Source organism: Paenibacillus luteus, from assembly GCF_006542765.1.
Classification (GTDB): domain Bacteria; phylum Bacillota; class Bacilli; order Paenibacillales; family Paenibacillaceae; genus Pristimantibacillus; species Pristimantibacillus luteus.
On sequence record NZ_SKCD01000011.1, the window covers coordinates 230,686 to 346,028 of the forward strand.

105 protein-coding genes (2 of these 105 only partly in view) are annotated in these 115,343 nt (G+C 46.4%); 16 read left to right on the top strand and 89 right to left on the bottom strand.

Annotated features, from left to right (window positions below):
* Together E0496_RS09025 and E0496_RS09030 are read right to left on the bottom strand one after the other, a co-directional pair.
* A protein-coding gene (locus E0496_RS09025) for an ATP-dependent DNA helicase (protein ID WP_141501255.1) crosses the window boundary here: on the bottom strand, positions 1-1,510 show its 5' portion. It extends 428 nt beyond the left edge of the window; only the first 1,510 of its 1,938 coding nucleotides appear in the window; it begins with the start codon at positions 1,508-1,510; its stop codon lies beyond the left edge, outside the window.
* A 137-nt stretch (positions 1,511-1,647) separates the two neighbouring features.
* The gene (locus tag E0496_RS09030; protein ID WP_241674651.1) at positions 1,648-3,216 is read right to left on the bottom strand and encodes a glycosyltransferase family 2 protein; all 1,569 of its coding nucleotides are present in this window, start codon (positions 3,214-3,216) and stop codon (positions 1,648-1,650) included.
* Between the two features lie 117 nt (positions 3,217-3,333).
* Between E0496_RS09030 and E0496_RS09035 the strand changes: the two genes are divergently transcribed.
* Complete coding sequence (locus E0496_RS09035; protein ID WP_139999042.1) at positions 3,334-3,678, top strand: DUF5658 family protein; 345 nt, start codon at positions 3,334-3,336, stop codon at positions 3,676-3,678.
* 99 nt (positions 3,679-3,777) lie between these two features.
* A complete protein-coding gene (locus E0496_RS09040) occupies positions 3,778-5,007 on the top strand; it encodes a voltage-gated chloride channel family protein (protein WP_141501257.1) in 1,230 nt (409 codons plus the stop codon).
* Positions 5,008-5,049: 42 nt separating this feature from the next.
* On the opposite strand, the gene E0496_RS09045 is transcribed toward E0496_RS09040, so the two are convergent.
* The 12 genes from E0496_RS09045 to sleB form a co-directional block, all read right to left on the bottom strand.
* A complete protein-coding gene (locus E0496_RS09045) occupies positions 5,050-5,895 on the bottom strand; it encodes an undecaprenyl-diphosphate phosphatase (protein WP_139999046.1) in 846 nt (281 codons plus the stop codon).
* A 228-nt stretch (positions 5,896-6,123) separates the two neighbouring features.
* On the bottom strand, positions 6,124-6,999 hold the full coding sequence (locus E0496_RS09050; protein ID WP_141501258.1) for a radical SAM/SPASM domain-containing protein: 876 nt from the start codon (positions 6,997-6,999) through the stop codon (positions 6,124-6,126).
* A gap of 112 nt (positions 7,000-7,111) precedes the next feature.
* Complete coding sequence (locus tag E0496_RS09055; RefSeq protein WP_141501259.1) at positions 7,112-7,789, bottom strand: DUF4166 domain-containing protein; 678 nt, start codon at positions 7,787-7,789, stop codon at positions 7,112-7,114.
* Positions 7,789-8,721, bottom strand: a complete 933-nt coding sequence (locus E0496_RS09060) for a DoxX-like family protein (protein ID WP_141501260.1) — start codon at positions 8,719-8,721, stop codon at positions 7,789-7,791. Before E0496_RS09060 ends, E0496_RS09055 begins: the two co-directional genes overlap by 1 nt.
* Entirely contained in the window at positions 8,714-9,184 is a 471-nt protein-coding gene (locus tag E0496_RS09065; RefSeq protein WP_161601346.1) for a thiol-disulfide oxidoreductase DCC family protein, read from the bottom strand. Before E0496_RS09065 ends, E0496_RS09060 begins: the two co-directional genes overlap by 8 nt.
* Before the next feature lie 161 nt (positions 9,185-9,345).
* Positions 9,346-9,987, bottom strand: a complete 642-nt coding sequence (locus E0496_RS09070; RefSeq protein WP_139999057.1) for a response regulator transcription factor — start codon at positions 9,985-9,987, stop codon at positions 9,346-9,348.
* Positions 9,988-10,007: 20 nt separating this feature from the next.
* Complete coding sequence (locus E0496_RS09075) at positions 10,008-11,321, bottom strand: sensor histidine kinase (protein ID WP_161601347.1); 1,314 nt, start codon at positions 11,319-11,321, stop codon at positions 10,008-10,010.
* 194 nt (positions 11,322-11,515) lie between these two features.
* The gene (locus E0496_RS09080; protein ID WP_139999061.1) at positions 11,516-11,731 is read right to left on the bottom strand and encodes a cold-inducible protein YdjO-related protein; all 216 of its coding nucleotides are present in this window, start codon (positions 11,729-11,731) and stop codon (positions 11,516-11,518) included.
* Between the two features lie 46 nt (positions 11,732-11,777).
* Positions 11,778-12,866 (bottom strand): lactonase family protein, encoded by a 1,089-nt coding sequence (locus E0496_RS09085; protein ID WP_141501263.1) that lies wholly within the window; start codon positions 12,864-12,866, stop codon positions 11,778-11,780.
* Between the two features lie 106 nt (positions 12,867-12,972).
* Positions 12,973-13,617, bottom strand: coding sequence for a VOC family protein (locus tag E0496_RS36445; RefSeq protein ID WP_241674652.1), 645 nt, complete (start codon positions 13,615-13,617; stop codon positions 12,973-12,975).
* A 26-nt stretch (positions 13,618-13,643) separates the two neighbouring features.
* The gene (locus tag E0496_RS09095) at positions 13,644-14,363 is read right to left on the bottom strand and encodes a DsbA family oxidoreductase (protein WP_141501264.1); all 720 of its coding nucleotides are present in this window, start codon (positions 14,361-14,363) and stop codon (positions 13,644-13,646) included.
* Between the two features lie 190 nt (positions 14,364-14,553).
* Positions 14,554-15,210 carry a spore cortex-lytic enzyme gene (gene sleB / locus E0496_RS09100; protein WP_141501265.1) on the bottom strand — a complete coding sequence of 219 codons (657 nt, stop codon included), beginning with the start codon at positions 15,208-15,210 and terminating at the stop codon, positions 14,554-14,556.
* A gap of 331 nt (positions 15,211-15,541) precedes the next feature.
* Between sleB and E0496_RS09105 the strand changes: the two genes are divergently transcribed.
* Together E0496_RS09105 and xerS are read left to right on the top strand one after the other, a co-directional pair.
* The gene (locus E0496_RS09105) at positions 15,542-16,171 is read left to right on the top strand and encodes an NAD(P)-dependent oxidoreductase (RefSeq protein WP_141501266.1); all 630 of its coding nucleotides are present in this window, start codon (positions 15,542-15,544) and stop codon (positions 16,169-16,171) included.
* Positions 16,172-16,374: 203 nt separating this feature from the next.
* Entirely contained in the window at positions 16,375-17,469 is a 1,095-nt protein-coding gene (gene xerS / locus E0496_RS09110) for a tyrosine recombinase XerS (protein ID WP_141501267.1), read from the top strand.
* Positions 17,470-17,503: 34 nt separating this feature from the next.
* Here xerS and E0496_RS09115 read toward each other — a convergent pair whose 3' ends face one another.
* The 3 genes from E0496_RS09115 to E0496_RS09125 all read right to left on the bottom strand — a co-directional run bounded on the left by E0496_RS09115 (position 17,504) and on the right by E0496_RS09125 (position 21,928).
* A complete protein-coding gene (locus tag E0496_RS09115) occupies positions 17,504-19,312 on the bottom strand; it encodes an ABC transporter ATP-binding protein (protein ID WP_141501268.1) in 1,809 nt (602 codons plus the stop codon).
* Between the two features lie 15 nt (positions 19,313-19,327).
* On the bottom strand, positions 19,328-21,073 hold the full coding sequence (locus E0496_RS09120; RefSeq protein ID WP_141501269.1) for an ABC transporter ATP-binding protein: 1,746 nt from the start codon (positions 21,071-21,073) through the stop codon (positions 19,328-19,330).
* Between the two features lie 312 nt (positions 21,074-21,385).
* Complete coding sequence (locus tag E0496_RS09125; protein ID WP_141501270.1) at positions 21,386-21,928, bottom strand: ADP-heptose synthase; 543 nt, start codon at positions 21,926-21,928, stop codon at positions 21,386-21,388.
* Between the two features lie 218 nt (positions 21,929-22,146).
* Between E0496_RS09125 and E0496_RS09130 the strand changes: the two genes are divergently transcribed.
* The gene (locus tag E0496_RS09130; protein ID WP_141501271.1) at positions 22,147-23,121 is read left to right on the top strand and encodes a YpdA family putative bacillithiol disulfide reductase; all 975 of its coding nucleotides are present in this window, start codon (positions 22,147-22,149) and stop codon (positions 23,119-23,121) included.
* Positions 23,122-23,361: 240 nt separating this feature from the next.
* Here E0496_RS09130 and E0496_RS09135 read toward each other — a convergent pair whose 3' ends face one another.
* From E0496_RS09135 to E0496_RS09175, 9 genes are all read right to left on the bottom strand, one after another.
* The gene (locus E0496_RS09135) at positions 23,362-24,612 is read right to left on the bottom strand and encodes an acyl-CoA dehydrogenase family protein (protein ID WP_141501272.1); all 1,251 of its coding nucleotides are present in this window, start codon (positions 24,610-24,612) and stop codon (positions 23,362-23,364) included.
* Positions 24,609-25,970 (bottom strand): LLM class flavin-dependent oxidoreductase, encoded by a 1,362-nt coding sequence (locus E0496_RS09140; RefSeq protein ID WP_241674654.1) that lies wholly within the window; start codon positions 25,968-25,970, stop codon positions 24,609-24,611. The genes E0496_RS09135 and E0496_RS09140 overlap by 4 nt, the downstream gene beginning before the upstream one ends.
* Before the next feature lie 22 nt (positions 25,971-25,992).
* Positions 25,993-26,982, bottom strand: coding sequence for an ABC transporter ATP-binding protein (locus E0496_RS09145; protein WP_141501274.1), 990 nt, complete (start codon positions 26,980-26,982; stop codon positions 25,993-25,995).
* Positions 26,975-27,985 (bottom strand): ABC transporter ATP-binding protein, encoded by a 1,011-nt coding sequence (locus tag E0496_RS09150; protein ID WP_141501275.1) that lies wholly within the window; start codon positions 27,983-27,985, stop codon positions 26,975-26,977. Before E0496_RS09150 ends, E0496_RS09145 begins: the two co-directional genes overlap by 8 nt.
* Before the next feature lie 14 nt (positions 27,986-27,999).
* Positions 28,000-28,980, bottom strand: coding sequence for an ABC transporter permease (locus E0496_RS09155; RefSeq protein ID WP_141501276.1), 981 nt, complete (start codon positions 28,978-28,980; stop codon positions 28,000-28,002).
* A gap of 18 nt (positions 28,981-28,998) precedes the next feature.
* Positions 28,999-29,943: an ABC transporter permease gene (locus tag E0496_RS09160; protein WP_141501277.1), complete on the bottom strand. Its 945-nt coding sequence runs from the start codon at positions 29,941-29,943 to the stop codon at positions 28,999-29,001.
* Positions 29,944-31,554, bottom strand: coding sequence for an ABC transporter substrate-binding protein (locus tag E0496_RS09165; protein WP_161601348.1), 1,611 nt, complete (start codon positions 31,552-31,554; stop codon positions 29,944-29,946).
* 143 nt (positions 31,555-31,697) lie between these two features.
* The gene (locus tag E0496_RS09170; RefSeq protein ID WP_141501279.1) at positions 31,698-32,891 is read right to left on the bottom strand and encodes a M20 metallopeptidase family protein; all 1,194 of its coding nucleotides are present in this window, start codon (positions 32,889-32,891) and stop codon (positions 31,698-31,700) included.
* A gap of 22 nt (positions 32,892-32,913) precedes the next feature.
* Positions 32,914-33,576: a carboxymuconolactone decarboxylase family protein gene (locus E0496_RS09175; protein ID WP_141501280.1), complete on the bottom strand. Its 663-nt coding sequence runs from the start codon at positions 33,574-33,576 to the stop codon at positions 32,914-32,916.
* A gap of 151 nt (positions 33,577-33,727) precedes the next feature.
* On the opposite strand from E0496_RS09175, the gene E0496_RS09180 reads away from it, so the two are divergent.
* Together E0496_RS09180 and E0496_RS09185 are read left to right on the top strand one after the other, a co-directional pair.
* A complete protein-coding gene (locus tag E0496_RS09180; RefSeq protein ID WP_141501281.1) occupies positions 33,728-34,618 on the top strand; it encodes a LysR family transcriptional regulator in 891 nt (296 codons plus the stop codon).
* 135 nt (positions 34,619-34,753) lie between these two features.
* Positions 34,754-36,133: an NtaA/DmoA family FMN-dependent monooxygenase gene (locus tag E0496_RS09185; protein WP_241674657.1), complete on the top strand. Its 1,380-nt coding sequence runs from the start codon at positions 34,754-34,756 to the stop codon at positions 36,131-36,133.
* Positions 36,134-36,190: 57 nt separating this feature from the next.
* Here the strand turns inward: E0496_RS09185 and E0496_RS09190 are convergent, their stop codons facing one another.
* The 11 genes from E0496_RS09190 to E0496_RS09240 all read right to left on the bottom strand — a co-directional run bounded on the left by E0496_RS09190 (position 36,191) and on the right by E0496_RS09240 (position 46,788).
* Entirely contained in the window at positions 36,191-37,531 is a 1,341-nt protein-coding gene (locus E0496_RS09190; RefSeq protein ID WP_141501282.1) for a DUF4129 domain-containing protein, read from the bottom strand.
* The gene (locus E0496_RS09195; protein WP_141501283.1) at positions 37,528-38,670 is read right to left on the bottom strand and encodes a DUF58 domain-containing protein; all 1,143 of its coding nucleotides are present in this window, start codon (positions 38,668-38,670) and stop codon (positions 37,528-37,530) included. The genes E0496_RS09190 and E0496_RS09195 overlap by 4 nt, the downstream gene beginning before the upstream one ends.
* A gap of 11 nt (positions 38,671-38,681) precedes the next feature.
* A complete protein-coding gene (locus E0496_RS09200) occupies positions 38,682-39,641 on the bottom strand; it encodes an AAA family ATPase (RefSeq protein WP_141501284.1) in 960 nt (319 codons plus the stop codon).
* A 16-nt stretch (positions 39,642-39,657) separates the two neighbouring features.
* Positions 39,658-40,581 carry a polysaccharide deacetylase family protein gene (locus E0496_RS09205; protein ID WP_141501285.1) on the bottom strand — a complete coding sequence of 308 codons (924 nt, stop codon included), beginning with the start codon at positions 40,579-40,581 and terminating at the stop codon, positions 39,658-39,660.
* Positions 40,578-41,561, bottom strand: coding sequence for a phosphotransferase (locus tag E0496_RS09210; protein ID WP_141501286.1), 984 nt, complete (start codon positions 41,559-41,561; stop codon positions 40,578-40,580). Before E0496_RS09210 ends, E0496_RS09205 begins: the two co-directional genes overlap by 4 nt.
* A gap of 15 nt (positions 41,562-41,576) precedes the next feature.
* Complete coding sequence (locus E0496_RS09215) at positions 41,577-42,248, bottom strand: MOSC domain-containing protein (RefSeq protein WP_141501287.1); 672 nt, start codon at positions 42,246-42,248, stop codon at positions 41,577-41,579.
* Between the two features lie 276 nt (positions 42,249-42,524).
* The gene (locus E0496_RS09220; RefSeq protein ID WP_141501288.1) at positions 42,525-44,141 is read right to left on the bottom strand and encodes an amino acid permease; all 1,617 of its coding nucleotides are present in this window, start codon (positions 44,139-44,141) and stop codon (positions 42,525-42,527) included.
* Between the two features lie 137 nt (positions 44,142-44,278).
* Positions 44,279-44,863 (bottom strand): response regulator, encoded by a 585-nt coding sequence (locus E0496_RS09225; RefSeq protein ID WP_141501289.1) that lies wholly within the window; start codon positions 44,861-44,863, stop codon positions 44,279-44,281.
* Positions 44,864-44,926: 63 nt separating this feature from the next.
* On the bottom strand, positions 44,927-45,538 hold the full coding sequence (locus E0496_RS09230) for a DUF3298 and DUF4163 domain-containing protein (protein ID WP_141501290.1): 612 nt from the start codon (positions 45,536-45,538) through the stop codon (positions 44,927-44,929).
* 15 nt (positions 45,539-45,553) lie between these two features.
* On the bottom strand, positions 45,554-46,066 hold the full coding sequence (locus tag E0496_RS09235) for a GNAT family N-acetyltransferase (RefSeq protein WP_161601349.1): 513 nt from the start codon (positions 46,064-46,066) through the stop codon (positions 45,554-45,556).
* Positions 46,063-46,788: a phosphonate ABC transporter ATP-binding protein gene (locus E0496_RS09240; protein WP_141501292.1), complete on the bottom strand. Its 726-nt coding sequence runs from the start codon at positions 46,786-46,788 to the stop codon at positions 46,063-46,065. The genes E0496_RS09235 and E0496_RS09240 overlap by 4 nt, the downstream gene beginning before the upstream one ends.
* A gap of 158 nt (positions 46,789-46,946) precedes the next feature.
* On the opposite strand from E0496_RS09240, the gene E0496_RS09245 reads away from it, so the two are divergent.
* Positions 46,947-47,171 carry a hypothetical protein gene (locus E0496_RS09245; RefSeq protein WP_139999125.1) on the top strand — a complete coding sequence of 75 codons (225 nt, stop codon included), beginning with the start codon at positions 46,947-46,949 and terminating at the stop codon, positions 47,169-47,171.
* A 216-nt stretch (positions 47,172-47,387) separates the two neighbouring features.
* On the top strand, positions 47,388-48,122 hold the full coding sequence (locus E0496_RS09250) for an HAD family hydrolase (RefSeq protein WP_141501293.1): 735 nt from the start codon (positions 47,388-47,390) through the stop codon (positions 48,120-48,122).
* A gap of 98 nt (positions 48,123-48,220) precedes the next feature.
* On the opposite strand, the gene E0496_RS09255 is transcribed toward E0496_RS09250, so the two are convergent.
* The 10 genes from E0496_RS09255 to pdhA form a co-directional block, all read right to left on the bottom strand.
* Positions 48,221-50,482: a type IA DNA topoisomerase gene (locus tag E0496_RS09255; RefSeq protein ID WP_141501294.1), complete on the bottom strand. Its 2,262-nt coding sequence runs from the start codon at positions 50,480-50,482 to the stop codon at positions 48,221-48,223.
* A 280-nt stretch (positions 50,483-50,762) separates the two neighbouring features.
* Complete coding sequence (locus E0496_RS09260) at positions 50,763-51,914, bottom strand: glucosaminidase domain-containing protein (protein WP_141501295.1); 1,152 nt, start codon at positions 51,912-51,914, stop codon at positions 50,763-50,765.
* 201 nt (positions 51,915-52,115) lie between these two features.
* The gene (locus E0496_RS09265) at positions 52,116-53,603 is read right to left on the bottom strand and encodes a glutamate synthase subunit beta (protein ID WP_141501296.1); all 1,488 of its coding nucleotides are present in this window, start codon (positions 53,601-53,603) and stop codon (positions 52,116-52,118) included.
* A 243-nt stretch (positions 53,604-53,846) separates the two neighbouring features.
* Positions 53,847-54,338, bottom strand: a complete 492-nt coding sequence (locus E0496_RS09270) for a dihydrofolate reductase (protein WP_141501297.1) — start codon at positions 54,336-54,338, stop codon at positions 53,847-53,849.
* A 39-nt stretch (positions 54,339-54,377) separates the two neighbouring features.
* Complete coding sequence (locus E0496_RS09275; protein ID WP_141501298.1) at positions 54,378-55,337, bottom strand: thymidylate synthase; 960 nt, start codon at positions 55,335-55,337, stop codon at positions 54,378-54,380.
* A gap of 57 nt (positions 55,338-55,394) precedes the next feature.
* Positions 55,395-55,838: an acyl-CoA thioesterase gene (locus tag E0496_RS09280; protein ID WP_241674658.1), complete on the bottom strand. Its 444-nt coding sequence runs from the start codon at positions 55,836-55,838 to the stop codon at positions 55,395-55,397.
* 163 nt (positions 55,839-56,001) lie between these two features.
* The gene (lpdA, locus tag E0496_RS09285; protein ID WP_139999141.1) at positions 56,002-57,417 is read right to left on the bottom strand and encodes a dihydrolipoyl dehydrogenase; all 1,416 of its coding nucleotides are present in this window, start codon (positions 57,415-57,417) and stop codon (positions 56,002-56,004) included.
* A gap of 3 nt (positions 57,418-57,420) precedes the next feature.
* The gene (locus tag E0496_RS09290; protein ID WP_141501300.1) at positions 57,421-58,749 is read right to left on the bottom strand and encodes a dihydrolipoamide acetyltransferase family protein; all 1,329 of its coding nucleotides are present in this window, start codon (positions 58,747-58,749) and stop codon (positions 57,421-57,423) included.
* A 15-nt stretch (positions 58,750-58,764) separates the two neighbouring features.
* Positions 58,765-59,742, bottom strand: a complete 978-nt coding sequence (locus E0496_RS09295; protein ID WP_139999144.1) for an alpha-ketoacid dehydrogenase subunit beta — start codon at positions 59,740-59,742, stop codon at positions 58,765-58,767.
* Positions 59,743-59,762: 20 nt separating this feature from the next.
* Positions 59,763-60,830: a pyruvate dehydrogenase (acetyl-transferring) E1 component subunit alpha gene (gene pdhA, locus E0496_RS09300; protein WP_141501301.1), complete on the bottom strand. Its 1,068-nt coding sequence runs from the start codon at positions 60,828-60,830 to the stop codon at positions 59,763-59,765.
* A 291-nt stretch (positions 60,831-61,121) separates the two neighbouring features.
* Between pdhA and E0496_RS09305 the strand changes: the two genes are divergently transcribed.
* Positions 61,122-61,859, top strand: coding sequence for an alpha/beta hydrolase (locus E0496_RS09305; protein ID WP_141501302.1), 738 nt, complete (start codon positions 61,122-61,124; stop codon positions 61,857-61,859).
* Positions 61,860-61,986: 127 nt separating this feature from the next.
* Here the strand turns inward: E0496_RS09305 and E0496_RS09310 are convergent, their stop codons facing one another.
* On the bottom strand, positions 61,987-62,466 hold the full coding sequence (locus E0496_RS09310; protein WP_141501303.1) for a low molecular weight protein-tyrosine-phosphatase: 480 nt from the start codon (positions 62,464-62,466) through the stop codon (positions 61,987-61,989).
* Positions 62,460-63,101 carry a trimeric intracellular cation channel family protein gene (locus E0496_RS09315; protein WP_141501752.1) on the bottom strand — a complete coding sequence of 214 codons (642 nt, stop codon included), beginning with the start codon at positions 63,099-63,101 and terminating at the stop codon, positions 62,460-62,462. The genes E0496_RS09310 and E0496_RS09315 overlap by 7 nt, the downstream gene beginning before the upstream one ends.
* A gap of 225 nt (positions 63,102-63,326) precedes the next feature.
* Here E0496_RS09315 and E0496_RS09320 point away from each other — a divergent pair, with 225 nt between their 5' ends.
* Positions 63,327-63,965: a thiamine diphosphokinase gene (locus E0496_RS09320; protein WP_141501304.1), complete on the top strand. Its 639-nt coding sequence runs from the start codon at positions 63,327-63,329 to the stop codon at positions 63,963-63,965.
* 5 nt (positions 63,966-63,970) lie between these two features.
* Here the strand turns inward: E0496_RS09320 and E0496_RS09325 are convergent, their stop codons facing one another.
* From E0496_RS09325 to E0496_RS09435, 23 genes are all read right to left on the bottom strand, one after another.
* The gene (locus E0496_RS09325) at positions 63,971-65,635 is read right to left on the bottom strand and encodes an AraC family transcriptional regulator (RefSeq protein ID WP_141501305.1); all 1,665 of its coding nucleotides are present in this window, start codon (positions 65,633-65,635) and stop codon (positions 63,971-63,973) included.
* Between the two features lie 112 nt (positions 65,636-65,747).
* Positions 65,748-66,746, bottom strand: a complete 999-nt coding sequence (locus E0496_RS09330; protein ID WP_141501306.1) for an ABC transporter substrate-binding protein — start codon at positions 66,744-66,746, stop codon at positions 65,748-65,750.
* A gap of 196 nt (positions 66,747-66,942) precedes the next feature.
* A complete protein-coding gene (locus E0496_RS09335) occupies positions 66,943-68,904 on the bottom strand; it encodes an endonuclease MutS2 (protein ID WP_141501307.1) in 1,962 nt (653 codons plus the stop codon).
* 441 nt (positions 68,905-69,345) lie between these two features.
* Positions 69,346-70,122 (bottom strand): MBL fold metallo-hydrolase, encoded by a 777-nt coding sequence (locus E0496_RS09340; RefSeq protein ID WP_141501308.1) that lies wholly within the window; start codon positions 70,120-70,122, stop codon positions 69,346-69,348.
* Entirely contained in the window at positions 70,119-70,793 is a 675-nt protein-coding gene (locus E0496_RS09345; protein WP_141501309.1) for a GNAT family N-acetyltransferase, read from the bottom strand. Before E0496_RS09345 ends, E0496_RS09340 begins: the two co-directional genes overlap by 4 nt.
* Before the next feature lie 14 nt (positions 70,794-70,807).
* Complete coding sequence (locus E0496_RS09350) at positions 70,808-71,467, bottom strand: GNAT family N-acetyltransferase (protein WP_141501310.1); 660 nt, start codon at positions 71,465-71,467, stop codon at positions 70,808-70,810.
* 25 nt (positions 71,468-71,492) lie between these two features.
* Entirely contained in the window at positions 71,493-72,356 is an 864-nt protein-coding gene (locus tag E0496_RS09355) for a carbon-nitrogen hydrolase family protein (protein WP_141501311.1), read from the bottom strand.
* A gap of 25 nt (positions 72,357-72,381) precedes the next feature.
* On the bottom strand, positions 72,382-73,740 hold the full coding sequence (locus E0496_RS09360; protein WP_139999168.1) for a HAMP domain-containing sensor histidine kinase: 1,359 nt from the start codon (positions 73,738-73,740) through the stop codon (positions 72,382-72,384).
* Positions 73,737-74,435, bottom strand: coding sequence for a response regulator transcription factor (locus E0496_RS09365; protein WP_138751161.1), 699 nt, complete (start codon positions 74,433-74,435; stop codon positions 73,737-73,739). The genes E0496_RS09360 and E0496_RS09365 overlap by 4 nt, the downstream gene beginning before the upstream one ends.
* A 174-nt stretch (positions 74,436-74,609) precedes the next feature.
* Positions 74,610-76,160: an ABC-F family ATP-binding cassette domain-containing protein gene (locus E0496_RS09370; RefSeq protein ID WP_141501312.1), complete on the bottom strand. Its 1,551-nt coding sequence runs from the start codon at positions 76,158-76,160 to the stop codon at positions 74,610-74,612.
* A gap of 86 nt (positions 76,161-76,246) precedes the next feature.
* The gene (locus tag E0496_RS09375) at positions 76,247-77,857 is read right to left on the bottom strand and encodes a serine/threonine protein kinase (protein WP_161601350.1); all 1,611 of its coding nucleotides are present in this window, start codon (positions 77,855-77,857) and stop codon (positions 76,247-76,249) included.
* A gap of 193 nt (positions 77,858-78,050) precedes the next feature.
* Positions 78,051-79,082: a glycoside hydrolase family 88/105 protein gene (locus E0496_RS09380; RefSeq protein ID WP_141501753.1), complete on the bottom strand. Its 1,032-nt coding sequence runs from the start codon at positions 79,080-79,082 to the stop codon at positions 78,051-78,053.
* 34 nt (positions 79,083-79,116) lie between these two features.
* Complete coding sequence (locus E0496_RS09385; protein ID WP_139999174.1) at positions 79,117-79,953, bottom strand: carbohydrate ABC transporter permease; 837 nt, start codon at positions 79,951-79,953, stop codon at positions 79,117-79,119.
* Between the two features lie 2 nt (positions 79,954-79,955).
* Complete coding sequence (locus E0496_RS09390; RefSeq protein ID WP_141501314.1) at positions 79,956-80,855, bottom strand: carbohydrate ABC transporter permease; 900 nt, start codon at positions 80,853-80,855, stop codon at positions 79,956-79,958.
* Between the two features lie 99 nt (positions 80,856-80,954).
* Positions 80,955-82,292 carry an ABC transporter substrate-binding protein gene (locus tag E0496_RS09395; RefSeq protein WP_241674660.1) on the bottom strand — a complete coding sequence of 446 codons (1,338 nt, stop codon included), beginning with the start codon at positions 82,290-82,292 and terminating at the stop codon, positions 80,955-80,957.
* A 116-nt stretch (positions 82,293-82,408) separates the two neighbouring features.
* On the bottom strand, positions 82,409-83,956 hold the full coding sequence (locus tag E0496_RS09400) for a response regulator (RefSeq protein WP_338325842.1): 1,548 nt from the start codon (positions 83,954-83,956) through the stop codon (positions 82,409-82,411).
* 1 nt (position 83,957) lies between these two features.
* Positions 83,958-85,712 carry a sensor histidine kinase gene (locus E0496_RS09405; protein ID WP_161601351.1) on the bottom strand — a complete coding sequence of 585 codons (1,755 nt, stop codon included), beginning with the start codon at positions 85,710-85,712 and terminating at the stop codon, positions 83,958-83,960.
* A gap of 139 nt (positions 85,713-85,851) precedes the next feature.
* The gene (locus E0496_RS09410) at positions 85,852-86,868 is read right to left on the bottom strand and encodes a 23S rRNA (cytidine(2498)-2'-O)-methyltransferase RlmM (protein ID WP_241674662.1); all 1,017 of its coding nucleotides are present in this window, start codon (positions 86,866-86,868) and stop codon (positions 85,852-85,854) included.
* Positions 86,869-87,451: 583 nt separating this feature from the next.
* A complete protein-coding gene (locus tag E0496_RS09415; protein WP_141501318.1) occupies positions 87,452-87,787 on the bottom strand; it encodes a cyclic-phosphate processing receiver domain-containing protein in 336 nt (111 codons plus the stop codon).
* A gap of 46 nt (positions 87,788-87,833) precedes the next feature.
* On the bottom strand, positions 87,834-88,646 hold the full coding sequence (locus E0496_RS09420; RefSeq protein WP_141501319.1) for an Fpg/Nei family DNA glycosylase: 813 nt from the start codon (positions 88,644-88,646) through the stop codon (positions 87,834-87,836).
* 36 nt (positions 88,647-88,682) lie between these two features.
* Entirely contained in the window at positions 88,683-89,495 is an 813-nt protein-coding gene (locus tag E0496_RS09425; RefSeq protein ID WP_175598032.1) for a TIGR01457 family HAD-type hydrolase, read from the bottom strand.
* Positions 89,496-89,633: 138 nt separating this feature from the next.
* Positions 89,634-90,938, bottom strand: coding sequence for a ribonuclease H-like domain-containing protein (locus E0496_RS09430; RefSeq protein ID WP_141501320.1), 1,305 nt, complete (start codon positions 90,936-90,938; stop codon positions 89,634-89,636).
* Positions 90,935-93,220: a DEAD/DEAH box helicase gene (locus tag E0496_RS09435; RefSeq protein WP_141501321.1), complete on the bottom strand. Its 2,286-nt coding sequence runs from the start codon at positions 93,218-93,220 to the stop codon at positions 90,935-90,937. The genes E0496_RS09430 and E0496_RS09435 overlap by 4 nt, the downstream gene beginning before the upstream one ends.
* A gap of 208 nt (positions 93,221-93,428) precedes the next feature.
* Between E0496_RS09435 and E0496_RS09440 the strand changes: the two genes are divergently transcribed.
* Positions 93,429-93,722, top strand: a complete 294-nt coding sequence (locus E0496_RS09440; RefSeq protein ID WP_141501322.1) for an autorepressor SdpR family transcription factor — start codon at positions 93,429-93,431, stop codon at positions 93,720-93,722.
* Positions 93,712-94,323, top strand: a complete 612-nt coding sequence (locus tag E0496_RS09445; RefSeq protein ID WP_141501323.1) for an SdpI family protein — start codon at positions 93,712-93,714, stop codon at positions 94,321-94,323. Before E0496_RS09440 ends, E0496_RS09445 begins: the two co-directional genes overlap by 11 nt.
* A 57-nt stretch (positions 94,324-94,380) precedes the next feature.
* Here E0496_RS09445 and rnz read toward each other — a convergent pair whose 3' ends face one another.
* Together rnz and metH are read right to left on the bottom strand one after the other, a co-directional pair.
* Positions 94,381-95,313: a ribonuclease Z gene (gene rnz, locus E0496_RS09450; RefSeq protein WP_141501324.1), complete on the bottom strand. Its 933-nt coding sequence runs from the start codon at positions 95,311-95,313 to the stop codon at positions 94,381-94,383.
* Between the two features lie 106 nt (positions 95,314-95,419).
* Positions 95,420-98,860: a methionine synthase gene (gene metH, locus E0496_RS09455; protein WP_141501325.1), complete on the bottom strand. Its 3,441-nt coding sequence runs from the start codon at positions 98,858-98,860 to the stop codon at positions 95,420-95,422.
* A 142-nt stretch (positions 98,861-99,002) separates the two neighbouring features.
* On the opposite strand from metH, the gene E0496_RS09460 reads away from it, so the two are divergent.
* Entirely contained in the window at positions 99,003-99,551 is a 549-nt protein-coding gene (locus E0496_RS09460) for a 1,2-dihydroxy-3-keto-5-methylthiopentene dioxygenase (RefSeq protein ID WP_141501326.1), read from the top strand.
* Between the two features lie 78 nt (positions 99,552-99,629).
* Here E0496_RS09460 and E0496_RS09465 read toward each other — a convergent pair whose 3' ends face one another.
* From E0496_RS09465 to yneA, 8 genes are all read right to left on the bottom strand, one after another.
* Positions 99,630-100,418, bottom strand: coding sequence for an HAD family hydrolase (locus E0496_RS09465; RefSeq protein WP_141501327.1), 789 nt, complete (start codon positions 100,416-100,418; stop codon positions 99,630-99,632).
* A gap of 24 nt (positions 100,419-100,442) precedes the next feature.
* Positions 100,443-100,949, bottom strand: coding sequence for a hypothetical protein (locus E0496_RS09470; RefSeq protein WP_141501328.1), 507 nt, complete (start codon positions 100,947-100,949; stop codon positions 100,443-100,445).
* 26 nt (positions 100,950-100,975) lie between these two features.
* Complete coding sequence (locus E0496_RS09475; protein WP_141501329.1) at positions 100,976-101,965, bottom strand: aldo/keto reductase; 990 nt, start codon at positions 101,963-101,965, stop codon at positions 100,976-100,978.
* Positions 101,966-102,009: 44 nt separating this feature from the next.
* A complete protein-coding gene (locus E0496_RS09480; protein ID WP_139999210.1) occupies positions 102,010-102,201 on the bottom strand; it encodes a DUF896 domain-containing protein in 192 nt (63 codons plus the stop codon).
* Between the two features lie 122 nt (positions 102,202-102,323).
* Entirely contained in the window at positions 102,324-103,406 is a 1,083-nt protein-coding gene (locus tag E0496_RS09485; protein WP_141501330.1) for an efflux RND transporter periplasmic adaptor subunit, read from the bottom strand.
* A 26-nt stretch (positions 103,407-103,432) separates the two neighbouring features.
* Positions 103,433-104,785, bottom strand: coding sequence for an ABC transporter permease (locus tag E0496_RS09490; RefSeq protein WP_141501331.1), 1,353 nt, complete (start codon positions 104,783-104,785; stop codon positions 103,433-103,435).
* The gene (locus E0496_RS09495; RefSeq protein ID WP_141501332.1) at positions 104,775-105,494 is read right to left on the bottom strand and encodes an ABC transporter ATP-binding protein; all 720 of its coding nucleotides are present in this window, start codon (positions 105,492-105,494) and stop codon (positions 104,775-104,777) included. The genes E0496_RS09490 and E0496_RS09495 overlap by 11 nt, the downstream gene beginning before the upstream one ends.
* Positions 105,495-105,657: 163 nt before the next feature.
* Complete coding sequence (gene yneA / locus E0496_RS09500) at positions 105,658-106,032, bottom strand: cell division suppressor protein YneA (RefSeq protein ID WP_141501333.1); 375 nt, start codon at positions 106,030-106,032, stop codon at positions 105,658-105,660.
* Positions 106,033-106,191: 159 nt separating this feature from the next.
* On the opposite strand from yneA, the gene lexA reads away from it, so the two are divergent.
* The gene (lexA, locus tag E0496_RS09505; RefSeq protein WP_141501334.1) at positions 106,192-106,812 is read left to right on the top strand and encodes a transcriptional repressor LexA; all 621 of its coding nucleotides are present in this window, start codon (positions 106,192-106,194) and stop codon (positions 106,810-106,812) included.
* 107 nt (positions 106,813-106,919) lie between these two features.
* Here lexA and E0496_RS09510 read toward each other — a convergent pair whose 3' ends face one another.
* Both E0496_RS09510 and E0496_RS09515 read right to left on the bottom strand, forming a co-directional pair.
* Positions 106,920-107,549 carry a hypothetical protein gene (locus E0496_RS09510; protein WP_141501335.1) on the bottom strand — a complete coding sequence of 210 codons (630 nt, stop codon included), beginning with the start codon at positions 107,547-107,549 and terminating at the stop codon, positions 106,920-106,922.
* 163 nt (positions 107,550-107,712) lie between these two features.
* Positions 107,713-108,876: an MFS transporter gene (locus tag E0496_RS09515; RefSeq protein ID WP_141501336.1), complete on the bottom strand. Its 1,164-nt coding sequence runs from the start codon at positions 108,874-108,876 to the stop codon at positions 107,713-107,715.
* Positions 108,877-108,935: 59 nt separating this feature from the next.
* Here E0496_RS09515 and E0496_RS09520 point away from each other — a divergent pair, with 59 nt between their 5' ends.
* On the top strand, positions 108,936-109,889 hold the full coding sequence (locus E0496_RS09520) for a LysR family transcriptional regulator (protein ID WP_241674664.1): 954 nt from the start codon (positions 108,936-108,938) through the stop codon (positions 109,887-109,889).
* 113 nt (positions 109,890-110,002) lie between these two features.
* Here the strand turns inward: E0496_RS09520 and glnA are convergent, their stop codons facing one another.
* From glnA to E0496_RS09545, 5 genes are all read right to left on the bottom strand, one after another.
* On the bottom strand, positions 110,003-111,331 hold the full coding sequence (gene glnA, locus E0496_RS09525) for a type I glutamate--ammonia ligase (RefSeq protein ID WP_141501337.1): 1,329 nt from the start codon (positions 111,329-111,331) through the stop codon (positions 110,003-110,005).
* A 45-nt stretch (positions 111,332-111,376) separates the two neighbouring features.
* Positions 111,377-111,787, bottom strand: coding sequence for a MerR family transcriptional regulator (locus E0496_RS09530; protein ID WP_053376247.1), 411 nt, complete (start codon positions 111,785-111,787; stop codon positions 111,377-111,379).
* Positions 111,788-111,849: 62 nt separating this feature from the next.
* A complete protein-coding gene (locus E0496_RS09535) occupies positions 111,850-113,142 on the bottom strand; it encodes a methionine gamma-lyase family protein (RefSeq protein WP_141501338.1) in 1,293 nt (430 codons plus the stop codon).
* Positions 113,143-113,316: 174 nt separating this feature from the next.
* Entirely contained in the window at positions 113,317-114,606 is a 1,290-nt protein-coding gene (hflX, locus tag E0496_RS09540) for a GTPase HflX (protein ID WP_141501339.1), read from the bottom strand.
* A 24-nt stretch (positions 114,607-114,630) separates the two neighbouring features.
* Positions 114,631-115,343: the 3' portion of an AAA family ATPase gene (locus tag E0496_RS09545; protein WP_141501340.1), read on the bottom strand. Its footprint extends 277 nt past the window's final position; only the last 713 of its 990 coding nucleotides appear in the window; its start codon lies beyond the right edge, outside the window — the gene reads right to left on this strand; its stop codon occupies positions 114,631-114,633.

Below are 115,343 nucleotides of genomic sequence, written 5' to 3' on the forward strand. Positions count from 1 at the left end.
ACTGTTCCATTGAGGGGAACAAGATCAGGCTTCTGCCGCCCGTTTGCTTCAGCAAGCGGCAGGCAGCTTCCACTTTTTTAGTGAGCGTCGTATCCGAATCGGTATGCGGAAGTTCAACACTCATCTGCTGCTCATAATCGTAAGGCGATGGTACCGAGAAGGAAATAGAGCTGTCCATGCCCAAAATATCCATCATATAGTCAAACGATCCATTTACCGACAGGGTTGCTGAGGAGAAAACAATCGGCATTTTACGGGAAAACACCTGCTCCTTCAACACTTCCTTCACCCATTTCGGCATAATGACAAGCGAAGTTCCTTCCTTGTCCTGAGATACCCAACTGATAGGCTTGTCCTCTTTCTTGAATAAGGACAATGCAAATTGGATCATTTCCAAATGCTCTTCCACGATTTTCAACTGATACGTATCGATCGTATATAAGCCGCTCTCGAAGACCAGCTCTTCTTCAATAACAGAGAGCGTGTCCTGCAAACGGTTAATTTCACGGATCAATTCCTCGCTCCAAATGATTTCTTTCCGATCTGATGCGGGCACTTTCTTACTGTTTTTATTCATCAGTTTAAACAAATATTCGCTCTGAGTGATAGCATCCTCGACGGCTACGGCAAGTGATTCCCGTATTTCTTCCTGAAGGAGCCGAGTGACAATACCTTCAAAAACGGCATGGTTCAATTTATAAGTCAATGCTTGCTGGGCAGCCGTTTCCAGTAAATGGCCTTCATCGAATACAACGGAGCTGTACTCTGGGAGCAACGGCAACTGTCCTTCGCGTTTACGGGCTTCATAGGTCCAAATATGCTCCATATAAAAATCATGCGAACAAATAATAACATCTGCTGCTTTACGATAATGATCACGAGAGAGCGTTTGGCCGCAGCGATGTCTCACGTCGCAGACTAAGCAGTCCTGGAACACATCCCAGCCCAGTTTGTTCCACTGATCATCATTCAAGCTCGGGTAATCCTTGCGGTTTCCGTAAGGATAAAAGCTTTGCATCGAATCCGGCTTTTGCACAAAGCTTGGGAGGCCTTGATAAATACTGTCAAATAGCTCCGCATCATCTTGTCCAGATCTTACGTCATCGAGCTTGTTTAAACAGATATACTGATCTGCTGATTTCCCTAATCTCGCATCGATAGTCAAATCCAAATAACGCGCAAGCTTGGCGATATCCCCTTCGGGCTTTACGAGCTGTTCGATCAGCGACTCATCGGCACATGCGATAATGGCCGGTTTTCGCGTATATCTTGCATAACTAATTGCATAGAGGAGATACACGAACGTTTTGCCTGTACCGACGCCTGCTTCGGCAAAAATCGTTTGTTTCTCGGCATATGCGCGTTCGAGCTGGAAAGCCATATAAATTTGCTCGTCTCTAATTTCGAAGCCAGCTTCTGGCAGCTTCTCATAAAAAACGTCGGCAATCCAATCACTTGCCTGTTGGATAAAGGGTTGTTTCGGGTCAAAATCAAACGGATATTTATTCACGGGTAGCTTGCCTCCATATAGTAGGCACAAACGGCTGCGTGCAAGCACGCAGCCGACTGTGAAATCTCCTGTACTAAGCGTACACTCAAATATATCACTAGAGTGCGGCATAGTCAAAGATTTTGCAAACAATTCGCTTATTCTGTCCATTTGATTAAATGAGGGTGAGGATCTAGAATGGATTCATACTGTTCCTTCCACCCATAAACCGCATCCGGATCTAGCTGTTTATACCGTTCATACTTGTGCAGACGATCCTGTTCCCGCGCCCAGCCCCAATGCTTTACGCGCAGGCTGGACGTTTTATTGGCGAGACCATAAATATTCTGCGGAAACCTGCCGCAATGCTGCGGCGTTTGCTTCCACTCGTACGTATACTCCTCCGCATATTTCAAGAGAAACGGCCGGTATACGGAATGGGCATTCCAATACTGGTCTTCTCTATATTCATCTGGCGACCAAAAATCATAAAGGCGGAACAGAAAAACATAGGCTTCCGGATCATTGAGCAGAACAGGCAAATCTAATTGAAATCTATCCTCAAAGTATTCATCCGCATCCATATTCAAAATCCATTGCGGCCGTAAGCTTATCGTTTCCTGCCATTGCTGCGTTCGAAGCTTCACCTCATTATGGAATTGAGAGCTTTCGTTTTTAATATAGGTTAATGGTATGCCAGCCAATACTTCATGTACGATCTCTCCCGTATGATCCGTGCTTCCATCGTCAATAATGACCGCATGGTCGATATACTGACGGTGGTGCTCCAATGCTTCACGCAAAAAACGATCCCCTTCATTTTTTACAATCATGGACAAAGTAAGCTTAGGCCCAGCCGCCGGTACAATAATCGTTGGACCCGTTGCGATGGAAGTTGGTGGTTCTTCCACAGGCACACTGCCTGTTGATTCCATAAACAGCTTCGCCCTTACAAGATCAGATTCCCGGTATACGTGAAAAGCGGGGTAGTGAGTGTCGACATGCAGATTTAGGCCAATCGCTGCCGATCGAATACAGAAATGACGGTCCTCGCCCCATAAAGAAACATTCGGAATCGTTCTGAACGAAATCGGCTGCTCCAATGCATTTCGATCAATGTAGGTGCAGGCGCCCAGCCCTCCTACTTCATAAAAACCGGGAACTCTCAGTTTGATAAGAAAAAGAACCGCCGCTTCTGCCCCGTCGCCGGCATTCAATGTACGATCATTTTGAAACGGCCAATACGTATCCTTAAGCCACACCTGAGGAAGCTCCATCGTATTCGGCTGCCACTGGGTCCAAAAGATAGCTGAAATAATATCCTTGCCCGATGAACGCAATGATACTAGCGTTTGAGGGTGCAGCAGTAAATCCGAATCAATAAGGAATAATCCGTCATAGCTTTGGTCTCTGGCCTTATGGATCATGTGATCTTTCCAGTTAGCTATTTTATCAATTAAATCATTGCTCCAATAATGTGTGAATTCATCCCTGGAATAGGGAGTCATGGAATCGCTTCGTTGAAGAATCGTATGGCTTCCTTCTGTTTCCTGCTGCTTTGTAATAAATTCATTCAACAGCTTCGAGGATAATTCGTCATCATTGTCATCGATAAAGTAATAATCGACATGAAAATCATCCTTCGCCAGCCGCTCCAGCGAGGCAAGAAAGTAACGCAATACCGCGGGTTTCTGACGAATAGGACTTCCGATTAAAATTCGTTTCAACGCTATGCCTCCTCTATTCCAAGGTGGAGATTCCTTAGGAATGTTAATCCTTATGAGACATATGCATCTAATATGCGATTTCCTTGTGGTTTTATTTTTAACGGAGGTGTCACCGCTATGGCTGCTATTCAGAAATGGGATCTAAACCCGCTGCTTCTCGGTCTACTCTTTCTATGCTTCGCAGATGCCTTTTTCACAGACATTGGGCTACGAATGCAGCTCATTGAAGAAATGAACCCTCTCATTAAACAAGTGTACGATTGGAACGTTGCAGGCTACTATAGTTTAAAGCTCGTACTGCCCGTTTTGCTTTTTTTGCTTTATTGCAAGACAAGCAGCCGCAAATGGATCAACCCCTGTATTCTTCTTACAACCACTCTTTATTTTGCCGTGAATATCTATCACTTGATTTGGATTTCGTTTGGCGTGCGGGAAGGAGCTATTGTATTTGAACTTTTCTGATGATCTTCTTTACCTCCACTAGGAGTGCGGTATAATAATAGTTAGAAGTTTTGGTATCTTACATTTGAACATAGGAGACATCAAAGGGGCTTTATTAACATGATTAAGAAAAGGCTGGTTTCTCCGCTTTCTCTTCTATTTTTTTTACTGAAATGGCTGCTAATCGGAGGAACGGTAGGCCTATTATCCGGAACTGCTTCTGCACTTTTTCTTACTGCCCTCGACTGGGTGACGGAAACTCGTCTCCAGAATCCCTGGCTGCTCTGGCTGCTTCCTATTGGCGGTGCTCTCGTCAGCTATCTCTATCTAAAGTATGGGAAAGAAGCGGGCAAAGGCAATAATCTCATTATTGAACAGATTCATTCCGGTGACGGCGCCGTTCCGTTGCGTATGGCTCCGCTCGTCCTCTTCGGTACGCTTGTCACCCACTTGTTTGGCGGTTCTGCCGGCCGAGAGGGAACAGCGGTCCAAATGGGCGGGAGCTTAGCAGAATGGGTGGGCAAGCCATTCAAGCTTAAGCCTTTGGATCGCAAAATCATTCTCATGTGCGGGATAAGCAGTGGCTTCGGCGCTGTATTCGGAACTCCGCTTGCGGGGACGCTATTTGGCTTGGAAGTGTTAGCGATAGGGTTGATTAGCTATGAGGCGCTGCTTCCCTGTTTTATCGCCAGTTTCGTTGGGCATCTTGTGACTACCGCCTGGGGGATTAAGCATATTCATTATGCCATTGGTAATGTACCGCCTCTACAGCTGCTTCTCACGATTAAAGTTATCGGTGCTTCGGTATTGTTTGGTTTGGCGGCGCTTCTCTTCATTCAATTGACACGAAGCTTAAAGCGGTTATTTAGCAAATGGATAGCAAATCCAATAGTAAAAAGTGCGGTCGGCGGCATTTTGATTATCGCTCTCGTCTACGCGTTAGGTACACGCGATTATTTGGGCCTAGGCATTCCGCTCATACAGCAATCCTTTCAAGAGACAGTCTCTCCCGCTGTTTTTTTGCTGAAAACCGCATTTACGGCACTTACGCTAGGGACAGGCTTTCAAGGCGGCGAGGTCACTCCGCTCTTTGTCATAGGCTCGACGCTAGGGAGCGCTCTCGCCGGCTTGCTTGCCGTACCCGTTCCGCTCTTGGCAGCCATCGGCTTTGTTTCGGTATTCAGCGGTGCAGCCAAAACGCCGATTGCCTGCTTTATTATGGGAATTGAAATATTTGGCTCCGAAGGAGCGATCTATTTGTTTATGGGCTGTATGATCGCCTTTCTCTGCTCCGGCAAGTTAGGAATTTACGAGTCGCAAAAGCCAATCGGCGAATCTAAAGTGAACTAAAAAACCTGCTCCCAACATTTTGGGAAGCAGGTTTTTTGCATTTTAGAAATAGACGATATAAATAACGGCTGCCAGCACGATCCGATAAATCGCGAAAGGCACGAGCTTGATTTTGTTGATCAGCTTTAAGAAGAAACGAATCGACAGAAGTGCAAAGACAAAAGCGCTCAGAAATCCCGCAATAAAAAACGGCAGCGATTCCAACGTGAAATATTGCCAATTTTTCGCCAGCGAGAGCAAGCTCGCACCCGCCATGATCGGAACCGCCATGATGAAGGTGAAGTCCGCTGCGGCGCGGTGACTCATCCCTAGCAATACGCCGCCTGAGATTGTTGATCCTGAACGGGAGAAGCCTGGCCAAAGCGATAAGCATTGAATAAGACCGACCGACAACGCTTGCTTGTACGTAATTTGGTCCACCGTTTCCACCTTCGTCTTGGCTGGCCGGAAGCGATCCGCGATAATCATGAATACCGCTCCGATGACGAGCCCAAAGAGCACCGTTCTAATGGAGAATAAATACTCATCGATGTAGTCATCGAACAATAGACCGAACACGCCTGCCGGAATCAGACCGACCAGCACATGGGCAAGCTTAAGCCTTTTTTGAGGCCCTGCAACTGCCTGCTGTCCCTCTTGTTGCTTGGCCCGCCGCAATCCTAGCAAATCAATAAATCGGTTACGGAAAATAATGACTACGGCCAAAATCGAGCCAAGCTGGATGACGATTTTAAACGTATTCGCTACGTATTTCGTCAAATATTGCTCCGATTGGAGCCACATATCGTCCACAATGACCATATGTCCCGTCGAGGAGACAGGTGCAAACTCTGTCAAGCCTTCCACAATGCCCAAAATAATCGCTTTTAAAATAATAAAAAAGTCCATGTTCCGTAGAATCTCCTAACCGTGTGAATTCATAGATTGTTTTAATAGGGAAGCACGTATCAAATCATAACACATAACCGTGACAGCCAACAAATCATCGGATGACTTTGATTATTCGCAATTCACAGCTTGGCTAGATAGGTGGCTTCATAAGAAAAAACGCCGTTTGCCCACCTATGCAGCACGACGAATTTCTGCTATTTCTATAGTAAATCTAGTGGTGAGGGTTCAGCCGAATCGCTGGCGATAACCGCATTTTCGGCAAAGCTCCTCTACCGCTTCCCGTCTCGAAAATCCTTCATACAGCTTGGTTGATCGATCATTCTCGATAATTTCGGAAAAATGAGTATCATGGATATTGCCTAAATTAATTACTCCCTCGCCATCCAAGCAGCATGGAATGACCGTTCCGTCAATGAGGATGCCTGCTTGGTTGCGAAGCGCATGGCAGAAGCCTTTGCCGCTATATTCGGGCTCTTTCAAATCTGGCCATTTGAACTCAGGGTCTTGATTTAAATAAATGCGTTCAGCAATTTTCACTCCTGAGCCAGGAATGAATTTCTCTTCAATTTTATAATCAAGGTCGAAAGCCTTCTCGATCATGCCGAGCAGCTCTCGGTTTTTATTTTTCTGTTGATTGGTTTCATTGTCCATATCCAGATTCCATAGCCGAAAGGAGATGATGATGTTGCTTGTGGCTACCGCTTCCTTCACAAATGCCAATATTTCAGCCAGATAGCCTTCTTTATTCGTAGATCCGGCATGTCCATCAAAGCTGTGCAGCGAGAAATTAATTTGGCGCAAGGCCGGCTTATTCAGCAGCTTGTCTTTGTTTTTGGTAATGAGTGTTCCGTTAGACGTAATATTGACTTTGAAACCCTTCTCGTGGCTAATATCAAGCAGCTCATCCATCTTCGGGTGAAGCATCGGCTCCCCCTTGACGTGAAAATAAATATAATCGGTATGCAGCTTGATTTGATCAAGCGTCTTTTTGAAATCCTCCACTTGAATAAAACCTTTCGCGCGAAGCGTAGGCGGACAAAAGCTGCAGGATAAATTACAGATGCTTGTCGTCTCTATATAAAACTTTTTAAACTTCTTCATTGGTCATATACTCCATTCCCCATAGGTCCAGCCTGTGTTCCTTATCGTTGCTTCTGCTATTATACAACGAGAAGAAGGAAAGTGACAAAAAGGAATATACGACAGCAGCTGATCATTCCCGTTTTTCTTCCCGCAAAGGTCGTATGCCAATCGGAATGCTCTCTGAATCAGTAGTTATGAAGGCAGCCTGGAAAGAACCAACATAATGAAAAACCCGCCCCATGATCGGGTTGCGAACCTCAACAGTTATTTTATAACAGCTCTCCTGATCATCATACCATTCGTTGACCTCGGCTTTGCCAGTCAATACATTTGGGCATTTGAATTGAAGCCATCCTTCATAAAAGCGTTGATCTCCTGAGCAAATTTTTATGCCGCCATTTTCCGAGACGCTTATCTCCAAATCAACGGCTAGATGCTGTTGGTTTCCCAAATAATCAACGATTCTTTCTCGTTCTCCGCTGTAAACCATCGTCGCATCAAAATACTGTACGGAGCGAGTGAATTGGAATTTGCGAATCCAAGTGACCGTCTCCCTCCCGTAATGATCTTTATATGCGAAATTTTCTATCGAAAAGGGAATGTTAGTGCCTCCCTTCGGAAACATAATATGCCGCAAAGTACCGAAAAATAGCGGCAATGCGACCAGCTTGTTATACCAAATATGGTGCATGACCCCGCTTCCAATCGATGCAGTCCGGTCTTGGCTGGAGAACCCAAATCGTTGTTGAATTCGGGGATGAAGCTTGGCAAAATCAGCTCCGAGCGCCTGTTCATAGATTGATCTCATCAGCTCATTCCACTCTCCTTTGCAGATTTATGATATGCACGCTTGCAGCGAGACGCTTGAGGCAAGTGCAAGCGGCTGACCATCGCTGTGCAGCATAAACCGACCATCGGCAAGGCTAATGTAAGGGGATTAAATGGCGATTTGAACAGCTCGGGTTCTGCTATTGCAATCGGAAGAGTCAGTGCAAGAAGTAAAAACATTTGAAGAGTAAAGATCCATCTTCTCCTGTGAAAGCCTACCGTAAGCAAACCCAAGCCGATCTCGGCAGCTCCAAGCAATCCAATCACTGTCTTTTCAATGCCATCGAACCAACCGATATGCTGCATGACGGCCAGCTCTCCCGCTTCAGGGAAAAGCAACTTAGGCACAAGGCCTTCATAGCACCACATCAGCATTAAGAGCATTACGCTCAAATAATGAACGATTGCACGCTCTGCAATGACGGCAGGCGGGATTCGCTCCTCCAGCCATATGCGCAAGCGGTCAAAGCTCCAAGCTGTTGCGTACCCGAATAAGGGCTGGAACACGAAGCGATCCAGCAGTGAACCTGCCAAACCGAAACGGGTTTGATAGCTATAGAGCGTAGAAAACGTGATTTGATGTGCATGTGCTTCATATTTCCAGTATCCGCCTCCTCTCCGAATCAAAGAGATTGGCTGCTCAGAGGCAAAGGTCAAGGAAGATTTACGATAGCACGCAGAGGCTGTATTAGTTTGAAAGGATTCGCCCGTACCTGAAATTTTTATGCCAAAGCCGATTCGGGTCTCGTATAAAAACTTCTGTATGGAAGCTGAATGGCTTTTTGGCAAATAGCGAATTTGAGTGAACCGAAGATCCCACTGCTCATGCAGCAGCGGGTTTTGCGTATGCTCCCAAAGCTCGCTCATTGATCCTTTGATTTCAAGCTCAACATAGATAGGTTTATTATTCATCCCCATCCCCCTCTGCCTTTACGTCTGCTGGCTGCATTTGTCCATCCATAAACCTGCTTATCAAATCTGGCGTTGGCAGAATGCAATGGGTTGCCCTGCCAAACCAACGATACCGATTACGCGCAATCAGATCATATGCCGCATTTCGCAAAACGCGGGGTACTATCTTTCCTACAACTGCAAATCGCCACCACCCGCCAAGCCGAACAAGAACATGTAAAGCAGCATCGGATTTGATGAGAAAGCTCCCTTGCTGCACCATAACGAAAGTATCCAAAACCTCCGTTGGCAGCTTGCATTCAAGCAACAGCTGCTGTCCAAGCGGTGATTGCAACGTAGCGAAGCGGAAAAGATTTGCTTTATCTCTTTTGACAACAAAATGTGTAATGCCATTGCATAGCAAGCATTGGCCATCAACAAGCAGTATACTCGGAGCCCCATGATGATTTTTTTTATTCTTCATTGTCTTTCGCTTCCTCTCTCTCCTCATTTTATATGGCCATTGGGTTGCTTCGGCAGTGCTAACTTTCGTAGAACATCACAAAGAAGGGTACTACACGACGTAGTACCCTTCTTTGTATATCGATAGCTTGTGACCGCAACATTCATCAATTTCGCAAAATCTCAGTTTTCCGTTTCGTCCTTCTGAAGCAAGCCTCTTCGCCTAACTTTTTCAACTGCCGCCTTACTGCTGCTCACGCCGAATTTTTTCAGCATTTTATTTACTTGGTTTTTTAGTGTGCTTTCCGCTTTGAACAGCTTCTGCTCAATTTGCGGTTGCGTATGACCCGCCTCAATCAACTCAAATACTTCACGTTCCGCTCCGGTCAATGGTTTGAGCTGCTCTTCTCGTTTTAGCCTTGCGAGCTCCTTAATCAGTGCCTCCATCGGTGCCGAATGGTGAAAGACTCCGCGAATCGTCTGGGGAAGCTCCTGAAACCTTGTTTTCTCCAAATATTGCAAGGCACCGGCCGTAAAAGCCTTTGTCATGGAGCTCTCGTCACTTAGTGACGTCAGCATAATAATTTTTGCAGAAGTGCTCTCATGCATTAGCATGGCAGTTTGAATCCCGTCTAGCGCGCTACCTTCGAGCTGGATATCCATAAGAATGATGTCGATAGCGGTTGTCTGTGCCATGCGAAGCGCATCCACTGCATTTGTTGCGGCTCCGACAACAAGAAGGTCAGCTTCTCTATTCAAATAAGATGTGAGCGCCTTAATCCAGTCAGCATCATCCTCAACGATAAAAACTTTAATATGGCTCAATCGATTACCTCCTCAGCGACTTATAGCAGCTTCTTCCTAGGCAAGAGAAAGCTCACCTTGGTCCCTTTCGTCTCAACGCTTGTAATCCGGACTTTCACTCCGCTTTTCTGCATAACATTGTACACATAAGACAAGCCAAGCCCAAAGTTCCTTCCCGTCTTCCCACTGCTATAGAAAGGATCGAACACTTCTCCCAGCTTCTCTTTAGGTATGCCAATCCCGCTATCTTGAATAGAGAGCTCCACCCCATTCGGATGCGCTGCAAGTTTGAGTTCTATCGTCCCTCCGCCTGGCATCGCTTCACAAGCATTGATAAGAACATTTCCGAGCGCCTCGTTAAAATGGACCTTATCGCATAGTAGGGTTGGATGCTGCTCATACACGCAGTTTACAGCCACTCCGCAGCTTCTAAAAAGCCCTTCATGCTGTAGCAAACAATGCTCAATGAAGTCCGCTAACGGTACGCTATCCTCTTTAAGGCTGATATCCTTCATCTGGCTGTGCATGCGGCCAACCATTTCAAGCATGTGATTGGAAGCATTCATAATAATCTGCATATGCTGCTTCGATTGCTCATCGGGAGCTGGGATCATGGATTTCAAATTTTCCGTGCTGATTGCAATTTTGCCAATCTCGTTTTTAAGCGTGTGATTGAGCATGGCCGTTCCTGAACTGACTGCACGCATCGTATTCTCCATTGGATCATGCTCAAAACGAAGCCTGACTCCCAGCACACCGTACATGAATGTACAAAGCAGCGCGACAGCAAGGGAATAGATGATAAAAACAGAAATATAATTAAAAAATTCAAAATCAGGTGATATAACCTTCGCTACGTATATAAAGAAAAGAACGGCAATCAGTGTAGGGACGATAATGATCATTGAAATAAATCGGCTCCGTTTGAGACGAATGTCCCGCTCTCTCCAAAATGAAGCAACAAGGAAATAGCATGTGCTTAGATAATACGGCGCACTCCAGAGCAGCAGTAAACTGAAAAATAACGTTCGGTTATCTGAAAAGAAAAAGGGAATAAGCATGAACGGTATTGGCATGGACAAGAACAGTTTGAATGTACGGATAGAGCGCCTAGCGGTTAGCCACCCTGAATAAGAAAGACTGAAAATGATGACCGCATACGGTGTCAAAGTATAATTAAGAAATTGCAATACCTCGGCAACGATAGTTAACCTTAAGTTTAAAAGAAAATCGGAAAGTCCGCCAATCGAGGCGCTGCCAAGGAAAAAGGCCGCCCAGCGGTTTGCTTCATTTTTTCGGTTGTTTAACCATACAATGATGGCTGCCGTAAATAATGCTAAAAAGTAAAAGAGCATATTAAACAACCATCCTGTCCTCATTTGGTAAGTCTATCGTATCACAAATGGACGTTTGATAGTTCAACAGTCGAAAGATGCGATCTCGGATCAAGCGAATAGGTTCATCCATTCCTTTGCTGTCAATAATTAAAAAAATCCCAACCGCTGTTCGAAAGCGAATTGGGATTTTATTAAGTATTGATCTTCCGTTACTAGTAATCAGATTTCGGTTTGCGAGGCTGTGGCTTCGGTTTGTTTTGGACTGCTGGCAAATGGCGCATGCTTCTGAGCATTGGCCCTTTGCAGATCGGGCAGGTTTGCTCTGTTGCTGCAAATTCGTCTCTTACCCATGCCTTGCAATCCGGATTTTTACATTTGAAAATTTTTGTTGCCTTCAATTTTGGTTTATCGTCTTCGTTAATAGCCACGCTTATGTTTTCCCCTTTTCATCTCTATACTTATGCCGTTAATCATTTATGTTGTTAAATAAACAGGAACTACACAAACTGGCTTTGAAACCGTAGTGCTGATACCCGTGTGCTCCAGTTTTCCACTGGCTTTGTCGATCTTAAAGGTTACGATATTATCCGTGTCCCGATTAGCTGCGAGCAAAAAATCCCCGTTCGGCGTAATTGCAAAATGGCGTGGATGTCCACCCTCGACCGAAATGTGTTGGACAAGTACCAACATCCCTGACTGCTCATGGATGGCAAAAACAACGATGCTGTCATGTCCTCGATTGGAGCCGTATAGGTATTTACCGTCAGCAGATACCTTGATTTCGGCACAGGAGTTTTCATCCTTGAAATCAGGCGGCAGCGTACTCACCGTCTCTTGTGTCACTAATTGACCGGATTCTTTATCGTATGTAAACGAAGTAATCGTTGAATCCACCTCATTAATGACATAGACAAGCTTTCCATTGGGATGAAAGCTCAAATGACGCGGACCTGCTCCTGGGTGCAGTGCCACCTCGCTTTGATGCACAAGCTTGCTATTTAATTCATCAAGTGCGTAAGTCACTATTCGATCAAGTCCCAAATCCGATACGAGCAAGTAACGGCCATCTGGGCTATAGAAGGACGAGTGTGGATGCGGTCGGTCTTGGCGATCGGGATGCTGGCTGCTGCCTTCATGCTGCCGAACATCAAGCAATGATCCGACTGCTCCTTCTTCCGTAATGCTCATTAACCCAATCATCCCGCCATGATAGCTTGTAACGGTTAGAAAACGGCCATTCTCGTAGCGCTGAATGTGGCAGGTCGTCGAATCAACCGTGATCTCACGGTTCATGAGCTGAATGGAACCGCCCGCAGCATCAATAGAGAAAGCTGCAGCTTCTCCAACCTTTTGGCCTGCTTGATTAACTGTCTCAGAAATCACGTACAGCAGCTTGCGCTTCGCGTCAACATTTAGAAACGTCGGATTTTTAAGACCAGCGAATTCGTCAGTCAAAGTTAATGTTCCCGTTGCCTCATCGAAAGCATACACATAAACGCCGTTATCTCCCGCTTCCGCATATGAGCCTACGAACACGAGAAGGCGCTGTGATTCTACTGTCAAAATTCATTCCCCCTAAACATTTGCATGACATTGCTGCTTTATAAGCAGTTGTCTTCATTACCGTTATCTATTATAAGACGAGAATTCATTAGTGACAAATAAGTTCTTAAAGCTTGTTCTTGCCTGTGCTTTCGAACAACTCGATAATTTCGCCGTCAGGTCCTTTAAAGAACGCAATTCTGACCGGTACGCCTCCCAAAACAGCATCCTTTGGCTCAACTGTTACTTCCATGCCTGCGGCTCTTGCAAGCTCTATAGCTTCTGTTACATTATCGGACCGTAAAGCGAGATGCAAGAATGCGCCTTCGTCCTTCTGACCTTGTGCACCGCCTGCGAATACTTCTAAATAATTGCCATCACCCGTATCAAGCATGATCGCCCGAGTATTCTCCTCTCCCCATCTCACTTGCTCCTTAAACCCAAGCACTTCTGTATAAAATGCAACCGTTTTATCAAAATCAAATACGCGGATAGCGATATGATGAAAGCCGCCGCCGCCGATTTTCGCATTGTTACCCATTGTATCCACTTCCTTTTCCATTTTAATTATAGTGACTGTTTTTGGTACGGGACTCCCGCATTGGCCTGTCCAGAGAACGAAATCGCCGGGAAGTGCTTCCTCGGCGATTTTAATGATCGGAACATTAATTTTTTGACCATTGATCTCCAGCGATGCTGAGTTTTTATTAATGCTGACCATTCGTGCTACACGCTGGATTTGACAAGAGCTTCTCGACTTTGATTTTTTCATAAGCAAGCCGCCGCCCTTTCTATCTATTATGATTTAGGGGCGTCTGGCGCGCAATACCCATCCGTGCATAATACATCCGTATCTCCGTCATTCACTTGTATAAAAACAGGGTGTTTCTCGTTCCAAGCTTTGTTCAATGTATCAAGGAATACTTCCGGAGATTGTGCGCCTGATACAGCGTATTTGCGATCAACGACATAAAATGGCACACCGCGAATACCTAGGGCGCTTCCTTCCTCTTCTTGTCCGCGAACAGCATCACTAAACTGAGTAGACGCCAGCATTTCAGTCACTGCTGCCGCATCCAAACCAACTTCAACTGCTAGCGCAGTCAAGCCGCCACGATCGCCAACATTTTCTCCATCCGTAAAATGGGCTTTGAACAAGCGCTCAGACATCTCCTTCTCCTTGCCCTGCTCCGCAGCAAAATGAACGACTCGGTGCGCGTCAAACGTGTTCGTTGACACGGCCTTGTCGAAATGAAACGTTAAGCCAACGGCCGCCGCTTGTTCCGCCACATTTTGTGTGGTCTCTTTCGCTTTTTCAATACTCATCCCGTATTTTGCTGCGAGCATGCTGTAGGTGCTTTTCCCTGAATGAGGATCTGCGCCGGGATCGAGCTCAAAGCTGCGAAATACGGTTTCGATTTGCTCCTTATGGGCAAAACGCTCCAATGCGAGCTCAAACTTCCTTTTTCCTATATAACAAAACGGACATACGTAATCCGACCAAATTTCTACTTGCATGACATGCACCTCCGGTAGTTTTTAAAAAGTAGGGTACTTACAATATTATTGTAACATGATTGGTTACGACTTTGAAAATGGTTATTTTGTCGATTTTGACAATAAAAAAAAGCGAATCCTAATGAAAGCATAAATCGCTTGTCATTAAGAAACGCTTCCTTCGATACGATGCATGGCCAAAACCTGAACATTACACTGCGAAAATGTGCCTGCCGATCTTCACGGTCTGCTTACGCGACCAAATCCAATCCGATGTAGCGGTTTGCGGATTAAAGTAATAGAGTGCATCTCCCGTAGGGTCATAGCCCTTAACGGCATCCTGGGCAGCTTGATAAGCCGTTTTGTCTGGGGTAAGCTTGTATTGACCATCATCAACAGCAGTGAAGGCTCTAGGCTGCTCAATCACGCCTCTTATCGAATTAGGAAAGCTTGATGAGGCTAAACGGTTCATAACGACTGCTCCTACCGCTACCTGTCCTTTGTAGGATTCGCCGCGTGCTTCCGCATAAATGATTCTCGCCAGCAAAGTAAGCTCGGTTTGGTTAACCGAAACTTTTTTGAGTGTCTCCCACGTCTGTTTGCCTGCCACGCCGTCAGAAGCGATGCCGTAATCCTTCTGAAAACGTTTCAAAGACTCGAGCGTCGTCGTGCCAAAATAAGCTGTGACATCTTTATTGAAATAACCTAACGTCTTTAATCTATATTGCAAATCAGGTACATCGGCACCCGAACTCCCAACTTTCAGAGTTGCAGGCGAAGCGGCTTGAGCCGACTGTGCCGGAATGCTGAAGGCCAGAATAAAAATCAAGAATAGCGCTATACTATGGGGTATGAATTTAATGTTCATTTAGAAAATGAACCTCCTTCGTTTGCTTAAAATACATACTGCTGAATAAATTGGAATAAGAATGGGAAATCCTCGCTTGGCATGTGTTCGAGTTTAGCACAGTTATCAGGGGAATGTAACCGATATGCGACAATTACATACATTTACTAATTTACAAAACAGCTAAAATCTGAAATATAAAGTTGACAAAAAAAGATTCCTGTAACTATAATAGTTACATTCCGTGATTGAAGGCGCTTTTAATTTTTCGCCCTTATTGTAACTGTATATATTAAAATTAATGAACAGTTATTGAATGTTCAAAATTCACATGAACAAGGAGATTATTCAAATGAAAATAGCCGTTATTGGAGCATCTGGCCGTGTAGGAAGCCGAATCTTAGAGGAAGCAAAAAGCCGTGGCCACTTCGTGACCGCCGTCGTACGTGATGCCTCTAAACTAAGCAGCACGGAAGGAATCGAAGTGTTGGTTAAGGACATATTTCAACTAGGTAGCGAATTAAGTTCTTTTGATGCTATTGTGAATTCCTTCTCCGCTAAACCGGGTGAAGAGCACAAGCACGTAGAAGTGATTAAGCATCTGATTGCTGCACTAAAACCGTCGCAAAGAACGGTTTTATACAATGTTGGAGGCGCAGGCAGCTTGTTAGTGGATGATCAAGGGACACGTTTAATGGATACACCTCAGTTTCCCTCCCTTTATTATGCAACAGCCAAAGCGCAAAGCGACCAGCTAGATGTGCTGCGCGGAGAAAAAGAATTGAAATGGACATTCTTTAGCCCTGCAGCCGTATTCGAGCCTGGGGAGAAAACGGGCAAGGTTCAGCTTGGTGAAGATCATTTCCTTCTGAATTCGCAGCATAAGAGCAAGATCAGTATGGAAGATTATGCGTCCGTTCTACTGGATGAAATCGAAAATCCTAAATTTCTAAATCGCCGATTTACAGCAATCAACTTATAAGCAAAAGTAATCTTTTTAAAAGCCTCTTTCAAAGAGGCTCTTTTTAGTTTATTTTTCCTGTTCCCGTTGTATGGCTTTAGCCACATTGCTACAATTAGGAGATAACATAAGCTGATAACATTAAATTTGTTAACATAATTATTATTATGTTCTTTTAACCTAATTAAATAATAATGTCATTAATTAAGAGGGGCTGATCGGGTATCAATATTTTAAAACAAAAGGATCGCGAGGAACTGGATAAACGCCTGCCCGCGATGCCCTGGTACATTGATAAATTTATTAACTTTAAGTTGCCGGACTTGTCCCCCTCCTCCCTCGTGGAATATATGAGAGATTATGAAACCTTTTTGAACTGGTTGATGGCAGAGGGATTATCTGAGGCTTCTGCAATCAAAGAAGTAACACTGTTAGAGCTAGAGAAGCTGCACATGGACAGTATAGACGGATTCCGCATGTATTTATCAACCTACAAAGCGGAGCGAAATAGCAAAACAACGATCTCGCGCAAGCTCTCTTCCCTTCGCTCCCTGTTTCATTATTTAAGCCAGATTGCCGAGGATGAGGAATTTTATCCGTTATTGAAACGAAATGTGATGGCAAAGGTTATGATCAAGCGAACACACAAACCGAAGGATACGGCAGCCAAGCTGGAAGGAAAACTGCTGCAGGAGGAAGAAATTTCGGAGTTCATGGCTTATATCAAGCAGCATTACGCAGCGGACGTTGCCTCGAATAAGCAAGCTTTATATTCTTATGACTTGAATATGACGCGCGATGCCTGCATTATCAGCTTTATTTTACATTCAGGACTGCGGGTTTCAGAGCTTGTCAATTTGAATGTCGATGATATCGATTTGAAGAAGAAGTTATGTTATGTCTACCGAAAAGGCAAAAACGATGATAATTTCAAGACGCCTGTCTATTTCCGTCAGGAAGCGGTCGAGGATTTGCAAGCCTATCTCACGCTCCGAGAGGTTCGCTACAAAGCGCCAAAGCGTGAAAAAGCCCTTTTTCTCGCCATAGCGAATGGCAAGCATGAAGGTGCGCGCATGACCAAAAGGGCCATTCAGGAAATGGTCATTAAATATGCCAAGCGTTTTGGCAAACCGTACTTATCCGTACATAAATTAAGACATAGCTTCGCGACGGATTATTATTTGCGCAATGATATTTACAAAACACAGGAGCAGCTTGGTCATGCCTCTCCGGAAACGACGCAAATTTATGCTCATTTAACCGACAAAACGATGGCTCAAGCCATTGACCGGACCAAAAAAGAGGACGAAACAAGCTAGCGCCACCCGCGCTTCTTGTTTCGTCCTACCTTGTTTATGAACTGGTTTGCAAAAAAACGGATTCCTGCATGGACAGCTGGGTTAGCACGAGCTTCGCATACAAGCCCCCCTGCTGCATCAATTCCTCATGTGAGCCTTGCTCGGCAATTCGGCCATCTTCTACCACCAATATAAAATCCGCATCCTTGATCGTTGATAGGCGGTGAGCAATGATAAATGCCGTTCTTCCGGCTAGCAATGTATGCAACGCTGCTTGGATATGCTGCTCGGTCTCCGTGTCGACGCTTGAAGTCGCTTCGTCCAGAATCAATATTTTCGGATCGGATAAGAGGACACGGCCAAATGCGAGCAATTGACGCTGACCGACAGAAAGCTTTGAGCCGCGTTCCTCCAGCTCTGTCTGGTAACCATCCGCTAGCTTGGAGACAACGCGATCGAGCCTTACGTTTTCGCCTGCGCGCCGCAGTTCCTCATCAGAAGCTTCTTCGTTTCCATAACGCATATTTTGCTCCACCGTTCCCGCGAAAACAAAGGAGTCCTGCAGCACGATTCCCATCTGCTTCCGCAAGGATTCAAGCGTTGCCTCCTTGACATCAACGCCATCAATTCGGACGACGCCGTCTGTTGCATCATAGAAGCGCATTAACAAATTGACTATGGTGCTTTTCCCTGCGCCGGTCGGCCCAACCAAGGCTACCCGCTGACCTGACTTTACGCGGAACGAGACTTGATGGAGCACATCAGGCTTTCCTTCCTCATAGCGAAAGGATACATTTTCAAACGCTACTTCTCCCCTTATTGGCGGAAGAACCTTGGCTCTGCTGCTATTTTTCACCTCTGGTTCGGTGTCCAGCACCTCAAATATCCGTTCTGCCGATGCCATCGCGGAGAGAAGCTGACTGTATACTTTGGACAATGCGCTAAGCGGCCCCCAGAAGCGCCACAAATAATTGATAAAGGCCATAATAAAGCCGAGCGTAATCGCGCCTTCCATGACTCTCATCGCTCCAAACCATACGACAATGCAGGTGCCCAGCATCCCGATCATTTCAACTAACGGATAGACGGTAGATTCCAGTGTGATTGCCCGCATAAAAGCCTGTTTGTTTCGCATATTGATCGTATTGAACTTTTCGTTGTTTTTGTCCTGACGCGAGAACGCTTGGATGACCCTGATTCCCTGGATTGTCTCGTTCAAATGACCATTAATCGAAGACATTGTCGAACGTGAGCGTGACCACGAGCCTTCAATCTTCGGACGAAGCTTCATAACGATAACAAAAAGCAGCGGCATCATAATAAATGAAAGCAGTGCCAGCTGCCAATCCATCCACACAAGGATGACAACTATGCCGAGAAGATGAGTAACTTCCATAACCATCGTAATAAGTCCGCCGTTAATCAGTTCCCCAATCGCGTTCGTATCGTTCGTAATGCGAGACATGATTTTGCCAGCAGGACGCCCGTCGAAAAAACGGAAAGATAAGGTCTGAAGATGATTAAATAATTGCTGACGCAAATCGAATAAAATTCGCTGTCCAGTATGATTGATCCATTTGGTATGCAGCCAGCTAAACAGCCAGCCCAGCAGCTTTATGCCTAGAAGTACTGCTCCAAGCACGTGAATGATGGTAAAATTTTGATCAATGATTCCTTTATCAATGATATAAGCCAGGATGATCGGTTCCGATAAGCTTAGGAGCATGTTTAGGAGCACTACGATGACTACCCATGTCATTAATTTGCGGTAAGGAACAAGATAGCCCAGCATGCGCTTGAAATATTGGCCGTTAAATGGCTTCTCCTCGGCTTCGTTATCCGAATCCCATTCGACTTGACTCATGGTATCGCCTCTTTTCTAGGTTGGCGTGATTTCCTTCTGCCTGTCAAATAATTGACGGAAAAAGCCATTGCCCTCGTTTAATTGCTTATGTGTCCCCTGCTCAGTCAATCGACCGTTTTCAAGCACGATAATACGATCCGCATGCTGGATAGAGGATAGCCTCTGCGCGATAATAAATGTCGTTTTCCCCTTCATGACTTCCAGCAAAGCTTCGTGAATGGCCGATTCCGTCGCAGTATCGACGCTCGCCGTTGCTTCGTCTAAGATAAGGATTGGAGGATCCGTTAATATGGCTCTAGCCAGCGCCACTCTCTGCCTCTGACCTCCGGACAAACCGACTCCCCGCTCTCCAATTCGCGTATCATACCCACTAGGCAAGCTTTGAATAAAATCATGAATCTGTGATTTTTTCGCAGCTTCCTCAATTTGCTCCTGCGTAGCATCAGGACAGCCATAAGCAATGTTATCGCCTATCGATGCAGAGAAGAGAAAGGTTTCCTGCGGGACAACACCGATGCTTCTGCGAAGACCGTCAAGCTCGTAATTTTTGACATCGACTCCGTCTATCAGCACTTGCCCGCCCGAAGTATCATAGTATCGCGATAGCAAGCCAATCAGACTGCTCTTGCCAGAGCCCGTTGCGCCAAGTACGCCGATGACCTCTCCCGCCTTCACATGAAATGTAATGTCATCCAATATCGGTTTATCCTTCGTTTGGTCTTGATCGGAAAAATAAAACGAGACCTGCTTGAATGAGACATTCCCATTTATGTTGCCAGCAGGTGTTCCTGAAACCGGATTTTTAATATCGATTGGCGTATCGAGCACTTCAAAGACCCGTGGCGCAGCCTTAATGGCTTGCTGAAATATATTAATTTGCCAGCCCAGCATGTTAAGTGGCCAAATAATTCCCCATGTATACCATTGAAAAGCCATGAAGGTTCCGATGGACATCTCGCCGCGCACAACAAAGATGGCGCTGATCCAAATCATCAGCACGAAGGTCAATCCCCCGTAAAAGCCCATTAACGGGAAACTCTTCGCCTCCAGCTTGGCCCGATCCATATTCGTCTCAAAGTTTTGCTCATTCCGCTCTGCAAATTTCCGCTGCTCCACCGTCTCGGTCGCAAACGATTTAACGACGCGAATGCCTGAAATATTCTCTTGCAGCGTCGTTGTTAATCGGCCCATTTGCTCCCTGATGCTGGACCATGCCGGCCCCACCTTATGGTTGAAACGGAACAAAACGAACAAGATAAAGGGTATCGTTACTAAACTGATCAACGTGACCTTCCACTGCATCGTCATCATAAAGATAATGGTGCCAAGAAAGGTCAGCATGCCCGTAAACAGGTTCATGGCGCCAAACCCGACAAAGTTTTTCACCGCATCAATATCGCCTGTCATTCTGGACATTAATTGTCCGGTCTGTGCCCGGTCATAATAGGAAAAGGACAACCGCTGCAAATGCTCATAAAGCTCCTTCCGAAGCTTGAATACGACATTTTGGCCGACAAGCTCCTGAGAATATCCTTGTACAAACATGCCAGCGCTCTTAAGCGCTTGAATGCCTGCCAAAGCAAGAGTTAAACCAATAACGACCGACATATTGCCTTTACCAATCCCCTTGTCAAATATTTCTCCCAAAATCCATGGAGCAACCAAGTCGAAGATCGTGGCCAAAATCATAATACAAACCGCGGTAACTACCCATCTCATGCTTGGCCTTACATAAATCATTAGCCGTAAAAGCGTTCTCATTAGACAGCTCCTTCCCCTGATGGAAACAAAAAAAGACCTCAAGCCATCATTGGCTAGAGATCTTCGTATGTAAGCGAGCAACGGCGAAAAAACGCTACGTTGACGCCATTGCACGAAGGCAGGCCAGTCGGCATGTTGATGGATTAAATTGGAAATTCAAGCTGATCTGCACGCCGAAAACAAACTTTCCAAAGTCACCGTTCAACATCCTAAAGCCCCCCTTTTCATTTTCCATTTAATCAATTCTTCCTAATACATCCAAATCTTAACATCATCCCTCTGTTTTGCGCAAGAGGGGTAAACCATAAATATTTAAAACCTGTCCGACTCAAAAGGTAGCTCCATATCACTTGAAGAAATGCCTTCCTCTACCGCGAATTCAAAATCCTCGATATCATAGATTTGCACGGGGACTTCAGCCTCAATCAGTTTATCTTGAAATTCGAACTGATCGGACAAAAGCGGAACGTTCAGCTTTAAGCTCGTTAGAAGCAGCTCTGTTTCTATCGGATCAAAGGTTTCACCGTAGTGCGCATTATCGACGGCATGCACAACCGTAAATTGAATCATCTCGTTCAGAAGGAGTGGTGAACTCTCTCTCCATGGCACCTGCATAGCCTTTTCAATTTTCTTCCGATTGAGTGAATCTTCAAAAAAAGCGATGAGTTCATTTATTTTGCTTTTGACATGCCCATCATCGTCTGGATCATCCATGACCGGTTCTACACCATCCCTCATTTCATAGAGCTCTGCGATGGATGAGTATGGAACAACGTAATCAATCGGACGGCTCGGTACAAGAAGATGCCCATACGTTGCCACTAATACTGCCTCTATTACAAAACGCCGCCGCATGTGATCTCCTCCAATTCTTTCGTATGCGAATGCTAGCTTCATAGGAAACCAGCCGATAAATAAAAACAGTTCCACATTATTATACAATATTCCTTTGACTGTACAAGAGAGTCAAAAAACCAAATTTGCACAATATACGCGCTGCAAAGTAAAATAGAGTTAAAGATAGAGAGTAGAGGCAGCAAAAGCTTCGCCTTATTTTTAGGAGGATACTGCGTATGCAAACAGAAGAAGCCATCATTATCGGAGCAGGTCCCTGCGGCTTGGCAGCAGCCATCGAGCTGGAAGCGATCGGGCTCCGTCCGCTTGTTATAGAAAAAAGAAATATCGTCCATTCCATTTCGCAATACCCGACTTACATGCATTTTTTCAGCACACCGGAATTGCTTGAAATCGGAGGCATCCCGTTTACGACCGCCAATGACAAGCCTTCGAGGCTGGAGGCTTTGAACTATTACCGAACAGCCGCTCAGCGCCATCATATCCGTGTTCAGGCTTATGAAGCCATTAATCGTATCACACCCGACAGTGGATCTTTTTTACTTGAAGGCGAAGACCGTTTTGGCCAAAAGCGTTCCTACAAAAGCCGATATGTCATCATTGCCACTGGTTATTTCGACCATCCGAATGAGCTAGGCATACCTGGAGAGCAATTGGATAAAGTCAGCCACTTTTTCAGAGAATCCCATCCCTATGTAGGCATGAAGGTCGCGATTATCGGCGGCAGCAACTCTGCAATCGACGCGGCGCTTGAACTGGAGCGCGTTGGCGCGGATGTGACGGTCGTATATCGCGGGGAAGATTATTCTTCAAGCATCAAGTCATGGGTGAAACCCGGTTTTCAAAGTAAAGTAGCCAAAGGCTCCATCCGCATGCTGTTTAACTCCCAAGTCATCGCAATCGACAATAATGACATCACGGTTCGGGGACCGGAGGGTGACATCCAAATACCGAATGATTTTGTATTAGCTTTAACCGGCTTCCATCCCGATCGTTACTTCCTAACCGCTAGCGGCGTTACGATGGAGGACGAAGGCTACCCTACCTTTGATCCAGACACGATGGAAACGAATGTCTCCGGCATCTACTTAGCAGGCGTGGTTGCCTCCCGTCATGAGGCCAATGAAATCTTTATCGAGTCGGGACGGTACCATGGCCGCAAAATCGCAGAGCATATTCAAAGTGGGAAGTAGTCTTTTCAGTTTTCGAATAATTTAACAATCTCATTTTCAAAAGCTCAAAAAGGATAGATCTAATTTTAGATCTATCCTTTTTATTTCTATTAAATTCTGCTCAGTTGGCGTTAGATTTCTCTTTCAACTGAAGTCGTCCATCGAAAAAAAGGTTAACCCTAACAAACAGGTTAACCTTCGTTTATTACAAAATCATCTTCTGGTGCTGCTTTTAGCTTTTGAAGTTGCTGCTGATTTTACTTACTCGCCACATTCACTGAACAATGCCGACTTTCCGAGTGCTTCCCTCTGCTTATCGACTGGATCATGCAAGGTAAGCGTGCGCGCATTACGGAAATACCGGTCAAACCCGTATTTTCTTGTAGCAGCTCTCGCTCCCATGAGCTGAAACACATCGGAAGTAATTTCCAGGCTGGCTGAGGTTGCGATTACCTTCGCTTGTGAGGCAGCAAGAGCAGCGGACGGATAGAGCTCCGGCGCCGACTGCGCCGCTTGCAGCAGACGCGCTGCATGTAGTACAAGCTGTCTCGCGGCTTCAAGCTTCGCATCCATCTCGCCTATCCGCAGTAGAATTGCCGGGTCATCTGTCACTTTTAAACCTGCAGTCCACGTACGCGACTTCTCCTTCACATAGTCCAAGGCATCACGAAGAGCGCCGGCAGCAATACCAACATACTGCGCGGCAAAATGAATATGGAACTGCGTATTGAAAAAGGGATGGATCAGTCCATAAGCCCCACCGCCTCCGATGACGCTCCCGCTTGGCACATGTACGTGGTCAGCAAGCACTGTGCCGCTGCCCGTACCTCTTTGGCCGATGCCGTCCCAATCGTCGGTGACGGTAATGCCTTCCGCTGTCAAATCAACGATTGGCATAACGAAACGATCTTCCTGACTCCCATCCATATCCGTTCTTACTGAACGCCAAATGGCCCATTTTGCACCTGTAGATCCCGTAGCGAAAATTTTTGTTCCACTTAAACAGAAGCCTCCGTCAACAGCAGCAAGCCCACTCCCTAGCTTAAAGCGGTCTGCTCCAGCCTCACTGCCAAAGCTTGCGAACAGTTCGCCATGCTTGACCACTTTATCAAAGAAAAAAGCATGTTGCTCCGCATTTCCAAGGGCATGTACCAGCTGCACTCCTGTATTGTGAAGCGTGAATACTTGCGAGGCGGAAGAACACCAAGCGGCCAGCTCCATCAGAAGAAGGGGTAGCAGAAGCGTGTCGCCGCCGAAGCCTGCTCCATGGCCACCCGCTTCTTCCGGAACTGTAATGCCAAGCAAGCCAGCTTCCTTGAGCGATTGGATCGCTTCATGAGGATATCGCGCATCATGATCGACCTGCCAAGCTGCCGGGCCAATCTGCTCTCTGCCAAGCTTGCGAGCTTGCTGAAGGAAAGACCATTGTCGTTCTGTTAGCTCTGCGCGAATGGAGGCTTCTCTTATATTAGTAACCTTATCTTTTTTTGCCGATATATTCATTGCTGTCATGCTTTTGCAGGCGCATGCCTAAATGCGGCGCCTGGATGTCCTTCTGACAATCTAGCATTTCCGAACAGCTTCTCCCGAAAGGTTCCCTGCTCATATTCACGTTTAAACAATCCGCGCTCCTGAAGGACCGGAATCACGAGCTCCACAAAATCCGTATAGGAATCTGGCAGCACATACGGCTCCAGATTGAACCCGTCCACATCTGTAATCGCTACGACTTCTGCAATTCGGTCAGCGACCTCCTCCGGCGAGCCGATGATCGTTACGCCGCGGAAGCCCTTTTTCAGAAAATCGTCTCGGACCTCGCCGACCGTTTTTTTAGTCTTCGCATGTTTAGTGAACCGGTCGGTATGCGTCTGGCCCATTTCCGTATGAATATTTTCAAAATAGGAATCAGGGTCCAACTTGGTCAAATCAATTCCCGTAACGGATGCATAGCTGGACAGGGTCGCCTCAGCGCTCTGATAACTTAAATACTCCTCATGCTTACGATGCGCTTCCTCGCTCGTAGCTGCTGTAACGACAGACAGGCCCGTGAATACCTTGATCGATCCCGGTTCCCTGCCGTAAGCTGCCGCACGCCGACGGATATCGGCAATTTGGTCGCGCAGCACCTCTAAGGTCGGAGCCTTTAGGAACACGCCCTCTGCATGCTTCGCAGCAAATGCGCGGCCGCGTTCCGAGCTGCCCGCTTGGAAAAGTACAGGCGTACGCTGCGGCGATGGCGAACTGGAGAAATAGCCCTGCGATTTAAAGTATTTGCCTTCATGCGCAACCGGATGGACTTTGGATGGATCCGTAAACACACGCTGGGCACGGTCGATTTGCAGTGCATCCTCTTCCCAGCTTCCTTCCCAATACTTATAGCTTACGTCAAGGAATTCATCCGCAATGTCATAACGCTCATCATGCGGGACGAACTCGCTCCGTCCGAACAATGCCGCTGCCGATGGCGAACTGGTGGTCACGACGTTCCAGCCGATTCGCCCTTTGGATAAATGGTCCAGTGTGGCAAATCTCCTCGCATTGGCATAGGGAGCTTCGTAAGTCGTAGACGTTGTCATCGTAAAGGACAAATGCTCGGTAGCGGCTGCCAGAGCTGGAAGCAGCAGCATCGGATCATTACCGGGAGGACCGGAAGCTTCACGGAAAGCAAGCTCCGCGTTTTTGCTTGGCGACCCGTAAGAATCGGCAAAAAACATAAAATCGAATTTCCCTTTTTCCAGTATTTTCGCGATACCGAGCCAATAATCCAAGCTGTTGAAATGGATACGGTTTTGTGCCGGATGCGCCCAAATCCCCTGTGTAAGGTGATTGACGCTGTTAACTTCGAATACGCCTAAATGGATTTTTTTCATCAAATGCTTCCCCTCTCTAACTTCAGGCTAAATGGCAAGCGGCAAAATGCCGGTCTGCGACCTCTCGCTTCACCGGTATTTCCTTGCGGCATCTCTCGGTTGCAAGCGGACACCGAGGATGGAAGGTACAGCCTGTTGGCGGATCAAGCGGCGATGGCACATCCCCCTCAAGCAATATGCGGTCCCGCTTTCCAGCAGGATCGGATTTCGGGACTGCGGACAGCAGCGCTCGCGTATACGGATGCTTAGGTGAGGCAAACAACTGGTCGGTCGGCGCTTCTTCCACGAGCTTACCCAAATACATCACGCCGATTCGGTCCGAGATATGCCTGACAACGCCCAAATCATGGGCAATAAATAAATAAGTCAGTTTAAAATCCTGCTGAAGCTGCTTCATTAAATTCAAAATTTGTGCTTGGATTATGACATCAAGTGCTGATACAGGCTCATCGCAAATGACTAACTTTGGCTCAAGGATGAGCGCGCGCGCCAGCACCACACGTTGGCGCTGTCCGCCCGAGAGCTCATGGGGCAGCCTATCATAATGGGAGGGCTGCAGCCCAACCACTCGCAAAATTTCCAACACGCGGCTATAACGCTCGGCTGGTGTGCCAATACGATGGATGATCAGCGGTTCCGTCAGCGCAGCACCAATGGATTTACGAGGATGAAGCGAGGCGAACGGATCTTGAAACACCATTTGCAGCTGCTTTCGGCTAGCTTGCAGCTCCTTGCCTGGCAAGGAGAATAAATCCTTTCCGTTATATAAAGCAGTCCCTTCTGTAGGTTCGGTGAGCCTTAGCAGAGTCCTGCCTAGCGTACTCTTGCCGCAACCGGATTCGCCAACAAGTCCGTAGGTTTCTCCTTCGTATAAGTGAAAGGAAACATTGTCAACGGCTTTCAAGGTCTTGGTGCGCCAGGAGCCGGGCTGCTTCGAAGCAAAATACTTGCGGAGCCCGTTCACTTCAAGAATTGGCTTTAAAGGAAGCTGCTCCTTTGCAATATCAGGCATGTCTTACCGCCTCCTTCTGAGATAAGGCTTCCGAATGCCAGCAGCGTGCTTGCGATCCTGAACTTCCCTTAGATTCTAGAAGCGGCATTTCAGTACGGCAGAGCGCATCCGCATGCGGGCAGCGCGGGGCGAAGCGGCAGCCCTTTGGCAATTGGTGCAGTGCTGGGACAAAGCCCTCCACGGCCTGCAGCGGCTTTGTGCGGTCACGGTCAAGGCTTGGAATTGATTGAAGCAAACCGATGGTGTACGGATGCTGCGGTTCCCGAAACAGCGTTGCTACGTCAGCTGTCTCTACGATTTGTCCCGCATACATGACTGCAACACGGTGGCATACCTCGGCAACAACGCCAAGATCATGCGTAATCAGCAGTACACTCATGCCTAGCTCACGGTTTAACTTTGCAATCAAGTCCATAATTTGCGCCTGAATCGTTACATCAAGCGCTGTTGTCGGCTCGTCCGCAATAAGCAGCTTCGGCTCGCAAGCCAGCGCAATCGCAATCATGACTCGCTGGCGCATTCCGCCTGAGAGCTGATGCGGGTATTCATGGACTCGCCGCTCTGGCGCTGGAATGCCGGTAAGCCTAAGCAGACGAACGGCTTCCTGCCATGCATTTTTCCTGCTGAATTTCCGGTGGCTCCGGATGGTTTCCGTAATTTGCTCTCCAATGGTCAGAAGCGGATTCAGCGAGCTAAGCGGATCTTGAAAGATCATCGATATGTCATTGCCACGAACGCCGCGCATTTGACGTTGGCTGAGCTTCAGCAGGTCAACCCCTTCGAAGTAGACTTCACCACTGTAGCTCGCTTGTGATTTCTCGTCCAATAACCGAAGAATGGACTGGGCCGTAACGCTTTTTCCGCAGCCCGACTCGCCGACAATGCCTACGATTTCTCCTGCTCCAACTGCCAGAGAAACGCCATCAACGGCCGAAACCTTGCCGGCTTCCGTATGGAAATAGGTTTGAAGCGCTTTGATTTCTAGTAAGTTTTCGCTTGCCAACGGACCTTCCTCCTTTAGGATGAAGCTTGAGTCGCAGAGCTAACCTTCTCATTATTGTTGTCGCTTGTGTTCTTATTCATGGAGCCTTTTCTGCTGCGCTTGCGTTTCGTCCGCGCATGCGGATCCAACATGTCACGCAAGCCGTCTCCGAACCAGTTCATCGCAAGTACTGACAAAATGAGCGCGAATCCCGGATATAGGGTCATCCACCAGGAATTATAAATGAACTGCTTGCCCTCTGAGAGCAAATTCCCAAGGCTCGGCATGGGAGCCGGAATGCCGGCACCAAGGAAACTAAGCGCAGCCTCGACGATAATCGATTCCGCAAACACGAATGAGCCTTGTACGATCAGCGGCGACAGTGTGCCAGGCATAATATGCAGCCACAAGATGCGTGTACGCGATGCGCCAAGCGCCCTCATCGCCTCAATATAAGTCTGCTCCTTTACAACCAGTGCCGATGACCGGACAATTCGCGCGACCGCCGGGGTGAACACGATGCTTAAGCAAATCATTAAATTAGATACGTTAGGACCGAGCGCAGCCATCATCGCCATCGCGAGCAGAACGGCCGGAAAAGCAAAAATACCGTCCATTATTCGCATTAGCACTTGATCTAGGCGCCGATAATAAGCCGAATACAAACCAATGACAAGGCCCGCAGCCGAGCTGACAAGCGCTACCGTCAACCCTACCTGTATGGAAATTTTCGTGCCATTCAAAGTGCGGCTGAATACGTCACGGCCCAGATTGTCAGTTCCGAACCAGTGCTTCACGCTAGGCGGCTTAAGCCGGCTAACTACATCGACAGCTTGCGGCTCGAACCGGGCAAGCCATGGCGACAGCAAAGATGCCGCTATGAGCAGAAGCATCAGCACGCCGCCAATGACTGCGGTACGGTTGGCCATGAATCGCCTTACCGGCTGTGAATGTATAAGGCTCGTCCGGCGAGCTTGCTGCTTCCCTTCTTGCACTGTTGAATCTGTCAATGTCATAGCCTCCTGAAGCCAAAATTATTGCAGCCTAATCCGTGGATCAACGACTGCGTATAGCAGATCAACAGCAAGGTTGACTGCCACATAAACGATAGCAATAAACAGCACCATCCCTTGAATGACGGCATAGTCTCTGCGCTCCACCGCATGAACCAGCATTTGGCCAAGCCCTGGGATGTTAAAGATCGTTTCGATAACCGCAGCGCCTGCCACTAATGTGCCAAATGACCCGCCAACTACGGTTAAGATAGGAATAAGCGCGTTGCGAAGGACATGCTTGTAGATGATGGTGTTCTGGCGGAGCCCTTTTGAAAGCGCCGTTTTGACAAACCCTTCATGCAGCACCTCCAGCATGGACGCCTTCACGATACGTGCAGTCAGCGATGACATGACAATACCAATAGAGAGAGCCGGCAGGAACATAAACTTCAGAAAGCTGCCAAGCCCTTCATGAAGCGGGGCATAACCTGACACCGGAAACCACTTCAGCCGTACCGCAAAAACAAGCACAAAAAACAAACTGAGCAGAAAGCCTGGTACGGAGATGCCGAGCAAAGAATAAGCATTCAAGGTTTTGTCAGCCAAGCCGCCGCGGTTCACAGCAGCTCTGACGCCAAGAGGTATGGCGATCAGAACCGCAATGAACTGGGCAAACAATGCAAGCGACAGCGTAGGTGCTAAATGCTCGCGAATAGCTGTTGATACAGGTTGCTGTAGGAAAAAGGAACGTCCCAAATCGCCTTGTACGGCGTTTCCAATCCAGCGGCCGTACTGTTCAAGCAAAGGATAATTGAGGCCCATCTGCTGTCTGAGCTCTTGAATCGTCGATTCATCGGCCCCGTCTCCGAGCATGACGCGCGCCGGATCACCCGGAATCAAATAAATGATTAGAAACACGACGATCGACATAATCAAGACCACGGGAACCAGCGCAAGCAGACGCCTCAAAATGTAAATGACCATTTAGGATTTCAAGACTTTCACGTTTCCGAGATTCGGGTAGCCAGCGTAAAGGATTAACCCTTGAAGCTCATCCCGGATCGCATAATAAGTGAAGGTGTCCCCGATTTTGGATACCGCCAGGTATTCCCATGCATATTGCTGCAATGCGTCATTAGCTGCTTTCACCGCTTCCGGCGTAATCGCCGAAGTCGAAGCTCTCAGAAGCTCAGCAAGCTTGGCGTCATCAGCAAATCCGTAAGTCGGATTGAAGTAAAGCAGCTGCGAAGGCGTAGTAGGAACGGTAAATCCGCCGACATAGATATCCCACACCCCTGCATCCGCCCGTTTCGTGAGCATCGTTGCATAATCATACGTGTCGACTCTTGTTTTAAAGCCAATGTTCTCAAGCTGGGCTTGAACGACCAATGTCGCGTTGTAAAATTTCCCTCCGAGATCCTTTGTGGTCAAGAATACGATTTCCCGTCCATCATAGCCGGATTGCTTCAGCAGTTCCTTTGCCTTCTCTGGATTATTCAGATTGTATTGGTCGCTTCCCGCATCCGAATACCATGTTGTGTTATTCTTGAACATATAGCTGGAGTTCAGCTCGAACAACTCAGGTGTAGATACCGTACCGAGCAAAATATCGTCTACCTTGAGAGCGGTATTCACGGCTTGACGATTGGTCAAAATAGAAAACACAGGTGATTTCTTGTTATACACCAGGTTGTAATCACTGGAAATCGATTTGATAATTTCAATGCCTGGTTGTCCTTCTACCTGCGGCAAATTATCCAAATCAATATCGACGAAGTTGTATTCGCCTGTCAAAAATGAATTGAAACGTGTCGAAGTGTCCGTTACGAGTGAGAAGCGCAGTTTCTCGATTTGCGGAATCTTCTTGCCCGAGAAGCCGTCCGGCTCACTGCCTTGCGATTGGTAATCCGCGAATTTTTCCACGTCAATGTATTGATCTTTTTTCCATTCCACGAATTTGTAAGGACCCGTCCCGATATATTCGGTGATGCCCTCAGGCGCTGCGCTGTCCACAACTTCCTTCGGCATAATAGCCGCAAAGTTAAGCACATGGCTCAGCTGGGCGAGGGTGTCATTCTGCGGAGCAGTCAGCTTTAGAGCAACAGTGTAATCGTTCACGACTTCAAAAGAGGAATCGCCAAATGAGTTTTTGGCGCGTGGCGCTTTATCCTTCCAGCGGTTCAAAGAGGCAGCTACATCCTCGCCCTTCATCTCTTTGCCATTATGGAATTTGATGCCTTGGCGCAAATGGAAAGTGTACGTTTTGCCATCCTCGCTTACATCGGTCGATTCCGCAAGCATAGGTACTGGCTCAAGCTTTGAATTAAAAGCATACAATCCTTCGAAGATATTCAAAATTACGGCGCCGTTGCTGCCGCCGACCGAAAGGTGAGGATCAAGTGTGGAGACGGCTTGTCCTAGCGCATATTTAAGCTCTGTTGCTCCCGGTTTGTCCGTTGTGTCTGTTGCCGCAGGCGCTTCATTGCCCGGTGACTGCGTAGGTGTGTTGGTACCCGAATTATTCGAGCAGCCATACACAAAAATTAAGGCGCTTAATAATAAAATAATTGCTGTGGATTGACGAAGCTTGTTCATATAAATCCCCCTTGATGTTAATTCATTTATTTCCGATTGTTTTAATCGGATTAAACTTTCACCTATCATAACGGATCATTGCCAAAAAGTACAATGCAACCTTTTAATAGCTGAGTTTACTATTTTCTATAGTTGAACTGAGTTTACTCTTGCTTCTGATTAAGAAGTTTGTCAGCCACTCGCAGAAAAAGCCTTATGCCGTTCAATAAACCGTCTTCGTCTAACGTGAATTTGGGATGATGATGAGGATATACGATACCCGACTCCACATTCCCAGCTCCAATATTTACAAATGCACCAGGGACATGCTGCTGATAGGCAGAGAAGTCTTCGCCTCCCATCGCAGGTGGTGTTGCAATGACAGCCTCCGCACCAACGATTTCAATAGCCGCTTCTCTAACCATGCCCGTTACCCATTCATCGTTAATGACGGGCTCATAGCCATAAACAAAATCCACTTCAACGCTTGCCCCATAGATGGCCGCTACTCCCTCTGCCATCTTTTTAATCTGCTCAGGCGCTTCCTTGCGGACAGAAGACTTGAAACTACGAACCGTGCCTTTAAGTGTTGCCGAATCAGGGATGACATTATGGGACGAGCCGGCAGTGAATTGCGTGACGGAAACGACTAAACGCTCCAGCGGATCGGTGAGCCGCGACACAATCGTTTGCAAATGACCAACCAGCTGCGCTCCAATCGCAATCACGTCAATCGACCGATGAGGGTAAGCCGCATGCCCGCCAAATCCTTTGATGACAATCGTGAAATTATCAGGGGATGCCATCATCTCCCCTTCGCGGATTCCAATTTGACCGACGGGCAGCAGCGAAGCCAGATGAACGCCAAATACCCAGTCGACGCCATCGACGACACCGGCATTCACGAGCTCTATGGCTCCGCCAGGCGGCAGTTCCTCTGCGTGCTGGAATATAAAGCGGATCTCTCCTCGTAATTCTTCCCTTCTCTCGCTGAGCAGCCTGGCAACCGCAAGCAGCATTGCCGTATGTCCGTCATGGCCGCATGCATGCATGACGTCAGGTACTTCGGAAGCAAAACCAAAATCATTCTCCTCCTGAATCGGAAGAGCATCCATATCCGCACGCAGCGCCAAAGTGGGACCTGGCAAAGCACCCTTCAATATAGCTACTACGCTTGTAGCGGTAGGACGGGTGATCTCCAGCCCCTCCCACTCGCGCAAGGTTTGCTCGACAAATGCCGCTGTATTGTGCTCTTGGAAGGATAATTCCGGATGCTGATGAAGATGCCTCCTCCAGGAGACCACTTGCTCCGCTACCCAATTGGGCAGCGGCTCAAATTGCAGACGTTGATTGCTCATTATACTTGCCTCCTATCTATTTTTAAGAGTGGTCAAAAGCTTGCTGCGCATTTACGCGATGTGCAAGTGCTGAGCCTGCTTTGAGCGCTGTTGCGACTAGAATCGTTTCTGCAAGCTCTTCAAGCGTGGTGCCTGCATCCTTGGCTTGGCGAGAGAATATTTCAATACTATAAGCATTGCCCGTGATATGGGAAGAAGCTAGTGCAATGAGAATTTTCTCTTTTGACGTTAACAAGCCTGGCTGCAGCGCTTGATGAACAAATGCCGTAAAGGAAGTGAATTGCTCCTCGTTAAGCTTCTCTACCTCTTCGATCTTGTTGAGGTTGTCCCGTGCGAACAGGTCTCCTCCCACTTCTCCGCCTTGGTAGGCATTTAAAGCATTAATCGCGTTATAAAATACGGAATGAGCGTTCACGGCCGTGGCAACTACAATTGACTCTACCAGCTCTTCAAGCGTTGCTTGCTGGTCTTTCGCTTTGTTCACATGGGCTTCAATGCAGTAAGGGCAGCCCGTAATGTGGGCAACGGCTACGGCAATCAATTCTTTGGCCTTCACGGACAGCGCTCCTGCTGCAAGTGCTTGCTTGTTAAATTCTCCAAACGCTTTAAAGGCATCCGGTGCGTATGCAAATAGCTTCGCGGAATAGGCTTGATTATGGCGAATATACAAACTTTCATTAGACATTTTAAAATAACCTCCAAATTTTTTCGGAATACCAAGTATTCCTCTTTTATTAGTTATGAAACTTCTGTTATCATAATAGATATTTGATTGTTTGTATAATTGAAATGTTTAAATCCGCAATTTAACTTTATTAAAGAGGGAGGTCGCCGGAGTGGAAATCCGCCTGATCAAAGCATTTCAGACCATCGTGAAACTGGGCAGCTTCCAACGTGCTGCCGAAGCCCTGCAATATTCACAGCCGACAATAACCATTCAAATAAAAAAACTAGAGGACGAGCTTGGCGTCCGTTTGTTCGAAAGAGGCAAGACCATTACGCTTACCAACGCGGGGCGCTTATTTCTCGAACGAGCCGATTCCCTGCTGCAGGAGTATGATGTGCTGAACAGTACGCTGAGCGACTTCATTAACGGTGACGCAGGCACAGTCCGACTTGGCGCCACGGAGCCTTCGGCAAGCAATCGCTTGCCTGGCATTCTGGCTCGGTATGCTGCGCTAAAACCTAAGGTGCAAATCAATGTCGCTATTGGCTCGACGCGAGAGATGACGCGCATGCTGCTCGAGGACCAGATTGATTTTGCCTTGTGCAACCAGCCAGAGCCGCATATCGATCTTGCTTTTGATTCGCTGTTCCGCGAAACCTTTACGCTGCTGCTTCCTAGCGGACATGCACTTGCAAGCAAAGATGAGGTACGGCTGCAGGATTTAAAAAACGAAAAAATGCTTTTTACGCCCGGCACCTGCCCTTTCCGCATTCGGATTGAGGAAATGATTACTAGCCAGATCGGACAGCTGCGGCATGCAGGCATGGAGGTTACAGGCATTAACGCTATTAAATATTTCGTCCAAGCCGGCATGGGCATTGCATTGTCCCCCGAAGTTGCCGTTACGCCTCCCATTCCGGGAACGGTCATCAAATCGGTAAAGGATTTGCTTAGCGGTCCGCCTCTTGGGCTGCTGTACAAACGGAATACCGACGCCCAAAGCCGCATTGCCATTGATTTGAAAAATGAAATCAAGCGTCAGCTTCTTGTTGAGTCTTAAATCATTTCAACCGAAGGTTTATTAAAAAAAGTAAATTGCCTCTTTAGGATTATCTATTATACAAGCTCTGCTTTTTTCGATATGATCTGAGCACTGCATGACATATTGGGGAAATTAGGTTAGGAGTGATGATCTTTGAAGAAGATTCATTTGGGCATATTCGATATTCAAACCCCGAATCAAATGACGCAAGGAGCATGGGCCCATCCGGAAAACCAGTCAACGCGCTATCGTGAGCTCCCCTTCTGGATCGAATTGGCGCAATTATGCGAACGCGGTCTATTTGACTTTATTTTTTTCGCAGATTCCTACGGCTATCCCGTGAACAAGCGCGAGCTAGCCTACCGTGAAGCTGTTTATACCCCGGGACTTGACCCGATGCTAAGCATCTCGGCGCTGGCAGCCGCAACAAAACGGCTTGCATTCGTTACGACGGCATCACCAACTTATGAAGCGCCTTACGCTAATGCTCGGCGGTTCTCGACCTTGGATCATTTGACAGGTGGCCGAATTGGTTGGAACGTTGTCGCTGCCGGGGGCTTATCAGGCGCTGCTTGCTTTGGACGAGATCAAGTGCTTAGTCATGAGGAGCGCTACGATCAAGCAGAGGAATTTCTTGAAGTCAGCTATCGTTTATTCGAGGAAAGCTGGGAGGAAGATGCCGTAAACGCCAGCCGCAGTGAACGGCGTTATGCGGATGCTTCAAAGGTACATCTCATTGACCATGAGGGGAAATACTTTAAAGTAACGGCATCTCATGCCTGCGAGCCTTCCCCTCAGCGGACGCCTGTACTTTTCCAGGCAGGAAGCTCTGACCGGGGACGTGACTTTGCAGCTAAGCATGCCGAAGGCATATTTCTAAAGGCACCGACGATGGAAGCGCTGAAAGCGCAAGTGCAGGACATCCGGGGACGTGCAGCTAAATACGGACGGAATGCGGATGAGCTTAAAATATTTACGGGCCTCTCGGCGATTGTAGGCGAGACGAATGAGGATGCTGCGCATAAGCTTGCTGATTTCAAAGCTTACAGCAGCCGCGAAGCCGCCCTCCTCACCTATGAAAATGCTACTGGCCTCGATCTTGCAGCGATGGAACCCGATGCGCCCTTTACAGGCGTGCAGACCGAGCAAGGCCTGACGCATACAGAACGATACACGAAGCATAAAGGCCATGTACTTACCGTTTCGCAGGTCATGGATAATTTTGCAGAGAAAGAATTTCGTGGCATAACGGTCTGCGGGGATGCGAAGACTATTGCAGACACCATGCAGAAATGGATAGAGCATACCGGAATTGATGGTTTCAATCTAGAGCGTTATCTACTCCCAGGAACCGTAGCTGATTTTGTCAATTATGTCGTTCCTGAGCTTCAACGACGCGGTGTGTTCCGAACTTCCTATGAAGAAGTTACCCTCCGCGAGCGGCTATTTGGCAATGGGAAAGTAAAGCTTCCTTCCACGCACCCTGGGGCTAGTTACCGTCACAATAGATCTGAGGAATTTTCTGTCGACTAAACTTGTCCACTAGCATAGCAAATGGCGCTCCTGGATTGCTCCTGAAGCGCCATTTTCTTATTTTTTCTTGTTAAGTTGCTGCTTCAACGCCTCAACGACGTTATCCGCTGGCGGCATTTCACCATAACGAGTTTCTTCGTATACATCAATAAAAGACTGCATGCCCTCATGCTTAAGTTTCCCATCATTCCATTTCGCCAAATCAGCAGCTGTCTCGCGAGGCGTCATATGCGCTTTGGCTTTATACCCCTGCTCAGTACCCGTTCGAAGAAAATACGAATATAAATATCTGATTTTTTCGGTATTTGTAGTGAGCTCGTTCCACTCTTGGGTGAAAGTGCGTTTCCTAGGCAAAAGCTTCTTCAATCGGTTGCCCATCCGCTCCCTCAACTTAGTAAGCGTCATTAAGCTCTCGATCTCATCCGTATAGCTATCGCCCCCATTGGCCCGATCTGCTCCACGCTCTTGCAGCTTTGCAGCCAGGAGCATCGCCCATTTCATTACTTTTTTGATGATGAAATACATCAAGACAACAACCGCTGCAATAAGGAGCACAATCCCGACAATCTTTATGATTTGCTCCAAAATCAGCATCCATTCGGATGGCGGCTTAACTTCCCCTTGCGGCATTTCCGGTGCTTGCGGATTGCCGGGCGGCTCTTCCGTTATTTCCTCTTTTCCCGGCCGGTTAAGCCAGTTCATCATCCGATCAATGACCGAGTGAAAAAACCGCTCAACCATCTGCTGGATTTGCCGGAATAAGGCAAGAACGCTGATCAAGATAACGACAATAATGATCAGTAGCCGATTCTGGCGCTTGAAAGCGAGCGTAGCTGATGATTTGGCTGAATCCACGGTTTCGCTGTTCAAATGCCGCTCATTAGCGAAGAAGAACAATAAGATAACGGAAGCGATGCCGCAAACAATTAATATCCCGTTGTAATCCACTAGCGCTTTGAATAAAAACAATTTCAAAGGCTGCATCCCAATATAAAGAGCAACTCCAATTAGCATTTGCGTATTAGAGAACGATATCAACCAGCCGCGCGTCTGGGCAGACATGCCTTTGATTGCTGTAATCGCTGCAACAAGACTGCACATCACCAATGGAAGAACGGGTAACCCGCTTCCCGTTATACTCAAGATAATCCCGCTATGCAGCAAACCAATAAGTACTGCCAGCAATAGTCTTATGCCGTAACGCAATCGCAAGAATTTCTGGAGTAGTAACGAAGCGGCCCAATAACAAAGCGGCAAAGTTGCAATCCACACCCATAAGGAAGCTGCTGGAAGTAAATAAACGCCTACGATTAACAAAACAGGCAAATAAAAAAACAGCTCGATTATGCCTTGACCGAAGGACTGCCAAGCAATGGAACGTTTAGTTGGCTCATTCATGCGGTCACCTCTTCTTGGCTTGCTTCGGGAGAACGCTGAATGTCACTACTGAGCTCGGACAGCAATTTGTCTGTCAACAGCCATACAGCAACCGCATTGCCATTATAACGAAGCTGTTCGGCTTGTTTTTCCAGCTCTTCGTTCCAATAGCTCGTAATCATAAGAATATCTCGTTCGCTATACCCACGTTCTGCTTCTCGTTCAAGCAAATGGTGAAACAGCTCGGTTCGTTCAATTTCAAGCTTTGCCATTTCTTCAAATATCCCGAGTAAATGCTCATGTCCCCCGCGCGGTTCGATATGGACGCTTTCCTTTGTGCCGACAACTGGCATATTGGCTGCAAAACCAACTTCCATCCCTTGCTGGATCACAGCTTCAGCTGCACCAGCCGCCCATTCAATGCCCCGCTCAATTAGCGCAGCATCCGTTACGCTTCGCCACATTCCCTCTGCGTCATCTACGTTCAAATAAATCATCAGTCTGCGATCCGCTGTAAAATCATATTGATGCACCTGAAGGCTGCCCGTTTTGGCTGTAGCCTTCCAATTAATTTGTTTATAGGTATCGCCTGCCTGATAACTGCGAACCCCGGCTATAATAAAAGGGTCGCTAATGATCCATCGCTTGACCGATTGATCCCCTTGCCAGCTGTGGTATGGCAGTTGATGGACAGGCACCTGTGCCGGCTTCGGATAAACCAGAAGCTCCCCATGGAGAGGGATTTGTTCGGACGTGGAGGATATTCCGAGCAAATCTCCGCTGGTAAGGGTCACGGTCTGCAGCTTGTACCAGCCGCGCTTCGCACAGGTAATGCGATGCGTTCGCGTAATTTTAGTATACGGCGCAAGACTGAAAAAGCTCTTATGATTCTGGTAAAGCTGCCCGCTGCTGACCGAAAAATTATCAAGCTTCTGAAAATGAAGATGTGTTGCCAGTTGAGATTCGACGCGAAGCCAAGGTACTGGCAGCCATTTGGCATTGGACATTTCTTCAATGAGCTCCACCTGCTCCCCGCTATAGCAGGTTTTGGCTGTGAAGCGACGCCCATATCGGATATGACGCAGCACGAAACGTTGAAATACTCTCCCTTGTACGAACAAAATGGCTAATGCAACAACGATAAACCAAAATAATACCATCGGCTCCCCGCCTAATGGACCGGCAAGCCGGCTTCTGCAGGCACTGCCGTCAACCGAATGATATCATCAATAATGGCTTCCGCCTGATTAGCTGCACGCTGAATGCCGCGAACGGCTATTCGATGTGCTAGAACGGGCTTTGCCATCGCCTTCACGTCATCAGGCGTAACGAAGTCACGGCCGCGCAGAATCGCATGCACCTGAGAAGCACGCAACAGCGCTTGACTGCCCCGCGGGCTGACACCTACCGAAACTTCCTCCCGTTTGCGCGTCTGTTCTACGATTTGCAGCAAATATTGCAGAACATCATCCGTTACCTTAACGGAGGTGTAGGCTTTTTGCGCTTGCTGAATGACATGGATTCCCGCAACAGGCGCGAGCTCAGCCAGCGGATCTTGGTCTTTGAACCGTTTCAGCAGTTGCAAGCCCTCTGTCGTTGTTGGATAACCCATTTTGATCTTAAAGAGAAAACGGTCAAGCTGAGCCTCTGGCAAAGGAAACGTGCCTTGATTCTCAATCGGATTTTGGGTAGCGATGACCATGAACGGCCTCTCCAAAACCTTTGTTTCACCATCGATGCTAATCTGTCTCTCTTCCATACATTCCAGCAAACTTGACTGGGTGCGCGGCGTGGCGCGATTAATTTCGTCGGCTAGCAGCAAATTCGTAAACAAGGGGCCTGCGCGGAACTCGAACTCACTAATTTTCTGGTTATAAAAATGAATGCCGCTCAAATCCGAAGGAAGCAAATCTGGCGTGAATTGGATACGTTTGAAAGTTAAGTCCAGAGATTTGGCTAATGATTTGGCCAGCATGGTCTTACCCGTTCCCGGTACGTCCTCAAGCAGCACGTGCCCGGATGTAATAAGTCCGATAAGCAATAAATCCACTACTTCCTCTTTACCGATAATGACGCGTCCTATATTCCCTTTTACCTGCTCAGCTAATTGTTTGATGACTTCAAAAGACATAGGTCAGCTCCTTCGGTTAGGTTATAAAGCCTGTTCTCTCACGCTGAAGCTTCTGCAGCTCGCGCCAGCGAATCATACGAATACCTTCGTCCTTCAGCGTTTGTTTAATTTCCGTATCACGGAACAACTCCAGTTCCATTCCCCGTTTAAGGGGCTGTGCATGAAAAGCATTCAACTCTTCCGTAACGTGTGATGGATGGATGATGAGCTCTGTTACACCCGGATGCAAGCTCCTCAGCAGCAGCTGCATATCCGTCTTCAAAGATTCAAAGCTTTCGCCTTCCTGTAAATGGAAAGGAAGCCCGACCAAATAATCAAGAATAACAACGCCTTTGGAATCGGCGAGCTGTGCAAGCTGCCTTGCTTGTTCAGCAAGCTCTGGCGGCGCGACCTGGCCATTTTCCTGAAGCAAATGACGGGGCAAGCGAAACGGCAAGCCATAGGAAGCGCATACATCTAGCACGGTAGGTAGAAAATGACGACCGGTTGCTAAACCGTATAAGCTGCCCATATGATTATCGGCATGAGAAGGCTTCATTCCCATAGCAAGAGCCATTTCCACTTGAGCAATTAATTCCGCTTTAACCTCTTCTGGGTCAGCTTGCTGTTCAAACGTTTTGCTGTCCTTCGGAAAATGATTCTCGTTCGTCACTAACGATGCCGTGCTGCTCTTGCGGTTCACCGGTCCCCAGCGATAGGGATCCCACTCGCTCGTAAAGGTAAAATGAATACCAACATCGACTTGTGTATGCCTCGCACTCCAAAGCGCTGCTTCCCTTGCCCAGCCACAGGGCATCATAATCGTAGCCGAGCTGACCGTCTCTTCGATCAGCAGCTGCTGAATGCCGCTGTTCACAGAATGGCAGAGTCCGTAATCGTCAGCATTGATGAGAAGAAGCTTCTCTCCTTCGTTATATCCAAGTGCCTTAGCCAAACTCATGTGTAATCAGCCTCCCAATGGTCATTTATCCAATTGCATCCGAATAAGGATTGATCGATAATACCGCAAAGGATTTCCGTTTCATCTAAATTATCCCTTAAACGAACTGCAAAATGCAATGCCACATCCAATAGCCTTAATTTCATCAAAGCAGGCAACTGCTTCCGTTCTTCCTCAGAAAGCTGTATCCCTGCCTGATAGCCATGGAGCAGCAACTTCAATTTACTTTCAAAATGAGGATCTCCCGGTTTGATCAAGTCGACGATAATAACAGCCAATTCCATCACTCTGGCATCGATCGTTGCAAACTCAAAGTCAAGCACGCCGATAATGTCATCATCATGCGATACCGTGTTGTTAAAGACTAAATCGCCATGAATCCATTGCTGTGGCAATAGAGCCAGCTCCCGGCAAGTCAGGATTAAACGCTCTCGTTCCTCGTGAAGAGCCAGGATATCGGGTTTCCTTGCTGCAAGTGCCGTAGAACGAACTGTCAACGATAAAAATGAATCTAGATCCATAGAAGCATACGTGTCTTCAAGCGAATAATAAGGGCTATACAGAGGTTTTCTTTTAGGATCAATCTTGCCTAATGCCTCTGTCAGTTTCGCAGCCGTATGGCCTAAAGCATAGACATGCCTTTCATTTGCTATGGAGGGCCTATCCCCTTCTATGTAATCAAATAGGGCGGATAAAGTACCATCTGGTGCTATGCTGACTGTATCTCCGCATTTATTGTACACCGGTACCGGCACTTGAAATGAGAGCTCCTGCTCATTCAACTGCTGCAGCACCTCATGCTCAAGCCTAACAATGTCCGGATCTTTATGATTATTATAAATACGAAAGACAAATTTACGATCGCCTGAAGTAATGATACGGGTCGTATTATTCATCCCGCTCTCACGATTCTCTACCACATAGCGTTCTTGAAATTTATAATTGTCTAAATAGGCTGTGAAATCTATAATGCTGCTCAACTTTCCCAACACTCCCTACTCCAACGTCCTTAGCTTCTCGAGCCGTTTGCCCAATTGTTTCTGCCAGCTTGCCGCCAGCTCTTGTACTTCAAGCAGTGCACGGATACCGTCCTGGTCTTCCTTGTCCAAATACATGATTCGATTAGCCTCTGCAATCGTTTTGCGAGCAGGATGCCTCCGTATAATCGATAAGGCTGTTCCGGCTTTTACCCTACCCTCCTGCAGCACTCGGAAATAAAATCCTGAATAACCGGTGAGTTGCACTTGCAATGGCAATTCAGGGAGATCATGCCGGATTCCCAGCTTAAAACAGGGCTGTCTAGGCTGGCTGACCTGAAGGACAGTCTCGCCTGCTTGAACGATATCTCCGATGCACAAATCATCCTCGGTCCACTCCGACAGTGTGAAATTTTCGCCAAATGCCCCAAAATGAAATTTTTTTTCAAACTGGTTCCGCCAATAAGAGTAACGCTGCTCGAAATAGGCGCAAACCGCCTTGTCCGGACCACCATGATTGACAAGGTCACCTTGGCCATCCCCTTCAAGACCCGTAAGGCTGATTGCAAGGGTTTGTGCGGAAGGCTGCTTGATAATGCCGGATAATACCTCTTTCGAGCCATGCGCAAGGGCTATGGGCTTGCCAACATTAAGTGATACGAGGCTTGCTGTTTCGATCTGCTGCGACATGCTACCGTTATCCTCCTAAATGCGTTTTCTTATTCGACTATTATAATCGGGATAGGGAGAAGTTGGCAAAGTGAAATAACCACATTAAAGTTTAATGTGGTTATTTACCGGTTATTTAGTGCTTATTTGAACCCTTCGACAGCTTAAGGGATCATCCTCCATTTCCTGTCGAAAACCTCTCTTTCGTGTAGCTTATTGCGCTTCCCCGGGAAATGTTTTTGAAATAGTTAGAATATTTCCTAAAATCTCTTTTTCTATTTCCCGGGAAGAGTATGCCTAATCATTTAAAGGAAACTTTCTCTCCAGCCGATAAATCTCTTTTCTTGACTTGACTCCACTGCTTTGCATGCGCAAGGCATGACGCTTTCTGTTTCTTAACTCCAGAAGAAAGATGAGAAGAGCTGTGATGGCGACCGCCCCTGCGCCCCAATGATGGATGTAAACCGAGGCTAGGCAAGAGGATGCTGTCAGCCATATGACGGCTAGCCAATTGACGGGAACGCTCCAGGCTCCAATCCGCCATGGTGCGAAACGCCAAATCGCAGCCACTTCTCCCCTCCTTAACTTTAGAACAATAGGGATAACATAAGAAATATGCAAAGATATAATGGCAAACGATAATAAAACGAGAATCATTTGATCGCGGGAGAAAATAAACATGAGTCCCAGCATCACGAGTGAAGCTATGACACCTAGCCATATAGCGTAGTAAGGCACCTGCTGCTTCACGGATACGGCAGACCATTTTTTGTGCAAAGGCAAAGCCTTTTCTCTTGCCAGGCTGAATAGAATACGTGAGCTTATCGTCAACGTATGCAAACCGCTCCCCCACAGAGAGCCAACCACTAGAAATAAAATAATGGCTGATCCTCCTGTACCCGTTTTTGCTGCAGCCAGAAACAAGCCTAAGCCGTCTGACTGAACAGATCCAGCAGCGGTCAGCAGGATAAAAGCTAGCAGCACAAAGCCAAATACGAACGTATACGCCGTTGAGAGATAAATGGCCCATGGCACGCGAATACGCGGATCGATGGTTTCTTCCGCTCCGTGACTGGCACCATCCATGCCGACGAAAAGTTTAAGCAGCAGCATCGTACCGCTCATGAAGGCTCCTCCAGTTACCGTACCGTTCCACTCTGCATTTTGAAATTGATAAAGCAAAACAAGAGAATACGCCCCTGGCCAAAACAACCATAGAAGTCCAGCCATCATGATGAGCACAATTCCGGCCTGCAGCCATATTCCAAGAGATTGCAAGCTCCCCAGAAGCGGCTTCCCCCAGTGATTGAGGACTCCTTGCGCAAGCGTCATTACGATAAGCGTACACCAAAAGGTGAAATCAGTTGCTTGATAAGCGAACTTATCCGAAAACAAGCGATCAAGAAGCGCAGCGCAAGCACAGTTTAGAAGCGTGTGCATGGCAAGTTGGCCAGCGGCTTGAAAATATCCGGCTCTCCATCCCCATTTTCGCCCGCCTAAGACTGATGCAACATGGTACACGCCACCTGCGGTTGGCACAGCTGATGCCAGTTCGGCGAGTGAAGCACTGACGGCTAGCCCAAACAATGCTAATATCGGCAAGCCGAATCCAAGAACGGAGGCTCCTCCCTCCCCGATCGCAGGGCCGAATAAAAAAGCCGCGCTTCCGATCAATGCTGCAGCATTGAAGGATAACCCAAAGGAGGAAAGTCCTCCCCATCTGCGCCTGAGCTGCTGCGCGAATCCAAATTGATGCAAATCATGAGCATCCTGCAAAAGCTGAGCTGTTCTCCCGTACTCAAGCATGCTCTTGTGTCTGGACGATTGAATGGATTGCTGCGCCTTGAAAGCAATGGCTACCACGACAATACATACGCTAATGAGCAGCACTATGCCAGCTAGAACCTGAATCATCCGAACACCCCCTTACGTAACTATATGAGCATGAAAGGAATGGCATGCAGCCTCCGCTACCTGAACGGATGACACAGCAAAAAGCCCTGCATCCCGCAGATGCAGAGCATTGGTTACTCCGAAGAGCGAACCGCTGGTCAGTGAGCTTGTTCCATGAGCAGAAGAACTTCCTCTTTCAGCTCGATGATATCAAAGGGCTTCGTAAAACACTGGCTTATGCCAAGCTTTAACGCTTCCTCCATTTTGGAAGGTTCGGCATAGGCAGTAATAAGCACGACAGGCACTGCTTGCGATTGTTTCCTAATCTCCCGAAGCACATCAATGCCATCTATGTCCGGCATTTTCAAATCGAGCAGCACGCAGTTCAACACATGCTTTCCAATCAGCTTTAAAGCGGCATCCCCATTCTCGGCTTCAAACACCTCTACGCCCTGTGAGGCAAACAACTCCTTAAGCATAAGCCGGATTGATGGCTGATCGTCCACCACCAAAATTTTTTTATCCGTTAACGGGCCTCGTTCAGTAAAGCTTGGGCGGTCTGCAGGCAGCGGCCGTTGAACGGGCAGCTGTTGTGTCGATAAGATGCTTGCCATATTCGACGGGACAATCTTAGAGGGTTCCTTAATCGGCTCTGGCTTCTTTTCTATTTTACGTTGATGGTAATAAACAAACGACACGGCAACAAGCATTGCAGCGGCGAAAAGTACGAAGAAATAGGTCAATGCGTCGTCTCCTTAAAGCTTTGCGGCTTACAGCAGCTTAGCATAAGTTAGGCTTGTTACAAACTAGTCGTTAACGGTCATGGCTCCAAGCGGCCCGTCATCGTTAATGATATCCTGAAGCTCGTAGACCGATATGGGAAAGTAAAGAAAACCGAATACATAGGCAGCCAGCTCATAGAGCTGAAAGTAAATGACTAGCGAACGATCTGCCACATAATAATCCTGATCCGGTCGGATACTTTTGAATGGCTCCAATGTATCGATCTTCCGGAGCTTGATTTGGGCGCTTACAATCGCGCTTATCCGTGCTATATAGTTGGAGCCAGGTTTAAACAGCTGTGCAAGCGTATAGGTTTGCCCCGTGGATTGCTTAAAGGTGATCGAATGCTGCAAGGTTAGACCATGCGCTCCACCCGTAAAAGCATAGTTGAACAATGAAAGGCTGAGGTAATCCTTTTGATTGTTTTTCTGTTCGAAGTAACCCAGCATCTGGGCATTCGGATCATCCAACGAACCTTGGCTGTGCACAAGCTGCTGCACGGATTGATGAATGGTATGGTTTATTTTTTTATCTGCGGCTTCGCTTTTGCCTCCACTCACGTAGGGAAGCGCAAGCTCTGCTTTCGGGAAATCTGCCTTGGCGGTCTGAATGACGACGGGCGGTTGAAATGGCATGTGGAAGACACCTTCCTATTCGGTAAGATGCTCCATTGTATGCACGGTACGGCTCATCTCATACCAAGTGATGCCACCATGCGTAGAGCTTGATGGTCCGTGAAGCCGAAAATGCTTGTCCTCATAAAAAGGAATTAAATGCTTCTCGCACATTAAAATTATTTTTTCAATAGCCGCCGCTTCACATTGCTCAATTAGTTTCTGCATCAATAAAGCACCTATACCCTGTCTGCGCTGCCCTTCATCAACTGCCACAGTCAGTACACAAAAGTTGCTGCCCTCCGCAGCATCCCCCTGTACCCCTTTCATCTCATCGCCACAATCGCTTTGAAACGTTCGTATGCCGTTGGAAATGCCAACCAGTTGGTCGCCAATCCAAGCCGACCAGAAGAATGGACGATAATGATCATAACGGTACCGAAAGCCCTCCAGCGTCGCCGCAGCGTCCTCAGAGTAGCAGTTCTTCTCTAGTGCGATGGCAGCACTCAGTTCATGCTCTTCAATCAACCGCAGTTTAATTGTACTCACAGCAACGATTTCTCCCGCTCCGTCAATCTTCTGCCTGTTACGTCCACGACAAGCTTGCCATTATTCAATCCAAGAATGCGATCGGCAAAGCGCTCCGCCCAGTCTCCCTGATGCATGACGGCAATGACAATGACGCCCTGCTCTTTGCAGAGCGCTTTCAAATCAGTCAATACCTGGTCGGCCGTATGCGGATCAAGTCCTGACACCGGTTCATCCGCCGCGATTACTTTGGCGCCATGCACAAGAGCTCTCGCAATGGCCATACGCTGCCGCTCTCCCCCGCTGAGGGTGCTTGCCTTCTGATGGGCCTTGTCGATCAGGCCGCGTTTCTCGATCATGTCCATGGCACCCATATAATCGTCATTGCGAACCATGCCCGTCCATCTGCGCCAAGCCGGCGTTTGGGTAACCGAACCAATAATGACATTCTTTAATCCTGTTTTGTTGGGGAACAGAAACGGCTTTTCTTCCACATAGGCTACCTGCTGCTTTACTTTAAGCTTGCCAGTAAAGCCTTCCTTGAAAACATCCTTGCCTTCGAATTGATAAGAGCCCTCTGTCCACTTTTCTTGCAGGGCAAGGCAGCGCAGCAGCGTCGACTTTCCGCTTCCGCTGTCTCCTTTTATTGCGACAAAGTCTCCGGGATATACCTCGAAGCTAATATCGTCCAGCACCTTTGGCCCGCCTGGAATACGTTTGGATAGGTTCTTTATTCTGATCATTTTCCGCGCTCCTTCTGTTTGCAGCAACTGCCTCTATGAATCTAGTTTACGTTAAACAAAAAACAGTTTCCATACGAACAAATGTTTGGTATAATAAAAACAAGAACAAACGTTCTAACGATCATCGAATTCAACCATTTGAAGGAGGCCTGATCACCATGAATAACATCTGCGAAAATTTCCGTTATTTAGAGAATGGACGTCCTGGACGCGACCTTACTTTTAAGTTTTACGCCGATGGACGGCTAATCATTATTGACAATGTAGCAGAGGAGGTGATCACTCCCAATGATTTGAAAGGTGCGAGCAAGGACTTTTATGTTCGTAGACGAATCGCTTTTATTAAGAATCAATTAAGAGCCTCGCAGCTCAAATATGCATAAATACAAAGATGAGGAGAGCCGGTTCAGGCTCTCCTTTTCTGTTGAATTTCTTTAACATGCTTAAGGAAGCTCTTTTTTTATTTCATTTGTCATTATGCCTATTTTTCAGAAAAACAATATGAATTTGAATCAAACCGCTTCCCTTTCATTGACTCTACCCCACCAATTGCGGTAGATTGGTCATATAGTTTCAAGTTTCGCAAAGGAGAGTTCTATATGAAGCAACAAATCATGTTTGACCTCGACGATACGTTAATCCACTGTAACAAATATTTTTATTTGGTTATCGACCAATATATTGATTCGATGACTACCTGGTTCGGAAGCTCTCCTCTGGTCAGCGTACAGGCCATTCGGGACAAGCAAATGGAGATTGATATTGCAGGAGTGGCCGTATTCGGCTTTAAGAGTGAACATTTCCCACAATCTTTCGTAGATACCTACATCCACTTTTCCCATCTAACGGGCCGCAAACGCTCCATGAATGAAGAAAACTTCTTGTGGAAGCTCGGAATGAGCGTTTACGAACATGACGCAGAACCTTATCCTAATATGGAACAAACGTTATTTTCGCTTGCCGAAGCAGGACATGAACTTCATCTGTACACAGGTGGAGAATTGCCTATTCAGCGCCGAAAAATTGAAAAAATGAATTTGGAGCGTTATTTTGATTCCCGCATTTACATTCGCAGATTGAAGAACAGCGATGCTTTGGAGAGCATTTTATCGACAGGCCTCTTTGACAGAAGCAGTACATGGATGGTTGGCAACTCCATACGTACAGATGTCGTGCCAGCCCTGACTGCTGGTATTCATGCCATTCACATGCGAGCGGTATCCGAATGGGAATTTAACGTCATCCAGATTGAAGTCGAGCCAAAGGGCGCCTTTTTGACGCTGGACCATTTAAAGGATGTGCCTGACGCGATCCATGACTACGTGAACCGATAAGCTCAGTCAAAAATAAATAGACCCGGATCTGCCTCGCAGTAAGCGAGATCGATTCGGGTCTATTTTTATTATTAATTGACCGTAACCAAGCGAACATGCTACTGCTCGATCGCCAGCTCCCCAGTGTCGATATTACGAATAACGATTTTTCCTTCTCCCGGTGTTCCATCCGCTAGTTCAAGCTTCAGCTTCGCAGTTTTGCCTTTCTCCACTAATGCCCGAACCTGAGAATCCGTTAAGCTTCTTCCGAAGCTTTCCTTCCAAATAACAAATTTGCACCCTTCTTTGTAATGGGAGCAGCCATAGCCTTTACGTCCCATAAAGATCGATCCGCCGCAGCCTGCACGAGGACAAGCCGCAATGACAACAGGCCTTCCTCCAGCTGCTTGGGGAACCTTCTCTGCGCTCTTCTGTTGAGTCCCGCTGGCTTTCGCTTTCGTTACTCGTGACCGCGGAGCAGCTGCGGATTTCCCTGCTCCCCCTCTGCCTGAGGCAGGAGCTTCGCTTTCGAACGAAGTTTTTGCAGCACGGGACTGGACACGAACCTTGTCGACAATCATCGTAGCGAATTTTTTGACATTTTCCATAAATTGTCCATCCGAGGCCGTTCCTCTTGAAATTTCGTTCAAGCGCCTCTCCCACAGCCCGGTCATCTCTGGAGAAGTTAGCAGGTCAATTCCGGCACCACGTATGAGCTCGATAGCAGTTCTGCCCTTTTGCGTTACCTGAATTTTCTTCCCCTGCATCTCCACATAACCTACGTTTTTCAACCGCTCAATCGTTGCGGCTCTCGTAGCCGGCGTACCAAGGCCAGAATCCTTCATCGCATCGCGGACATCCTCATCCTCGATTTGCTTGCCGGCGCTTTCCATTGCTTTGAGAAGCGTGCCCTCCGTATAATGCTTAGGCGGCTGCGTGTCTTTCTCCTTTACGATGGCATCGGAACACACGACGCCTTCATCAGTTGAAATCGAGAAGGGTTCATTCACCTCAATCTCTTCTTCCTCAGCATCTTCCTTGTCTTTTCCTTTGGCTGTCGGCTTAGCCTTTTCCTTCTTTTGATCGGCATAAATCACCTTCCAGCCTAAGCTGAGCAGCTCCTTAACCGTCGTTTTGAAATGTTCATTCTCCACTTCGGTTATAACGGTATGCACCTTATATTCTGCGGCTGGATAAAATTGCGACAGAAACCGTCTGACGACAAGATCGTAAAGCTTTTGCTCATCGGGACTAAGATTGTTTGCCTTGCGATTCGTAGGCAGGATTGCATGATGGTCCTCAACCTTCGTCGGATTACAAATAAATTTATTTCCTTTGTGCACCAGACTGCGATTAGCTCCTTTTACGAGCTCATCATAGCTTGTCCCCTGCAGCGCATTCAGCGTTTTGTGCATTTCCGGTATATTTTGCTCTGTCACATAGTTGGAATTCGTTCTTGGATAAGAGATCACCTTATGTTTCTCGTACAGCGCTTGGGCGGTATCGAGCGTTTTTTTCGCTGAAAAACCATATTTGCCGTTCGCTTCTCGCTGGAGCAGAGTAAGGTCATACAACTTGAAAGGATACTCCTTCGTATCCTTCACCTCATAGGAAGCAATGCGGGCTTGCTTGCCTTTTACTTTGGCTGCCAAAGCTTCAACCTTAGCTTGGTCGGTCATTCTCTCGCCCTGCCACATCGCTTTATACGTCAGCTCGTTTTGCGTAAAGTGTCCTTCCAGTTCAAAAAACTTTAGCGACGAGAAAGCTTCAATTAGCTTCTGGCGATCATAGATCAACGCAAGCACAGGCGTTTGAACTCTTCCTACGGACAACAGCACGTTATGTTTCGTCGTAAAGGCGCGGGAACCGTTCATACCAATAAGCCAATCCGCTTCGCTCCTAGCCGTTGCCGCACGCGTCAGATTCTCATACTCGGCGCCTTCCTTCAACTCATCGAAGCCTTTGCGGATCGTCTCGGGCGTAAGATCCGAGATCCACAGCCGCTTGACCGGCTGGTTCAGCTTTAAGTGGCGCTGAATCAGCGAGAAAATATATTGCCCTTCCCGCCCCGCATCGCAGGAGTTGACGAGCAAATTGCTTCGCTTGGCCAGATCCCCAATAACCTTAAGCTGATCGATCGTTTTTTTGTTCGGAACCAGCTTAAACTGCGCCGGAATGATCGGAAGATCGTTAATATTCCATTTTTTATAGCGGTCATCATAAGCATCCGGTTCCGCGAGCCCGATGAGATGCCCAATCGCCCATGTAATAATATAGTGTTCGCCTTCTATGTAGGAACGGTGATTTTTTGCTTTGGGATCGATTGCGGCGGCTATATTTCTTCCCATATCGGGTTTTTCCGCAATGATTAGTGTCTTCAAAAGATAATCGCTCCTTCTATAAGCATTTCGCAAGCTTGCCGGCTGATGCAGGCCATAACCAGTATTCATCCGCTTCGCAAGGTGTGGCCTCTAAACATTTTACAGACTTCTCGATCAAAAGGGAATCCTTTTAACCGTTTCAGGAGTAGAAATCAGCCAAAAAAATAACCCAATAGGACGTTTGTCCCAATTGGGTTATTTGGTATAAGAACTATTCAATGCATAATGGCTATAGCATTTCTGTCATTCATTATAAGCAGTCAAGCAGAGTCTAAAGTTGTTATTTCCCAGTGGTTGGGGCTTCAATAGAAGCGATTATCGATGCAAAAATAGACCTGACACCATCCGACCATTTCGGGTCTTCCGCATATTTTCGATTAATCCAGGTAAACGGATCCATTTCGGAAGGACGTTCCTTGCTTAAGTTGAATACCGTTCTCGCGGCTATCTCCGCCGATTGCTCGATCGTTGTATTAAACTCCTGCCAGCTGTGGAAAACGTTAAATGGATTGTTCGCTATTTCCTTATGCTGCTTGTTTGTCTTTGGTACAAACCCCTGCTCTTGCCCAGTTATCGCAAATAAAAGTGCAGGATGAATATCGAAGGTATGCGCGGCTCCAACAATAGCATCAAAGTATGGCTGCTCTGCCAAAATGGACGATCTCTTTTGTAGAAAGGCGATCAGTTTTGCTTGATTAATCTCATGGTATCGCAGCTCCACAGGCAACCCGCTTGTTATGACAGGTAATGGTAGAACAGGTTCTGTTACCACCGTTGGCTGCAGCTTATAGAGGGAAGGCTTGCTCAATGACCAGCCATATAATAATGAAGCGCTAATTAAACAAGCACATAAAACCGCATAAATAAAGGTTTTGGTCTGAACGCTTCGAGCGAATGGTTTGTGCCACCTTGAAAGGGGCATGACGATTACATCTCCGACCAATCGATTTGCGAACTCTTCGCCAAATTCAGCGCCTTCTGCCATTAGCATGCTCTTCAACTTCGCAAGAAGGCCTCCCTCAGCCTCTTCACCAGTAACAGCCCCCAACTCCCCCTTCACCGGCAGCTTGTCCATTAAACGGAGCATGAGAGGCTTCTCGCAACGCACATGCAGCTGCTGCTCTAACCAATCATGGAGGGAATCATATACATTCGCACTTTTTTGATCAATCGATAGACAAGCGTGCAATATATCCTCGGCTCTAACAGGCCCTTGACGATCTAAAACGACTGTACGAATCAAAGTCTCCGTTACTGTTATCTTTAAGTTGCTCTCAAAATTCGGCAATTGCTTATGTATGATTCGTTTCACAGCATCAGCCACGATCTCTGCACGAGCTTCCTGAGGCATGGCTGCATACTTGTGCTGGACATAGCTTCGTATGTTCCGAACGTCTGTAGGTGATAGTACATATGCTTCATCAGCTGGCATGACGAATCGCCCCTTCGCGTCATCTCAAACCGATTTTACCACAAGTCTCCTTATGATGGTGAGCTAAGTTTTCGAATATCGTCTTGAATAGCTTCCATCTTTGTCTATTCATAGCTGCTTCCTCAACAAGAAAAGCGCCCAAAGGCGCTTCTCCAAAAAAACGATTTATTTAACGTTGCGTTAATTGCTCTTGTTTAGCCATTAAGGCAGCATCGATGATCCCATCAAATATTTATCCACTTCGCGAGCAGCCTCACGGCCCTCGTTGATTGCCCATACAACCAAGCTTTGGCCACGACGCATGTCGCCTGCCGCAAACACTTTATCCACATTGGTTGTGTATTTGCCATAAGCAGCTTTTACATTCGTACGACGGTCTTGTGCTAGGCCAAGCTGTTCGATCAACGTCGTTTCCGGTCCTTCAAAGCCTACTGCGATGAAAACAAGATCCGCAGGCCAAACTTTTTCCGTTCCAGGAATTTCGCTATATATTTTACGGCCAGTCTCGTCAACTGTACGCATAATTTGTACCGTATGAAGCTCTTTAAGGTTGCCGTTGCCGTCGCCTACGAATTTCTTCGTCAACACGGAGAAGGCACGCGGATCTTCGCCAAATAAAGCTTTCGCTTCCTCATGCGCATAATCGAGCGTGTACACGTTCGGAAATTGCGGCCAAGGGTTGTTCAGGCTGTCGCGCTCAAGCGGCGCTTTTGCATGTGTACCGAATTGAGTAACCGATTTACAGCCGTGGCGAAGCGCCGTTGCCACGCAGTCGGAACCAGTGTCGCCGCCGCCAATAACGATAACATCCTTATCTTTAGCCGAAATATAGTTACCGTCCTCAAGGTTGGAGTCCAAGTAGCTCTTGATTGTACCATTCAAATAATCCATAGCCATGTGAACGCCATTCAGGTCACGGCCTTCGATTTCAACGTTACGTGCTCTAGTAGAACCGCCGCAAAGCACGACTGCGTCGAATTTCTCGACAAGCTCATTTGCTGTAACGTCTTTGCCGATTTCTGTATTCGTTACAAATTCCACACCTTCTGCTTCCATCAAATCTACACGACGCTGAACGACATGTTTCTCCAATTTCATCGTAGGAATACCATAAGTGAGCAAACCGCCAATGCGGTCAGCACGCTCATATACCGTTACGGTATGGCCAGCTTTGTTAAGCTGGGCAGCTGTTGCCATTCCGGCAGGGCCTGAACCAACTACAGCAATGCGTTTGCCTGTGCGGACCTTCGGAGGTTGCGGAACAACCCATCCCTCGTCAAAGCCGCGATCGATAATGGCTTGTTCGATTGTTTTGATCGTAACTGCATCACCAATCAAACCAACTGTACAAGAACCCTCGCACGGCGCTGGACAAACCCGGCCCGTGAACTCTGGGAAATTATTTGTTTTGTGCAAACGGTCAAGCGCCTCGCGCCACAGACCGCGGTAAATCAGGTTATTCCACTCTGGAATCAGATTGTTTACCGGACAGCCGGAAACAGATCCTGCAAGTTCGATACCGGTATGGCAATATGGCGTGCCGCAATCCATGCAGCGCGAACCTTGCGTCTTTAATTGCTCATCCGAAAAATGCTTATGAAACTCTTGCCAGTCTTTAATGCGCTCCAGCGGGTCGCGATCGGCCGGCAATTCACGTTGATATTCCATAAATCCAGTAGGTGTAGACATGATCGCTTTTCCTCCATCCATATTTCCCGTTAACCTTGTTACGATTCTCTTCAAACTATATCGGGAATCCATCTAATATTCAATAACAAACTTTCTCAAAAACGAATATTTTGTCTAAAGCACTCGTTTACTATTTTACAACATCCTAGCATTCAAGTCCTTATGACGTTAATGGATTATCCGCACAATCATTTGCACTTTCTGACATATCGTTCGTCAAATGTTCGGAAATAGCCTAAAAAGCTAGGAAGATCGTCGGTTGAACGTTTGAAACGTGAAGGCATAACTATTTTTTTCGTCGCTTTCTCTTGGGTCGCGAGCCGCTAGCTCCCACTCCGAATCGGAGAACTCAGGAAAAAACGCGTCGCCTCCTTCGATTTCCACATCAACCTCAGTAAGGTAGATTTTATTGGCAAATGGCAGGAATTGCGCATAGATATCCTCGCCACCAATCACGATCAGTTCTTCCCCATTGGACAGCGCAAGCGCATCATCTATTGAATGTAAAATCTCACAGCCCTCAGGTTGGTAATTCGATTGGCGGGTCAGTACGACATTTCGACGATCCTTGAGCGGCTTAGGAAGCGATTCGAACGTTTTGCGCCCCATCAAAACCGTTTTTCCTAATGTGGTTTGCTTGAAGAAGGCCATCTCCGCGGGCAGGCGCCAAGGCAATTTGTTGCCGATTCCAATCGTGCGGTTGCGGTCCATGGCCGCGATTAACGTAATTGACATGACCTTTTCCACCCCTTAATGAATAATTAGCTGCATTCTCTACACGGCTACTGGTGCTTTTATGGATGGATGCGGCTCATATTGTTCAATCGTTAAATCTCCAACTTCAAAGTCGAAGATAGATTTTTTGTCTGTATTTAGTTTTAATGTTGGCAATGAACGAGGTTCTCTGCTTAACTGCAGATCGATTTGCTCCAGATGATTCGTATAAATATGCGCATCGCCAAGAGTATGGATAAATTCCCCTGCTTCAAGACCGCATTCATGAGCAATCATATGCGTTAATAAAGCATAACTCGCAATGTTAAACGGAATGCCGAGAAAAATATCGCCGCTACGCTGGTATAGCTGACAGGAGAGTTTCCCGTTCGTCACATAAAACTGAAACATCGTATGGCATGGCGGCAGCGCCATATTTCTTGGCACGTCTTCCGGATTCCAAGCGGAAACGATCAGCCTGCGGGAGTCCGGGTTGTTTTTGATCGTAGCAATGACATCCTTAAGCTGGTCAATGGTTTCGCCTTGTGTTGTTTTCCATTCCCGCCACTGCTTGCCGTAAACATTGCCTAGCTCTCCGAATTCCGCAGCAAATGAATCATCTGATAGGATCTGCTGCTTAAACAGCTCCATTTGCTCCTCATACTCAATGGCAAACTGGGAATCCGTTTGTGAGCGAAGCCCGAAATTGGTCATGTCAGGGCCTGTATAGGCCTTGCTTTCGATCCATTTCTTGAATGCCCATTCATTCCAAATATTATTGTTGTGCTGAAGCAGATAACGAATATTGGTATCGCCTTGAATGAACCAGATCAGCTCACTCGCAATTAGCTTGAAGGGCACTCTTTTGGTCGTTAGCAGGGGAAAACCTTCGCTCAAATCAAACCTCATTTGATAACCGAAGGTAGAGATTGTCCCGGTACCCGTGCGATCCTCTTTTTTGGTTCCATGTTCAAGAACATATTTTAACAACTGCAAGTAGGTTTGTTCGCTATTGCTCATTTGAATTTCACTCCTTATCATGAAACAAACGTCGGAAAAATAACACCAATTATACCATCATCCGCGTTTCCTGTCCTCTTTTCGTTTCTTGCGGAGTGCGTACCGTTCTGGAGCCGAATCGTGTAGGCGCTTCTCTTCTTCTGTCAATGGAACAACTGCTGGTACGATAGCGGGTTTGCCGCTGCCATCCAAAGCAACAAAGGTGAAAAAGGCGGTTACAGTCGTTTTACGCAAGCCGCTAAAAAGATTTTCGGAGTGAACCGATACATAAACCTCCATGGAGCTCCGATTTGTCCATGTAACGAAAGCTTCAACCTCGATGACTTCTCCTACCTGGATGGGCGCCAAAAAGTCCAGGCTGTCCGTCGAAGCAGTCACAGCCTGCATTCTAGCATGTCTCATAGCAGCGATAGCCGCAACCTTATCCATATACTCCATCAGCTTGCCGCCAAACATCGTATCATTGTGATTGGTATCCAACGGAAATATCAGCTGTGTCATGATCGTTCTAGACTCGCTTGTCGGTTTGGACGTTTGCTCCATCGTCATTTTCGCCCCTTTAACTCTAGTTTGCGTTAAACCCGCTTTAGAAGCGCAAAGAGGCCCCGTCGGCTGGAAAGCCGCGTGACCTCTACTATCGCTAATGAACAGTCATTAGTACGAATTATTTAATGAAAGTGTGGATAGGGTGACCAAGTGCAACCTCAGCTGCATCAAGAACGATCTCTCCCAGTGTAGGGTGAGCATGGATTGTAAGCGCGATATCTTCAAGCGTAGCGCCCATTTCGATACCAAGAGCAAGCTCGGCAATCATATTGGATGCTTCGATGCCGATAATTTGAGCGCCTAGCACAAGACCGCTGTCTGCATCCGATACGAGCTTAACAAATCCTTCGTTAGCGTTAAGCGACATTGCACGACCATTGATAGCAAACGGGAATTTACCCACTTTGACGTTATGACCTTTGTCTTTTGCTTCTTTCTCGCTAAGACCAACGCTTGCGCATTCTGGATCAGAGAAACATACCGCTGGTACGCATTTGTAATCAATAACGCTTGCTTGACCTGAGATCGCCTCAGCAGCAACGCGGCCTTCATACATTGCTTTGTGCGCTAGTGCTGGTCCAGCAATGATGTCGCCAATGGCATAAATATGCGGGATGTTCGTACGGCATTGCTCATCAACTTCAACGAGTCCACGGTCAGACAGCTTTACGTTGATGAGGTCAAGACCAAGCTCGCCATCGGTATTTGGACGACGTCCAACCGTTACAAGCAAGTAATCTGCCGTTACTTTTTCTTCTTTGTCGCCAACAGTGTAAGTCACCGTAACGTCTTTATCCGTTTGCTCAGCACCTTTAGCTTGTGCACCGGTGATGATATCAACGTTCGTGCTTTTCAGTTTTTTCGCAACGATGGAAGACATATCTTTATCGAAGCCAGGAAGAATTGCATCAGAGCCTTCGATTACCGTTACCTTAGTACCGAATTTGGAATACATTTGACCAAGCTCAATACCGATATAACCGCCGCCGATAACGACAAGGCTTTTCGGAATTTCCGGCAAGGACAAAGCGCCAGTAGAAGATACGATACGGCCGCCATAAGGGAATGCTTTCAATTCAATTGGACGCGAGCCTGTAGCGATAATGCAGTTCTTGAAACGGTAGCGCGGCGCTTCTTGATCGTTGAATACGCGTGCTTCGTTTTCGTTGATGAACATTACTTCGCCTTGGAAATATTGGACTTTGTTAGCTTTCAATAGAGAAGCAACGCCGCCTGTCAATTTTTTGACGATACCGGCTTTGAACTCTTGCACTTTAGTGAAATCAACCTTCGCTTCGCCAACTTCGATACCGAAAGCTGACGCGTGGCTGATGGATTCGTATTGATGTGAAGCTGAGATTAGAGCTTTCGATGGAATACAGCCTACGTTCAAACATACGCCGCCTACGTATTCTTTATCCACGATGAGTACGTTTTGACCAAGCTGAGCAGCACGGATCGCTGCGACGTAACCGCCAGGACCCGCACCAATGACTAGAGTATCAATATCTAGGGAAGCATCACCTACAACCATGTCTTATACCTCCATTATGAACAATTCCGGTTGGCCCAGAAGTGTTTTGATGTAATTCATAAAGTTTTGTGCCGTTGCGCCATCGATGAGACGGTGGTCAAAGCTGAGTGAAAGTGCCATTACTGGAGCAGCTACGATTTCGCCGTTGCGAACGATTGCTTTCTCTGTAATTCTGCCTGTACCCAAGATAGCAACCTCAGGGAAGTTGATTACTGGTGTGAAGAACATACCGCCAGCCGAACCGATGTTCGAGATGGAAATCGTGCTTCCTTTCAGCTCGTTAGCAGCTAGCTTGCCATCACGGCCGCGAGCAGCTAGATCACGGATGGAATCCGCAATTTTGAATAGGTTTTTACGGTCTGCATCTTCGATAACCGGAACGATTAGGCCGTTATCTGTGTCTGTTGCAATACCGATGTTGTAATATTTGCGAAGCACGATTTCTTGGTTAGCCTCATCAAGCGTAGCGTTCAGGATAGGGAACTCGCGGCAAGCAGCCACAAGAGCTTTCACGATAAACGGCAAGTAAGTCAGCTTGGAGCCTTTTTTCTCGGCATAAGGCTTATATTTTGCACGGAGTGCAACAAGCTCAGTTACATCAACCTCATCCATAATCGTAACGTGAGGCGCTGTGTATACCGATTTGGACATTGCATTTGCAATGATTTTGCGAATGCCTTTGAAAGGAACGCGTTCTTCTGGACGGTAAGCTGTTCCGGCTGCTGTATGCGCAGGCTTCGCATCGCCAGCGCCTTTCGCTGCAACTTCTGCGTTGCTCGCTTGCTCAACAGCAGGTGCTGCGGCATCAGTAGCAACTGCTGTTGGCGCGCCGCCAAAACCATTCACGTCATCACGAGTAATACGTCCGTTCTTGCCAGTACCGCCAACTTGAGTCAGGTCTACACCCTTCTCACGGGCAAATTTGCGAACGCTAGGCGTTGCAAGCACAAGCCCGCCAGTTGCTTTTGGCGCTGTAGGAGCAGTTGCCGGAGCTTCCGCTTTCGGTGCTTCTGCTACTGGAGCCGCTTCTGCTTTTGGTACTTCCGCTTTTGGCGCTTCTGCAGCTGGTGCCGCTTGCTCAGGAAGCTCGCCTTCCGCATCAATGATAGCCACAATCTCGCCTACATGGCACACTTGGCCGTCTTTAACGAGCACTTCCAATACTTTGCCGTTAACCGGACAAGGTACTTCAACGATCGCTTTATCGTTTTGGACTTCCATAATAATATCATCATCTGTAACCGTATCGCCGACTTTGATGTTCACTTTCACGATTTCGCCTTCGTGCAAGCCTTCGCCGAGCTCTGGGAAACGATATTCGAATTTTGCCACCGCTAGTAACCTCCTTTAAAAGTTCAATACTTTTTGAACCGCCGCAGAAACGCGAGCTACCGAAGGAAGCCACGCATCCTCAACAAGCGCAAACGGATAAACCGTGTCCGGTCCAGCTACGCGCAGTACTGGAGCTTCCAAATGAAGAATCGCATGTTCGTTGATTTGAGCAATGATTTCTGCTGCAGCGCCAGACGTTTTTTGCGCTTCTTGTACAACAATGGCACGGTTCGTCTTTTGAATCGATGCAACGATTGTTTCAATATCAAGCGGTACGAGCGTGCGAAGATCGATAACCTCTACGCTCACGCCTGTTTTTTCAAGCTCTTCAGCGGCTTTAACCGATGTATGAACCATCATGCCGTAAGTAAGGATCGTTACATCCGTACCTTCGCGGACCACATTTGCTTTACCAATTTCAACGGTATATTCGCCTTCAGGCACATCTGCTTTAAATGCACGGTAAAGGTTGAGATGCTCCATGAAGAAGACTGGGTCATTATCACGGATAGCTGAAATCATCAAGCCTTTTGCATCATAAGGATTGGAAGGAATAACGACTTTGATACCTGGTGTTTGAATAGCCAGACCTTCAAGGGAATCCGTGTGCAGCTCGGCTGCTTTCACGCCGCCGCCGAAAGGCGTACGGAATACGATTGGCGAGTTATAGCGTCCGCCTGAGCGGTAACGCATGCGAGCGGCTTGGACAAACATTTGGTCAAGTGCTTCATAAATAAAGCCAACAAATTGAATCTCGGCAATGGGACGGAAGCCTTGCAATCCCATACCTACTGCCATACCTGCAAGAGCAGACTCGGCAAGAGGCGTATCAAATACGCGATCCTCGCCAAACTCTCCTTGCAAACCTTCTGTCACGCGGAATACACCGCCGACCTTACCTACGTCCTCACCGAAAATGACAACGTTTGAGTCGCGTTTAAGTTCAACGCGCATCGCATCGCGAATTGCTTCCAACATATTCATTTGAGCCATGATCGTCTGATCCTCCTCTACTATTGAAAATCGCCCTTTTGCTCTTCCAGGTGCTTCGGTGTTGTTTCGAACATGCTATCGATCAAGCCTGCAACCGTCATTTTCTCAACGGCTTCGGTTTTCTTAATTTGCTCGTTAACGGTTGCTTTTGCTTCTTCTTTGACGCGGTTTGTGTCTTCATCCGACCACAAGCCTTTTTTCTCCAAATATTTGCCGAAACGAACTAGCGGATCTTTAAGCGCCCATTCTGCTTCTTCTTCTTTTGTACGGTATTTCGTTGTGTCATCCGCCATGGAGTGCGGACGGAAACGGTAAGTCAGCATTTCGATCAGCGTTGCTCCTTCGCCATTGCGGCCGCGCTCAGCTGCCTCTTGAACGGCTTTAATTACAGCTAGCACGTCCATGCCGTCTACTTGAACACCTTTGATACCTGCTGCAACCGCTTTGTGCGCGATCGACAATGCGCCCGTTTGCTTAGCGTATGGTGTCGTAATGGCGTAGCCGTTGTTTTGTACTGCATAGATAACTGGAAGCTTGTAAGCCCCAGCAAAGTTCATGCCTTCGTAGAAATCCCCTTCGGATGAACCGCCATCGCCTGTATATGTGATAGCAACACGCTTTTCATTCTTTTTCTTAAATGCCATAGCTACGCCAGTTGCGTGCAAAATTTGCGCGCCGATAATGATTTGCGGCATAAGCACATGAACATCATCAGGGATACGTCCGCCCTCTTGGTGGCCGCGGGAATATAGGAATGCTTTATACATAGGCAGACCATGCCAAACAATCTGTGGCATATCACGGTAGCCTGGGCAAATGAAATCATCTTTGTTCAGTGCATACTCACTGCCGATCATGGATGCTTCTTGGCCGGATACCGGAGCATAGAAGCCCAGTCTTCCTTGACGTCCAAGGTTAACGGCACGCTCATCCCAAGTACGGGTAAATACCATGCGGTACATAACTTCTTTTAGTTGATCATCAGACAATTCCGGCAATAAATCCGGATTAACAACTTCCCCGTCGAGTGACAAGACAGAAAGCGGAGTAACCGGTTCCGTTTGAACTTCGTATGGCAATTTGCTCATTTTGAACGCTCACCTCAATCGAAATATTTGAAAATCCTTAACCTCTGTTATAGAATTATTATAAACCTGTTTAACGAAAATGGTCAAAGCAAAAAACAAAAAAACCGTTGTTTTTTCGCTGATTCTCATCATTATCTTAAGAAATTGTATATGCTACAGACTTTTTTTTTTAGTATAACAGCATAATACAACACAACAGAAAATAGATGCGATTCCTCTGATTGCCTTTCTATTGTTTACCCACATGAGAAGCTTTCCATTCAACAAACCAACCCGTTAGGAGAGAAAGAAATGACAGATGAACGCTATTTAAAAAGAACGATTGTTAAAGAAACGGTGCCTAGCCGCTATTTGCCGGAAGAGTCCCGCAATTTAAGAATCTTTTTGCCGCCCGGCTACAACGAGGTTTTGAGTTACCCGGTCGTCTATTGCCAGGACGGCGAGGACTTCTTTAACTTTGGGCGAATTGCGACAACAGCAACAAAATTGATTTTGGATGAGGGATTAGAGCCCTTCATTATTGTAGGTGTCGATGTTGACAAAAAAATCAGGACGGATGAATATGCACCCGACGGCAATCGACATGCAAACTACATTCGTTTCTTTGCCGAGGAGCTCATTCCGTTTGTCGAGGAGCGTTATTCGGTCAGAAATGATCCCGAGCATCGTCTGCTTGCCGGCGATTCGCTTGGCGGCTCCGTCTCGCTCCATCTGGCACTCACCTATCCAAAGCTCTTTACGCGCGTGATGTCGTTATCAGGCGCTTACTACGGCGTCTCGCAAAACATCATCTCCGAAGCAGGCGATCTTAGCTGGCTGAACATTTATATGATTGTGGGCTTACAGGAGGACGCCTATGAGACAGACCGAGGCGTGTTCGATTTTGTTGCTCTCAACCGCAATGCAAAGGCGCTTCTGGAGCACAATCAAGCGACCGTCTTCTATGAGGAGAAGGATGGCAAGCACCAATGGGGCTTCTGGCAGAAGGAACTTGACCGGGCTTTGTCCTATTTTATCGAAATTGAGTAGCCTCTTAAACGAATATGCCAATGAGCTAGATCCACGGCAAGAAAGTTCTAGCTTACAAACAAAAAAAGCTTCCCATCCGGCTATTTAGTATAGCCTTGGGAAGCTTTTTTTTCGAGAAGAGTTAGTTTTAATTTAAGTCCTCTTGCACTCGGCTTAACAGCTCCTTGCAGCCGCTCTCTACCAGCTCGAATACAAACGGAAAATTGCCATCATAATAAGGATCGGGTACATCCTCAATCCCCTGTTCAGGCAGCAGCTCCATAAAGGTAAACAGCTTGGCTTGTTCCCCTTGTTCTTTGGAGAGCAGCTTGCGCACATCACGCAGGTTGTTCGTATCCATACAAACGATGTAATCAAACGCGTCAAAATCTGTCGATGAAACTAAACGAGCCTTCATGCCCTCGTATGAAATGTGGTGCTCATCGAGCTGCTGCCTGGTTCCTTCATGCGGAGGATGGCCCAAATGCCAGTCACCTGTTCCCGCAGAATCAACTTCAATACGTTCTGACAAATTTGCAAGCTCCACCTGATGACGCATAACAGCCTCAGCCATTGGAGACCTGCAGATGTTGCCCAAGCATACGAATAATACACGTTTCTTCACGATTTGCCTCTTTTCTGCTGTTCATGAGCAGTATTAATATTTAATGATCGCCGCGGCAGCTTCCATTTATAATAGACAGACAGCATTCGGAAGCTTATGATGACGACGAATAAAAACAGCAGTTCTAGCGTAGATTTGAGCCAGCCTAGCCCAATAACCAACCCTGCGAGCATCGCCCAAACCGCATAAATTTCATCTTTCAACACTAGAGGTTTACGACCAGCGAGCACGTCGCGGATGATGCCGCCCCCGATTCCGGTCAGCATTGCAGCAACAAGCACCGCACTGAGCGGATGCTTCATCTGAGTCGCATAAAGTGCGCCCTGAATGGCAAATGCGGACAGGCCAATCGCATCAAAAAAAGCCTCGCTCCTTCGCCAGCGCTGAATCCATACCACTGGGAGCAGAAATGCGATCGTCATCGCTATCATGGCGATTTTCAACAAATAACCTTGGCTCCAAAGCGATGTCACCGGCATGCCAATCAATAGATTACGGACCACTCCCCCACCAAAAGCGGTTACGAGACCCAGTACGAACACACCTAATATATCGTACTCCTCTTCCATAGCTACAATTGCTCCGCTCACAGCAAATGCGATTGTGCCGATAATGCTAAAAACCCCAAAAATATCCATACTCACCGCAATAGCTCCTCGCTTCCCGTCCATGAACCGGCCGCATTCGCCGGTACTTTCCTACATCATTTTAGCTGGGCGCATGCGGTTTCGCAACGACAATTTTTGCAGTTCTTATTTCATGATCACGTTTCAGATAAGTTACCCTCTAGTCATTATAGTCAAAAAAGCTTTATACTTGTAATGTTTTCTAATGATTCCCCTGATGAGAAAGGATATTTGAATATGCAGCCTCTGATTGTCATTTGCACTGGCGGCCAGCTTGGTGACTGGGCGCTTGACTTCATAAACACGGCTGATCTGCTCATAGGAGCCGACAGCGGTGCCCGTTTTTTAATTTCACATGGCTTTCGCCCTGATATTGCAATCGGTGATTTTGATTCCGTATCAGAAGATGAACTGCTAGCCATACAGGCAAACAGCACCAAAACCATTTCATGTGATCCAATCGATAAAAACTACACTGATACTGAAATGGCTGTGCGTCTTGCGCTGGATCTGAAACCACGCAAGCTAGTACTCCTAGGGGCACTCGGCACGCGCTTCGATCATTCGCTGGCAAATGTCCATCTCCTTGCCCTTGCCATTGAACAGAATGTCAATGCTGCAATAATTGACGACCATAATAAAATCTCGCTCACAAAGGATCAAATGACTATTGAAACAGAGGGTTACCCAAATGTATCCCTGCTCCCTCTTTCCATGCGAGTCGAGGGCATTACGCTTACAGGCTTTCAATACCCTTTGAACGATGCGGTATTAACGATTGGACAGTCTCTTGGCATCAGCAACGTACTTATCTCCGCTTCCGGTACAATTCAATTGCGCACTGGACTACTCCTCGTCATTCAGAGCCGAGACTAAAAAACTCATGCTAAACAACTAAACTGAACCAGCCGCGGGAGCTCTTCAAGCAGCCTTTCCCGCGTAATGGGATCATCAAAGTTCCATTTCGCACCTAGCATAATGACTTGCCCATTCTGCACAGGACGAAGCTGCCCCCATATCCTACTGTTCAACAGTTGATTGGTGGCAAAACGGGAAGCTTCGTCCTCTCCGACTAACAAAACGAAGCGATCACCGTTAAACACAGCTATGTTTTCCAGTTCCAGCGCCTCGAATGGGATTTGATTTTGAATAAGCCTGTTCACTCCATCCGTTGGCCTAAAGGCTAAAGGATGATAAAGAGTCAGCGAGATTCCATGGTTGCCCATTACAAAAGCACGTCCCCCTACAACGACGAATATCGTCATCGTTTCACCAGAATGAATCGATGGTTTTAAAAGTCTCCACATCGTCTCAGCCTTCTTCTCATAACGGGCAATCCAGCTTTCGGCCTCCGTCTGCTTCCCTAAAATGACAGCGATTTGGCGAAGCCTTACATAGGTCGAAGCGTTTTTTTCTATGGCGATCGTAGGCGCAATCCTCGAGAAAGTGTCAAGCGGTTTGTCATGCGTACTGCAATGTAAAATCAGCTCGGGCTGCAGAGTCCCAATAATCCGTTCATCCGCTCGGCTTCCTATATCTGTAATATTTTGCAGCTCATTTCGAAATACAACCTGTTGGCCTATCAAAGAAAGATCAGCCCCAATTGGTCTTACTCCAAGCGCCAGCAAATCGCCGAGCGCATACCCAATAGCGACAACTTTAGAAGACTGGAGTGGAAAGGTGAGCTCAGCGCCTCCCCAAACTTGGATGCTGGAATGGGGACTATGCATGCGGACATATTTTTTCGGTGATAGGCCTGTCATTTGCCGAAAACGACGATTAAAGTAATATTCATCTTTGAAGCCCACGCTTTTTGCAATTTCCCTAAGCGGATCGTCGGATTGAAGCATGAGCGCTTTGGCTCTATTTATCCGAAGGTCAGCCAAGTAATCAAGCGGTTTCTGCCCGGTTATGGATTGGAAGATGGAGCTGTATTGCCAACGGCCCACCCCTGACATTCGCAAAAGCTGAACCACAGTAATAGGCTCACGATAATGCTCTTGCATATAAAGAACCGTCCCTTCCACTGCTTCGGTCGCATCAGGATAGCTTTGCGATTCCTTGGCATGTTCAAGCAGAAGCACAAATAACTCTAGCATCATCAACTGTCGTTTCATCTGCTCGAGGTTCGTTTCGCTTCGATCAGCAGCTAGAAGCTTTGTAAAAATTTCTTCTAAGGCAGAAATCTGTTGTACGGAAATGAGCTTGTAATAAGGAAGAAGCTCGGATAGCGACTCTGCCGGCTCACGCTCGCCTGCATGAAAGGCTCGCAGTACCATCCAGTAACCGGATAATTGGGTGCTTTCCAGATCCAAAAGGTTAAATTGGCTCTCTGGCAAGATTAATAAGCAATCCCCCTGCTGAACCGAATAGGAGATGCCATCAAGCCAAAGGGTGCCGTGACCGATAGTTATCGCTAATAGGATATGTTGCAAAGGCTTTGCAGGCATATGGTTTGAACATATAGACGGAGTCAGCAATCCGATCTCATCTAATGCGAAATAATAATGATTTGGCGAAGGAGAATTTATTAGGTTTGAGTTCAAGTGTCAGCCTCCCTCATTAAAGCATGAGAATAATTATCAATAATTCTATACTATACAAAAAAAAGAAGCGTTTCAACGGGTAGTTGAACGCTTCTTGCCGAACCTAATGAAATTATTGATTTACGATATTCGGAAGCTCGTCAAGCAGTCTTTCCTTCGTAATCGCATCGTCAAAATTCCACATCGTATTCAAATAATAGACCTTGCCATTTTTCACAGCCGGAATCGCTTTCCACAGTGGTTCATTGGTAAAGGAATCTGCCGCCGCACGCGTAGTCTCGTCATCATCCGTAAGAACGAACATCCACTCTCCTGCGAGATCGGCATATACTTCGCTTGAAATATTGGCAAAGGCTTCTCCTTTGTCAATTAGTTCTTCCTTCACTTTTGCGGAGGGTGAAAAACCGAGTGTCTCATACACCGTGGAGCCAAGCGAAGCATTCCCCATGATATAAAAGTCTTTGCCCAGCTGCAGAAATACAGATGCTGTTACGTCCGTATTAATGTTTAGCTTGCTTACGACATCTTTTGCTTTGGCATCGTAATTACTGATCCACTGCTCTGCTTCAGCTTGTTTGCCGAAAATATCTCCGAATACACGAAGGCGTTCATTTGTGGACAAACGGTCATACGTAATCGTCGGTGCAATTTTGGAGAGCTGATCGAAGGCGTTTTCTTCATAATAGCTCCCGCCGCTATCAAGCAAAATCAAATCCGGATCGAGTGCAGTCACTTTCTCTAGATCGCCAAGCAAGTCACCTACATCTGAGATGCCTTCGATAAGCTCCGGGTACGCAATTTGATCTCCAATGATCCCTAAAGCTGCTCCTACGGGCTTCACATCAATGGCAAGCAAATCTCCAAGCTCACCGCCTGTATAGATCACGCGTACAGCCTTTGTCGGAATTTCGACCTGATGCCCCTTTGAATCGGTATACATTCTTGTAGCCGGCTCACTTGATCCGGTTCCTTTGTTATTTGTGGTATTGCTTGCTTGTACGGTTGGTGCGTTCACGTTCGTATTTGTTTTCTCAGCATTTGAACCGCATGCTGACAGCAATGCCCCCATTACCATCGTCATACATAAAATAAAAATACGTGCATGTTTCATCTGAATTGTGCCTCCGGATTGTTCGTCATATTAGATAATGATAATCATTATCGTCAATGTCTATCTTAAATAAACTTTTCACCTGGCACAATGGACAAACGTCTGATATTTATTGGGACAAAAAACAGAGTACAAATTATAATAGCCTCTCGTTCTGTCAAGAACGAGAGGCTTCACGGTCAAATGCAATTTGTTGCTATAACTTCTCCTCCGGTGTCTCGATCGTAAGTCCTTCTACATGCTTTCGGTTCAACAGCTTCCGTACCTTTCTATTTTCTTTGGTTTCAAAAACAATATCGAGATCATATTGATCGTCCGGATATAGCTCTGCTTTTGGAATGTAGAGCTTCATTCTTTTGTGATTAAACGTAAACTTTTGACCCTGTACTTGAACAATCACATGGCCACGCTCGTCTGCGGGGCGGTACACAACCCCCATCCGATTGAGCGGGTAGATCCAAACCGCATCACCTTTAAGGAAAGCTTTCGGGCTCGCCTTCACCTGCTTCGGATCAGACTCTACGCTACCTGCTTTGGTTTCTAAAGCTGTTTCAACTCGCTCCCCCTTCATCGCAACTTCTCGAAACGTTCGTACTTCTTCATGTGTTCCATGCTCATTCGTTCGTATGCCTTCTTTTCTCTCAAGTAATTTTTCCGCTCGAAGCATCACTTCCTCAGGAAGACCATATCGCCTTGCGATGGCAAAAGCATGACTATTGCCAGCTTCGCCAATTTCTAACCGGTAAAGCGGCTTTAATGTATCGATATCAAAGGCCATCTTCCCGTTTTGGCAACCTACCGTGCGAGCAGCGAATGCTTTGATTTCATTGAAATGCGTCGTAGCCACAGCCAAAGCACCACGCTTTAAGAGCTGCTCCAATAATGCAATAGAGAGCGCGATTCCTTCTGCCGGATCAGTTCCGGCAGCTAGCTCATCGAGCAATAAGAGCGAATGCGGACTGGCTAGTTGAAGCATTTCCTTCAAAACAGTGATGTGTGAGGAGAATGTGCTTAGCGATTGTTCAAGGCTCTGTCCATCTCCTACATCTGCAATCACCTGCTGGAAAATCCCGATCTCGCTGCCCTCTTCGGCCGGAACCAACAACCCTGATTGCACCATCAGCACGAATAATCCGATCGTTTTTAATGTAATGGTTTTGCCGCCAGTATTGGGCCCCGTGATAATTAACTGCCTCCAGCCAAATCCGAGCTCAGCATAAAGCGGTACGGCATTTTTTCCGAGCAATGGGTGACGTGCGGCAACAAGCCGAATGACTGGCTGTGTGGATAGCTTGATTTTCTTACCCTCGAAGGATCGGGAAAGCTTAGCTCTTGCCGTAATAAAATCAAAGGAAGCCATCGCTTCAACATTCTGAAACAGCTCATGCGAGAACGATTCTGCAAGCTCTGAAAGCCTTGCCAAAACGACCGTTCTCTCCCTTTCCTCCTCCGTCTTCCATTGCTGAAGCTCCACCTGTAAATCAGCTACATCCATCGGCTCCACGAACAAGGTCTGACCACTTGCCGACTCATCCCATACGGTACCTAGCACTTGTTTGCGAAGCTCCCGCTTCACAGCAATAACAAATCGTCCATGTCGCTTGCTGATCACAGGCTCCTGCAGAGCGGAACGGTATTTGCTTAGCGCTAGCTCCATTTTTTTCTGAATTTTATCCTCTGATGCATAAATATGCCTGCGAATAAAGGCAAGGTCAGCGCTAGCCTGATCGGTAATAAGACCGTACCGGATAGAGCGGTTTATTTCCTCCCGCAGCTCCGGGCAATCATACATGGATTCCGCATAAGCTGCGATTGTAGGCGCTATTTCGCGTTTACTGTTCATGTATTTTTTCATTTGCACGACGGAGGTCAACCAGACGGACAAAAGCTCCAGCTCTTGTTCGTTATAAATTCTGCCTTTGCCGAGCAGCATTAGAAAAGGATCGATCCCCTCCATTGCCGATAGCGGTATGCTTGCACCGCTTCCAAGCAAACCATCCGCTTCCTCTGTTTCTTGCTGCCACGCCGCTACTTGGCGAAAGTTCGTGCTTGGTTCATGGCGTTCCGCTAATAATCTGCCAGCTGGTGATACGGTATAGCTTACTAGTTTATCTTTAACCTTGTCATACTCTAGTCTTACCCATGTTGCCTTATTCATCTTGGTAGCCTCCTCTAATTTTGGGCATAAAAAAAGACAGGAATAGAACGCGGGCGCGTTCCATTCCTGTCTTGCTCGACTCAAGCTCCAATACCGCTTCCAGCCTTAACGAATTCGTTAAACTGAAAACGGACATAAAAAAACCGTGCTGCGAGAGCACGGTGATTGGGCCGCTGTCGAATCGCTACAGGCGGAAATCCTCATGTCCTTAACTCTTGGCGCCAGATCACGAAATAGAGCCTTGCTGCAGGGTGCAATTCGCACCTTGCGATAATCGCAAGACCATCAGTCATCTGACCATATCCAATTTATGAGTTAAAGACACCAGCAAACATTAAAATTTCCCCTTTAAGCGTAATCATAATCTAAAATAAGGTTACACCCTTAATGTACAAAAAAAGACAAGCTATTGTCAAGTTTGTCTTTACCGTACATCATCTCTTAAATATCTATGACCATTCCGGTAACAGCAAGCCGGAGCTGTTCTGGCAGCCCGTAATCCTTGCAAGCATCAATGTCATGAGACATATGGGTGAGAACCGTATGCTTAGGCTTCCACTTGCTGATCAAGTCAATGGCTTCCACCACATCATATACTGATCTTGTTTCATACGCGAACGGCTCATGATAGAAGCTGGTTCCGAGTATGAGAAGATCCAGATTGGCTAGCGGCTTTTGCTGCTCTTCCGTCAACCCAATAGAGTCGGAGCAATATACCCATTTGAAGCCGGTATCAAGGTGCTCGAACCGAAAGGCATAGGCATACCCATTCTTGCCATGATTAACGCGCCAGCTGGCCGCCTTCCACTTCCCGATGCAAACCGGTTCATCAAAGGCTTTAAAGTGAATATGATTGCTTAGCCATGGAAACCGCTCCAGAATTTCCTGAATGACTTCAGAAGGGGCGTAGGCAAGGCCCTTCTTCTGCTGCCAGCGACAAGCATCCGCCCACTCAACCAAGCCGCCAATATGGTCAAAATGCGCATGCGTAATCAGAAGAGTATCAATTTCTCTTAAATTAGCTGCTTCCAATTGTTCACCAAAATCCGGCCCGCAATCAATCCAAACGTTACCTGCTTCCTCGTCCCACATGTGCAGCGAAGATCGCAACCGCCGGTTCAAGCCCGTTTCCCGTGCTTCCGAGCATGCACCGCAGTCACAATAAATGCGGGGCACACCCATGGAATCTCCCGTTCCCCTAAAAATAAGCCGGGTCATAGCGGATACAGCTCAAGTGAACCTGAAGTGCGAATTTGTTCCATCATGCGCAGCCATTCGGCTGGCTTGTTCGGCAATGCGGAATAATAGCCCTCCAAAAACTCAGCTACTAGCGAAGCATCGATTGCGGACAACTCTTCGTCCTTAGGCAGGAAGCACAAATCAAGCTCCGCAACCGCTTGGCCCTCATGATCCCATGACGGATGAACATAGCTAACGCCAATCCGTTTATAGCCGATATGAGACAATACTTCTCGGCGGACATAAGGATTCATAGGGGATACTCCACCAAACGCATGCTCTACAGCGCGATAAGGGTCATATACTTCAGCGAACATGCCGATTGGCGTTGTTCCCGATTGCTGCGCAAGCTTCTCCAAATCGCGTTCTCGATTACGCATCAAGAAACGGCCAATACCGAGCGATGCCTTGCCGATAATCGTGAAATCGGTCATCGCTACACGCAGTAAGGGGTAATAACGGTATTCTGTTGATCCGACTACTTCTCCTTCATGTATCGCAACATACACGTGAATCGTGGGATCTTCAAGCGGTTCCTTCCACAACTCATAAGCCAATACCTCTTCAGGCGGGAAAATCGTTTGCAATAATTTATGTAAAGCGCCAAAATATTGATCTTCAATGGAGCAAATACGATGATAAATAAGCATATAACAGTTCTCCTTTATTTAAATGGATTGCGCCATTCCATCATAGCAGCGCAGTTACTCGATTCCTCATCATCCAAATAATGATGTGCAACTCCGATTGGCATCCGGCCGCATCTGAGCAAGAAGGTGATGACCGGGTCTTTCAGATCACCCGAAATAACCTTCTCCAAATACGCTTCAGGCGACATTGCTTCCGCATAAGCCCCATAACCCGGCATACGCCCCCCGCCGAGCAGCCTGGTCAATCCCAGATTCACAACGGTTTCGTACATCGTTTGCATAAGCCATTTGCCGATGCCTGATTTCCGATATTCAGGTATCACACATATATCCACCACATACAAGGTGTCTCCGCTTGAGTTATGATTGCGAATATAACCGCTGCCCGCGATGGTATCCCAGTCATGGGCATGGCCGTAATCATTCATATTCACTTGCAAGCCTGTCATGGAGCCAATCAATCGGCCATCAACCTCTGCGCATATAGCGCCAGCAGCAAAGCGGGAGACATGCTCCGACAACTGCTCCTTGTTCCACCAAAGCTCCGAGGGATAAGGCGGTGGAAAGCTCACGCTCTGCACTTCAATCATGGCTTCAAAATCATCCTGGCCATAATTGCGGATGATGGTTCTGATTGGTTTTCCGTCAATAATCAAATAAAGCTCTTTGCGCATGGCTTTCCGCCTCTCCACCAAGATTCTATGATTTCCAATCTGGATACAGATCCGTGCGGCGGTCGCGCCAGGTCGTTACGGACCCTTTCTCCCGCACTTCCTCCAATAGTGCCAAATCAAGATCAGCTACGACGAGCATATCGTCATTGATAATCCCCTCACTCAAGATGCCTGCTGGAGGAAAAGGTATGTCATTAGGCGCTATAATAGCAGCCTGACCGAAGTTAGCACGCATCAGATCAACTTTGCGAAGTGAACCGACTGTACCGGTTGTCACGATATAAACCTGATTCTCAACCGCTCTCGCATGGCAGCAATATCTAACTCGGTAGAAGCCATGACGATCATCGGTACAGGAAGGACAGAAAATGACGTCCGCTCCCTTTGCCCTTGCCATTCTTACGATTTCAGGAAATTCAATATCATAACAGGTGAGCATCGCAATCGTGCCATATGCGGTCTCAAATACCTCAAGGCCTTCACCTGCGGACATATTCCATCCTTCTACCTCAGGCGGCGTAATATGTATTTTATGCTGCACATCAATTTTTCCTTCGGGATGAAAGAGATGTGCCGCGTTTCGTAAGCTTCCGTCTACGGTTTGAATAACATGCGTTCCACCGATAATATAGACGTCATATTCAGCCGCAAGACTACTGAACAACTTTAAGTACTGATCCGTAAAATCAGGAAGCTTGTGGATAGGGAGAGCATTACCCTGCTCGTCACCAATCGACATTAGCTGAGTCGTTAGAAACTCAGGGAACAAAATAAACTGAACCCCATACTCCGAGGCATTTCGCACATAATGAGTAACTTGCTCTGCAAATTGCTCAAAACTACTAATATCAGCAAGCATATATTGAACGGCTGCTGTCCGAAACTTCATTTCTCTTTTCCCCCATTAAGCCTTGTTATTGTTTCCGCTGCTTAAACTGCAAAGTTATGGTCGTGCCGAGATCAGGCAAGCTGAACACATCGACCTTCCCCTCATGCAGATCGACGATGCGTTTGGCAATAGATAATCCAAGTCCTACACCGCCCGTTGCACGGCTTCTAGCACCGTCTACACGATAAAATCGCTCGAATAAATGCGGAATCTCATTCTCCGGTATTCCCATTCCTTTATCCATGACCTCGATCTTCACGATATGTCTGACCAGCGAAATGGTGACATCAATCGGCTCCTTCGAGTATTTGATGGCATTATCAAGCAAGATGACAAGCAGCTGTCTGATCTTGTCTTTATCGCCAACCATACGAACAACTTTGGACATAGCTTTCACGCGGATCGGACGGCCAAAGGTCGTCTGCAGCATGGTAGCGAGCTCATCCACAACCTGTACGACGTCAAACAACTCTTGTCGCAGCCAATCCTCTTGCTCCGCTTCAGCGAGCATTAGCATGGACTTCGTTAAATTTTGCAGCCGGTTGGCTTCCTTGTCAATTGCCTCGATGGCTTCATTGCGCAGGCTCTCATCATCGCGTCCCCAACGTTTAAGCATACCAGCATAGCTGCTGATTACAGTTAACGGTGTCTTCAGCTCATGGGAAGCATCCGCAACAAATTGCTTTTGCTTCGCAAAGGTCCGATCGAGCCGCTCAATCATTTGATTAAACGCACGGACGAGCTGCAGCAGCTCTGCGGATTCCTCCTTGCTGCTAAGCTCAATTTGCCTAAGCTTGCCGCTCCGGTCAATTTCGCGCATCGTATTGACCATTTGCTGAATGGGAGCTGTTAGTCTGGAGGTGAACCAATAGGTACCGAAAATGGCGAACAAGATCGCGCCACCGCTCGTAACGCTAAGTGCAGCGACCAGCACCTGCAAATAATTATCTAGCTCATCCAATATACGATTAATCTCAAGCATAGCTATGACCCGATTTCCATCATATAAAGGGACGCGCATAAACAAAATGCGCTCCCCGCCCTTGGTGATCATCCCCGTATGGTGGTGAGACTCAAAAGTCGCTGGCAGCTGCTGAAGAAGCTCATCCGAGCCTGTTATGTTAACGACTCTATTATTAGGTGCAATGATGCGAATCATTTCGTTAACATTATAATATTCGTTGAGCAGCTCCGGATAGTTTAATCCTCGGCCGCTCTGAATTCGGGGATTCTCCAGCATGAGGTTCACCTTATTGGCAATAACCTCTTCTTCGCTTTCTGTTGTAATCTTGATTACATAAAAATAAACAAAAATATTAAACAAAATCAAAATAAAGATCAACCAAAAGATCGTAAAAAGCGTAAACCTTTTGCGCAGCGTCATGCGTCCGGCTCCTTGACCATGTAACCTACACCGCGAACCGTGTGAATTAGCTTATGACGATAGCCCTTGTCCAACTTCTGGCGCAAATAACGAATATAAACGTCTACGAGGTTCGTTTCCCCAATAAAATCATAGCCCCACACCTCAGACAAAATATCTTCGCGCGATTTCTCGTCATTTTTGTTCTCAACAAGGTACACGAGCAGTTCAAATTCGCGCGGCGTCAGCTCGATCAGAATATCCTTTCGATAAACTTTACGGGTCCGCAGCTCAATGGTAAGGTCGCCGACCTTTATCATATCTGAGCCTTCCGCTTCCTTTGGATACTGCTGGAAGATACGCAGAATGTTGCGGACGCGCGCAAGAAGCTCCTCCATGGCGAAAGGCTTCGTAATGTAGTCATTTGCTCCATGCTCAAAACCGCTCACCTTATCGGGGACCGTATCACGCGCAGTTAATAATATAATCGGTACCGGATTCCCTGCTTGGCGCAGCAAACGCAGCACTTCTATTCCACTCATTTCGGGCAGCATGACATCGAGCAATACAAGCTCCCATTCGCCTGTTGAAGCCATTTCATAACCAGTCCGGCCATCAGCGGCTGTGCCTACTGTATACCCCTCATGCTCCAGTTCCAGCTGTAAGATGCGGGAGATCCCCGCTTCGTCTTCTACGACAAGAATTCGTTCCTTCATCTTAGAGGTTCACCTGCTTCCAGTTGTAAATAAATCACTTGTACACGTTCATCGCTGATACTAAAAAAGCAAGATCGCTTAAATTTATCATAATGAAGACGTTTCACAAATGCAAGCAAGCCGATCTACAAAAAGAGTAGACCGGCAGCTATTGGGTTCAAATCAAGGATCAAATTAGCTTTGCATCGACCATGCCTCAACATCCCAAGTTTTGGTTACCCAATCCTCATAGAAATCAGGTTCATGGGACACGAGAACGACAGTGCCTTTGTATGCTTTAAGTGCACGCTTCAATTCAGCTTTGGCTACGATATCAAGATGGTTCGTCGGCTCATCGAACAAAATCCAGTTGCTCTCGCGCATCAAGAGCTTACACAGCCGAACCTTAGCTTGCTCGCCCCCGCTTAACTGATTAAGAGCTCGAGTAATATGCTCATTTTTCAGTCCGCAGCGCGCAAGCGCTGCACGAACCTCATGCTGGTTCATAAAGGAAAATTCGTCCCAAACATCCTCAAGCGGTGTCATCGTAGGCGCTTTAGCCTCCTGCTCGAAATAAGCGGAGTTCAAATAATCACCGAGATACGTTTTTCCATCCAGCGGAGGAATGACCCCCAGTATGGTTTTGAGCAGAGTTGACTTACCTACACCATTGCAGCCGACAATGGCGATTTTGTCTCCGCGCTCAATGGACATATTCATCTTGGGCAGCAGCGGCCTATTATATCCGATCACCATATCTTCAGCTTCAAATACCGTTTTTCCGCTCGTTCTGGATTCTTTAAAAGTGAAGGTCGGCTTTGCTGCCTCCTCCGGTTTGTCGATTCGGTCAATACGGTCGAGCTGCTTCTCTCGGCTCTTCGCACGGCCCGAAGTGGACGCACGCGCTTTGTTTTTATTAATAAATTCTTCTTGCTTCTTAATAAAATCCTTCTGTTTCTCGTAAGCATCGATGTGCTGCGCTTTGTTTAAGTCAGCCATTTCCAAAAACTTATCGTAATTGGCCGAATACCGCGTCATTTTCGTAAATTCAAGATGATAAATCACATTGACAACCTGATTCATAAAGGCCGTTTCATGAGAGATCAGGACAAAAGCATGCGGGTAATTTTTCAAATAATTCGTCAGCCAGTTAATATGCTCTTCATCCAAATAGTTGGTTGGCTCATCGAGCAGCAGCACGCCAGGTTTCTCCAGCAGCAGCTTTGCAAGCAACACCTTAGTCCGTTGCCCCCCGCTAAGCGCGGTTACGTCACGATCGAGCCCAATCGCATTAAGGCCTAGGCCGTTAGCCATCTCATCGACTTTCACATCAATCAGATAGAAATCACCGATCTCAAGCTCTTCTTGAATTTCTCCCATTCGGACGAGCAGCTCTTCCAGCGTATCCGCATCGACATCCGCCATTTGGGCAGCGATTTGGTTAAGCTCCTCTTCCAACTGCAGCATCGGTAGAAATGCATCTTTCAACACATCTCGGATTGTCTTGCCCGCTTCAAGCTTCGTATGCTGATCCAAATAACCGTAACGAACACGCGGCGTCCACTCCACCTTGCCTTCATCTTTAAGCAGCTTTCCTGTCAAAATATTCATTAATGTTGATTTTCCGGTACCATTCGCTCCGACTAGCCCGACATGCTCTCCTGCCAGTAAACGAAAGGATACGTTGCGAAACAGTACTCGGTCGCCAAACGTATGTGATAATTGCTCTACAGTTAACAAACTCATTTGTCTTTATCTCCATTCATGTATGCACCTTAACTAATGCTTGGGATGATTCCCGATTAACCCGTTTTATTGTACCACAAATACGGTCATTCTGTGTTTATTTCATTGTAAATGTGCTTGAAAATAGGCAGAAATGCTTGATTCAGCTGCTTGCGCATTCGAGAATCATCGGTTGCCCTTCGTCCACCGTATTGTATAGATAGAAGCTTCTCTTCATCAAGTCTCGGCAAAATCACAAATGGCTCTTCCGGAAACAAAGACAACCATTCGCTTCTCCCACGAAAGGATAAATCTTTATTCGCTACAAATTTCAGCTGTCCTCCTGAGGACTGCAGCTTCCGTTTGATCGAGTGCAGCTGTCTAAGGTCATTGGCTTGCCATTTAGATGCAGCCGGGTCTGCAACCACAAGTACAAGTGCTGATTCATTCAGTAGCTGAAGTGATTTGGCTTCTGACCATCTTGAGGACAGATCGATCAATTGAATTATTCCGCCCGCATGTCTTAAAACTTGTTCAAAACGTCTGTCCTCCACGAAGCCGCTCTGACTACGCTGCTCTGGATGCAGATAATACCAATTAACCATTTGTTCCCTATCACTAAATTGGATGAAACGCGAATCTCCAGCAGCTTGATGCAGCTGTTTATTATGTTGTCCGGAAAACCAAACATGCCATTCCGGCTTTACAAGCTCATACTCTACAGCCGTCACAAGCACTCCCTTCCTACCAAGCAGTTCAGCAAGCGCATGCGTCAGAAAGGTGGCTCCTGCGCCTGAAGATAAAGATAAAACACAAACACGTAACGGCTTGATTACGGTAGCGCTTTGCTTTGGTCCTCTAATCTCTTGTTGAGCAGCAGAGTGTTTAAACATCGTAAACGGTTGAAGAGCTTGCTCGACCTCCTTCATCGAGGCATACCTTAAAAGTGGATCCGATTGCAGCATGCGCAGCAGAACCATTTTAAAAGCTTCCTTAACATCAGCCTGCAGCTGCCTAAATGGCTCCATTTCTCCCCTGCTTCCAATCGAAGGTCGGTAGCTGTCACCTCCGCTAGCCAAATAAAAAAGCAGAGCTCCCAGTCCATAAACATCTGTACGTTCATCACTTTGGCCACCCTCTATTTGCTCCGGTGCTGCAAAGCCACGCGTGCCAAGCTGCAAGGTATCATGCAGCTGTCCCTCCTTGTACTGTCGCGATATGCCGAAATCAATAAGCTTGGCATCCCCTTGCTTATCGATCATGACATTCGATGGTTTTAAATCACGATGAATAATCGGTGGTTGATAGCTATGCAGATGGATGAGCGCGGAGCATAGCTGCAGTGCAAGCTGGATAAGTTCTGCAAAGGAAAAGTGATTCTTTTGATTTCGAAAAAACTCTGTTAATGTATAACCTTCAATATATTCCATTACAACCGCTTCAAATCCCAATTCGCTTCTACCAAAATAATCCACAATTAATGGCAGATGAGGGTGGTTGATTTTCATCATCAGCTGCGCTTCATCTGCGAGCATAATGTTTTTGTGCAGGTTCGGCTCTAGGACTTTGATAGCTCTCAGCTTGTTAGCTAGCTTCATATCCTCTGCCAAATAGATGCTCCCCATCCCGCCTCTGCCAATTTCCCGTATGATTCGGTAACGGCCTCCTATCATCGTTCCACTCATGACAGAAGCCTGCTCTTTTGTCGATTCAGCCATCTTTGATCCTCCATTAAACACAAAAAAGCACTCCAATACCATTTGTGACGAAACAAAGGTATCAGAATGCTTTTCTGATTGGTTATTATAAAAAATAAGTCTTTATTTGTATTGCCTAATAATGCAGCTTTATATTTCTTCTTGTTAGTCCTACTTTAACATATTTTGAAATAAGAATATAGATTTTATCTTTTTAGAATACGCGTTTCTGAGAATTAAGCACTTCAGATAGGAAAGCAAGCGCGAGGCCTTGGCCCCAGCCTTGAACCCGTTTATGCGCAACGTCCTTGTACCCTTGCTGATCGTTCATCACTGCCGTTCCTGCTGATACGTTAAGTACAGAACCATCTTCCGTAATCTGACTTAAAATACCGTCTATGGACCGTTGGATGTATTTGTTATATAAGGAACCGAATGTGAACAATCCAGTAGCAATACCTGCCGATCCTGAAGTTTCATGGTATGAGCGATCATCATTGAGAACCGTATGCCATAAGCCGTTATCTGCTTGCAGACGGACGAGCGTACTAAGCTGATCGCGCATCGAGCCTTCAATAATCATAAACGAAGGATGCTGCACCGCAATGTGCGGCAGCGCTTTAGCCATCGTAAGAGCTGCCCAGGAGTTGCCGCGAGCCCAGAAGATCGAAGACATATGGTTTTGCGCGATATTATCCCATCCGTGATAATACAAATTCGTAACCTGATCCTGCAGAAAATGCTCATGGCCATGATATTGCTTCAGACCATCTTCCAAATAATCCTCGCGACCTAGCAAATGCCCCATTCTGACAAGGAAATAACCTGCCATCATCATCGTATCTACCCATGCCTGCTCTGGAAAATTATAGCTCTCCGAATTGACGGTATGCTGGAAAACGCCATCTGCAAAACGAACCGCATCATGTTTTAAGTATTCTGCCATCTGGGTGGCAACGTTTAAATATTTTTCTTGATCAGTAGCTTTATAAAGCGAGATTAAAGCATGACCAATGGAAACCCCATTCACAGATAGCTTGGGAAGACCGTCTTCCAGCTTCTCATCTACCCACTCCTGCAGCAGCTTAATGTAGCGCTCATTGCCAGTGGCTTCATAGGCTTCCGCAACACCATAAAAAGCGACTCCCCCTGGCCAATCCCAACTAAAATCCATCCTAAATGTTCGGTCAACAACACGGTCAATAACCTCTCGAATGTGAGTATCGTCAAATTGAAGCTGAGGCATTTCCATCTTCCTCTCCTATTCTTCTGCTCAATTCCTATTTCAAACCACTTGTACTAATCCCTTCAACGATGTACTTCTGGAAGGCAAAAAATATAGCCAAGACCGGAATCAAGCTCACAATGGACATTGCGAACATGGCGCCCCAATTGGATACTGTATCACTATCCAAGAACATTTTCAGTCCCATGGATACCGGATACAAGCTTGGACGGTTCAAGTAAAGGACCGGTCCGAGCAAGTCTTCCCAGCGCCAGTAGAAAGAGAATATAGATGCTGTGGCCAATGCCGGTACAACCAATGGCAAAATGATTCGGAAAAACAAACGGAACTTTCCACAGCCGTCAATCGTGGCAGCTTCATCGAGCTCATTTGGAATCGTTCGGATAAACTGAATGAGCAAGAAGATGAAAAACGGAATGCCAAAATATTGTGGAATAACGATTGGTTTGATGGAATTAAGCCAGTGCAGCTTAGCAAACAAAATATATTGCGGCACAAGCACAACATCATGCGGCAGCATTAGCGTAACCATCATAATGCCGAACCAGAACGTTTTACCTGTGAAGTTAAGCCGTGCAAAGCCAAAGGCGATAAATGCCGATGAAAGCACGGCGCCAATGGTTGAGATGATAACGATCTCAAGGGAGTTCATGATGAAATTACCGAACGATTGCCCAGCGATGCCGATCCAGCCAATCCGGTAGTTATCCCAAATCCATGGCTGAGGAATGAGCGAATCCGCGGTTGCAAAAATCAGATTACTTTGCTTAAACGAGCTCATGAGCAGCCACAACACGGGATAAACCATAACAAGAGCAAGCGCGGCAACGAAGATATGGTAGATAGGCCACTTCAATTTTTTCAAGATCATGATTAATGGCCACCTTTCGATTCGTAATGTACCCATTTTTTGGAGGTGTAAAACAAAATCCCTGTCAAAATGGCAATGATGATCAGCATGATCCACGCCATTGCTGAAGCGTAGCCCATATCAAAGTAGACGAACGCCTGACGGAACAAATACAGCGAGTAAAGCAGCGTGCCATCCAATGGACCGCCTTCCCCTTTGGAAATAATATAAGCGGGAACAAAGGTCATGAATGCGCCAATCGTCTGCATAATCGTGTTGAACAAAATAATTGGGCTGAGCATAGGGATCGTAATTTTGAAGAAACGAATAATGGGTCCTGCTCCGTCAACATTCGATGCTTCATACAATTCCGGCGGAATATTTTTTAGACCAGCCAGGAAAATCAGCATAGAAGATCCAAATTGCCATACTGACAACGTAATGAGCATCCAGAGCGCAGCTGCAGGTTCAGCAAACCATCTCACGCTATCTAAACCGAGTGCATTCAGAAAAATGTTTATGACTCCTTCGTCACCGTAAAGGTTCCGCCACATGATTGATACTGCGACGCTGCCGCCAATAATGGAAGGAAGATAATAAACGGTCCGATATAACCCGATTGCTTTCGAAGCTGTATTTAAGATCATGGCGATAAATAAGGCAAATGCCAAACGAAGCGGAACGCCGATAAACACGTACAAGAAGGTTACTTTAAGTGATGCCCAAAATTTCGAGTCATCCGTAAACATCGTCGAGTAATTCTCTAATCCGATAAAGGATGGTGTCGACAAAAGGTCATAATTCGTGACCGAAAAATACAACGATGCTACTGCTGGAATCAAGGTGAAAAATAAAAATCCAATGACAAACGGTCCAATAAACGTGTAGCCAATTAAGTTGTTTTTAAGTGATAGCGATTTCATCTTATCCAACTCCTATACGAAGTCTAGCTTGCTGATCTCTTTTTAGTAAAAAAGCGATGGCCGATCTACCGACCAACCATCGCATCTACTCAAACAAAATTACTTGTTTTTCTTAAGAATGGAGGTTGCTTCGTCTCTGAATTTCTTAGCTGCATCTTCTGGCTTGATTTTGTTGTAGTTCATTTGCTCAGCAAGGCTAGTCAAGGATTTGAATACTTCAGCCGAACCGATAGGATCTGCTGGGTCCATTGGGGAGCTGTTTGCTTCAGCCCAAGCAACATAGTCATAAACTTGAATTTGTGCTTCAGTAGAAACTTCTTTCAGCGCATCTTTTACTTTTGAAGAAACCGGTACACCACGGTCGCCAAGGATCAATTTGTTTGCTTCGATATCGTTTACGAAGAAGTTGATAAATTTAGCCGCTTCTTCTTTTGCTTTCGAGTGCTCAGAAATGGAGAAGAACATACTTGGTTTCAGGAACAAGCCTTTTTCCATGTTCGGACCAGCCATTGGAGCAATTGCAAGCGGACGGTTAGCAACTTGCTGCAAACCTACGTATTGATTCGACCACTGCCATACGCCGATACCTTGGTTAAGTACAAGATGGCTGTCTTCAGCGCCTTTAATTTGAGCTAGCACGTCTGGTGATGGTACTGCTCCGTCAATGACGAGCTTAGCTAGCATTCCGAAGAAATCGGTAAATAGTTGATCATCCTCATAACCAAGACCGTTGCCTTCTGCATTAAATAATGTTTTGCCTAAAGTACGCAGGTAGTAGCCAAAGAATACTTCTGGACGCATGCCGTTATCGAAATAAATGCCAGCTGCTTTAGCTTTCTCAGCCATTGCTACGTAATCATCCCATGTGAAGTTTTCAGGAATGGAATCGATGCCTGCTTTTTTCAGAAGAGCTGGGTCATAGTTAAATCCAAGTGCATTTACCCCGAGGTTCATACCGTAAAGTCCATCGCCTAATTTACCACCGTCAATGGCATTTTGGCTAATGTCAGTGACATCGATTTGATTGCCTAGGTATGGTGTCAAATCAGCCAGTTGTTTCCTACCAGCGTATTGAGAGTAATTTTGCGTATCGATTTGAATGATATCTGGAAGTTCATTTGCAGCTGCTTGTGGAGCAAGCTTTTTCCAATAATCGTCATAGTTTGCATATTCCATTTCAATCGTTACATTCGGGTTTTTAGCTTTGTACATTTCAATAACTTTCATCGTGTAGTCGTGACGAGGCTGTCCACCCCACCAAGCGATACGTAGAGTAACCGGCTTTGCTTCCGCTGGCTCTTCTTTCACTTCATTGGTCGTTTTCGGTGTGTTGGTAGCATTCGTTGTCTTGCCATTGTTTGAGTTTCCGCCGCAAGCGCTTACGAGAACTAGTGCAACTGCTGTGAGCATTAAAAGCATTTTCTTTGGTGCTTTCATTGTGTTACGCCCCTTCCAGACTCTTTAATGTTGTTTACAAGCTTTATTATAGGTGTAATGTCGAAATGTCGGAATTAAAAAAACCGCTTTCTTTGTTAAAAAAACAGAGGTCGCCATTAAGGCGACCTTTTGAAATCCGATGGGGTAAACCCCGTATGTTTTTTGAAAACCTGACTGAAATATTGGGGATTGTCTCCGAATCCGAATTTCTCAGCGAGCTCGAAAACCTTAACGTCCCCTGTTTTTTCGATTTCCTCTACAGCCTTCTCCATTCTCAAGCGAACAACATAATTTGAAAATTTCTCACCGGTTTCCTTTTTAAATAGCTTTCCTAAATAATCAGCATTCATATACAAGATCTCGCTTGCTACCCAGTTCAATGAAAGCGCCGGATTAGACAATTGCTCTTCTATGACTTGGATCATCTTATGAATAATGCCGGAATGCTTCTTAATTTGAAAATGGAAATTGTGCAGACAAATTTGTTCCGCATTTTCCGTAACGAACTGTTCAAGCGTCCGCAGGGTGCAAAACTGATCAAAGCTCGCTATTTTTTTCAGATACTCGTTAATCTCTTCCGGTTTGCCTTGGCGGACAATGGAGATATAGAGCGGAATGACATAAGATTTAGACAGATGCGTATCCATCCTACTTTCCGCAAGCAGGCTGAAATAATGCTGAAGCTCAGCCTGCACGTAAGTCCAGTCCCCTGATTTAACATGCATGCAGAGAGGCTCTTCATCATAAAAGAATGCCTTTATGGATTCATCATCTTCTCTTTCAACATCCTTCTGGGTAATGATGCTGCCTTCACCTAAGTAAAACTGGTAGTTCAAGCATTCCAGCGTTTCTCGGTACATTTTGCGCGCATGGACAATTTGCCTTGGATCGCTAACCGCAACAGTTGCATCGAGCTTGTAGTAGGTAGAGAAGGTTTTCTTAATCTCATTAAGCAATACGAATAATGAAGACGCATCTTCCATTTCTTTGATGAGCAGCAGCACATGCTTACCGATCGTTGTACTGAGAAGGACTATGGATTTGCCTAGTACATCCTGAGCAATATTTTTAATGGCGAACATATGCTCAAATTCAAACTTCCCTTCGATCTGAAACAACAGCAGCTGTACCCGATCATTTTCCATCGTAATGTGAAACAATTCACCATAATCGTCCCAGTCACGCTTGCCATACGTTTTATTGGTTACAAGCTCCTTTAAGAACTGCTCCTTGGCATGCGGCAGCACTTTAGACAGTTCCTTCTGGATATTTAGCATAAAGCTCTTCTGTGATTGCTGCTGTTCAAGTTCTGCAATCACTTCAGATAAAGCTTCCGTGATTAAATTTTCGTTGCATGGCTTCAGGAGATAATGTTTTACGCCAAATTGCATGGCTGTTCGCGCAAAATCAAATTCACTAAAGCCTGATAATAATATAAATGCGATATGCGGATATTTCTCATGCACCTTCTCAACAAGCTGCAATCCGTTCATGCCTGGCATTTTGATATCGGAAATGACAATATCGGGCATATGGCTTTCAATAAATGCCAATGCCTCGAGTCCATTACGCGCCGTACCCGCAAGCTCCGTGTTAGAAGCATTCCAATCTACAGTAAGCGATATGCCCTCAACAATAATTCGCTCGTCGTCAACCAGAAGCACCTTATACAATAGAATCCCTCATTTCGAATGGAAGTATCATAATTACCTTTGTGCCTTCGTTTGGCTCGCTTTCAACTGTCAATCCGTAAGACTCTCCATATAGAAGCTTGATTCGCTCCTCGATATTTTTCAAGCCCAAGCCGGAGCCCTTTGTTTTCACTTGACCGCTTAGCAGCTGTGCAACGAATGCTTTGTCCATACCCGGTCCATTATCTTCAACAGAGACATAAAGCAGCTCATCTTCGGTATACGCATGGATTTTTATGCTGCACGTGTCGATCATTTGCTCAAGGCCATAATTAATGGCATTCTCTACGAGCGGCTGAAGCGACAGCTTCGGAATGCTGCAATAAAGCAGCTTCTCTGCTACATCAACTTGGAAATCAAGACGCTCCTCAAACCGGTATTTTTGGATTGTAACATAATGATTAATAATTTCGAGCTCTTTGCTCATAGGAATAAGCGGTTCTTTCAAGTTGATTGAAGTTCTAAGCAACGAGCCTAACGCTTCAACCATTTGTGAAATATGCGTTTGCTTGCTTAGCTTTGCTGACCAGTTGATCGACTCCAAAGTGTTGTACAAAAAATGCGGATTAATTTGCGCCTGCAGCGCTTTGAATTCCGTGTCACGAATCGTAAGCTGCTTCACATAGTTCTCGTGAATAAGCTCATTAATTCGTTCAACCATGATGCGGAAATTACGATGCATTTGCCCCGCTTCATCCATAGCAAGCGCTCGCTCGTTCGGTTCCTCCATATACTCAAAATGGCCCAGCTGGACCCTTTTCATTTTCGCGTTCAGCCGCTCGATCGGCTCCGTAATTCCTCTCGCAAAAGCGACGGCGATGAGCAGAATGACAACAAACAAGATCGCCAAAATCATCAAAATAGTATTTTTGACCTTGGCAACGCGGTCAAAAATGTCATCAAACGGAATTAACGTATAATAAGTCCAATCTGTGTAAGTGGAAGCGATATAGGTTACAAAGTACTGTTTGCCTTCGTAGCTGATCACTTTATATCCTTCGCTGCCGGTGAGCTGCGACAAACTGTCAATTGGGAACGCTGACGCTTCGGGATATACTGGCTCATTATTTTTCATAATAATAAGCTGGGCGTCGTTGCTGTTCATTCCTTTGGCTAAGTCCCGAAAAAGCTTATTCATATCAATTCGAAGCGCCAACGTTCCGATATAATCCAAATTCAATTGCTCAAATGACCGAACCTCGCGCGCCGCAATTAATGATTTATCGTTATTGTAAGGTGCAATCCACGTATTGCCACCTTTGTTGACAGCTGTTAGCTGCTTATACGAGTTCAAGCGATCCTGATAAAAAGTTATAGAGTTGGCGCCAACCGCGTACTCATTATCAAAATAATCATAAAGTTGGGCTGAAAGTACGTATTTATCCAGCGCTCCAATGTTTACCATTCTTTCTCTTACCGTCAACTGGACAACATAATTGTCATACTTGGACAAGCCGCTCTTGATCGACCGCAAATATTTTTGAATCGTTGTGTCTGTTGTCAGCATGAAAGTAAGCTTTTCCATTCTTTTGAGCTCATTCTCGATGCTAATGGAAGATAAGCTAAGCGCTTTGGATGATTGCTTATAAATCTCTTCATCGTAAAAATCAAATGCATACTGTTGAATAATAATGGCGAGTACCGCCACAAACAGCATAACGACTGAGATTAACACGAACATTTTATGCTTGATCCGCAAATTCAGATAAAGCGCTTTCAGATTAAGCATAGACGTTGCCTCCTCGGACGTTGCCCTAATCAGTTGCTTATCCAATATAACAAAACCAGCTGCGCAAGGAAACAAGCGAATACAAGCTGGTGTGGATTCAAAAAAAAGGCACCCTGCCCTGCGGAGAGGGTGCCTCATATTATTTTTTGATGAGGTAAAGCGTAATTTCTTCCCGGTTGTGGAACAATTGCTTAGCCTTTTGAAGTCTAAATTCCGTAGATAGTCTCGAAATTACGTCTCGAATCGTTTGCAGCGGCTTGCGATGCATGAGCTTCACTGTAATAATAGCTGTTCCACCCTGCGTTAAAGCCGGTTCCAAATCAAGTACAAGCTTGCACATCATCATTGGACTCCAGCTCATATCGCATACGAGCAAATCAAAGGTTCCCGCTTCAAATTTCACTTCAGAAGCATTCCGCTTTAAATAGGTCAAGGTAGGATACGCCATCAGAGATGGATGAAGCTCGGCAGGGTCGATAGCGGTAACGCGAAGACCGCGCTCCAGCAAAAGCGATGTCCAGCCACCAGGTGCCGCTCCGATATCAATCGCATTCCGGTACTCCGCATAATTAAGACCAAATTCCCGCTCTGCCTCGAGCAGCTTGAATTTGGCGCGAGAGACTTGTCCTTCCTCACGCTGAAAACGCACCGCACCGCCTGGCCAATCCGAGAGCATCTCCGAAGGTGCTCCAAAGCCGACGTAAATCTGGTCAACCGCTGCATAGATCGCAATGATCACATCCGGCTGCTGGACGACCGGTTCAGCATCGAGTTCCTCTAATACAGCATCTAGTACCGCTTTCGTATCAGCTGCAGAATAGACAAATCCAGACTTTGGCGTTCTTCTAATATGAACAGCCACCCGTTTATTTTCAAAAGTCATTACGGCATTACGTACCATATCGGACAATTGCTCTAAATCGTTGGCATTACCGGTAATTTCAATTGTCCGGTCCACCGGCTGCAAATGCCTCAGAAAGATCGGTTCTTGCTGGCGAATTGCTTGAAGTGTCTCTTCCCGTTCAAGAGGACATGACATTAAGAACACTTCCCCAGCCGCCAATTGCGTAAATGCTACACCTTCAATCAATCTCCGAAGCTCTTCCATTGCATAAGGTGCATAAGTTTGATTAGCTGTTCCGATCCATTGACTCACTAGTATAAACCTCTTTCGTTTGTGAAATACCATAAAGTTACCTTATTGCCAATAAGGTATTTGCTTGCTGCCCCTAGATCCGATTGCACAACCATTCATTCGAATTAGATACATTTCGTGAAACTAAAACTGCAAAAACTGTTTTTCCCTAACAGCTTGGTCAGTTAGCCCTTTCAAGTAATCATTAGGCCCACGAAATGTAGCTAATAAAATCTTTCCAATGCAAGCGTGTCCCACAGGGACGGAAGCGTTCCTTGCACACATTGAAATTTCACGCATCTGTCTATGAAGCTAATAAAATCTCCATAATGCAAGCGTGTCCCACAAGGACGAAAGCGTTCCTTGCACACACATTTCTTTCTCGCATCTGTCTAGCTACTAAGTTAGTCCAGTTGCGGGTGTCCAGAGGGTGCAACCCTTGGGGCCCTCCCTTGGAAGGGAGGGTTTGGGAGGGTTTGGGTGGGTTCGAAAAGCCTTTAAAGGTTTGGTTGTAATCCTTTGAAGGTTTGGTAGTAAGCCTTTAAAGGTTTGGTAGTGATCCTTTGAAGGTTTGGTAGAAGCCCTATAAGGGTGCGGGTGTCTCCTACACCTTTTCGGCAATTTCATGTAACAGTGCGTCTGGCATCGGACCGTTATGTAACTTGGTCTCTGCTGGAGCGCTGAGCGAAAGCGTGTGGTACATTTGCATTCGTCCAGCGGCGCTTGAAGTGTGTAAATAAATATGTTTAGGGTAACGACCCGTTTCTACGATATGACGAACAACTTCGTAGCCCGTAGGTTGTGCCCAGCCTAGGTCGTAATCCAAGGACAATATTTCAATTTCACTGTGATCGAGCAGTTGCTTGCATTCTTCTGCGTTGCTTGCCAGCACGAAGCCCTTTGGACAGGTGCGGTAGTCATCCAAATAAACATGAATCATAAATGAATCCTCCGTTCAGCCTTCAGATTCGAAGCATGCTTTCTCACTACTCCTTTTGGCAGTCTGAACATACGAATGCTTTTCGTCCGGAGACATCAATTTTCGCAATTATGCCGCCGCAGCGCGGGCAAACCTCACCTTCACGGTCATAAACTTGAAAATGACCACGGTGCCCCCCCGTCAAGCTATCACCTACGGAAAATACATGCTCTCCCGCTCCGCCTGCTGAAATCGCTTCCTTTAACACTTTATGCATCGCTTCATATAGGCGTTCCCAGGTTTCACGCTCAAATACAGGGATTTTAGCGTCAGGGCGTAAGCCGGCTGCATAGCAAACTTCATCCGAGTAGGCCGCTCCGATACCGGAAAGAACATTTTGATCCATTAAAGCTGATTTTATCGCCCCGCGTTTTTTGGCAAAGCGCGAGATGAAACGATCAATAGTCAGCCGTTTGTCCAAAGCATCGTATCCGAAACGCCCAAGTTTTTCTTCGACTTCTCTTACTGTAAGCAGTTGAAGTTCATCCGATCGCAGGCCAACAAAATATAGCTCATTCTCGCCAAACTTTAACGTGACTTGAGCAGCTCGATCTGGTTTATCAGTTTCATTGCCCTTATACAAATAAGCCCCTTGCCCCAAGCGGAGCAATAGACGCTTGCCATTATCCAAATGAAACAACAGATGCAATCCCCGGCGTTCCACGAACCATAATACTTTCCCAATGACATCCCGCTGAATTTGATCTTCACTCGCTTGAAACGATTTCGCGCTTGATATCTCGATACCGGTAATTTGAGCTCCTGCGAATTGGTCCGCAATCAAAGCCCGATAGATATCCAGTTCCGGCAGTTCCTGCATGTAGTTTCTCTTCCTTCCTATGTTCTCCGTTGTAGCTTATATCTCTCTGTTGTCAGATATATACGAACGAAGCTTTTCTAAGTTTTCAATAACTGTTGTAGGCTTGCATCCCGCTTGCTCGATATAAAAATCCATATTATCAGCAGTCGTTAGACCAGTCAGAACAAGAATGGTACCACATCCTGCGTTTTCACCGAATGCAATATCTGTAGCCATATTGTCGCCAATAACCCACACTTCGTCTGCCTTTAAACCAATTTCTCTTAAAGAATAATCCATTAATATTGAAGAAGGTTTGCCAATCAATATCGGCTCCTTCCCCCCTGCTGCCTTCAGCATGGCACCAATGGAACCTGCTCCCGGAATAAGTCCGTCGCTGGATGGAAGCAGCAAATCAGGATTCGTCATAACAAAGGTTGCTCCGCTGTGGATGTAACGGACGGCTTTGGTTAAACGTTCATAGGTGAATGAACGGTCAATCCCTTGTAGTACAAAATCCGGCTGGTCTTCCGTAATAACCAAACCTGCATCCTGCACAGCCTTCCGGAGTCCTTCCTCCCCTACTACAAACACAGCCGCACCTGGATGAAGGGTGGAAATATGTTCAGCAGCTGCTTGCGCTGAGGTACAAACATCATCTGCTGCCGCGTCAATTCCCATTTGCAACAAGCGGTTCGCTACCTCTTTCGGTGTTGCTGATGAGTTGTTCGTTACAAAACGAAATGGCAGCTTGATTTCACGCAAATAAGCAATCAGCGCATCTGCGCCTTGAATACGATGTGTACCGTGATAAAGCGTTCCATCGAGATCAATGAGCAATCCGCGCATGGGTTGTTTGTTTTCTGTCATTGCTTTGATCCTCCCGAGCGTTATCGGCAATAACTGTCAAGTTGAGGCTCGGTATCTAGTTTCAATTAAATAGCGAACTCAACACATAGCCCATCAACGAATAGAATAACGCTTCTTCCCTATTTTGAGACTGCACGTTTATTGGATGTGTTTCTCCTGCTTGCGGCGCAGCCGGGTAATTCGGTTCCGCAGTGCTTCAAGCTCTGCCCGTTTCTTACTGTCTCGCTTTGTCAACATCGAATGAGTCATCGCCTGTTCAAATGCCTGATTCGCGTGCCCTAACGCCGATTCGAAATCTTTGACCTTATGCTCGTAATACATGGCAAGCTCAATACTAGCCTCATTGGCAGCCGAATTGTAATTCGAAGAAGAATGAATAATGGCCTTCTGCCACAATAACACAGCACGATCCCAATTTCCAGCCTTCTTATCACGCGCTGCGAGCATGAGCAACGTAGATGGCTTCGCATCATCTGCTTCTGTCGCCATATGAAAAAGTCGTTCGGAGAGTTTGTTTCTATCCATACGTTCCAGCCATAATCCCGTACGAACCATCTCCTCGGGCTCATCTGGCAGTGGGATATACTCTTCAATATTTCCGCTTAACAAATGGCCAAACCGAACGGCCAAGCAGGCTAACGAAAGCATATCCGTTTCATTATGTTGAAAAACGCCCTCAAGAGGTGATGGATCACCAGTAGCCAGATACTGAAAATAAAGCTGGGGAGCCAAAGAACCTGGCACATCATCCTTACGGTGAATGCCGAGTCGCTCCTCCTCCACATGACTAAGTCTGCATGAAACAAGCGTATTGCGCCAAATCGATCTGGCAGGATGCAAAAAATCCAGCTGCATCGGTTCCCATATTTTCCGGCTAAGCCCGTTCATAATAAATCGGTTTTGTACAAGCGGCCAATCAAACGTTTTGCCGTTGTAGGTTGCCAAGTAAGCATAATGCTGAAACTTCTCAGCCATATACACCAGCATCGCCCGCTCCTCGGCGGGATGTCTGATCAAGGTCTGTTCAATAACAAATTGCTCCTTCGACATATAGCCTATGCCAATCATGAACGGAACGTTACCCGCGCCTACGCCAAGTCCCGTTGTCTCAAGGTCAAGGAACAAAATCTGCTCAGCCGATATCAGATCGATAGGATGAAAAGCTGTTAGTCCGGCAGCAGCCTCACTCAGTTCCCCAAGAGAATGCAGGCCATGGCGAAAATCAACAGGATAAACAATCCTTCTCATAAGAAAGCTACCCTCTTCGTTTCGGTGTAGCTTGACACCAAAGGTTTCCCAAACCGGTGAAAGCTGCTCTTCCTCTGGCTCTTCCAAAACAGAAGCTGTTGCTTCCATGCTTGAAGGAATTGGTTCCAGAGTGGCCTTATCCTTGTCTCCACTTTCCCCTCTTAATCGGTTCATTCTATCGCGCATACCGCTCATCGAATACCCTCCGCTTCATTCAGCAGCTCCAATGCCTGCTGCTTGCCCAGCAGTCCAACCTCTTCGATTGGGCCCACGCAGGCTGGACAGCCGCTTAAGCAGGAACAGCCCCGAATTAAGGATTTAGCTTGCCGAATAAGATCGTCATGGACCTCAAACAATCGTTCACTAAGCCCAATGCCGCCTGGGTATCGATCATAGAAATAGATGGTTGGCTTCTGCGTGTGAACGGCTTTGACCTGAGGCACTACTCTTATATCAAAGGGATCGCACATTAAATAGAGAGGTGCAATATGAACGAGCACGTTCGCAATGCCAAGCAAGGCAAACTGCATTTCGTTCTTGCTTTTGCGCGCGGCTGCTTCCTCACTGAAGGAGAACCAGTAGCCGCTCGTATGCAGCTCTTCTTCAGGCAAATGAATCGGACCTGAGCCAATATTTTCGTGGGTGCGCAGCTTTATTTTTTTGAAAATAGTTGGCTTCGCATTGACCGTGAGCTCGCCGTATTGCCGAATAAGATCACCAGACTCACGTTCCTTATCTACATACAGCACCTTAAGCTCTACTGCCAAATTTGCATCTGTATAATAATCTACGCTAACCTCTCGAACATACGCTTTTTTCTCCGGATAGTCCAGCTTCTCAACCTGATACTGCACACCTTCATGAATATAGATCGCTTCTTCATGAATCAGAGTCGGAGCGCTAAAGCGGTCGACCTCTCCAAGCACTCGACTGCCGCTAGTATTGTCTATAATTACAAAGTTCTCCTGTGCTGCTGAACGAAGTGAAATATTATGGGCGGGAAAGGATTGCTCCATCCAAAACCAACGATTGCCGGCTTTGTGAAGTACCTTCTCCTCCACCAAAAATTCCATCATGTCTGCGAGCGACTCTGAACCGAATGTATCGCCAACCTCAAAGGGCAGCTCGTAAGCCGCACATTTCACATGATCAATTAGCACAAGCAAATTATCAGGATGGATTAACGCCCGCTCCGGCGGCCGATTAAAGAAAAAGTCCGGATTTTGAATCATGTATTGATCCAAAGGGTTGCTGCTGGCGACCATAAAAGTAATCGAGCTCTCTTGTCTTCTTCCAGCTCGTCCGGATTGCTGCCAAGTGCTCGCAATTGTACCCGGGTATCCATTCAGCACACAGGCTTGAAGCTGACCGATATCAATGCCGAGCTCCAGCGCATTCGTACTGACAACTCCGCGTATTTCCCCTGACCGCAGGCCGCGCTCAATCTCCCTGCGCAGCTTAGGCAAATAGCCGCCGCGATAGCCCCGAATCGATTTGTCATTAATTTTGTCACGGATCAGCTCCTGCAAATAAGTAAGCAGCAGCTCGACACGAACCCGGCTGCGAGCGAATACGATCGTCTGTACGCCTTGTTTAAGCAGCAAGCCAGCGAGCTTCCGTGTTTCCAGCACACTGCTGCGACGGATACCAAGCTGCTTGTTGACAACAGGCGGATTGTAGAAGACAAAATGCTTCTCCCCCATCGGCGCTCCGTTATTGTCAACGAGACTGACCTTCTCCCCAATGAGACGCTCTGCATGCTCCTGCGGATTATCAATCGTTGCGGAAGCGCAAATAAACTGCGGGTTGGATCCATAAAATTTACAAATTCGTTTCAAACGCCGAATCACATTCGCAACATGGCTTCCGAATACGCCTCGATAAGCATGTACCTCATCGATAACGATAAATTTTATATTTTCAAACAGCTTGACCCATTTGGTATGATGCGGCAAAATCGCCGAGTGCAGCATATCGGGATTCGTAACGACAATATGGCCAGCATTTCTAATTGCCGTTCGTACGGTAGGCGGCGTATCTCCGTCATACGTATGCGTTTTGATGCCAACATCCATTAAATCGGCGAGTGCTTGAAGTTCCGCCACTTGATCCTGCGCGAGTGCCTTTGTCGGGAACAAATAGAGCGCTCTTCCCTCCTCGTTTTCTAACAAGGATTGCATGACCGGCAAATTGTAGCAAAGCGTCTTTCCAGAAGCTGTCGGGGTTACCGCTACGACATGATGTCCCGCCCGCGCCGCCCGGTAGGCTTCCGCCTGATGCGTATATAATTCGCTGATTCCTCGGGAACGCAGCGCTTCCTTCCATGCATGGTGCAGTCCGTCAGGCAGCGGTGCGGTTCGCGCCTCACGTGGAGCAAGGGTTCTCCAGTGCGTCACATTGTCCATAATCTCGGTATTTTGCCGCACCTGCTCCAACCACTCCTCCAAGCCGGAGGTTTTACCCGTAAACCGGTTCATGACCGTCCCACTCCCATCAAACATTTGTTTGTTTATTTTCATTTTACAGAATACATGTTCGTGCTGCAATTTTAATTTGCTAAAAATCCCGCAATGCTGCGAATTGACAGCTAATTAGGGAAACGTTATAGTAATTTCAGCTTCATTATTTAGAAGATTGTCTAAGTATCTAATTCCTTTATAGGTGAACTTGGAAAGGATGGGTTAAATGACCATCAACTTTGCTTTCAAAGCACTATCCGATCCCACTAGACGCATCATTTTGGATTTACTAAGAGAACGTGACCTGACCGCTGGAGAAATTGCCGAACACTTTCAGATGACCAAACCGAGCATCTCCCACCATCTCAATATATTGAAGCAAGCGGAACTCGTTATCGATCAACGCAACGGGCAGCACATTTGTTATTCGCTCAAGACCAGCGTGTTCCAGGATATAACGAACTGGATCGTCTCCTTTCAGCAGATTAAAACCGAAAGGCAGGAAAGGCATGAAAGCTAGCCTATTATCTTGGACCTTCATTGCGCTCGCCATAGCGGCGAGTATCATCAGCTATCCCGATCTTCCTGAACAAATGGCTATTCACTGGAATATGAGTAATGAAATTGACGGACTAGCGCACAAAGCCTTTGCTCTACTTCTGCTTCCTGCACTTATGGTCATATTGATTGTGGTTCTTCCCAGAAAACAAAACTATTTAAAACACAAAAAAGCAATGATGATTATGCAAAATGTTATTCTTTTTTCCCTTCTTGTCTTGCATAGCATGACCATTGCTTTCGGTTACGGAGTGGAAATCAACATCGTTAAGATTGTGCTGCCCATGGTTGGCATTCTACTTGCAGTAACTGGGATATACATGCCGCGATTCGAGCCAAACAGCTACATTGGCATCAAAACAAACCAAACGCTCTCAAGCGAGGCCATATGGATAAAAACACATCAAGGAGCCGCGAAGTTTTTTGTCATAGGCGGGTTAATCATGATCCCCGCGGGTTTCCTGCCCACTCCATTGCCAATGATCGGTTTTTTCACTATCATTGTCATCATTGTTCTCGCTTCTGCTTTTCTAGCATTTCATTATGGCAAGGACAACAAATAATCAACAAAAAAACGCGGGGGAAACAGTCCCTCGCGTTTTTTTGTTCAAATTACATTCTTACCCTCTGCGTTTAACTTCCACATTGAGCAGATCCGTAGCAGCGATAACATTCGGAAAATGGGCAGCTGCCTCAGCTTCTAATTGACTTAAATCCTCGTTACTGTATCGTCCGCTAAAATGGGTCATCACAAGCTGCAGCGTTCCGGCTTGAGCAGCGGTTTGTGCTGCTTCGGCCGTGGTGCAATGACCGAACTCATGGGCCTTCTCCTCCATTCCAGCGGCGAAGGTTGCTTCGTGAACAAGCAAATCAGCTCCCATCGCCAGACGCAGCGCGTTCCCGCATGGCTTCGTATCTCCAAGTATTGTGATTACTCTGCCAATATGCGCGGGTCCTGTCACATCTTCAGGCTGTATTATGACGCCAGAAGGCGACGTAATGGCATGCCCCTTCTTAACCTTACCATATAACGGACCAGCCTCTACGCCAAGCTCCTTCAGCTTATGAACGAGCAGCTTTCCAGGTTGGTCCTTCTCAGTGACACGGTAACCGAAGCTGACTACGCGATGATCGAGCATTGCTACCTCAACCTGAAAGCAATCATCCTCAAAAATAATGCCTTCATCGCCCGTCAATTCATGAATAACCAGCTCATAATCAAGGCGAGTAGCGCTTACATCAAAAATCGTTTCGATATACGATTTGATCCCTACGGGTCCGTATAGCTGAACAGGCGTAACGCCACCGTCAAACGAACGGCTGCTTAACAAACCAGGCAAGCCATAAATGTGATCGCCATGCAAATGAGTAATAAACACAACCTCCAGCTTGTTAAGCTTCAGTGGCGTGTGCATGATCTGGTGCTGAGTAGCCTCCCCTGCATCAAAAAGCCACCAATTGCAATCCGGTTCAGGCAGCTTCAGTGCCACAGCCGTTACATTCCTATACTTGGAAGGCCTTCCGGCCCCAGTACCCAAAAACCACATTTTCATGTTCTGATTCACCTCATCCTATCAGCACTTGCAATTGCCCATTTGAAACGAAGAGCCCTCTCAAGCTCGGTAATCCGAACGCTCAAGGGCTCCTTTTCATTATAACCTATAGCTTCTCTACGTTAAAATATTGTGCTTCTGGATGCGCAAATACCATCGCGGATACAGAGGCTTCTGGTTCCATCATACAACCTTCAGTCAGCTCAACGCCAATGTCCTGAGGTCTCATTAGGTCGAACAGAGGCTCTTGATCCTCTAGATTTGGACATGCTGGATAACCGAACGATACGCGAATGCCTTGATAACGGGCGCCATGACGCTGTTTCATTGTCATCTCAGCAGGGTCGGGGTAACCGCTAATATCTCGCATAATATGATGTACGCGCTCAGCCATCCCTTCGGCAACCTCGAGTGCCACAGACTGCAGGGCGTGGGACCGCAAGTAATCGCCGTTGTCCTTCCATTCATTTGCAAGCTCTCGAATGCCGTGACCTGCGGTCACAACGAGGAAGCCCACATAATCCATTACGCCGCTATCGACGGATTTCAAGAAATCAGACAAACAAAGATAAGGCTCAACCTGCTGGCGCGGGAACGTAAACCGTTTGATTTCTTGGCGCGGCTCAACCGGATTGTAAATAATAACATCATTGCCCGAGGATTGCGCCGGGAAGAAACGGTACATGCCGTGCGTCTTAATGATGCCATTTAAAGTTCCCTGTTTCAGAATCTCATCAACTGTTTCCTTGAGGTGTACCGCCTTTTCATTGCCTTCCTTAAGCAAATTATCAACATTTCCCTTTAAGCCAAGATGATGGCCGAGCAGCATCTGCATATTTACATATGGAATGACATGCGGAAGCGGAACATCACGCAGAATATGGCGATCCAAATCTGGCGGCGTAAACACCGGCGCATCTGGCGAAATTTTCGAACGAACAGCTCGTGTCAATTCCGGCAGAGGCTTTTTCACTTCTTCTTCCAGTCCCCCGGATGCCTTGTACGCAGCCATTTCTTCCTCAAGTCGGTTGCGATGCTCAGGGTCCATCAGCTTGTTCGCGATGTCCAGACCATCCATAGCATCCTTCGCATAGAGAACAAGACCGTCATACTCAGGACCGATTCTGGTTTTCGTGAATTTTCTCGTAAGTGCCGCGCCGCCAACAAGGATGGGAGCGTCTATGCCGGCGTTACGTAAATCTTGTGCCGTAATGACCATTTGCTGAGCGGATTTTACAAGCAAGCCTGAAAGCCCGATCGCATCGACCTTCTCTTTCCGGTAAGCTTCAATAAGCTGCTCTGGCGGAACCTTTATGCCTAGATTAATGATCTTATAGCCGTTGTTTGACAAAATAATTTCAACTAGGTTTTTGCCAATATCATGCACATCGCCCTTAACCGTCGCCAAAATAATTTTGCCTTTTACGGACGATTCATTTTTTTCCATAAACGATTCCAAATAGGTTACAGATGCTTTCATGACCTCTGCGCTCTGAAGTACCTCCGCTACGATCAACTCGTTACCGTTGAACAAGCGGCCAACTTCCTCCATTCCACGCATTAGCGGTCCATTGATGACTTCCATTGCCGAATACTTTTTGAGAGCCTCATCAAGATCAGGAATTAGTCCTTCCTTGGTTCCCTCAACTACATAAGAGCCAAGTCGTTCTTCGAGGGACAAGTTCGAGATCTTCTCTTTCTTCTCTACCTTTTTATCCCGGAAAGCAGCAACGAATGCAGCTAAAGTTTCATCGGTCGTATTATAGATCAGCTCTTCAGCCAAACGCCGCTCTTCATCTGGAATAGACGCATAACGCTCTAGTTTCTCCGTATTCACAATGGCGTAATCTAGACCAGCTTTCGTAGCATGGTACAAATAAACGGAATTCAGCACCTCACGGCCAGCGTCAGGTAACCCGAAAGAAATGTTACTTAAACCCAGAATGGTCTTAGCTAGTGGATATTTTTCCTTAATCATCCGGATGCCCTCAAGCGTCTCTACAGCTGAACCGATATATTGCGGGTCGCCCGAGCCAACAGGGAACATGTTCGGATCAAAAATAATATCCTCAGGATTCATCTTGTATTTTTGAGTCAAAAGGTTATAGGAACGTTCTGCTACTTCCATTTTCGCGTGACGAGTAACCGCTTGGCCGCGTTCATCGATAAGAATCATAACAACGGCAGCACCATAGCGGTGGATCAGTGGCAAAATCTGCTCGAATTTTGATTCGCCATCCTCAAGGTTAATGGAGTTAATGATCGCTTTTCCTTGTGAATATTTCAAGCCAAGCTCGATAATATGATCGTAGGTGGAATCGAGCATCAAGGGTGCTTTAATTTTTTTTACGACCTGTGGCAGGAATTGGTGCACCGCATAAGCCTCGTCAATATCCGTATCCTGTAGATTGATGTCGATGACATGGGCTCCGCCCTTCACCTGTGCGCGTGCAATTTCTGACGCTTCATCAAATTTCTCTTCTTTCAAAAGACGCTTAAATTTACGGGATCCTGAAATATTGGTACGCTCTCCAATCATAATTGGACGATTTTCCGGCTCAATAAATACTGTTTCGATTCCGGAAACAGCGTTCGGATGCGTACCCATTTTTGTGCGGGGCGCATATTTAGACATCGTTTCACCCATAACACGGATATGTTCTGGAGTCGTACCACAACAGCCGCCAGCAATGTTAAGCCAGCCCTGCTCGGCAAAAGCCGACATTTTCTTCGCCAGCGACTCAGGCGATTCATGATAATGACCATTTTCATCCGGCAAACCCGCATTCGGGTAACAGCTAATCGCTGCATTGGCAATTTCGCTAAGCGTCCGCAGGTGATCCCTCATAAACTCAGGTCCCGTTGCACAGTTCAAGCCAATGGAAATCGGCTTCAAATGTTCCAAGGAAATATAAAAAGATTCGATGGTTTGTCCAGCTAGCGTTGTACCCATCGGCTCAATCGTACCGGAAATCATGATGGGCAGCTCTTTGCCAAGTTTATCAAAAGCGTTTCGAATGCCGATGCTTCCCGCTTTAACATTCAGTGTATCCTGTGAAGTTTCAAGCAGAAGTGCATCAACGTCAGCTTCTATTAATGCAAGTGCTTGCTCATAATAGCTCTCAACAAGCTCGTCGAAAGTTACCCCTCCTGTAACGGATAAGGTTTTTGTCGTTGGGCCTAATGCTCCAGCAACATAGCGAGGCTTGTCTGGAGTACTGTATTTGTCACAAGCATCGCGAGCCAGCTTGGCTGCTGCCAAATTTATTTCTCTCGCTTTTTCAGGTATATCATAATCGGCTAAGACGACACTGGTAGCGCCAAACGTATTCGTTTCCAAAATATCCGCGCCAGCTTCCAGATATTGTTCATGAATTAATTGTATAACATCAGGACGAGTCAGCACGAGCATTTCATTACAGCCGTCCAGCTCCGGTCCGCCAAAATCATCTTCATTCAAATCCGCTTGTTGAATCATCGTACCCATCGCGCCGTCCAAAATGAGTATGCGCTCTTGAAGCATTTGTTGTATGGTCGGTTTCGACAATTTACTACACCCTTCCCAAAATCATTAAACCATAGTTTATCAGAATCCCCTTATTGTGAAAAGGTAAATCCATCGACAATCGTTTTGATTTGTTTTATAATAATTATATCATTTAATTTCTATAGGAAAAGAGGGAATGTTCATGGCTGAAATAAGAATTCGCAATACAGAGGAACGGATTCAAGGTGAAGAGGCTGTTCGTGCATTTCTAGAACAGCAAGAGGTGCTTTATGAGCATTGGAACCCAAGCAAGCTTACAGAAGAATTACAACAGAAATTTGTTCTTACCGATGAGGAGAAGCAGCAAATTTTAGCCACATATGACGAAGAAATTAAAGAGTTAGCTGAACGTCGCGGCTACAAAACATGGGACATCATCGCTTTGTCCGATGCTACGCCAAACCTTGACGAACTTCTTAAAAAATTCGAGAACGTTCATACACATACAGAGGATGAGGTTCGTGCGATTACAGCAGGACGCGGCATCTTCATTATTAAAGGTACGGACGATGTTGGTTATTTTGACGTTGAGCTAGAGGCTGGCGATGTAATCTCTGTACCGGAATACAAGCCACATTTCTTTACGCTCATGGACAACCGTGAGATTGTAGCGGTTCGTTTATTCATCGAAACGGAAGGCTGGATTGCCCATCCTTTCGCAGATGAGAAATTTGCTGCCAAACAAGACTAAGCTAGACTGATTTTAAAATAATGCAAGCCCCTCGCGAGCAGCAGTTGCTGACTCTGAGGGGCTTTTTGTTACTATTATTTAGGAATCAAGCAGCTGAAGCAGCTCTTCTAAATGTTTGATTTCATGTGTTGGCACGATCTCGTCATTCCTTACAACGTTATGACGGTTAATCCATACCGACGTCATTCCGATTGAATTCGCACCTAGAATATCGGTAGTTAACTTATCTCCTACCATGATACCATGATCCGTTTCGATCCCCAAACGTTCCAACGCGTGCTTAAAAATCGAAGCCGCCGGTTTGCCTTGTCCGAACTCACCTGAAATTATAATATGATCAAAATAAGGAATCAGTTCCGGTACACCAGCCAGCTTTTCACGCTGCAAGTCCGGCGATCCATTCGTCAGCAGCAGCAATTTGTATTTGCCTTTCAGCGCATCAAGTACGCGGAAGGTTTCTTCGTAAACGATTGGGCGTGAGCGTCTTTCCGCAGGAAATTGCTCTGCCAGCTTAGCGCCTAGCTCCTCGTCATCAATGCCTAGTGATTTTAAGCCTTGGGTCCAAGCTGCTTTACGGTAGCCAGGCGCAAGCTGCTCCAGCTTGCGGAACTCTTCCTGCTCCCCTTCAAGAAAGGGTGCCCATAGTCCTTCAAACGGATTAATGCCGATCATCTTTGTAAATGCGAACGTCTCGTAGGATTCATACAGTGATCTAGCTTCACGGCGTACGGCTTCCTCCAGAGCGTCAGGATCAACGCCCGTAACCTCTGCTGCGGCCTGGCATGTCGCTTCAAATGATTCCTTTACGCTGCGGTCGTCCCACAGCAATGTATCGTCCAAATCAAATAATACTGCTTGTTTAGCCATCGTAGTCCAAACTCTCCTGCCTGTTTATTTTTGTTGAAATGGAATACCGTTTACTTGAGCAAAAACTTGAAGTTTCTCGGCGATTTCATCCGTTGGAAAACGGTTGGTCAGCTTAGAGAACATCCAGTTGCCGCCTTTGTGCTGCTCTACGATAACGTAGCCCTTTTGAGCCACGATGCCTTTAATTCCGGATACCGGAATCCGTTTGTCACCCGTTAGACGGCGGGATTGCACAAAATCTTTGCCAATCGTTATGTATGGCCTGCGGAAGAAGAACAAAGTGGCTAGCAAAATGTAGCAGCCAATCGTAACCCAAAACATGGTATCCATTTTGAATTCGGATGAGCCTGACATTAAAAAGACATACATGCCAATAAACAAAATCAACATGATCGGTGCTATGTAATTCCGTCCGACAATTTTCTCTGATTTCTCAGCATTAAAAACGATTTGGCCATTCCCTTGCTTCTTGCGATTCTTATTTACGACACTCATATTTTTGCGCACTTTGCGCTCCCAAGAACGTGACAAGCTGATTCTCCTCCTAATGGAACTTCCTATTCAAACGGTCTACGGAACTTTTCAATAAAACGATTCGGATAATCCTCAGGCAGCGCACTTACCTGATCCAAACGATCCCATATCTCACTTGGCATTTCCCAGCCGATCGCGCCTATATTGTCCTCAAATTGCTCTAGCTTGCTTGCACCAAAAATGGGTGATGTAATGCCTTCGCGCTGAATAAGCCAGCGAAGCGCAACTTGTGCAGGTGTTTTGCCAAGCTCGTTAGCTGCTTCCAAAAGGGTATCGAGTATAACAAAATTTTTGTCGGTTGCTCGTTTGTCCCAGGCGCTTTCTCCTACTTTAGATGTCAAACGACCCTCTGTTGGGGTGTCTCTGCTGTATCTTCCCGTGAGGAAACCTCCGCCTATCGGCGCCCATGGAATAATACCCACGTTTTCTTCCAAACAAAGGGACAGCATTTCACGATCCATTTGCCTGCTTACCAAACTGTACTGAGGCTGTAACGAGACAAAGCGAACATACCGGCTGGCATCGCTATAAGCCAAAGATTTCATTAATTGCCATGCAAAAAAGTTAGAGCATCCGATATAGCGTACTTTACCCGATGTTACCAAATCATCAAGCGTACGTAGCGTCTCTTCAATTGGCGTCGCATGATCCCATACATGGACCTGATACAGGTCTATATAATCCGTCTGCAGCCGCTTTAGACTAGCCTCGACTCCGTCCAAAATATGTTTGCGAGACAGGCCGGCTCCGTTAATATCGCTAGAAGTAGTCATGCGAACCTTGGTTGCTAGCACGATATTAGACCTTTTGTTCTTGATCGCTTTGCCAACAATTTCCTCTGAACGGCCACTTACATACACATTGGCTGTATCCAGAAAGTTACCTCCGCGGTCAACAAACCGATCAATCATGGTTATGGAATCCTCTTCGTTAGTCGTATTGCCAAATGTCATCGTTCCCAGACATAGCTCCGATACAGCAAGTCCACTTCTGCCGAGTAATTTGTAATTCATTTAAACAACCTCCCATGGCTATTTAATGGTTATGCAATACTTCATTAATGCTTGATATTGTCTTGGTCGTCAACGATTTCAATGGTATCCAGCTGCTGGCGGAAATTGTTTTTAAAATTTTCCAAATATAGCTTACGAAGCCCATCTCGTTCAATCGTTTCTTCATCGGTAAGTCCTACCGATTTATTTTTACGAGCCAGCTCGTTGATACGTTCAATTATTTTTGAAAACTCCATTACTTGCTCTACTCCCCTCATGATGAAAAAACCTCTACCCTATACTTTGACATTTCAACCGATGAGTTGTCAAGGCAGAGCAGAGGGATATCCTTTTAGTTATTCCAAATCGAATAGGAAGATTATTGCAAAACGACCTGATCGCCTGGCTTTAGTCCATCTAGAACTTCCGTCAATTCTGGCGTCTCAAGGCCGATCTTGATTTCTCTACGTTCATATTGCCCGCTGCCATTATCATACATAACGAAATGTTTATCCTTTTCCCGAATAATCGCAATGGAAGGAACAGCAGTCGTGTTTTCCTTTCGTTCGGTTTCAATAGCGCCGCTCAGACTCAAGCCAGCAATCAAATATTCGTTTGGCTCCAGCACGATAACGACTTCAAATTGAGCAGCTTGATTCAGGTTATTCTGATCTGTACCCGTTTTCGCAAATTTGGATACTTTTTGTACTTTGCCCGCAAGTTTTAGCTCCTTCATTGCATTCATTTTTACTTGAACGATCATGCCGGTCTTAATTCGAAAGATGTCTTGTTCTCCAACCAAGGCAATAAATTGCAATTTATTCAAATCGACGACCTTCCCAACATATTCGTTATCTGTCAGTACCTGTGGGCGCTTATTGGGATTATCGAACAAAAAGATGCCTGTCGCCGGTGAATGATAGATCGCCTTATTGAGCTTTGTTTTCTTTTCTTTCAGCTCATTCGCTTGAATTTTGGTAGTTACTGCATTGGTCTCTTTAGTCAAGCGGGCAATTTCTCGATCCACCAATTGCTTCTTCCGGGCTTCCTCTGTAAATTCGAGCGGCGCTACATCAGCGCTTTGCTGGTTAAGATAATCATTTAGCTCGCCTTCCAATTTGATTTTGCGCATCGATGCTTCCATCTGCAAAATCTCATTTTGAACCGCAGTCTGATCGAGCTTGAACAAAACATCACCTTTCTTAACCTGCTGTCCATCCTCAATGGACCAGTCCGTTACTTCCGAGCCAAATGGCGCATAAACAAGCGTCTCTTGCTCGTAGAGCGACTTCCCCTTTACTTCAACTGTATTTGAAATCGTCGCCTTGGTTACTTCGAATGTTATTGGCTCGTTATCCATGGTCATTTCCATCTGACGCGAAGGATTGCCTATTTTGTATAATCCGAAGCTAATGCCAATAATAATAAGTCCAATGATTCCCCATTTAATTTTCTTCTTCATTTTTAAGCTCCTTCATCCATCCTAAATTAATCACGTCTAATCGCGGTGAGCGCGTCTGTGCGCGAGGCGCTGATTGCCGGGTAAATCCCTGATAAAATACCGGTTGCAAGCGCAAATGCCATGCCGATCGGTATCGTTACTAATGGAATGAATATAATAACAGAATCCTGTTCACCCGATAAATTCATAATCAAAGCGTTAATGCCCCATACAATCCAATAGGAAAATAATACGCCAAGCAAACCGCCAAGCAAACCAAGCAATGCTGCTTCAACAATAAACATATTTCGAATTTGTCCTAGATTAGCGCCTAACACCTTCATAATGCCGATCTGCCTTCGCCGCTGATAGGTTGACATGGTCATGGCTACAACGATGGATATCGAAGCGATAATCAGAATAAATACACCAATGCCGAGTGCGGCGGCTTTAATGATTTTAAATTCACTCGCTAGGCGTTCTTTTTGATAGAGATTCGTTTGCGTAGTGACGGTTAGCTTCTGCAGCTGTTTCTCTACTTGCTCAATTTTGGACTGCTCATCCACCTTGACGATAATGGAATTATAACTATCTCCTGTATCGTCGCCGCGCTTAAGCTCCTTACTTAGAATTTCTGCTGTTTCAAGCGATATGTACCCCTTCTTGTCATACATGATTTGATCGTCACTAACTCCTGCTGGCTTTTTCAAGACCCCGACCACCCTCAGCGGCATACTGAGAACCGGACCATCATTAGAATACATGCGTAGCTGGATCTGCTTCTGATAGAGAGCTGTAGGTACTCGGTTTAAGTTTTGATATTGCTGAAATACCGTTTCATCGTAAGGATTTGCGTTCAATTGATCTTGTATATTTTTCCTTGTCAGTTCGTCGACTAGCCCCATCGTAGCACCATAGCTTAATACGATGGTACCTTCCATATCCGAAGACCCGCCTTGCATAAAAGAGTTGCCAAAAGCAGTTAGCATATTCAAGTCTGTGCCGATCACCTCTGTCGCATTTTGAGCCATGAGACCGTCTATGGTCGATAATTCCATATAGTCTAGCTGGCGATACGGCGAAGCAGCTTTCACATGCTGGATCTGCCTCATAACATCCAGCTTTTGTTCGGTCAACTTGCCTTGGTCTTGCAGCGTAAGATCTGTAGGAGATGAATTCCCACCCGTCTTGACACCTGTATTCGCGGTCACTGTTATTTCATCCATCTTCAAATAGCTGTTCATTTGCTTCTCAATGTACAACTGAGCAGATTCTCCTATACTCATGGCTACTATAATGGCCGCACAGCCGATCGATATACCCGCCGCGCAAAGTGCCGTAACCACTTTTCTCCGCTTGACCTGATCCCAGGACAAGCGTGAAATATCACTAATTCTCAATTTGCGTTCCTCCTGCCACTATTCCTTCCTGTACAGTCTCCTGCTCGGTTACCAAGTAACCGTCACGCAGCGTTATGATTTTCTCGGTTTGAGCCGCTACTTCACGCTCGTGCGTGACAATGATAAACGTGGTTTCCATCGTTTTGTTCAACCTCTTTAAGATCATAATGATTTCTTCTTCGGTTTTTGTATCCAGATTACCCGTAGGCTCATCTGCAAATATAACGGAGGGCTCCGTAATGAGTGACCGTGCTATGCTTACGCGCTGCTGTTGACCGCCTGATAATTGAGAGGGAAACAGCTCAGCTTTATCTGGAATGCCCACTTGTTCAAGCAATGCAAGTGATTTTTTCTTTCGAATAGATGGGTGGATCGATTGAAATACAAGAGGAAGCTCGACATTTTCCCTAACTGTCAAATTGGCGATTAGCTCATAGGCTTGAAAAATGAAGCCAATATGCTTTCTCCTAAACTCCGCCAGCTGATTCTCGTTCATCGTTACAATGTTATGATCAGCAATAAATATTTGACCTTCCGTTGGCTTCATTAAGCCGGCCATCAAATTCAGCAGCGTAGACTTTCCTGAACCCGAGCTTCCTAATAAAGCTATCATTTCACCCTTATGTACATCAAAGTTAATTTGCTGCAGAACAGCAGTCGATTCATTACCATTCATAAAGGAATGGGATAGTTGTTCAACTCTTAACAATTCAGCCTCTCCTTTCAATCCTCTTTCATAGACGAACAAATAGGGGGCAACCCCTGCACTTACGCAAAAAAACTTTCTCAAACAAATAGAGTACCTTAGTCTACTTGTTTGAGAAAGCTTATATGGGAATACAATATTATGATATTTAAATTTAAATCACTTGTTACAAGCTAGGAATAATCAGCTTCTGGCCAGGCATGATTTGGGCGGATTGCAACGCATTGCGATCCTTAATTAAATAAACTACATAACGAATATCCTGGCTGCCATCCGTGAATTGCTTAGCTATACCCCATAGGGTGTCCCCTTGCTGAACCATAATTGTGTGTTCTCCAATAACGGCCTCCTCAGGCTGATTGCCTGAAGCGTATGTTCCCATTAGCAAGAAGCTAGTGAATAGTAATATGAAAAAAGCAGTACATACAACAAGCTTTACTGCATGCTTCTTCGCAAAACGTAAGGCCGTATGGCCGATTCTTGTTGCTTTGGCTTCTTCTTGCTTATGAATCGTTCTATAAAAACTTGGACTAGTTATCATCTCTCAGCACCCCAAACGTTTGTTCTGTTTTTAGATTACACGAACAAACGTTTGGTGTCAATCTCAAAAATGCGAACTTCTGTACTTAAGAACTTATGTTTGTACGAACTCCGGTTCTATGTTATAATTTTCTACAAACCTACTAATGGAGTGATCGCAGTGTCGAAGATTTCTAACCGACAACATTCGATTCTTGAATTTATTAAGAATGAAGTCCGGGAGAAAGGCTATCCACCCTCCGTTCGAGAAATCGGCGAAGCTGTTGGATTGTTATCCAGTTCAACCGTTCATGGTCATTTGGACCGCTTGGAGAAGAAGGGCCTGATTCGCCGGGACCCGACTAAGCCTCGTGCAATTGAAATTTTAGATCAAGAAGGTGTTGACGGCATCATTCCCCTATCTGTAGCTAAAGTGCCGATCGTCGGCAAAGTTACAGCGGGAGTTCCGATCACCGCTACCGAAAATATCGAAGAATATTTTCCACTTCCTGCCCACTTTGTGGGTGACAGCAGCGTGTTTATCCTGAATGTCATGGGAGAGAGCATGATTGAAGCCGGCATTCATGACGGTGATTACGTAATTGTTCGTCAGCAGCAAACGGCTAATAATGGAGAAATCGTTGTTGCCATGACTGAGGATGATGAAGCTACTGTTAAGACGTTTTACAAGGAAAAGAATCATATCCGCTTGCAGCCGGAGAATTCCACGATGCAGCCGATTTTGCTTCAAAATGTAACTATATTAGGTAAAGTAATTGGACTTTTCCGCGATTTTCACTAAGGACAAATAAAGGTATACATAAAGAAGAGACTGAATCGATGCATAAGCATCTGGATTCAGTCTCTTTTTTCATTGTGTTGGGAAATTATTGTATCATTATTGCGGAATTATACTAACCTTTTCCGAAGTAATAACGCAGAAAAATGCCGCTTTTTATGTTCAACGAGTCTATGACGGTCAAGCTTCGGATAATCATATAGGTATCCTTCGTAAACCACGCGAAAGGGTTCATTCATCAGAAAATCATGTGGCGTAACTAAAGTCGATGGGCGATCCCAATGGCGTATCCCACTTCTCCGCAGCGCTTCTGCTACAAACTGAGAGCAAAAATAAGAATGAGCAAGGCCCATATTTATGTTGCATAACACCCCTACCAGCCCAATTAAGTTATAGCGGTATTTATTTTTTCCCTTCTCGAATTCCTGAACCAACTGAATAACCTCATTACGCTGCTGAGCAGTCACTTCGATTTGAAGCAATACACATCTTGTATTCTGGTAATGGCGAAACGTCCCCTCATAAATATCTTCCTTAACAAAACCTGCAATAAAGGGATTTCTCGCTTGTTTGCGTCCAAAGCTATATACTTCCTCCAAGTCATCATCTATGACAAGAGAAGCGTGGTTATAGGGGGCACCTGTAAATCCTTTGATTAGTCTTGTGAAACAAGTCCCTGTATCACTTAGAAGCACATAGATGTAATTCGTTAGTTCATGCTTTGTATCGATCTCCGTCATGCTGCTCACCTCATTATCCGTCTGTTGTCCTTCGTTCCGGACATGACTTCCTGATATGAATATAGCAATAGGAAAAGCTGCCGAATAGTACCAACTCTTTATGGTACCAAAAGCATGATCAAGATTTGCTCGTAGAAAAATGAAACATTAATGTACCTCCACATTAACGTGCCTGTATATTTCTTTGATTCGTAGTATCCCTCTCCCCAATAAGCAGCTGCACCACAATCATAACCACTATGACTGCCAGCATTAACACAAACGCGGGGGTAAAGCTTCCGCTGTAGTCATGCACTAATCCGATAACTAATGGACCCATCGCACCAATAACATAACCGCCACTTTGTGACAAGGCTGACCAGCTACCTGCCTCCTCCGCATTGCTTGTTTCAACGATCGGAAGCATTAGCGCAAGCGGGAATAGGCCACCAGCACCAATACCCAGACTTATTACAGCCAACATCACCGGCATATGAAGCATTAACATGATTATCCCTGCAAGCTCAAACATACTACATAGAACAAGAAACCATTTTCTTTTGCCAAAGCGGGAGACCATTGCAGGAATAACCATGGAAACCGGGATTTGAACAATTGTAAATACGGTTAAAATAATGGCTGCACTCGTTTTGCTGTGGCCCATGCTTTGAGCAATCGGCGATATCCACGCTGTGAGTGAATAAAAAATACTAGCCATTAAACCGAAAAACAAAGTGAGCAAAAGAGCGCGTTTATTTCGGAAAGGCAGCTGGGAATGATTTTGTTTCATACCAATCGATTTATGACGAATGAGACCAAGCCATCCTACTAGCGCTAGAATTCCAAGCAATGACCAGATTCCGAGCGTTAAAGTTAAGCTTTGACTGCTTCGTGTATAAATCGGAATAGCCAAGGCGGAAGCGAGTCCCGCACCTACCGTCATAGAAACCGAATAGACACTTACGATTCCAGGGTTGCTGGGAAAATATTTTTTTATAAAACCTGACAATAATGGCCCTGCTAAGCCGATCCCAATCCCCGCGATAAAGGCTGTTATTATCAGCATCATGACTGAACCCGCAATACCTCGCATTGCTGTTGCAGCGGTGACAAGAACTAACGCGATAAAGATCGATCGTTCCAAACCTACCCGATCTCTCATTTTAGTCGCAAAAGGTGCAAATATTCCCATACAAAGTACGGGTAAAGTGGTCAATAAGCTAATTGTAAAACCACTCATTCCCAAAGTCGATTGAATGGTTTCCAGTAACGGCGCAACTGAAGTGATCGTTGGCCTTAAATTAAGTGCGGCTAGACAAAGGACAAGCAGCAAATAAAAGGTTCTCATAAGTTTCTCTCCTCTACACTTTCTGTCTGTGTTACCTGAGTATAGAGACGAATCATTCATTGATCAATACTATTGTTTCTATTATAATAATAGAAAATAACTATTTAATGAGGAGTTATATCATGGATACTCGTCATATGAACTATTTCTTAGCTGTTTGTGAGCATCTCCATTTTACAAAAGCAGCAGATGAGCTTGGCATCAGCCAACCAACATTAAGCCAGCAAATACGAGTGCTTGAAGGCGAGCTTGGCATGCCCCTCTTTGATCGCGTAGGCAAACAAGTCATTTTGACCGAGGCCGGTATGCTGCTCAAGCTACATGGGGGTAGAATGCTGCAAGCCGAAAGAGATGCCAAAAACGCGATTACCGAATTGTTTTCAGGAGAACGCGGAATGATTCGTCTTGGTGTGCTTCCCTCTGATTTAGATTTTCTGTTCGTGCCTCTGTTTATTCAATTTCATCAAGCTTATCCCGCAATACAACTTCAAGCCTACTCCACGATTCGGATTCAAGAAGAAGTACTCACCAACAAGGTTGATATTGGCATCGGACTCCAAAGCATTCCGGACAATCGATTAGTGCAAATACCGCTTGGCTCAGAGGCATATCATTTATTAGTTCCCGATACAAGTCCGTTAGCTGATCGAAAAGAAATTGGACTTCATGAGTTAGAGGACATCCCACTAGTGTTGTATCCCCTAGGATTTATTGGACGAGACATCGTAGAAACCACATGCAGGGAACAAGGTGTCAAGCTCAACCCCGTAATGGAGACAACGACAGCTATCTCTATTCTTCAACTAGTACGAGCTGGAATAGGTGCCGCTATCCAACCAGAAAGACTGCTTAAAGGCACTTCACAGGAAGAAGGGCTTATTGGCATACCATTTCGTGAACATGCCCCTGTTCGTCATTTAGAGCTTGTCTATCGCTCCGACCGCTTCATTAGCAAAGCACAGAAACAGCTTGAAAATAGGCTTGTTGATTTTTTTAAACAGAGGGAAAGTTGAAGAAGCGTAAATTGTCGACAGTGAAATGCGATAAAGCAGAGATAACTTGTATAGCTAATTTGTAAGATAGCAAAAAAAACCCGCAACGCTTTAAGCGTTGCGGGTTTCAGCTTTTAGTAAAGAGTCAAATACTGATCCCGTTCCCATTGGTGAACTTGGGTGCGGTACATATCCCATTCGATTTCTTTCAGCTCGTAGAAATGTGCAAGTGCGTGATCGCCGAGTGCTTCGCATACGATATCGCTTCTTAGCATCTCATCAAGTGCTTCTTTCAAGTCGAGCGGCAAGCTTGGAATACCTGCATCCTGACGTTCTTCTTCTGTCATGATGTAGATGTTACGGTCTGTTGGAGCCGGCAAAGGAAGCTTGTTCTGAATACCGTCAAGACCTGCTTTAAGCATAACCGCAAGCGCTAGGTAAGGGTTAGCTGCTGGATCCGGGTTACGAACCTCAACGCGCGTGCTGAGTCCGCGTGAAGCTGGGATACGAATCATAGGCGAACGGTTGCTTGCAGACCAAGCAACGTAGCAAGGTGCTTCATAGCCAGGGACCAAGCGTTTGTATGAGTTAATAGTCGGATTAGTAATAGCAGCCATCGCACGGGCGTGGAGAAGAATTCCAGCCATATAATGGCGAGCGGTAGCGCTTAAGCCTAGCTTGTCCTTCTCGTCATAAAACATGTTTGTGTCATCTTGGAACAACGATTGGTGACAGTGCATGCCTGAGCCGTTTACACCAAACAAAGGTTTAGGCATAAACGATGCATGCAAGCCATGCTCGCGGGCAACCGTTTTGACAACAAGCTTAAACGTTTGAATTTGGTCGGCTGCTTTAATGGCATCCGCATATTTGAAATCAATTTCGTGCTGACCAGGAGCTACCTCATGGTGGGAAGCTTCGATTTCAAAGCCCATTTCCTCAAGCGTCAAAACGATTTCGCGGCGACAGTTCTCACCCATATCCATAGGCGCAAGGTCAAAATATCCACCTTGGTCATTTAGTTCTGTCGTAGGCTCGCCCCGCTCATCTGTTTTGAACAAGAAGAACTCAGGTTCAGGTCCAACATTCATCGCTGTATAGCCAAGCGCTTCCGCTTCTCTCAATGCACGCTTAAGAATACCGCGTGGATCTCCTGCGAAAGGTGTACCGTCAGGCATATAAATATCACAGATCAGACGGGCAACGCGGTCTTGGGTTACCCATGGGAATACAACCCATGTATCTAAATCAGGGTACAAATACATGTCGGATTCTTCAATACGAACATATCCTTCAATGGACGAGCCATCAAACATCATTTTGTTATCCAAAGCTTTCTCAAGCTGGCTAACCGGAATTTCTACGTTTTTAATGGTTCCAAGCAAATCCGTAAACTGCAAACGGATGAACCGAACATTTTGTTCCTGTGCAATACGTCTAATATCATCTTTAGTGTAACTCACAGAATCATCTCCTTGGTTGGCTAATCGATTGTTATAATTGTCAATCTAGCGCTTATTTAAGAATCGAGTCAATTGACCCTGAATGAGCGAGGCCTGACCCGGTCTCTTCTCTAGCAATTGCTGCTTCAGCAAACGATGCAGCTGCTGATCGGAAAGCTCGCGGCGCTTCACTTCCGATTGCTCACTGACGATCGTCGCATCATCCGATTCTTTCGATACCGGATTCATAACTTGCTTAATGCCGGCGATATTAACGCCCTTCTCAATCAATGATTTAATTTCCAAAAGCCGTTCTACGTCATTAAACGAAAATAACCGTTGGTTTCCTGCTGTTCTAGCAGGTACGATCAATTCATGCTGCTCGTAATAGCGGATTTGGCGGGCCGTTAAGTCCGTCAGCTTCATTACGATGCCGATAGGAAATAAGGCCATATTTCTGCGAATATCATCAGCCATGTCGCATCAACCTTCCAGTCGCTCATTTATATGTACATTCTATACGTTACAACGCAAATGTGTCAAGTTATGTAAGGTTTAATCACAATTAAACCACTATCAACAAGCCGGTATAACGCAGTCAAAACGCCATATTTTGCATGAGCATACGTTAGTCCGCCCTGCATATAAGCAATGTAAGGTTCACGAATTGGCGCATCCGCCGACAGCTCTAAGCTGCCTCCTTGAATGAACGTTCCTGCCGCCATGATGACAGCATTCTCGTACCCAGGCATGTCCCACGGCTCTGGGACGACATGCGAATCGACAGCTGCTGCTTGCTGTATGCCTTGTACAAATGCGATAAGATGCTCCGCTTGTCCAAAACGAACAGCCTGTATGAGGTCCGTACGCGCTTCTTGCCATTTGGGCTTGGTTTCAAAACCAAGCTCTTCAAACAAAGCAGCTGCCAGCACGCTTCCTTTAACAGCTTGTCCAACCAAATGCGGAGCTAAAAACAAGCCTTGAAACATCGGCCGCAGCGTGCCCAGCATCGCTCCAACCTCGCCTCCTATTCCCGGTGCCGTCAAACGATACGCAGCTGCTTCAACGGCTGAAGCAGTACCAGCAATATAACCGCCGGTTTCTGCAAGTCCGCCACCTGGATTTTTGATCAGCGAACCCGCCATTAAATCTACACCTACCTGGGTTGGCTCGAGCAGCTCAGTAAATTCGCCATAGCAATTGTCAACAAAAACGATGAGGCCTGGTTTCAATGCTTTTACCCGTTTTGTGATCTCTTCAATCTCCGCTACGGTGAAAGAGGCTCTCCATGAATATCCGCGTGATCTTTGAATGCCTATAACTTTTGTTTGTTCGGTTATCGCCTTTTCTATTCCTGTCCAGTCAAGAGCGCCATCCTCTAGTAAAGGCACCTCGCCATACTTGATTCCCCAATCCTGTAAGGAGCCCGTCCCGTCTCCCGGCTTCCCGATAACCTTATGCAGAGTGTCATAGGGCTTGCCTGTTACATACAACAATTCGTCTCCTGGCCGCAATAAGCCGAACAATGCGCAGCTGATGGTATGTGTGCCTGAAACGAAATGAGGACGAACGAGCGCTGCCTCCGCGCCCATGACGTCCGCATAAACAAGATCAATAATTTCACGGCCTCGGTCATTATAGCCATAACCGGTAGAACCTGTAAAATGGAAATCACTTACTTTATGGCGTTGAAAGGCTTCAATAACTTTCCACTGATTGCGCTCGGCTATGCGGTCGATACGGCGGAAGGCTTCCGCCGCAATATCTTCGGCCTGTCCCGCCAAATGCTCTAGATGCTCCCATAGCTTTTGATTCTCATGCTGCAAACTCATTGTGATCTCTTCTCCTTAAAAGTTTTGCGAAGCAAAACTCGCTTCGTAAGCATCTGCATGGTTTTGCGAAGCAAAACTCGCTTCGTAAGCATCTGCATGGTTTTGCGAAGCAAAACTCGCTTCGTAAGCATCTACTCGGTTTTGCGAAGCAAGGCCTGCCTCAAAAACAATTGCTTATTCGATATATTGTTTTAACCGATATCCGTGCTGCTCATAATCCTGCTTGCTAACGTGTACAGTTAATCGAAGCGTTTCTTCATTCACTTCTTGGTTTACAACTTCACCGCTTCGATACGCAAGTGCAATTAGGTCGCCCCGGTCTGCAGGCACGTTAAAAGTCAATAAATCCCCGCTGAGCTTATCTTGAATCGTCTGGCGCAGCAGTTCGAGATCGCCGTCCTCGTATGCACTTATCACCAAATTATCACCGCTTGTAATAGGCAAATCAGCAAGATTCCCATTCTTTATGCTTAGATCCTTCTTGTTATAGACCATGACGAATGGCTTATCGGCAGCGCCAAGATCCCCAAGTATTTTGTTTACGACGGCAATTTGTTCATCCCGCTTCGGCGAGCTGCTGTCAATGACATGAAGCACAAGATCCGCTTCGCATACTTCCTCTAAGGTTGCTCTAAAGGCGGCTACGAGATCATGCGGTAGGTTTTGAATAAAACCTACCGTATCCGTAATAACGACTTCTCTGCCGTTAGGGAGCTCCAGCGTTCTTGACGTTGGATCGAGCGTTGCAAACAGCTGATTTTCAATATATACATCTGCATCAGTCAGCTGCTTAAGCAGCGTCGATTTTCCGGCATTCGTATAGCCGACCAAAGCGACTTGAATCACGCCTGATTTTTTTCGGCGCTCCCGGTGCAGTTTTCGGTGACGCACGACTTCCTCGAGCACGGTTTTGAGATCAAAGATGCGGTCTCGAATATGGCGTCTGTCGGTTTCAAGCTTTGTTTCACCAGGACCCCGAGTTCCGATCCCACCGCCGAGGCGGGAGAGATTTTTACTCTGGCCTGAAAGACGCGGCAGCAAGTAGCTGAGCTGCGCCAGCTCCACTTGAATAATACCTTCGCGCGTCTTGGCGCGGCCTGCAAAAATATCCAAGATCAGCTGCGTGCGGTCCACGATTTTCAAATCGAGCGACTCTTCCAGGTTCCGTACCTGTGCGCCGGATAGCTCTTGGTCAAATATAGCAGTCGTAGCGCCAAGCTCATCCGCCAGCGCTTTAACCTCTTGTACTTTGCCTTTGCCAATAAACCATTTAGAATCGGCAGTTTCCTTATTTTGCGTTAGCGTGGTAAGGACCTCAACACCTGCGGTTTCCGTAAGCTGTACCAGCTCTTGGAGGGACATCTCAGGGTCACCGCCCTTACGTTTGTCTTTTGATGTCACTAAACTAATTAATATCGCTTTTTCAATCATATCGGGGTTCGTGTCGAATGTTTTCTCGCTCATATTTGCTCCTTCTAAATTACGCCGTCATTGCGACTTCGTCTCCCATTTTAAATCCTCAGGCCTAATGGACATCAGCTCTTGCTTCGCCGGTACGGAGCTGGCATATTGCGTAAGCAGACGAACGGCCTGAAACCGGATCGCCTTTTCAATTGTGTTTCGGACATACCTCGCATTGCTAAAGGAGAACATCGTCGTTAGCTTCTCCTGCATCAGATGCTGCCTTAATTTAAATATGGTCTGTGGCTGCAAAATATAGTCGCGTTCCTTTGCCATCAGCTCGCTAATTTGAATTAACTGGTCGACGGAATAATCGGGAAACTCGATTTGAATTGGGAACCGGGATGGCAATCCTGGATTGGTAAGCAGAAAATCATCGATCTCCGCCGGATACCCTGCAAGGATGAGCACAAATTGATTTTTATGGTCTTCCATTGCTTTTACAAGCGTATCTATGGCTTCTTTGCCAAAATCCTTCTCGCCGCCACGGGCAAGGCTGTACGCTTCATCAATGAACAATACTCCGCCAATAGCTTTACGTACAAGATCACGCGTCTTCTGTGCCGTATGTCCGATATATTCGCCGACAAGATCCGCGCGTTCCACCTCAATCAAATGTCCTTTGGATAAGACACCCATTTTTTGCAGTAGCTTCGCAACAATGCGAGCAATCGTCGTCTTGCCTGTCCCTGGATTACCTTTAAAGATCATGTGGTAAACATGCGAACCGCCAAATAGTC

Excerpts from the sequence above, each read along its gene's own strand:
- E0496_RS09035 (WP_139999042.1), top strand. The coding sequence starts at position 3,334 with ATGGCTGCTATTCAGAAATGGGATCTAAACCCGCTGCTTCTCGGTCTA.
- E0496_RS09040 (WP_141501257.1), top strand. The coding sequence starts at position 3,778 with ATGATTAAGAAAAGGCTGGTTTCTCCGCTTTCTCTTCTATTTTTTTTA.
- E0496_RS09045 (WP_139999046.1), bottom strand. The coding sequence starts at position 5,895 with ATGGACTTTTTTATTATTTTAAAAGCGATTATTTTGGGCATTGTGGAA.
- E0496_RS09050 (WP_141501258.1), bottom strand. The coding sequence starts at position 6,999 with ATGAAGAAGTTTAAAAAGTTTTATATAGAGACGACAAGCATCTGTAAT.
- E0496_RS09055 (WP_141501259.1), bottom strand. The coding sequence starts at position 7,789 with ATGAGATCAATCTATGAACAGGCGCTCGGAGCTGATTTTGCCAAGCTT.
- E0496_RS09060 (WP_141501260.1), bottom strand. The coding sequence starts at position 8,721 with ATGAATAATAAACCTATCTATGTTGAGCTTGAAATCAAAGGATCAATG.
- E0496_RS09065 (WP_161601346.1), bottom strand. The coding sequence starts at position 9,184 with ATGAAGAATAAAAAAAATCATCATGGGGCTCCGAGTATACTGCTTGTT.
- E0496_RS09075 (WP_161601347.1), bottom strand. The coding sequence starts at position 11,321 with ATGCTCTTTTACTTTTTAGCATTATTTACGGCAGCCATCATTGTATGG.
- E0496_RS36445 (WP_241674652.1), bottom strand. The coding sequence starts at position 13,617 with ATGAAAAAATCAAAGTCGAGAAGCTCTTGTCAAATCCAGCGTGTAGCA.
- E0496_RS09095 (WP_141501264.1), bottom strand. The coding sequence starts at position 14,363 with ATGCAAGTAGAAATTTGGTCGGATTACGTATGTCCGTTTTGTTATATA.
- sleB (WP_141501265.1), bottom strand. The coding sequence starts at position 15,210 with ATGAACATTAAATTCATACCCCATAGTATAGCGCTATTCTTGATTTTT.
- E0496_RS09105 (WP_141501266.1), top strand. The coding sequence starts at position 15,542 with ATGAAAATAGCCGTTATTGGAGCATCTGGCCGTGTAGGAAGCCGAATC.
- E0496_RS09115 (WP_141501268.1), bottom strand. The coding sequence starts at position 19,312 with ATGAGTCAAGTCGAATGGGATTCGGATAACGAAGCCGAGGAGAAGCCA.
- E0496_RS09120 (WP_141501269.1), bottom strand. The coding sequence starts at position 21,073 with ATGAGAACGCTTTTACGGCTAATGATTTATGTAAGGCCAAGCATGAGA.
- E0496_RS09125 (WP_141501270.1), bottom strand. The coding sequence starts at position 21,928 with ATGCGGCGGCGTTTTGTAATAGAGGCAGTATTAGTGGCAACGTATGGG.
- E0496_RS09130 (WP_141501271.1), top strand. The coding sequence starts at position 22,147 with ATGCAAACAGAAGAAGCCATCATTATCGGAGCAGGTCCCTGCGGCTTG.
- E0496_RS09135 (WP_141501272.1), bottom strand. The coding sequence starts at position 24,612 with ATGACAGCAATGAATATATCGGCAAAAAAAGATAAGGTTACTAATATA.
- E0496_RS09140 (WP_241674654.1), bottom strand. The coding sequence starts at position 25,970 with ATGAAAAAAATCCATTTAGGCGTATTCGAAGTTAACAGCGTCAATCAC.
- E0496_RS09145 (WP_141501274.1), bottom strand. The coding sequence starts at position 26,982 with ATGCCTGATATTGCAAAGGAGCAGCTTCCTTTAAAGCCAATTCTTGAA.
- E0496_RS09155 (WP_141501276.1), bottom strand. The coding sequence starts at position 28,980 with ATGACATTGACAGATTCAACAGTGCAAGAAGGGAAGCAGCAAGCTCGC.
- E0496_RS09160 (WP_141501277.1), bottom strand. The coding sequence starts at position 29,943 with ATGGTCATTTACATTTTGAGGCGTCTGCTTGCGCTGGTTCCCGTGGTC.
- E0496_RS09165 (WP_161601348.1), bottom strand. The coding sequence starts at position 31,554 with ATGAACAAGCTTCGTCAATCCACAGCAATTATTTTATTATTAAGCGCC.
- E0496_RS09170 (WP_141501279.1), bottom strand. The coding sequence starts at position 32,891 with ATGAGCAATCAACGTCTGCAATTTGAGCCGCTGCCCAATTGGGTAGCG.
- E0496_RS09175 (WP_141501280.1), bottom strand. The coding sequence starts at position 33,576 with ATGTCTAATGAAAGTTTGTATATTCGCCATAATCAAGCCTATTCCGCG.
- E0496_RS09190 (WP_141501282.1), bottom strand. The coding sequence starts at position 37,531 with ATGAATGAGCCAACTAAACGTTCCATTGCTTGGCAGTCCTTCGGTCAA.
- E0496_RS09195 (WP_141501283.1), bottom strand. The coding sequence starts at position 38,670 with ATGGTATTATTTTGGTTTATCGTTGTTGCATTAGCCATTTTGTTCGTA.
- E0496_RS09200 (WP_141501284.1), bottom strand. The coding sequence starts at position 39,641 with ATGTCTTTTGAAGTCATCAAACAATTAGCTGAGCAGGTAAAAGGGAAT.
- E0496_RS09205 (WP_141501285.1), bottom strand. The coding sequence starts at position 40,581 with ATGAGTTTGGCTAAGGCACTTGGATATAACGAAGGAGAGAAGCTTCTT.
- E0496_RS09215 (WP_141501287.1), bottom strand. The coding sequence starts at position 42,248 with ATGTCGCAGCAGATCGAAACAGCAAGCCTCGTATCACTTAATGTTGGC.
- E0496_RS09220 (WP_141501288.1), bottom strand. The coding sequence starts at position 44,141 with ATGATTCAGGTTCTAGCTGGCATAGTGCTGCTCATTAGCGTATGTATT.
- E0496_RS09230 (WP_141501290.1), bottom strand. The coding sequence starts at position 45,538 with ATGCCATTTCAACCGCCCGTCGTCATTCAGACCGCCAAGGCAGATTTC.
- E0496_RS09240 (WP_141501292.1), bottom strand. The coding sequence starts at position 46,788 with ATGATCAGAATAAAGAACCTATCCAAACGTATTCCAGGCGGGCCAAAG.
- E0496_RS09245 (WP_139999125.1), top strand. The coding sequence starts at position 46,947 with ATGAATAACATCTGCGAAAATTTCCGTTATTTAGAGAATGGACGTCCT.
- E0496_RS09250 (WP_141501293.1), top strand. The coding sequence starts at position 47,388 with ATGAAGCAACAAATCATGTTTGACCTCGACGATACGTTAATCCACTGT.
- E0496_RS09260 (WP_141501295.1), bottom strand. The coding sequence starts at position 51,914 with ATGCCAGCTGATGAAGCATATGTACTATCACCTACAGACGTTCGGAAC.
- E0496_RS09265 (WP_141501296.1), bottom strand. The coding sequence starts at position 53,603 with ATGTCTACACCTACTGGATTTATGGAATATCAACGTGAATTGCCGGCC.
- E0496_RS09270 (WP_141501297.1), bottom strand. The coding sequence starts at position 54,338 with ATGTCAATTACGTTAATCGCGGCCATGGACCGCAACCGCACGATTGGA.
- E0496_RS09275 (WP_141501298.1), bottom strand. The coding sequence starts at position 55,337 with ATGAGCAATAGCGAACAAACCTACTTGCAGTTGTTAAAATATGTTCTT.
- E0496_RS09280 (WP_241674658.1), bottom strand. The coding sequence starts at position 55,838 with ATGACACAGCTGATATTTCCGTTGGATACCAATCACAATGATACGATG.
- lpdA (WP_139999141.1), bottom strand. The coding sequence starts at position 57,417 with ATGGTTGTAGGTGATGCTTCCCTAGATATTGATACTCTAGTCATTGGT.
- E0496_RS09295 (WP_139999144.1), bottom strand. The coding sequence starts at position 59,742 with ATGGCTCAAATGAATATGTTGGAAGCAATTCGCGATGCGATGCGCGTT.
- pdhA (WP_141501301.1), bottom strand. The coding sequence starts at position 60,830 with ATGAGCAAATTGCCATACGAAGTTCAAACGGAACCGGTTACTCCGCTT.
- E0496_RS09305 (WP_141501302.1), top strand. The coding sequence starts at position 61,122 with ATGACAGATGAACGCTATTTAAAAAGAACGATTGTTAAAGAAACGGTG.
- E0496_RS09315 (WP_141501752.1), bottom strand. The coding sequence starts at position 63,101 with ATGGATATTTTTGGGGTTTTTAGCATTATCGGCACAATCGCATTTGCT.
- E0496_RS09320 (WP_141501304.1), top strand. The coding sequence starts at position 63,327 with ATGCAGCCTCTGATTGTCATTTGCACTGGCGGCCAGCTTGGTGACTGG.
- E0496_RS09330 (WP_141501306.1), bottom strand. The coding sequence starts at position 66,746 with ATGAAACATGCACGTATTTTTATTTTATGTATGACGATGGTAATGGGG.
- E0496_RS09335 (WP_141501307.1), bottom strand. The coding sequence starts at position 68,904 with ATGAATAAGGCAACATGGGTAAGACTAGAGTATGACAAGGTTAAAGAT.
- E0496_RS09340 (WP_141501308.1), bottom strand. The coding sequence starts at position 70,122 with ATGACCCGGCTTATTTTTAGGGGAACGGGAGATTCCATGGGTGTGCCC.
- E0496_RS09345 (WP_141501309.1), bottom strand. The coding sequence starts at position 70,793 with ATGCTTATTTATCATCGTATTTGCTCCATTGAAGATCAATATTTTGGC.
- E0496_RS09350 (WP_141501310.1), bottom strand. The coding sequence starts at position 71,467 with ATGCGCAAAGAGCTTTATTTGATTATTGACGGAAAACCAATCAGAACC.
- E0496_RS09355 (WP_141501311.1), bottom strand. The coding sequence starts at position 72,356 with ATGAAGTTTCGGACAGCAGCCGTTCAATATATGCTTGCTGATATTAGT.
- E0496_RS09360 (WP_139999168.1), bottom strand. The coding sequence starts at position 73,740 with ATGACGCTGCGCAAAAGGTTTACGCTTTTTACGATCTTTTGGTTGATC.
- E0496_RS09365 (WP_138751161.1), bottom strand. The coding sequence starts at position 74,435 with ATGAAGGAACGAATTCTTGTCGTAGAAGACGAAGCGGGGATCTCCCGC.
- E0496_RS09370 (WP_141501312.1), bottom strand. The coding sequence starts at position 76,160 with ATGAGTTTGTTAACTGTAGAGCAATTATCACATACGTTTGGCGACCGA.
- E0496_RS09375 (WP_161601350.1), bottom strand. The coding sequence starts at position 77,857 with ATGGCTGAATCGACAAAAGAGCAGGCTTCTGTCATGAGTGGAACGATG.
- E0496_RS09380 (WP_141501753.1), bottom strand. The coding sequence starts at position 79,082 with ATGCCTCAGCTTCAATTTGACGATACTCACATTCGAGAGGTTATTGAC.
- E0496_RS09385 (WP_139999174.1), bottom strand. The coding sequence starts at position 79,953 with ATGATCTTGAAAAAATTGAAGTGGCCTATCTACCATATCTTCGTTGCC.
- E0496_RS09390 (WP_141501314.1), bottom strand. The coding sequence starts at position 80,855 with ATGAAATCGCTATCACTTAAAAACAACTTAATTGGCTACACGTTTATT.
- E0496_RS09395 (WP_241674660.1), bottom strand. The coding sequence starts at position 82,292 with ATGAAAGCACCAAAGAAAATGCTTTTAATGCTCACAGCAGTTGCACTA.
- E0496_RS09405 (WP_161601351.1), bottom strand. The coding sequence starts at position 85,712 with ATGCTTAATCTGAAAGCGCTTTATCTGAATTTGCGGATCAAGCATAAA.
- E0496_RS09415 (WP_141501318.1), bottom strand. The coding sequence starts at position 87,787 with ATGATTCATGTTTATTTGGATGACTACCGCACCTGTCCAAAGGGCTTC.
- E0496_RS09420 (WP_141501319.1), bottom strand. The coding sequence starts at position 88,646 with ATGCAGGAACTGCCGGAACTGGATATCTATCGGGCTTTGATTGCGGAC.
- E0496_RS09425 (WP_175598032.1), bottom strand. The coding sequence starts at position 89,495 with ATGACAGAAAACAAACAACCCATGCGCGGATTGCTCATTGATCTCGAT.
- E0496_RS09430 (WP_141501320.1), bottom strand. The coding sequence starts at position 90,938 with ATGAGCGGTATGCGCGATAGAATGAACCGATTAAGAGGGGAAAGTGGA.
- E0496_RS09435 (WP_141501321.1), bottom strand. The coding sequence starts at position 93,220 with ATGAACCGGTTTACGGGTAAAACCTCCGGCTTGGAGGAGTGGTTGGAG.
- E0496_RS09440 (WP_141501322.1), top strand. The coding sequence starts at position 93,429 with ATGACCATCAACTTTGCTTTCAAAGCACTATCCGATCCCACTAGACGC.
- E0496_RS09445 (WP_141501323.1), top strand. The coding sequence starts at position 93,712 with ATGAAAGCTAGCCTATTATCTTGGACCTTCATTGCGCTCGCCATAGCG.
- rnz (WP_141501324.1), bottom strand. The coding sequence starts at position 95,313 with ATGAAAATGTGGTTTTTGGGTACTGGGGCCGGAAGGCCTTCCAAGTAT.
- E0496_RS09460 (WP_141501326.1), top strand. The coding sequence starts at position 99,003 with ATGGCTGAAATAAGAATTCGCAATACAGAGGAACGGATTCAAGGTGAA.
- E0496_RS09465 (WP_141501327.1), bottom strand. The coding sequence starts at position 100,418 with ATGGCTAAACAAGCAGTATTATTTGATTTGGACGATACATTGCTGTGG.
- E0496_RS09475 (WP_141501329.1), bottom strand. The coding sequence starts at position 101,965 with ATGAATTACAAATTACTCGGCAGAAGTGGACTTGCTGTATCGGAGCTA.
- E0496_RS09480 (WP_139999210.1), bottom strand. The coding sequence starts at position 102,201 with ATGGAGTTTTCAAAAATAATTGAACGTATCAACGAGCTGGCTCGTAAA.
- E0496_RS09485 (WP_141501330.1), bottom strand. The coding sequence starts at position 103,406 with ATGAAGAAGAAAATTAAATGGGGAATCATTGGACTTATTATTATTGGC.
- yneA (WP_141501333.1), bottom strand. The coding sequence starts at position 106,032 with ATGATAACTAGTCCAAGTTTTTATAGAACGATTCATAAGCAAGAAGAA.
- E0496_RS09510 (WP_141501335.1), bottom strand. The coding sequence starts at position 107,549 with ATGACGGAGATCGATACAAAGCATGAACTAACGAATTACATCTATGTG.
- E0496_RS09515 (WP_141501336.1), bottom strand. The coding sequence starts at position 108,876 with ATGAGAACCTTTTATTTGCTGCTTGTCCTTTGTCTAGCCGCACTTAAT.
- E0496_RS09530 (WP_053376247.1), bottom strand. The coding sequence starts at position 111,787 with ATGGCTGATGATATTCGCAGAAATATGGCCTTATTTCCTATCGGCATC.
- E0496_RS09535 (WP_141501338.1), bottom strand. The coding sequence starts at position 113,142 with ATGAGTTTGCAGCATGAGAATCAAAAGCTATGGGAGCATCTAGAGCAT.
- hflX (WP_141501339.1), bottom strand. The coding sequence starts at position 114,606 with ATGAGCGAGAAAACATTCGACACGAACCCCGATATGATTGAAAAAGCG.